The following is a 111,834-nucleotide window of genomic DNA, read 5'->3' as shown; positions in this document are numbered from 1 at the left end:
AAAGCGATTAGCTCTGACGACATCTGGGCGGCGACTCATGGCCGATGCGTTCCCGGTATGGAAATCGGCCAAGGCGGAACTCGCCAGTCGCATGGGCGATGAACATCTTCGTTCGGCAAGGCAGGTGATGTCGGATCTGGCCGAGGCCGCAGAATCCTCATGATAGACGCCACCAACGACCGCTATGGAGAACATTTCGCGCTTGACGGCTATGACCGTTTTGGCCGATCGGCTGAGGTCGCCAACGGCCGCTTGTCGGCACTCCACTTTGCAAACCCTAGATTTGGCTGATTGACCGGTTCGGAGAAAGTTACCTGACCGCAGTGGGTCGGGAAGACCCACTCGTCAATAGAGAGGAGACATTCGCTGGCACGGGTTTGCGAATGTCCGTGAAGCGAACTTGAGCCGCCGCACGGCTGTTGATCGGCGACCGTCGGCTTTCGCCGACTAAACCGCTCGCGCGGTATGGGGCTCCGTTCCCGCCTCTGGCAGTGACTGCCGGGGCAGTGGCGCCGGTGCTTATGTTGGTGACTGAGGCAATCCGCCTCGTTATCCAGCAGGAGCCCCATCATGACCTCCTCCGATCCGGGCGTCAGCCCGCTGCGCCGACGCATGGTTGACGACTTGCGCATGCGCAAGTTCGCCCCCAAGACCCAGACCGCCTATCTGCGCGCCGTACGCCAGTTCGCCCGTTTTCTCGGACGTTCACCCGATACCGCCACCGTCGAGGACCTGCGGAACTACCAGCTGCATCTGGTCGATCACGGTACCTCGCCGACATCGCTCAACGCCACGATCAGCGGGCTGAAGTTCTTCTTCGACGTTACACTCGGCCAGCCTGAGCTGATGGCGCGGATGCAGCCGGTTCGTGTACCCCGCAAGCTCCCGGTGGTCCTCAGCCCCGAAGAGGTGCGGCGGCTGATCGCAGCCGCCGGCAACCTCAAGCACCAGACCGCACTGTCCGTCGCCTATGGCGCCGGCCTGCGCGCGAGCGAGGTGGTGGCGCTGAAGGTCAGCGACATCGACAGTGAGCGCATGGCACTGCGCATCGAGCAGGGCAAGGGCCGCAAGGACCGCTACGCGATGCTCTCACCGGTCCTGCTCGAACGCCTGCGGCTGTGGTGGCGGGTCGCCCGTGCCCAGGGCACCATGCTTGATGGCGGGTGGCTGTTTCCCGGCATGGATCCCGTCGACCCGCTCACCGCGCGGCAGCTGAACCGCGCGGTTCACGCCGCCGCCGAGGCCGCGCAGATCGGCAAGCGCGTCACCCCGCATACGCTGCGTCACAGTTTCGCGACGCACCTGCTCGAACAGAAGGTGGACATCCGCGTGATCCAGGTGCTGCTGGGTCACAGGCAGCTCGAGACCACCGCGCTTTACGTGCAGGTCGCCACCGATCTCCTGCGCGAAGTCATCAGTCCACTGGAGCGTCTGACCTCCGGGTAACGCGGCGCGGTACCCCATGCTGGAGGTCGCGGACATCTTCCGCGCCCAGGGCCCGGCATGGCGGCGTACGGTGTCGCTGAGCCTGGGGCAGCTGAAGGTCATGTCGGCCATCGAACAGTGCCGCACCGCGGCGCTGGGGGGACACGTGTTGCGCTGTTCCGGCTGCGCGCGCACCGAGATCGCGTACAACTCGTGCCGCAACCGCCATTGCCCCCGGTGCCAGGGCAGTGCCGCACGCCGCTGGCTCGAGGCACGCCAGGCCGACCTGCTGCCGGTCGGGTACTACCACGTCGTCTTCACGCTGCCCGCGCCGATCGGCGCCATCGCCTGGTACAACAAGCGGGTCATCTACGGACTGCTGTTCGACATCGCCGCCGACACGCTGCGCACGATCGCCGCTGATCCCCGGCACCTCGGTGCGCAGATCGGCGCCACGCTCGTGCTGCACACCTGGGGCTCGGCGCTCACGCATCATCCCCACGTGCACGGTATCGTTCCCGGTGGCGGCCTGTCGCCGGATGGCGAGCGGTGGATTGCCTGCCGCCCTGGCTTCTTCCTGCCGGTGCGCGTGCTCTCACGCCTGTTCCGCAGGTGCTTCCTCGAAGCGCTGACGGAGGCACACCGGTGTGGCCGGTTGCAGTTCTTCGGTGAGTATGCCGGACTCGCCGACCCGGCTGCCTTTGCGCGGTGGCTTGCGCCGCTGCGCGCCTGCGAATGGGTCGTGTATGCCAAACGTCCCTTCGCGGGCCCCGAAGCAGTACTCGCGTATCTCTCCCGCTATACACACCGTGTGGCGATCTCCAGCCAGCGCCTGCTTGCGTTCGATGAGCGCGGCGTGACGTTCCGCTGGAAGGACTATCGTGCGAAGGGGCGCACCCGCTACAAGACGATGACCCTCGAGGCCGGCGAGTTCATGCGCCGCTTCCTGCTGCATGTACTGCCCGGTGGCTTCCACCGTATCCGTCACTATGGACTGCTTGCGAACCCGGTGCGCCGCGCCAGTCTCGCGAAGGTGCGTGAACTGCTGCACGTCACGCCCGAGCTCAGCGCATCACCTGAAGATACCGTCATCGAAACGAGACCGGCCTTCATCTGCCGGCACTGTGGCGCCCCGATGATCATCACCGATATCCTTGCGCGGACCGCGCCGATCCGCGCGCCACCCACGCCCCGGGGCATGACATGAAGACAACTGTTCCTGAACGTGCGACCCGACCGTTGCGCTGGTGGCAACGCGGCCCGCGAGCGTACGTTTGCGCCTGTCACCTGGCGCAGACTCCCACACCTCTGCTTCGTCCGCCAGATTGCGCGACTGCGCCGCCTCGTCACCGCGTCACGGCCCATCTGCCAGACGGTCCGAGCGCTCATCGGGCAACGCCCCTGAACATTGCGGGCTATCAATCACCATAGCCTTCACAACCTCGAGCGCATCGGAGCACTCCGCGGTTTCCTCCCTTCTGGTTTGTCCAACGCCTGCCCGCATGCACTGACGCTTGCTTGCGAGCCTGCGGACATGGGCAGGCGTCGAACAAACCTAAAGAAATTTGGCCATCGGGAAGCCTGCGCCGATGACCGGACTGTCTCCGGGACCTGCCGCTGAAGCTTTGACGGCACGCCTGGTTGCTGTGAGTCCGACGATCGGCATTTGTTGGCGCTCTCCGCAGCAGCCGCAGCTCAAGGCCCGATGAGCCTGGATGACGAAGCGGGTATCGAAGCAGACCGCAAAGGAAGCGGAATGGCCACGATCGCTATGACTGGACAGCGCTGAGCATCGTCTGCCTGCACGCCGAAGCACCACAACGACATAAGTACTGGGCGCGCACGTCTTCTGTAACCTCGCCGTCGACGGCAAGACCGTAGTCGATGAACAGCTCCTCGCCCGCAGCAATAGCGACGAGCGCGTGAATGAACACACGGTCGCCGACTTCGATCGCTTCGCAGTTGGGCATGCAGGCATGGTTGAGGAAACGCGCACTGTTCCCGCCGCGGCTGCCATCGATCACGCGTCCGCTGCTCAGGCCGAACACGAAGGTATGGCCGGCCACCGATTGCTGGCGGGCGGCCGCACGACGCCAGGTGGTGACGTCCCCCTTGTATTCGATCAGTCTCTCGCCAGCGGCGATCTGCCGTAATGCAAACAGCCCCTTGCCGTGCACCGGTGATCGCCGTGCCGTGATACGTCGCAGTCGCATTGTGTTGCCTTTCATTCCGTACCGGGTTTATGGACGCGGGTGCGTTCAGCGGCGAAGCATATCGCCGCCGCGGCGCAGATTCAATGAATCAGTAGAAAGATTCGGCGCAACTAACGGTCCTCCACGAAAGCCACCCTGATTCGCTGCGCCACCACCCGGCGGGCAGAACCGTGGCGAAATTCCTGACCATCCAGTCACGGTCGCGCGAAATCGTCCGCTGTCAGCTCGAGCTGCGCGGCTGGGTGGGCGAGGGCCTTGCGCTCGGCAATCGCCCGGATGCGGCCATAGCCGTTGCGGAAAGCCTTGAGAATACGATCGTCATCGGCGTCGGGTTCGAGCCAGAAGTAGTCCTGCAATGCCTTGACCGAAATCATGCATGCAACGATGCCATGCGGACGTGCGAGGCTGAAGGACACGCCGCAACGGCCAGCCAGCACCTGGGGTTCGAGTTCGGGAGTTTCCATGAGAGATCGGCGGACGATCCAGAGGCACGCATGAATGATTGTTGCATAGCCGATGCGTCCTGAAGACTGCGATCCTGACGTTTCCAGCCCTTCGCAGAGCTGTAGCGACTGACTGTCAAGGGAGGACGAGGGGCCGTTTATCGGCTTTACACGCCGCGACGATGCGTGCCCGCCCAGCTCATTTGCGCGCACCAAAAGCCTCCCCGATCTGCCGCGCCCGCCTGACCTCATCACTGTGCAGATAGATCGAGGTCGTGGAGACGGAGGCATGACGGAGATTGTCGCGCACGGTGGTCAGCTCGGCCCCGCGACCGAGCGCGTGCGTCGCATGCGTGTGCCGCATCCAGTGCGGGCTCGCCCGGCGCAGTTTCCCTGCGAGAGGCGGGTGCTCGGCTTCGATGGTATCCGCCGCGAGCCCGAAGAAGCGGCGCAGCACGCCCCACAGGCGCACGCTGCTGATGGCCGCGCCGCTGTCGGCTTCGAGGCTGCCGATGACAGGCGTCTGCGGGCGCCAGCGCGTCTGCGTGACCGGTAGCCCGCGTTCGTTCAGATAGCGCGCGAGGGCTTCCCATGCGAGTGGCGGCAGCGCGACCCGCGCGAGCTTTTTTCCTTTGCCCGTGACGCGCAGCCAGTGTTCACCGCGCGCGTCGGTGTCCACGTGTCCGAGCGTCGCGCCGACCAGCTCGCTGGCCCGCAGCCCGGTCGCGTAGCCGAAATCGAGCAGGAAGCGCAGGCGCTGCGCGGCGGGAAGCGCCCAGCCATGCGACCATTCGAGCCCGTCGGCGATCGTGCGCACGAGCGCCCATTCGCCCTCGGTGAAGGCGTGCGATGCATCGAGCGTCGCCACGCCATTGCCGCCGCGTACTTTCACGCCCGCGAATGGATTGGCGAGCACGTAGCGCTGCTCGATCAGCCAGCGGAACAGCGCGCCGAGGATCGACAGCGCGTGCGCGGCCGAGCGGTCCGAGAGGTTGCCGTTAAACGGTCGCCAGTCGGGCGACGAACGCGGCCGGACCGGACCGACCCAGCGTGCGCGCGGCGACGGATGCCGGAGAAACCCGCGGTACGCGATCGCGTCCTCGGTCGTCAGCGACGACAGCGCCCGGCCGCGTTCGACGATCGCCCACAAAATCAGGCGCTCGGCCTCCTTGCGGTAGGTGCGCCGGGTCGCGGGGGATTCCTGAAGCGCGAGCCAGGTCTGCACCGCCTCATAGTCGTTGGAGGCGTCCAGCGTGCAGGTCGCGGCTGGCGCCCGAAATGTGCCGCCGGTGCCGTCAACCTCGTGCGGCAGCCGGAGCGATTCCCACGGCACGACGGCACTGCGCTGGCTCGCCACGACCAGCGCGCGGGCCTTGTCGGTGAGGGCAGGCCATGCAGCGAAGAACGCTTCGATCGCGCGCGCACTGGCTGCGCCGAGCCGGGGGACCGCCTTCCACCACTGCCGCCGCCGCGGAATCCGCACGGTCAGCTCGGTCAGGGTCGTGATGCCGTGCTCGCGCAGCACGCGAACGGCGCGAGGGGCGAGCCACTGCGCGATGTCGTCGGTGATCTGCGGCTCGGGTGGCCGGGCGTTGCGCAGGACCTCGACCACGTGCGCGACGGTCTTCGCGTGCTGTTCGCGTTCGTTGGCAGGATGGTCGAGCAGGGTGGCGAGATCGTCACGATGGAGGGCCCGTGCGGCGGCCCGCAGCTGGCGACGGATCTTGCCCAGTACACCGCGCGCCGATCTGTTGTCGCCGAGCGCGGAGGGCAGGTAGCGGGCCACCGCCTGCCGCACCGGCAGGCCGGCGTACCACGCGCGCAGGACAGCGAGTTCGTCAGCGTTGGGCAGGCCTGCGGGGGTGGGGGCGGGCAGCGAAGGTACAGGGGTGGAACGCGATTTCATGACCACGAGTTTAACGTGTAAATCGATGCCTTGTGATAAGAAAACTTATCTTGTTGGACGCGTTTCGCTCCGTATTTCTGCGGAAAATCTGAGGTCAATACGCCAGAAAGGCCTGCGTGCACGACGATGCGGAATGCGTACGGTCAGGTCCGCGTGGGTCGTGCTGGGTTGTGTCGAGCAGGCGCGCCGCGCGCGGTGCGAACCGCTGCGCGATGTCGTCGGCCATCCGCGCCTTCGGCGGGCACGCGGTGCGCGGATGTCGATCGCCTGTGCGACCGATTTCGCGCTGTTGCCGTTCATCTGCTGGATGGTCGAAAGAGCGCCGCAAGATCGTTGCGATGGGACGCGTGCGCAACGGCGATCAGTTTGTGCGGGATGTGCCCAAGCACGCCGCGCCCGGATCGCCCGCCGCCCGGCGAGGAGGGCAAATAGCGCTCGACGGCCGCCCATACGGCGAGGCCCACGCATTACGCGCGCAGCACGGCGAGCTCATCGGTGCCGGGAAAGCCGGGTGGGATCTCATCAGGAACGGGAACGGGCAGCGGGGTGTGACGCATTTTCCCACCGATTGCAAGCATGCGAACGACAGATCCAGCCGTCCCCCGTTACCATCCGGCCGTCAAACTCTTCGAAACCACTGCACATCTCGCAGGATAGGGATATAGTCGTCAATGAGGCGCATGTTGCGCGCGCACACGAGAATGACCTCCTGCACGAGCAGGTTGTCTGGCGGTCTCCCCGCCTGATGAAGAGAGGCCGGCCAAACGCCGGCTTCTTTTTTGTACCATCACGATTTCAGTTGCTTTGCTATCGCATTGGGCGCATCGTGGAAACATCCAAATATTCCTGACCGCCTTCTCGCATCCGGATACGAGCAGTTCAATGACGGCCAGTTTTGATTGAAGAGCCCGTCATCATGACCATTCCGACCATTGAATACCGAGGGTACGAGCTGCGCGCTTACTCTCACCAGGAATTTCCGCTGCATCGCGACCCCTATGCCAAAGGGGCACGCCGGTTCTCATCCGTCGTGGGAATTGACGCTATCCCGTCCACAGGAGCGAGCTTGCGCCGCTATTCGACGTTGTTCGGCGGCGCCAGTCCCACGAACGAGCGTGATGCCATCGAGCTCGCCATGCAGTTCGGCAAAGATATCGTTGACGGCAAGGTTCAGGCATCCGAGCTCTGACAGCCAAATGCCAGTCAGTCCCAAACCCAGTGGGCCAGTATGCAGTATCCCTTTTATGTTTGCCGCGAGGACGAATTCGGCTTTCGCGGCAGTTTTCCTGACTTTCCGAGCGCCGAAGCACGCGGAGATTCGTTCGCCGAACTGCTGCGCAACGCGACGAGGGCCGTCGTATTGATGTACGACCGGAGTGAGCAACTCATCCCCGCTCCGACGTGCAGCGCGTCGGAGTTGCATTCGCTCGATCTGGACGATGGGGAGGGCATCTGGATGTTTGTCGACATCAATCTCGCGCGGATTACCTCGAAAGCCGCGGACGTTCAGTTTGATCTGCTCGAAAGTTTGCTGCAGCGGTGGATCGGGCGGCAAGAGAACGTCATATGACGCGCTCCGCGTTCATCACCCTGGCTGCCGTACACGAACTTTCGAGCCGGTACGACGGGCAGTTGTGCTGTTTGCCCGTTTCCCAACGGGTTTTCGCGGACGCCTGACACCGTTCGCGCGACGACAAATGGCAGGAAGCAAGCGCGACGTGACAACGTGTCGCGCCGTCTCGACTATCGGGGGCCGAACCAGTTTTTCTCACAGTAGGAGTGCATCATGAATGTTAACCAGATACATGCGGAAGAGCTGGCAGAAAGCAGGAGGCGCAGAGAGGCTGCACAGAGCGCGACGGATGATGGTATGCCGATGGCCCCCGAAAGTGATGAGCAAGACGTCGAAGTGGTTCCATACAGAAAGCCGAAGCAAGGGATCAGGTCAGCGAGGAAATGGCCAGATGCGGGATGCGACCTCATGTGATCCTGACCGTCGACGAAAACAGAGACGATATTGCCTCGCCCGGGATCGCTGGGAAGCGAGGAACCGGAAAAGCGCCGGTTCCAGCAGGCCCTGAAGGGCGGCGCGGCATCGTTCCGACGGCGTGTACTCTCACGGCAAACAAGTTCTTCAGACCGCAGCCTCAGCTCCGGTCGCTGGAAGTTTGCTGAGGTTGCTCGTCTCCGGCTATGTACCGATCTGTGCTAAACGCAATAATGAATGACGAGACGCACCGGAGATATGTGTGCTTACGATCGCGCAGCAACGTCACAGTCTGACCGTAACTGAGAACCGGATCATGCGGGCGGAACTCAGCATTAGCACGGTGCGTGACATGATTCAGGCATCGCTCATGGGCGGCTCTGACACACTACCGATGCAAGACGTTCTCCCTATGGCAGAGCAGGCACTCAAGGACCTTTTCGAAGTGAGAAAATTCTTGATCGAAAGCATTAAGGGAAAAGAGCGGGACCTGGCCAAGGTCGTTGGATCCTCGAATTAACGCTCATGTCACTCGATCAGGCACGCAGGGATTGCGACCCGTACCATTCCCACACCGTGAAGCTCGAGTGGTATCGGGCGGTGCGCGCTTGCTATCATTCAAGCGACTGAGGCAAGCGCAAATCGGCCGGATGCGCCTGGCCCTCTACGATGCGGTAAACGTTGCAGGCTATCGGAGAGAGAGGGAAGAACTCACTTCAATGGTGAGCTGTTTGTATCGATTGAAGATCCCAAAAGCACGTCAATTGCTGCCTGCCCTGCGACTTCCGCGACCAGGTAAGCCCAGCGCCTGGTAAAGGGGCCATGGCGAAGCTGGATTGCGTTTGCACCGTCGCCGATGATGCCGAAGTTGGTACCGCCTTTAATCTGCATCGTTACCTCGTACATGTCCTCCGCGGAAAGAGTCAATGTGACGTGAATCTCAAACCCTCTATAGGGAATCATCCGATACATCGACAGACTCCGCCGGTTGAAGAATCAAGCCTTGTGCTCGACTCCGGTCCTGATGGTTGTACGCAATCGTGTGCTCGGTTCCCCGATGAGCGGATGCATGGAGGCCATGCAGGTGCCGTCCCCAAATCGAGGTCCCGGCAAATACCCGTTGTGGGTCGGGCGCGAAGCTCCGAAGCATTTCGTGAGTGCAGCAGCGGGGAGCAATATATCGCCATCGCGTACTCAGTTACAAAACCAGCCAAACCGGATGGCAACCCGTCCGGAACGACGTAAGCAGCGACGACCGTCGGCGGCCCGTCCCGCGTCAGCAGAAAGGTGCAGGGGTACAGGTGGCGATAGGCCCTCTGTTCACGAAATTGTGTATCTGGTGGGACCACCCTTATAAAGGGTTCTGGCCAGTCCCAGGATTCGGTCGCGGTTGTGGTCGAAGGTCGCAAGCAGCGCGGACTCGTCAGGACCCATGTCGGGGTTCAGCTTCGTCAACATCGCATCGTCGACCAGAAAGACAACCTCGCGCGCATTGTCATGGCCCCAGAAGCACACACAGTGTCTTGATGCGTCGTAGATGCGACTGGGATTGGGAAAGTTGAGCACGCACTGTTTTTTTCATTCACTCACCGGACAGATATATCGCCACTTGGCCGCGTTGACATCGATGCGGGCGTCCATGTCGCGTCGCCTTTGCGCCCGCTTGCCTTCCGCCATCTCCCGTGCCGACTCACGGGCTTTCTGCTCGACGACGTAGTCGCTTTGCCTGACGGCGGGGCTTGAGTACGTCCTGGGTTGCCTGGGCATGGTATTTCCAATGGAAAAATTCAAAATATCAGGGCCGACTCAGCAACCGAATGTCGTTGTCAGCGAGGGGAGAACCTTCTTGAGCGCCCGACAAGCGGACAACGAAGACAGGCAAAACGCGGCCTGAATGAGGCACGAAGCTTTCGGCACGATATCCGCAGTGGTCTCGGTACCGTGAAGCTTGAGGGCGCCGTGCCGACCGGAGCAGTCGGGTCTCAAGGCGTGCACTCTGCATCTGACGAGAATGCGCCTTTTTCGACGGCAATGCAAGGCAGATCGCAAAGACCTTTCAGTCGAACTTCCCCCGCGCAACCGCGCAACGGTCACACACCGCAAGCGTAAGACTATCAATGCGCTGTCTGTGTGAAATGTACCCGGGACGTCAATACGTAATCCGAAATAAAACGGGTGGACCTTCCTGACTCTACGGTCTTGGCCCCTTCATTCCTTCGGCTTCCATGGCCGCATTTCGCTCCTCGCTTGCCCCAATGGGTTCCATAGCCTCGTCAACGGAAGCTGTCGCGCGTTCTGTGGCTGACCTGGTCTCGTTGACAGTGGCGCCAGATTCTCCGTCTTCCTCGCGCGGGGGAACCAGCATGTCATCCAGCATGGCTTCCAGCTCCGGCGTGTCCCATGGCGCTCCGCGCAGTTTCTTCCTCTTTATGTAGTGCCTCACCTCTGCGTCGTGCTCGGAACTCAATGGAAGACCAAGAAAGGTGTTTTGGGGGGTAGCTTCGACCATGGTTCTGCTCCAGAATTTTCCCTGCTTCGAGTGTAATCCTGATGTGCTCAAGAAGCTCGAACTATCGGTCAGGGCATCGGCCGACCGCTTGCAGCGGACGTGACACCAAGATCACCGAGTACAGGGAGAGGAAGCGCATGGCGCAATTTCCGATTGCTACCCGAAATCGTGGTGTTCCTGAAAATCGCAAATGAAGATTTGTTTGCTTGAGGGTCTAACATGTGTCACGTGTCCGGGTGACGGGGTGCTCAGCGTGCGCATCGTGATACCAGGCCATTCATTCTCCTGCATCGGGGCCTTCTCGTCGCGCATCGCGTTCCACGCCTCTGTCGACGTCATCCGTGGTCAGGATGGGTAGCGTCGTATCTGCCTCCCGATATCCAACATCCGTGCGTGGGACAAAGCTGTGTGTGGCATAAAGCTACGAGTACGATAGATCGGTGAATAAAGACCTTTCATATTGCTATGGGAGGCTAATATGTAAGTGTGGGCCCGACGGCAAGGAAGAGTGCCGCGAGTCGATCAATAGACGGTCCTGTATCGTGTTCGCGGTGGTAGTGTGCCTCGCGATATCCGCGGCGGCAGCGTGCAGGCTGGAACATGAGGGCGAGCCGGCCGCCCGTTGGCCAGATACGTCTCTGATCGGGGACCGGGTGCGCGATAAGCACTGAATGACTGAGCATCCGGATTTTGAAAGCGCCAGGGAACGAGTGACATTTCTTACCGCATAATCGGTCGCCAGGTGTAAATCGGGAACAGATTGAAAAGGAAATATGACTCATGCAATGTGGGGCATCGCTTTCGGGTTGGCGCTGATCTTCGCCGTATCACTGCGGAGGTACATGCGCGGCGCCCAGCGGAAACAGGAGATCCGTTGGCTGAACGAACATCACGTATTGGACAGGCTACGCGAGCGTTTGCGATTGTCAGCCGGGAAATGACACCCGCAGGATGCAAGAACTGTTTTGAAGGAGGAACAAGATGACCTTGAATTACGCAGGCAGGTCGCACGATGAAGTCGTCGCGGCGAGACATAAGCAGAAACAAAGGGCGCAGGAACAGGCAGGCGGGGAAATGGCGATCGAGGGGAGTGAGGCCGACGCCGAGCACAGGTGCGGCGAACTGTCCGAACGAGGAAGACATGTATGGCAAAGCGGAAGCGGGATCAACGGTGGGGGGAGGGAGCAGTAAGTCTTGTCGATCCGGTGCATCTCAAATCTTGGGGCCCAGTAAGGGACGGCGAGTAGGGTTGCGCAGCATTACACTAACGAGGAGATCGTGATGAACAAGCCGTACGTCAATGTGAAAGCGATCCTCGAGGTGTTGCGCATGGCCGTCGCGGAAAACTCAAGCGACCCGGGTGCGGCATATTCTCTGCCGTGGCTGGCCGGGTTCCGTGCGCGCGAACATTCTACGATGAACGCGGACGACCGGAACAGTCTCGTCCACGTAGGTGCGCAACTCTGGCAGGAACGGGAGGCATGGGATATCGCACCGGGAGCGCATTCAAATTCGGTGCGTGCGCCAGCGGAGCAAAGGCCTGCGTGGAACTAGTCAGTTATGCACGAGATGCACGAGATTTGTCCGCTTTCCGAGATCCGCCGCGACTACGTCCTTGAGGCACCTGGTGATCAATCAACATGGCAACCATCGTCGCTTTGGTCTTTGAATGGGTGGTGTCGATTTCCATCACCCTTTATTTTGTAGTCGCGACTGCGACCTGTGGTCTGGTTGTAGCTAGCTACCTGATCAGCCTGATTTCCAGAATCCGACGATAAAAGGGACAATCCCGATCGCACGCGGTCTCAGGATGCCTGCGACTGGCTAAGATAGGTTGTCCAGCGCGGGCCGCGCAAAGTCGCACCTCTGAATCGCACTCCAGTCCTATGCGGCCAGCCGTAGCGTCGCTCGATCCATTCCATTGCCCATTTGGTTGCGTAACTGACAGGGTCGTCGCGCAGGTCAAAACCTGCAAGGTCGCCGCTCATGAAGATATCGGCTTCGCTGCCGTCCGCGGTATGGGCGCTGATGCGTGCATGCGCCATATATTCTCCATCGGCCCTGCGCGGTGTCGGGTCGATGCGGTAGTTAGGGAGAGTAAGTTGCATGGTATTCGGATCACCCTGTGAAGTCTGCAAAGATCGGGTGTTTGGTCGGCGCAGGGCTGCCTTGTGCATTCCGTTCTGTTTCAATGCTCACGGCCTCGCCCCTGTCCCATTTAAAGAACTCCTCATCCGGCGGGCAGTTGTCGATCATCTGTTCCGCGTAAGCCGCGCATGCGCGCCGCGCGTCTCCCGCGCTTCGATACGCGCTTTGTGTAACGAGCCTGAACACGCGGCTGCGCGTCGGGACGCTTTCTACTGTCGGCTCCTGAATGCGTACGGCGGCATCGAAGCCCTCCTCGTAGTCGTGCCCACGACCGGATAGGGTAGGGCGACGGGGAAAGACGAGCGGATAGATTTCCAGGCCGCGATACAGGCGGAATTTGACTGTCATGGGATAACCTCGCGCCGCGCGAGGCGGCAAACAGAAAAAGGAGCGTGGAGCAATATCGGTAGTGCTGACAGAGTGACCGCGTTGCACGGTCTCCGATCACTGACAGGTCCCCTTAGGGATCGCCGAAAGCGCTGCTGATGGTCGCCAGGTGCTCCATTGGGCACTCAGTCGACTGCATCCATCCTACGCGCTTTGAAGAGTTTGTATAGGGATATTTCCAGGCTGAACAAGTGCGCGATGGTGCAGTTCGGTCAGGCGCAGGCGTGCGCAGATTTAACTGGCTATAATTGAGGCATTACCGCACAGTCCCGACAAGAGGCGCGTGACCTTACTCCTAGGAGCGCCTCCTCATGTACCGCAGCATTCCCTACCGTGGCTTCGAGATCCACGTCACTTTGGTGGCTTCTGCCGAAGACCTTTATGACGTGACTTTCCAGATCAAGGGGGGCCAACCTTGGCGTGCTCGGCCATCGAGGTCACGGCATCGAGATTCGTAACGGCCCTTTCACGCGGCGCTGGTCTTATCTCATCGGGGAAAGCGCGAGGCAAGCTGCAATCGACACGGTCCTCGGCCCCGCATGAGGGCTAACCGCATGGCCTGGCGCCGTTCCTCACATCGGCGTAACGAGCGGCTTTCCGATCGTCCTCACCACAACAGGAGACTCAGCGATGAAAGCCAATTCCGTCGAGCTGTACGTGAGCCCGAATGGCGACACGTGGCTCCTGGGTATCGGAGCTGACGAACTTCCCGTCGTTCACCATGTCCCGAACGCCGCGTCAGGTGGCCGGCCATCCGAGATTTCCGTTGCGACGTTCCTGTCGTCAGGGCAGGCAGGGCCGCAACGCGATGCTCTGCTTCAGTTGATCGGACAGTTCGTCCGTGATCGAGCGAATTTGCCGCCAACTTCTTCCGGGATACGCGCGGCGCTATCCAGGCCGGCCGCGGATGCGCTGCTTCTCACGGGGGCGCGCGTCCGGACCTTCGCGCATACGGACCATCTGACGAATGCCAGCAGTTTCTTTTTCGCGCGTGACGGGCGGCTCTTTCTTGTGACGAGTCGCCACGTCGTCAGCGACGAGCCAAGCGGACACTTTCCGGACAGGTTGCAAATCGAGCTTCACATCGACCCTGACGATCTCGGTGCCTCGACGTGGTTCTCCATCCCCTTGTATGCGGATAGCGTCGGCCTTTGGCGGCAAGGCGAAGACGACGCCGGCTCAATTGACGTGGCGGTGCTCGAGATTCACAGGGATCGGCTGCCGCCGAACGCGGTATTCAGCTCGTTTGGCCCCGAGCACCTGCCCAGGCCGGGGGACGTAGTGCCAGTTGGCGCTTCGGTGCTGGTCGTCGGATTTCCGCTCGGCTTTCACGATTCACTGCACCATCTACCTGTGGTGCGGCAAGGCGTCATAGCATCGGCGTTCGGCCTGCGCTTTCAGGGCAAAGGATGTTTCATTACCGATGCGCGGACGCACCGTGGCACTAGCGGCGCGCCCGTCGTCATGAGCAACGTATCGACCGGACAAGCGACAACCGGCGCGCGCCTGCCATGGATGCTTCTCGGCGTGCATTCGTCTGCCATTGATATGGGCGCGCGAGATTTGCACATTGACGAGACGCTGGGCCTCAACAGTGCCTGGTATTCGGACGTTCTGATGACTCTGACCAGTTCCTGATTGCCGAAGCGGGCGAAATGGAACGCGACGGCAAATGACGTCATGCCGATTATCCGGCAGCCCCGACACGATCGGGGCCGAGTACGAAACCGTAAAGGTGTGGCGATCGACGCTACCGAGGCGATGCGGGGCGCAGGTTCGGCGAATTTTCCGAGCGAAAGATAACGGATATGGCAAAGAGGAAACGTGGTCAAATTAGCGGAGCTCAGAATTGGTGGACCTGACGCATTGCTAAGCGTGGGGCTCGACAACGTAAGGCGGAGCGCACCAGATGGATTGCGCAGAATCCACCCTCGAAGTTCACGAGGAGATCGTGATGAACAGGCCATACATCAATGTGGAAGCAATCCTTGAACTGTTTCGCACGACCGTCGAAGATAGGTCAAGCAGGCCAGCTGCGGAGGCTTCCCTGTGCTGGCTGGCCGGGTTCCTTGCCCGCGAGCGTTCTACGATGAGCGCAGACGACTGGGACGGCCTTGTTAACGTAGGCGCACACCTCTGGCAGGTTTGGGACGTTGCACCGGAAAGACGTTGATGTTGCTGAGGTTCGCGCATGCCGGACCCTGAACGGCATCGTTGCACCGCATTTCTGCCGCATCTGATGGCCGCCCTGGCCGGCTCGCGCGAGCTGCCTGCTCTTCAAATAGATCGCGACGGAACCGGCAAATGCGCGCAGAATGGTCAGCAAGGCGGCCGCTTCCGCGGTCGAAGTAATTGGAGAAACACGATGTCAAAGGGTCAATTACGCGGCAATCGCGAGGCAAAAAAACCGAAACAGCCCAAGAAAATACCGCCTCCTGCAGCGGATCTTTCCGGGACAACCGCTCCGAAGACCTCCGCCAGCTCCCCGACGAAGAAGAAATAACAGGCACTTAACAGACGCAGGTTCAGTCTGCGTCCCGTGATCTTCCGTTTCGTCGCGCACCGCTTGTCCGGTGCCATACGGGTTAGCCTGGGGCCGGCCCATTTTCTCCCTTCCTGTTGACTAGTCGCATAACACTCGCGACACACCGCACGCGTAAAACAAAGCAAAGTCAGGCATACGTCTCCTCTACTGGCGCGGCTGCACCCGTGCCGCCACACGCGCCAGTGCGCCGGAGTTGGTCATGCCGGCAATTCGTGCTCACGTCCACGGATCATCGTAGCGATGGCGTCCGGCAGACCTTTCAACAATATCGCGCGCGGGTTTTGGCTCGTTCGCCGAAGTCACCTAACCGCAGAAAAAAGGCGTCTGTGAACAACACATTGCTTCAGTACACGATACGATTTCGTTCACGCTCACCACCGTGGACAGACACCGCGCCAGTGCGCGATGAACTATTCGGCGTCGAGCGTCTCGAGCAGCACGCGCAGAGCCTCGCCGCGGCCCAGCCGGTGACGAGCAAACCACCCGTCGTGCTGGCTCTGCACACGCGGCTCAACGACAATGCCGCCGTCCTGCTCGCAGCTTACCGCGCGAGTGCCGCAGAACTGGAGAGCGGCCGGGGCGTGGAGCCTGCGGCCGAATGGCTGCTCGACAACTATCACCTCGTCGAGCAACAGATCCGCGAGATTCGCGACGACCTGCCGCCAGGCTACTACCGTCAGTTGCCCAAGCTCGTCGAGGGTCCGTTCGCCGGCTATCCGCGCGTATTCGGCCTTGCGTGGGCATTCGTTGCCCATACTGACAGTCACTTCGACCCGCAGGTGCTGCGGCGTTTCATCGACGCCTACCAACGGATTCAGCCGCTGACGATCGGCGAATTGTGGGCGGTGGCGATCACGCTGCGCATCGTGCTGATCGAGAATCTGCGACGTCTCGCCGACCAGATGACCGCGGGTCGCACCGCACATGCGGATGCCGACGCGCTCACCGAGCGTCTGCTCGAATCGGGCAGCGCGCGTTCCGCACTGGAAGCGGATATCGCTACACGTTCGCCGGGCGCGTTGTCGGAGCCGTTTGCTGCGCAACTCGCTAAACGGCTGCGTGATCAGGATCCGCGTACCACGCCGGCGCTCGGCTGGCTGGAAGAGCGGCTGAAACGCCAGGATCTTTCCGTCGATGAGGTCGTGCAGCGCGCGCAGCAACACCAGGGTGCATCGAACGTCACGGTGCGCAATGTGATTACCAGCATTCGCCTGATTTCCGACATCGACTGGACAGAATTGTTCGAGAGTATGAGCCTTGTCGATGCGCGGCTGCGCGCAGGCAGCGCATTCGGCACGATGGATTTCCCGACGCGCAACCTGTACCGCAGCGCGATCGAGCAACTGGCGCGCGGTTCATCCGCGAATGAACTCGAAGTGGCAGATATCGCGCTGCAGTCGGCGCAAGCGGCGATTGCAGCGGCGGGCGATACGGTACGTGCGGGACGTGCTGGGGAGCCTGGCTATCATCTGATCGCCGAGGGCCGGCGCGCGCTCGAGTCCACATTGAAATTTCGACCGCCGCCGCGTCTGAAGATCACGCGATTCACTGTCCGTCTCGGCATCGGCGGCTATGTCGGCGCGATCCTGGCGGCTGCCACGATGCTGATGGCACTGGCCTTGTGGGCGATGTGGACGCTTTGGACCGCACCACCGCAAGGCACCGACGCGTGGCTACTCGCATTGTTTGCCGTATGCGCATTCCTGCCTGCCACGGAGGTCGCAACGGCGTTCGTCAATCGCGCGGTGACATCGGGTTTCGGCGCAGTCACGTTACCCGGGCTCGAACTGACGGCGGGCGTGCCGTCGTCGCTGCGCACGCTGGTCGCCGTGCCGACGCTTCTGACCAGCGAGGCCGAGTTGCGCGAGCAGATCGAACGCCTCGAGGTGCATCATCTCGCGGGCGCTGGCGGCGACCTGTCGTTCGCGTTGCTGGCTGACGGGCTCGATGCCGATGAGGAAGTGCTGCCCGGCGATGCGCCTCTGCTAGCCGTCGCTGCCGACGCCATCGAAGCACTGAACCGCCGGCACGGACAAGGCCCCGGCGGCAGCCGTTTCCTGTTGCTGTACCGCCGTCGCGTGTACAACGCGAGCGAGAACAAATGGATGGGCTGGGAACGCAAACGCGGCAAGCTGCACGAACTCAACCGGCTGCTGCGTGGCGCGACCGATACGAATTTTGTGCCGATCGCAGGGCGCGCACCGCAGGTGCCATCAGGCGTACGGTACGTCATCACGCTCGATGCCGACACGCGTCTGCCACGCGATGCCGCGCTGCGCCTGATCGGCAAGATGGCGCATCCGCTGAACCGGCCGCAATTCAGCGACATCGAACAGCGCGTGGTTAACGGCTATGCGATCCTGCAGCCGCGCGTGACGCCATCGCTGCCCGTTGGCCAGGAGGGGTCGCTCTATCAGCGTGTGTTCTCCGGCCCAGGCGGGATGGACCCCTACGCAGCGGCCGTATCCGACGTCTATCAGGACCTCTTCGGCGAGGGTTCGTTTACCGGTAAAGGCATCTACGATGTCGATGCATTCGAAGCGTCGTTGCGCGGCCGAGTGCCGGAAAACGCACTGCTCAGTCACGATCTGTTCGAAGGCATTTTTGCGCGCGCGGGCCTCGCATCCGATGTCGAGGTAGTCGAGGAAGTGCCGTCGCGTTACGACGTCACGTCAAAACGCCAGCATCGCTGGACGCGCGGCGACTGGCAGTTGCTGCCGTGGATCGTCGGGCATCGGGGCCGCGTGCGGCCGGCGATGCCGACCATCGGCCGCTTCAAGATGCTCGACAATCTGCGACGCTCGCTACTCGCCCCCACGATGGTCGCCGCGTTCGCGCTGTGCTGGTTGATGCCGGTACGCGCCGGTCTCGCGGGAATCCTGGCGTTGTCAGGCGCGCTCGCCGTTCCCGCGTTTCTGCCGACGCTATTCTCAATCCTGCCGCGGCGTGCCGGGATTCGCCTGCGCAATCACTTCCGCGTGCTCGCTGCCGACGTGCGGCTTGCCGCGTTGCAAATCGTTTTATCGGCCGCGTTCGTTGCCGATCACGCATGGCGCATGGGCGATGCGATCGGCCGGACACTGGTGCGCCTGTTCGTCACGCATCGCTGCCTGCTCGAATGGACGACGGCGGCACAGTCGAAGGCGAGCCCGCGCCTGGATCTGAGCGGCTTTTATCGACAGATGAGCGGCGGTATCACGCTCGCACTCGCGTTGTGCGCCGGTGCGCTCGCCTTTGAGCCGGCACATTGGCCGCTCGCGCTGCCGTTCGCGTTGCTGTGGCTGACCGCGCCAGCGCTTGCATTGTGGTCGAGCCGTTCGCCAGCGGTCGCTGGGCGATTTGCGATGTCCGACGAGGACGCCCAGGGTCTGCGCCTGATCGCGCGGCGCACCTGGCGCTTCTTCGAGACCTTCGTTACGCCGCTCGAAAACATGCTGCCACCCGACAATTTCCAGGAAGACCCGAAGCCGGTCGTCGCACAGCGCACCTCGCCGACCAACCTCGGGCTGTATCTGCTGTCAGCCGTCGTCGCGCGCGATTTCGGCTGGGCAGGGACGGTGGAAACCGTCGACCGCATTGAAGCCGCATTCGCCTCGATGCAGAAACTTCCGCGTTTCAGAGGCCATTTTTATAACTGGTACGATACGCGGGATCTGCGGGCCCTGGCGCCCGTCTATGTTTCGTCGGTCGATAGCGGCAATCTCGCCGGGCATCTGATCGCGCTCGCCAACGCGTGCGAAGAATGGCTGCAAGCGCCGCTTGCGTCGGCCGCGAGGTCCGGAATACGCGACAACCTGCAACTCGCGCGCGAGGCGGTCGACGCGCTGCCAGTGGCAAACGCCGAACATGGCAAACAGCTCGTCGAGATCTTCAAGGAAATCGATGCGCACCTGCGTGGCCCGCAGACGCTTGACGCGTTGTCGCCGTCGCTGATCCGGCTAACGAAGAAAGCCGCGCAGACGACGCGCGCGATCATGCCGGCCGGCGGCGACGTCAGTTATGCCGATCTGATGTTCTGGATCGAGGCCTTGCATCGCAGCGTGAGCGAACACAGTCGTGACCGGCAACAACTTGGCGCCGTGCCGCAGCTTTTGCAAGCGCGTCTGCGCTCGCTTGCCGACACGTCGCGCGAGATGGCGCTCGGCATGGACTTCGCGTTTCTGCTCGATCCGGATCGCAAGCTGCTGTCGATCGGCTATTCGCAGGCGGATAACAGCCTCGATACGAGCTGCTACGACCTGCTTGCGTCCGAAGCGCGGCTAGCGAGCCTGTTCGCCATCGCCAAGGCAGACGTGACGACGCGTCACTGGTTCCGCCTCGGTCGCGCCGCGACGCCGGTCGGCAACGGTTCCGCACTGATTTCGTGGTCGGGGTCGATGTTCGAGTATCTGATGCCGTCGCTGGTGATGCGCGCGCCGGTCGGCAGTCTGCTTGAACAGACCAGCCGGCTAGTCGTGGAACGGCAGATGTCGTACGCACGGTCGCTCGGCATGCCATGGGGCATCTCGGAGTCCGCGTATCAGGCCCGCGACATCGAGTTCAACTATCAGTATTCGAACTTCGGCGTACCCGGCCTCGGCCTGAAACGCGGCCTGTCCGAAAACCGGGTCATCGCACCTTATGCGACGGGTCTGGCGACCATGGTCGCCCCGCAGGCCGCCCTCGAAAACTACGCGCAACTCGCGAAACTGGGCGCGATGGGCCGCTACGGCTTCTACGAAGCACTCGATTTCACCCGTGCCCGCCTGCCCGACGCAGAGCGCTTCGCGATCGTCCGCAGCTTCATGGCTCACCATCAGGGCATGACGATCGTTGCAATCGCAAACACCTTGCTCGATGCAGTGATGCGAGCGCGCTTTCATCGCGAGCCGATGATCCAGGCGAGCGAATTGCTGCTGCAGGAACGCATGCCGCGCGACGTCGCCGTGGCGCATCCGCGCGCGGAGGAAGTGAACACGTCCGCAGCGGACACCGGTGCGATGTCGCCGACGCTGCGGCGTATCGCCCACACGATGGCGGTCAGCGGGCCGCCGATTACGCATCTGCTGTCTAATGGACGGTATGTGGTGATGCTCACCGCCACCGGCGCCGGTTACAGCCGCTGGCGTGAACTCGCGATCACGCGCTGGCGCGAAGACGCCACCCGCGATCACTGGGGCTCGTTTATCTACCTGCGCGATACGCTGGGCACCCAGATATGGTCTGCCAGCCCGCAACCGTGCGCTGCCGAAGCCGAATACGGCGACGTCGTGTTCGGCGAAGATCATGCGGAATTCACCCGTCGCGACGGATCGCTGACCACGACCATGGACGTGCTGGTTTCCGGCGAAGCGGACGGCGAAGTTCGGCGTGTCTCGCTCGCGAACAGCGGGCGCAGCCCGTATGAAATCGAACTGACCTCATACGCCGAACTCGCACTGGCCACGCCGGCTGCCGACAACGCCCATCCGGCATTTTCGCGGATGTTCGTGCAAACCGAGCATCTCGCCGAATTCGAAGCGCTGGTGGCGACGCGGCGTCCGCGCTCGCATGACGAGGCTCAGGTCTGGGCTGCGCATTTCGCCGTGGTCGAGGGCGAGATCGTCGCCGAACCGCAGTACGAAACGGATAGGCTGCGCTTCCTGGGCCGCGGGGGAAATACCCGCACGGCCGCGTCGATCGTTAGCGACTGTCCGCTCTCCAACACCACGGGTACGGTGCTCGATCCGGTCTTCTCGCTGCGCTATCGCGTGCGCGTACCGCCCGGCAAGGTAGTGCGCGTCACGTTCTGGACCGTGGTGGCCGAATCGCGCACGCAGCTGCTCGATCTCATCGACCAGCATCACGACCGCAACGCGTTCGATCGCGCCAAAACCCTCGCGTGGACGCAAGCTCAGGTGCAATTGCGCTACCTCGACGTGGAAGTCGAAGAGGCGGCGGACTTTCAGCGGCTCGCGGCGCCGATCCTATATGCTGACCCGTGCTTCAGGGCGACGCCCGAGGCCATCGTGCGCGGCGCCGGCCCGCAGTCGGCGTTGTGGCCGCACGGGATTTCGGGGGACCTGCCGATCGTGCTGCTGCGCATCGGCGATGTCGAAGATATCGCGCGGGTCCGGCAGCTATTGAAGGCACACGAATACTGGCGCATGAAGCGGCTGGCGGTCGATCTCGTGATCGTCAACGAACGGGCTTCGTCGTATATCCAGGAGTTGCAGGGGGCGATTGAAACTGCGGTACGCAGCAGTCAGTCGCGGCCGCGCTTCGACGGCGAACTCGCGCAGGGTTCGATCTACGTGCTGCGTGCCGACCTGATGAGTGCCGAGACCAGAGCGCTGCTGCTATCGGCCGCGCGTATTGCGCTGCTGGCACGCCGCGGCGCCATCGCTGCCCAGCTTGGCTACCTGACGCAAATCCCGGCACGCTCACCCGCGCCTCGCCAGCAAAAAACACCGTGGTTATCGCCGTGGCAGGAGCCTCCTGATGCGTCCGCAGTGCCGATGCTGACTGCAGACCTTGAGTTTTATAATGGTCTGGGCGGCTTCGCCCGCAACGGCCATGAATACGTGACGGTGCTCGCTGGGCAGGCCAGCACACCGGCACCATGGATCAATGTGGTTACCAATGGTGGTTTCGGCTTCCAGGTCGCTGCGGAAGGCACCGGTTATACGTGGGCCGAAAGCAGCCGGGAAAATCAGCTCACGCCATGGTCGAACGATCCCGTCGAAGATCCTGCTGGCGAAGCTATTTACGTGCGCGATGAAAGCACCGGCGACGTATGGACGCCCACTGCACAGCCGATCCGCGACGGCGGCGTGTACGTCGCGCGTCACGGGTACGGCTACAGCCGCTTCGAGCACGAAGCGAACGGCATTGCGCTCGGTTTGCTGCAATACGTGCCGCTCGCCGATCCGTTGAAGATTACCCGGCTGACATTGCGCAATCTGTCCGGTCGCAGACGGCGGCTATCGGTTACGGCGTGGCTCGAATGGGTGCTCGGTACATCGCGAGGCGCTGCGGGACCGTTCGTTGTGACGGAAATCGACTCGCTCACGAGGGCGATGCTGGCGCGCAATCCCTGGAATACCGCATTCGGTACGCGTGTCGCATTCGCGGATCTGAGCGGCCGGCAAACGGCGTGGACGGCGAATCGCACCGAGTTCCTCGGCCGCCACGGCGACGCGGCCGCACCTGCCGCATTGACCGGCAACGCGCCGCTGTCCTGCACGACCGGTGCGGGGCTCGACCCATGCGCGGCACTGCAGACTTTCGTCGACTTGGGACCACGCGAGACGGTCGAAGTGGTCGCGTTCGTCGGCCAATGCGCGAGCGCTGCCGAAGCGCGGGCGCTGATTGAACATTATCGCGTCGCGGACCTCGACACAGTGCTTGCCGACGTGACACGTCATTGGCAGAACGTGCTGGGCGCCGTGCAGGTCAAGACGCCGGATCGGGCGATGGACCTGATGCTCAACGGCTGGCTGCTGTATCAAACGCTCGCGTGCCGGATCGAAGCACGCTCTGCGTTCTACCAGGCAAGCGGCGCGTACGGGTTCCGCGACCAGTTACAGGACATGATGGCGCTGACGCACGTGCGGCCCGACGAAACGCGGCGGCACTTGCTGCGTGCCGCATCGCGGCAATTCGTCGAAGGCGACTTTCAGCATTGGTGGCTGCCGCATTCGGGACAAGGTGTGCGTACGCGGATCTCCGACGACCGCCTGTGGCTCGCTTACGCGGCGGCGACGTACATCGGCTGCACTGGCGATCGCGTGGTGCTTGACGAGGCCGTACCGTTCCTCGACGGCCCAATGCTGCAGCCAGGCGAGCACGACGCCTTCTTCCAGCCCATGCTCGCGGAGGGCTCGGCTTCCCTGTTCGAACATTGCGCGCGTGGTCTCGATCAATCTATCGAATTGACCGGCGCGCACGGTCTGCCGCTCATCGGCACGGGCGACTGGAACGACGGGATGAACCGCGTCGGCGCAAACGGCCATGGAGAAAGCGTCTGGCTCGGCTGGCTGCTGTTGCGGACCATTGACCTGTTCGCGCCGCTCGCCGAATCGCGCGATCCGGCGCGCGGCGAGCGCTGGCGCGCGCATGCGGAGTCGGTGCGCGAGGCGCTGGAGCGTGACGCATGGGACGGTGCATGGTACCGCCGTGCGACGTTCGACGACGGCAGCTGGCTCGGCTCGAACAGCAACGACGAATGCCGGATCGATTCGATTGCGCAGTCGTGGGCCGTCCTGTCAGGCGCGGCCGATCCGCAGCGTGCTCAGCTTGCGATGGATGCGGTAGACAAACACCTGATTCGTCGCGAAGACGAGATCGCGTTGCTGTTCACGCCGCCGTTCGATCAGTCCTCGCACGATCCAGGCTATATCAAAGGCTATCCTCCGGGGCTGCGCGAGAACGGCGGTCAGTATAGCCATGCAGCGATGTGGGCGATCTTCGCGTTCGCGAAGCTGCACGACGGCAACCGGGCCGCCGGTTTGTTTTCGCTGCTCAACCCGGTTAATCACGCGCGGACTCCGATGGAGACCGAGCGCTACAAGGTCGAACCCTACGTGGTCGCGGCTGACGTCTACTCAGTCGCGCCACATGTCGGGCGCGGCGGCTGGACGTGGTACACGGGGTCGGCCGGATGGATGTACCGGGCGGGAGTCGAGGGCATTCTGGGGATCCGTAGGGAAGGAGATTTTCTCGTGGTGAATCCCTGTATTCCGGACTCGTGGCCGGGCTTTGAAGCGACGGTCTATGTGCATTCAACCCGCTACGAAATCCACGTGGAATCTGCCCGAGGGCATCCTGCCATGCGCATGGTGCTCGATGGTCAAGCTTTCGATCACAGCGGCGAAGGCGTGTACGTGCCACTTGATGCCGGCTCGCATAGGCTGTCGATTACACTGCGCCGGGGTCACACCGAGAAAATCGACTCCGGAGCCGGCCCCGCAAAGTGCTCCGGGCCGTGCGCATGATAGACAACACCGGCCGTTTCTCGCCCGCGCAGCAACCGATGGCTGATCGCCGCCGGGTCATGCCTACGTTCACTTTGTACTGCTCCCACATTAATCAGCGGCGACTTCGATGCCCGGCTATTGGGCCGCCGCTGACGGCAACGGGGAAATCCTGATAAGCGCGGACCAGATTGGGAAGGTAAAGAGCGCACGGCTTGGCGTCTGAAACACCTGAGGTGTCTCAAGGCACCTATGGCCGGCTCGCCACATCCGAGCCTGGTCGCCTGCGCTCACGGCCAGCAACCGGCATGCACCGGCTGCCAGCGTGATGCCGCAGGAATCTGGCGTCGAAGGACGGCGCTCACGGAGACGGTCCGAGAAGGTTGCTTGCCAGTAATCATCCGCCGCGAGACACCGGCGTGGATGGCTGCTGCCAGTTCCTCGAACCGAGCCGGCTTGCGCAAAAACCGCCCCCATGATGTCCACGGGTTGGGTGGTTCCGGCGCCGCTGACAGCATCAGGATAGGCAACTCTGAGTATGCGTGCTGGGCATGGACCAAACGGCACAGCTCAGCACCGTTGATGTCCGGCATTTCGTAGTCTGTGATCATGAACTGGATGGACTCATGGTGCAAAATGGCCAGTGCACGCTGTCCGTCGCCTGCGACGCTCACCTGGTGACCGTCACTTTCCAGCGCCAACTGCAGCGAAGAGAGATTCTCGGCATCGTCATCAACCAGCAGAATATTCGCCACATTCGGCTCAAAGAGGTGCTCGTTCGGGGACGGGTGATGGGGCGAAGCTGCTCGTACTGCCCCTGCGCAGGCCACAATACGTTCCCGCAATCGACGTGCCGCAACCTCGGCACCTCGTTTTGTTTATTCGGCGCGGCAACCATGCAGCCCATGTGTTGACGAAACTGAATCCGAATATCTCGCAGCAGCTTTCCGCGAACGAACGGCTGGTCAAGAGCACACATCAGTCATTTATCGCGACCCGCCGATTGGCCGCTGTTGGCCGACTTGCCCGATGCATGCCGGATAAATCGGTACCATCTGCCCGGTCGTTGACATTCTTATTTCGAATGCGCGAAACCCATACCGCACAAGTCTTTGCGTGTCACCGATGGGAGCCAGCGGGCGAGTTGACACATTTAATGCCGCAACGTTGACACATTTAATGCGGTCTACGTCACGCGAAGGCTGTACGCGGCAAGCCGGGTTCGACATGGCATATCGATGAGGTCATGCTGAAGCTGCGCGGTGAGCCGTACGTGCTGTGGCGCGCGGTGGACGAACACGGCACCGAGCTGGATGTGCTGCTACAAAAGCACCGCAACAAGGCTGCGGCCAAACGCTTCTTCAGGCGGCTGCTTCGCTCGCACCCGGTGCCCAAAAAGATTGTGACCGATCAATTGCGCAGCTATCCGGCAGCAAAGGCGGAAGTGCCCGAGCTGGCCAATGTGAAGCACGTATTCGTGAAGGCGTCGGCTCGGACCAACAACCGCGCTGAAAATAGTCACCTGCCCACGCGCCGGCGTGAGCGCCATATGCAGGGATTTCGCGACGCAAAGCGCACACAGGCGTTTCTCTGCCGTTTCGGCCCCATCCGACAACACTTTGCTTTGCCCCGGCACCGGATGAAGGCAGCTTTCCATCGGGCAGAGCTCCAGGCACGCGTTCTCGCATGGCATGCATGGGCACGCGCGCAATTCGTTAACGCAAATTAATAACGAAACCTTACGTCGAAGGAGAGCTACAACCCGACTCACGCAATTTGACAAGGCCTTCCAGAGGCGATGAAAGCAATCAGGATGGCCGCAAGCTGACGCCCCGAGGGGCTTTGTTGCGCGCGCTCTGCCCGGTTAGGTCCATCGCGTCGTATTGAACTCAATCGACGTGATCACCGATCTCGCGCTCAGTCTGAGAAGTCTCGTTTCCACACGATCTCGACCCAAACGCGTCATCTGCGACACCACCAGGAAATGACTGTCCGTCATCGTTTTAACAGATGGACGGCGGAGTTCCCACTCAACTCTTTGAAATTCGAAACTGGATAAAGAGGCGAATTGCTGCGTCCATGATTGCTGTGTTGGAAGCGGAGCGACGTAATCCGAAAGCGCACGAACTCACTCGGGCGCGCAGTGGACATCGAATTTGACGAGCTTCGTCGGACCAAATGTGTTGCTGATCGCAACATCGGCAGCATCGCGGCCGCGCGCCATGAGGACGCGTCCAGTACGCGGCGCGTTGTTGCGCGGATCGAAGGTCTGCCATGAGCCGCCAACGTAGGCTTCGAACCAGGCTGCAAAATCCATCGGACCCCACGGCGGCGGCACGCCGACATCGCTGATGTATCCCGTGCAATAGCGCGCCGGAATATTCATCGCGCGGCACAACGCCACAGCCAGATGCGCGAAGTCGCGACACACGCCCTTGCGTTCCTGCCACGCCTGAAAAGCGGTCTTGGTCGGCCGTGCGAATTCGTATCCAAACGTGATGTGATGATGCACGTAGTCGCAAATCGCCTGCACCCGGCGGCTCCCCGGAAGCGTACTGGAAAACAGCTTCCACGCAATGTCGGAGAGCAGATCGGTTTCGCAATAACGGCTGCCGAGCAGGAACATCAGACATTCATCCGGAAGCGTTTCAATGGCATGCTGATAGTCGAGCGGCTCGCGCGTCTCGGGTCGATCGGAGATGTCGAGCAGCGCGGTGGTGGAGAGCGAAATCAGCCCTGGCGGCGCGACGATGCGACTGCAGAGATTGCCGAAGCTATCGCGATACTGCGTGATTGCCACCGGTGGATCGACCGCCAGCAGATCGGCAACCAGCACATCCTGCGCTCGGGAAAAATGCGTGTTCAACATCAGCACCATCGGTGTCGGCTGCACGCACTCATAGATTAGTTCATAGCCCACTCGAAGTTTCATCTGACCACCCTTGCATTGAAAAGATCGTGACGCGCCGGGCGCTTAGACGTCTTCCGTCACGCTCACGTCGACCTCGAGACCGAGGAACGAATAGGTCGCACCTTGCCACGTGCCCCAGAGCGGCAGCACCTGCTCGTAATTCCACGCTACCGCCACACGAATCAGATGCCGGTTGCCGACGATACTGTTGGTCGGATCGAAATCCACCCAACCTGCGCCGGGAAGATAGATCTGCAGCCATGCGTGGGTCGCGCCGCCGCCCAAGGTGGCGTCGTAGTCCGGAACGAAGATATAGCCGCTGACAAACCGGGCTGCGAGACCGAGCGAGCGGACGGCATCCATCATCAGCACCGCGAAGTCGCGGCAGCTGCCGCAGCGCAGGCGTAACGTGTCGGCAGGACGATTAACGCCCTTCTCGGTACGCCGCACATACATGAAGCTGTTCTTGATCTCGAGCGTCATACTGCGCAACAACGTCATCGTGCCCGTGGTGCCGCCGGGCTCGATAAAGCGTCGCGCCCATAAGTCAACCTCGGCGTCCGGGTACTGACGGCTTCGCGCGTTCACCAGATCGGAGGCCTCCTCGCGCGTATACGCGAAGGGCCACGTCGACGCATAGGCCTCCAGCGAATAATCGGGCAACGGCGCCTCCCAGTGTTCGAGCGTCACCTCGCTTCGGAAGAGCAGCTCGGACGCTTCGACCGAAAATGTCGCGACTGCGACCGAGTTGTCGAAGATATCGTGCAACCAATGCAGCCGTTCGGGTGTGGGTGTAATCAGCAGCTGCATGCTGAGAAGCCGCAGATCATGACTCGCACGCGGGCGGAACATCATCCGATGCTCGCCGAAGCGCACGGGCTCCGAGTAGCGGTAGACGCTCTGGTGCCGTACGGTTAGCCGGTGAGGTGCCCTCATTTCGATTCGCCGCGGTCAAACTTGCTCACCATTTCGTCCCCAAAAAAGAAAGCTCGCCGCAACAGCACGGACTGGGCGGCAATCATCAACAACTGGGACACGCATTGAAGACGGCTATCGACGAAGGCAACAAGGCGCAGGTCGATGGCAGCGGCGCGGCTTCTCCCGGACTGATGGGGGGCCTCGGCCGACATTAGGCGCGCCTGAAGCGAAACAGCCGGACGCTCACACGCGACGGTCGCCTACTTCTTCCTCGTCAAATCACTCGACACCGAAGCCTTCGGGGGGAGTGTCTTGAACCGGTCGGAGCTGGGAGATGGCAGTTTTTTAGGTTGTTTAGGCTTCTTCGCCTCGCGATTACTACGCTGTTCGCCTTTTGGCATTTCGCTCCCCATCTTGGCAACCACGGATCGGATTGCTCTCTACCCCATTCTGGGCGTTTTCTTAATGGATGTCGCGATCTATTTGCCGTAAAAGACCGGGCTGCCGGTTTGCCGATTGTTCTTGCTTTGTTGCGTCATTCGGCGCACTCTCGGATAGCCAACGCCACTTTCATCGGCGCGCCGTTAGTGTCTGGATCGACAGTCCCAGCGCGAATATGTGTTGAATCTTGCACGCAAATGAACATCGCGGCCTTGATGTGGCCCGTCGCGGTGCTCAGGCGTGCTTTCTGGCCTCGGGCCATTGCCTTGAAGTTGCACTCTCTTTTTGCAGGCATCCAGATGCTGAAGCGCCCCTCAATGATCCCGGCTCCGTCGAGCAGACAGGAAGACCACGTTGCGACCCGGAAGGCTCGCGCCGAAGCCTTGCGGCAGGGGGAAGCCGACCGCGCCCAGAAGCGGCTTGACGGTGATGCGCGCATTGATGTCAATGCCGCAAAGTGGCGCTACGTCTCGTCGAGAGAATAGATGACAAAGAAGGTGGTCGGGCTCAGCTTTCCCAATCCCAGTCGCTCTTACGACGCATCAAGGCGTTGTGTATGTTTCTGGGGTTACGACAAGGCTCGCGAGATCGCGTTCCTTGTCGATGGCCAGATGCTGATGAAGCTCAATCCTGGAACTCGCAGCGAGGAAACCGATCTGCTCGCGGCGTTCGATCGCAGTCGCGACCAAATACGGGAACTGGCCGAAACGTTATACAAGGGTGGCCAACAGATCCGGTACGTGATCTCCTGAACCACATAAGCGTGGACCCGTCGAGCACAAGCATCTGCATTTGCAGGACATCCATCAGCGTGCTCAATCATCGGTTGCGTCTGCTCTGGATCGGTCGATGAAGCGAAACCTCCCGCTCGACGGACCGGCGAACAAACACCGACGAGAGGAAGTCCTTCTGTGCCGCACTGCGCTCCGTGGCCAGTTGGGATACCAATCCGTGGCTGCAAGCTGCGGAATGCAGGCGCGCGGAGGAGTGCGCGCGCTCGATGGGAAACTGTTCGGACAGTTTTGTCATGGTTCCTGCCATCCTTCATGACCCGTCGCAATTTGCATCGGTGCGCGCATCGCCCATGAGCGGTCGAAACCGCCTGCAGCTGCCGCAAAAAGACCCAAAGTCCCCTCTACGCAAGGCTCCCGCGCTGAACCATGTCATCGCGTGACGTTGGGCCGCCCGGGATCGTTTGCACGGTGCCGCTATCAGCAGCAATTGCGCAAAGCGTCAAGGCTCGCATCTGTGCCGACAGCAACGTCCGCTCGCTGGACGAGCCGATGCGAATGGACGGACCAGTCCATGCGCAGACCGATAGTGGAGGCTTGCTGGCCACAACAGGGCTACACTTAAAACGGGATAAATTCCGGAGCAATGCCATGACCGACGCAACCCCCCAAAGCACATTTCGCGGTCTTCCCCTGACGCCGGAGCAGGACGCAGAAGTCAGGCACTACATAAGGAAGAAAGAGCAGCATGGCGCACCGTGGGACACCCCGGAGTTGGAGGCCATGCTTCGAGACATGCTTGAGCCCCCGAGCGACGACGACGGAGGACTCGGTTCCACCGTCGACGAAACGAAGGCGGCCACAGAACGCGCGACAGCTTCCATCGACGAAACCATGGAACCCATTGAAGCCCGCGAAGAGCGGAATGCTGCGATGGAAACCGAGGGTATGAGGGGACCGAAGCGTTGAATCCCAGGCAGCGCTCGCGACTGGTGTTGTAATTCACCCTGCGCGTTCGGACCGTGACATGAGCCTGTCGGGACCCCGGAATCACATCGATTGCGGCGCCGCCGGTCAGCTCTGCAATCAGCGCCCCCCACCGGCGAGACGACAGGGCTCGCCGTGTACTGCGCGGCTCGCGTCGTGCCACCCTTTTCGCGGCGCTGTGCGAAAGCGCAAAGAGCCGTACAGCAAGCCACGCCCGATATGATTGCGCGGACGTTGCACCCGTGGCGCGCTTTCGATGCATGTCCTATCTGCGACAGGAGGAAATCGTGAAACGCGATATGAATCTGGCACTCGCAATACTGAAGACTCTCGAGGAAAACAAATCCCCGCACCTTAGCGAATATGACATTGAAAGCGCGCTCAAGGATGCGTTCGATGTTTCGAACCGGGGTGTGTGGTATCAGTTGAACCTGCTGGCCGACGCAAATCTCGTCCGCTCAATGGGTAGCGACTGGCGGCTAACCTGGGATGGTCACGAGTTTTTGAAGTCGGCGGTCCAGAATACCTTCGAAGACACCTGAAGGGTGACCTAAGCGCTGGAAACATCCCCCGGCGTTCGAGAAGACGACCCGATTGCCGGGGCGTCGCACAGGAGGCGCCGAACGCAATAGCAGTTTGCCGCAACGCGTTCGATTCCACGACTTGATGACGATCGCGCCCCAACGTCCAGCCAGCCGGTTTTGTACAGCCGCATGTGCGGGTATTCCTGGTCTGGGGGGAACGTGGACCGGTTAAAGCATGCGATGCTTGAATATCACGAGCGCAGCAAGCATCGCGGCAGCGGATACGCCCTTGGCCCCGGGACACTCGACTGGGCAACCCAACCGGATCCGTTCCGGGTGTTTCACGGCGCACCGCGCATTGGTCTGCTGTTAGCCGCGAATAGCCTGACTACACGCTACAACGAACTGCGCTGCGGCGCTTTGCCGCCCGCGCGCAGATTCGATCTTCCCAGTCTGGCAATCCTGTTCGAGCTTTCGCTCGGCCTGTCGGCGTGGAAATCCTCCGGCACCCAGCGGTGGGCACTGCGCTGCAACCCTTTGGGCGGAAATTTGCATCCGACCGAGGGCTACTTCTGTGTCCGACTCTGCCCGGCTTGTCCAGCAGGGTCTACCATTACCTGAGCCGGAACCATTCCCTTGAATGTCGCGCTGCAATGGATGACGAACGATGGAGCGAGGCGTTCGCGCAAAGTGGCGTCCTGGTCGGCATAAGCTCGATCCCCTGGCGCGAGGCGTGGAAATACGGCATGCGCGCCTGGCGCTACTGCCAGCACGATGGCGGCCATGTCATCGCCGCGGTGAGTTACGCCGCGGCAGCGCTTGGCTGGCAGACGCGGCTGGTGGAGGAGGCCGCGGACGGCGCAGTGGCCAACCTGCGTGGATTGAACCGCGCAGAGGATTTCGGGAAGGCAGAAGCAGAGGCGCCGGATGCCTTGCTCTGGATCGGCAACCCTGAATTGCGGCCTGATCTTGAGCGCATGCTGATCGCCCTGGATAGCGCGCAGTGCCACGGACGCGCGAATCAGCTGAGTCCCGGACATGTGAAGTGGCCGGATATCGATTCGATCCATCGCGCCACGCATAAGGCCCGTACTCGCGAACCAACCTCGCCGGATCTGGAGCTGCATCCGTCGCCCGCGGCGCCCGCCCTTGATCTCAACTTTGCCCGGATCGCGCGGCAGCGTCGCAGCGCGGTGAACTTCGACGGTACGACGTGCATCGCCAAGCCGGCGTTTTTCAGCATGCTGGCGTGCCTGTTGCCACGTCATGACACGCCGCCGTGGAATGCGCTGATCTTTCCTCCTGCAGTGCATGCAGCGCTAATGGTGCACCGCGTGAGCGACCTGGAGCCGGGCCTGTATATGTTCGTGAGAAATCCGGGCGCGCTGCCGGATCTCAAGCGGTCTCTACGTCCAGAATGGCTCTGGCAAAAGACCGGCCCCGATCATCTGCCGCTCTATCTTCTGGTGCCTTACGATTTGCGCGCCACGACAAAGTTGATCTGCTGCCACCAGGATATCGGCGCCGATTCCTGCTTTGCGCTGGGGATGATCGCGGCATTCGGGATCGCATTGAAACAGCCATGGCGTTATCGCCATCTGTTCTGGGAATGCGGCATTCTTGGCCAGGCGCTCTATCTCGAAGCCGAAGCCGCCGGTGTGCGCGCGACAGGGATTGGCTGCTTTTTCGATGATGAAATGCACGCACTGCTCGGCGTGGAGGATCACACCTGGCAAAGCCTGTATCACGTCAACGTCGGCCGTGCGGTAAACGATCAGCGCCTGTCCACATGTCCACCGTATGAGGTTCAGCCTTGAAGCGAGAGCCTCACGTCCCGATCGTGGTGAGGCGGTATTTTCCACGAGCGCCCGGCGATTGAACGGTTGGAGCGGCCGAACTGGACATCGTCGTCAGTCAGGGGATGACGCCGGCGTATGGTGGGCAACGCGCTGATGTGTTTTCGCAGTCCCCCGTTCAGGCGGTGCAGCAAGCCAATGACCCACGACGCGAAGTGCAGGCGCGCCCAACGATCCTGCACGGGTAAATCCTGGAGGTCGGTCATGACCTCTCCCGGCGCGGTAGTGGTACTCACCAGCGTAATCCGTCTCGTTGGCGGTCGCCGTCATCTAGTGATCATCGCCTGCGTATAGCGGAGCAAAAGGCGCTGGACCAGCGGCGGCGGTCGCCGTCCGAGCGAATTCTTGAAGGTCGAATTGTCTAAACGTGTAGGAAAGCTGAACTCCAAGGATTCCAGGTAAATAGAAACGTTGGTGCCAGCCAAAGGGTATACAGTGGGGAGACCGGTCGCTCGCGCGCGACCTCCAGCTTCGGAGCCCATCATGCGGTCGCAACTCAAACCTGCTTCGGCTGCAATTGGCAGCGAGAGCGAGTACGCCGTCGAACGCAGGACGCGTGCTCATATACTCGACGCAGCGGATGCTCTGAGAGCGGAGAAAAGACGCGTCAGTTACACCGCGATCGACTCCAACGCCAGTAAGTGGCGCTACTCGGCCGTGCGCGCGAAGAGTTGATCGCGGTGCTTCAATTTCCCAACCCCAGCCGTAGCTATGGTGCCTCCCGACATTGCGTGTGTTTCTGGGAGTACGACAATTTACGCGAAATCACCTTTGGGCGCCGACACCATGCTCAGAAATCTGCAACCTTGCGTTGGATCCGACGAGCGGTCGGCGCCTGGTGCCTTTGACGAGTTTCGCGAAAAGGTTCTGGACATCGCAAAGAAACAGTATGTCGGCGGTCCGCAGAATCGATCTTCGGTTTCATGAGCTACAGACCTGTCGCGCGAGTGCTTCCAGATCTGCCAATCCTCGGCTTCCTGGAGCGGCCCTGCACACCGCCCTAACGGGGCAACGCCGATTGGCTTCTGACGGCGATCAGGGGGGCCGCCATCGCCTGTGCTGCATTTGGCGCAAGGTAGTCTGAATCGACCGTTCGTCCGGCCACGCAGGAACATCATCCCTGACCTGCTGAGTAGCATCGCTAGCTATATCGCAGTACGCAGCCGCGCGACACGGTTCGCTCGAAACAAGGAGCGTTGAATGAAGATGGCTCCTGCAATTTCCCTGGCCCACCTAAAATATAAGCATGGTTCTGACCTCAAAGGAGGCTGCCATGACCCAGTCAATGATCAGTTTTGTAGTGGGGATCGTGGTGCTGCTATGTGTCGCGACACTCGCAACAGCACGGTACAGGCGAGAACACAAGGACGGGCCGGGTACCCGCTGGCTGGACGTGCATCCAATTCGCGACTGGCTGCACCATAAGCACTGAGTGATTCGACATGATTTTTGGGAGCGCTGGCGCGCGCGTGCTATTTCTCGATCGTACGGTCCGTCGGCCGAGGTAAAGCGAGAACAGATTGAAAAGGATGATATGACGTATGCGATGTGGGGCATCACGATCGGACTGGCGCTGATGTTCGGCGTGTCACTGCGGCGATACAGGCGCAGCCTTCTGTACAAGCGGGAGATCCGTTTGATGGACGAGCACCATGTATTGGATCGGCTACGCCAGCAATTGGGATTGTCGGTCCAGAAATGAAACGCGCTGTGCAGATTGGCAGATTGCAAAGACTACTTTCTTAAGGAGTTGGCGAGATGACCATGAATTACGCAGGCAGGTCGCACGATGAAGCCGTGGCGGCCCGGCACAGGCAGAAGCAAAATGCACAGGAACAGGCCTGCGGCGAAATGGCGATAGAAGGCACGGAGGCCGACGCGGAGGATAGTTGCGGCGAGCTTTCCGAGCGGGGAAAGCAGGTATGGCGACGCCGAAGCGAGATCAACGGGGGGGAAAGGAGCGATAGGGTCTCGGTGTTCTGACGCGATGCGTGCGGAGCAATTCACTTCGGCCGCCGTCGTGAGCAGATCCATTCCGCTACTCCGGTATCATTTGACCCCATCCGTCTACGCCGTCTTGAGAGGTGTCACTGCGGCCCCGTTATATCAGACGTGTCTGTGAGTGCTGAACCGTGCTCAAGCGGGAATTCGAGCGCCTGTTACCGGTTTTGAAGGCGTTGCGACCGGGTCGTAAACGCGTCGCGGTTCATCCCGGTGACCGTCGGGCGGTGGCCTTGCCTGATGTCAATGCGCGCTCGACCTCATCGAATACTTTAAGCAGTCGGGTTACGCGCCTGTTCCCATCGGGTAGCAGACCCTGCTGGGTCGATAGCGAAGAAATGCGACGCCGCCAGTACGATAGCGCGAGCGGATTTCCGCGCACAAGTAACGGAATGATCTGTTCGAGGTGCGTTAGGTCTATTTCGAATTGGGAGCGCGACATCAGGATCCTTGCAGAAGTGATTCGGTGTCACAGATCAAGTCTGTACCGGACGGGCAGGCATGTCTGCACGCTGCCGTACAGGGGCTCGGGCGGCCCGAACGTGTCACACGAGCCGCGGATGCTTCACGCGTGCCACTTCACGTCGAAATCCATGCCACCTCGCCTGGATCGCGATATGGCACCGTAGCCGGTCTTCTCAAACCTGCGCCACCAGATCTGGCGTCGGGGCCTGGTTAGGACTTTTGTACCGGGACGATGCCGCCCCACTGCAAGAGAACCGACGCTTCGCCGGTTCTTCCGCCTCCGCCGTCTCAGGGCGGAACGATATTTTCCTTACGAGTCACCGATGTTCAGGGTCGCAAAAAGCCGCTTCCAGCACCCAGCCATTTTCTTGCGTGCCTGACCCATTGCTTCGGTGTTCTGTGTCGAATCCCTTCGGCGGCATCTCGCTCTTTATCTTCCCGGGCCACCGGCATGCCATCATCCGTCGCATTCGCCATAGCCTCTCTCTGTCGCCTGCTTTCTGCCAATTCTTCGGCATTTACCTGATCGTCAATCATCACGCACTCCTACTATGGAACAAGCCGGTTCGCCGACAGGCGGTTGGCGTCGCCCTCGATAGTCGGGACGACGCGGCACATCGTAAGGTCAGGTTTTGTGATTGCTGACGCCGGTCGTGGCGTGCGATGTCAACCGTCCGCGGACACGCACCCGCCGGACAACCGGCGTCTACGGCAATTGCTCTTCGTCCCGGTTCCCAAGTTCGTGTACGGCAGCCAGCGTAAAGAATGTAGAGCGCGTCGCGTGACGCTTTTTTGCTGCAGCATCGACTCTCTGCAGCAGACTCTCGGGCAGACTGAATTGAACGCTCACGGCTTTCGAGGTAACCCGCGCCAGATTGATCTCGATGAACATCCAGATCCCTTTCCCATCGTCCATGTCGAGCGATTGCAACTCCGACGTACTGCAGGTGGGAGCGGGTATGAGTTGCTCGCTGCGGTCATACATCAGTTCGACAACCTCCTGTGCGTTGCGTTTCAGTTCATCGAACGAATGGCCACGCGCAACTGCTCGCGGAAGGTCGGGAAAACTGGCACGAAAGCCGGTGTCGCCGTCCCGGTGCACATAAAGCGGATATTGCATGACTTGCTCCATTCAGCTGCGCGCTGACTCACATTCGGGATGTCATAGTTCGGTTGGCTCAACTTTGCCATCGACGATGTCTTTGCCGTATTGCATCGCGAGGTCGATAGCGTCGCCTGCGGTGGTGGGACTTAACGCGTCGAACAACGTTGCATAGCGCCGTGCCTTGACTTCGCCGGACGGAATGGTGTCGATCCGTACGAACGATGAGAACTGCCTTGGTCCTTTGGCATACGGATCACGATGCAGCGGAAACACCTGGTGAGAGTACGCACGTAGCTCGTACCCTCTGTATTCGATGGTGGGAATGGTCATGATGGCGCGCTCCTTAGGCGATACTGACCGTCATGAACCGATGCCTGTCCGGATGCGAAAAGGGCGGTCAGGTACATCTGGATCTTTTCACCATGCGCTCAATGCCGTCGAAAAGCAAACTAAATCTTGACTTGGTGAAAGGGGAGCTTGCGTCGTGCCGGCATCGCCGGGACGACCTGCACATGCAGGGCATCGTTTTCGTGCTTGCGCGCCAGCCACGCATCCCGATCGCCTACGCATTGTTGGGCACAGCGTTACCCGGCGTCCGGGTGCCGGCACGAGCTTGACGGCTTCCTGCTTCATGCCCTGAGCCCGCACCACCCAGCCGATTGCAGAGCGCATTGCGTTAAGGGCAGCGTCCGCGCGAAAAAGGGGCGCTGTCCAAGGTTGGCCGTTGTCTGCGTTTAGATGGCGTTCTAATGGGTTGTGTCGCGTTAAGGACGATGCGACGATCAGGTGCATGAGATGAAGAGGATTGCTTACATCACGAGCGAATAAAATCGCTCGGCTGCAGTCGAGGCGGCGCCATCGTCACACATCTGCCCCTTGCGGATCATGTGCGCGATCTCTATGCCAGACAGGACGATCCGCGCACAGCGGAAATCCTTGAACCCCATCATCGGTTTGATGATGCGTTTGATGGCACGATGATCCTGCTCGACGACGTTGTTCAGATATTTGTTTTGCCGGACCTTGATCGGCGTTGAACGCTCGGCATCGAGCGCTTCAAGCGCAGCCAGATTCGCACCGCTTTTGTCCACGCTAATTGTCTCGGGCTCGCCGTTCTGTTCAATCGCCTTCTCGAAGTAGCGGCGAGCAGCGGCCTTGTCATGATGGGCGCGCAGCAGGAAATCGACCGTGTTGCCCGCCTTGTCGACGGCACGGTACAAGTATTTCCATTGGCCTTTGACCTTGACGTAGGTCTCGTCGACGCGCCAGCTCTTGCCGACGGGCCGTTTGCGTTTGCGTCCAGCGGATAGTGCAGCCGCTTCAGTACCTTGCCAATGTCAGCGGGCAGCGTCTTCGTCTTTGCCATTATGCTTGTCACGCGTTGCGGTCGACGGATTTTACTTGACCGCGTTAATGCGACAAAACCCATTAAGCATGCCTCCCGAAGTCTGCGTCGAGCACTGCGGGCAACGCTGGGAAACGTCAGTCGATCAGTGCCGATATCGATTCGACGCTGGCGCGCCTGTATTCAACGGCCAATGGGGCACGCGAACTCGTCGCGAAAGCCCGCGGCGTGCTCGTCTTCCCGTCGGTGACCCAAGCCGGTTTCCGGGTCGGCGGCAAGTACGGCGAAGGTGCGTTGCGCGTCAGCGGCCAGACAGCCGGCTACTACAGCACGGCCGGCGGCTCGTTTGGCCTGCAAATCGGCGCGCAGTCCACGGCGATCATTTCCCTGTTCATGACGCAGGAAGCGCCGGACTGGTTCCGCAGCATCGAAGGCTGGGCAGCCGGCGGCGACGCGACGGTCGCCGTCGTCAAGGTCGGGGCGAACGGCATATCGATACGTCAACTACGACCGCGCCGGTCGAGGCCTTCGTGCTGACCAATGCCGGCCTGATGGCCGGTGTCTTGCTGGAAGGCACCAAGGTCACACGGCTGAAGATCTGAGCGCAATGCGGATGCCCCGGCCCCGATCGCGTTCGCATCCGCTCATCGGGGTCCCGGTATGCGGGGTCAACGTCGCATAACAGGATGGACGCGCTCAGGGTAAGGCGTATCTGAATTCAGGCAACGCCTTCAGGGAATCCCGGGTCGCGCCGGACAACCGCATCTGTTTGTCGGCAACCTGCAGCGAGGTGAAGGGCACCGCGACGAGGTGAGTACCGAGACCGAGAAAGCCGCCGACCGACAGGATCGCGTACGTCACCTTATCCTTCGGACTCACAATCAGATCGTCAATCGTTCCGATCGCGTCCCGGCTTTCGTTGTAGACGGTCGAGCCGATGACTTTGGAGGCCCGATAACCGGACGCCACCTGAACGACATCGACCCGGCTCGCGGTGATCGACTGCGCCGTTCCCTGGGCCCGCGGGAAGTCCGTGGCAAACGCGGTGACGAGCAGAACCGCGCAGATGATGATTGCGTACTTCATGTCAACCTCGCTATGTATCGGAACGCAACGCACTGAAGCAACAGGGCTGCAGTCGTGATCGTTTCAGGCGTGGCAAAAGCGATCCTCCCTGCTACCGGCGCTCCCATCATTCCATGTTAGCGCCTCAGTGCAGCGACCATGCAATCGGTGTTTGCCCATTGCGCCGTCGACAGGGCGCGCTTCCGGCACCAGGACATCAGGCACGCTGTTTGCGCACCTTCTGAGCCTGCCCGGCGACGGGCGGCAATCCCATCCATGAATCAGTTTTGCATCGGAGGCCGGCCATGAACAAGGATCAGGTAAAGGGTGTGACGGAGAAGGTCAAAGGCAAGGTGACTGAGACCATCGGCCGCGCAACGGGCCACCGGAAGCAGGAAGTCAAGGGCGATGTCCAGCAGGCGGCGGGCGAAACACGGAAGAAGGCAGGCGACGTCAAGGAAGCCGTCAAGGACACGACCAGAAAGCCCGTCTGAATCAGGGTTGAGTTCGCGCTTTTCCGTTAGCGTGTTAGATCCTAGGTAGCAGGAAGCCCGACGAGCTGATCCGTAAAATCAGGTCCGCCCGAAAAGTGGGAGGACCATCCCAGTAAATCCGTTTCTTGAGGGCACCCGGAGAAGAACGAATGTCCGACGAATTTAAAAAGGCTCTCGTTGTCCTGGTGGTCGGAGTCGTTGTCGCAATGACCTTGACCGTTGGTTTCGGGCTGGCCCGTATCGCAGTGAGCGCGTGGCTCGATTCGGTGACGGTGATGCACTACGCACCGATCAACCACTGAGGGGGCGAACATGATCCCAAAGCTCGCAATCGGCGCAATCTTCGCAGCAGGCGCAGCAACGACTATCCCGCAACTCAACCATATCGCTCACAACATCGTGCGCGCACAAGGCGCGTCCCTCGCGGAATCGGTCGCGATGATGCGAGATCCGGCAGGCTACCAAATGGGGATAACTGCGCGTCTGCAAGACGGTGCAAACGGCAGCATGTACATGACGAACGAGGTCGCAGCATCGCTCGGCGGTTCGACCACGGCGCTGACGGCTGCTGACGCGAACCCGGATGCAAGCATGGCCAAGTTCAACAGCCTTGCCGCTGATCGCAACTAACGATCAATCCGGTTACCCGCTAACCGAATCCGGAGAGTGAGAAATGTTTGAACTTGGCGACTTTATGGTAATCGGGTTTTTGGTTGTCGCTGTTTTCTGGTGGCGTTCGAACGCAAAAGCAGACGCCGAGTTTGTCCAATACTTTGGTCTTAGCGTGGAAGACTACAGAATTTTCATGATGATGGAGGGTGTCTCACTGGAGAGGTTTAAGACCATGCGCGCGCAGATGGCGAAGGGCCGACGCGATCGGGGGTTGCAAAAAGGCTGTCGAACAGTGCCGCGCAACAAAAAAAAGGGCCTGTCGGCCCTTTCGTTCAGCGGTCCTGCCGCGTGTCCCACACCCGAAGGATCGCGATGCTGGTGGGAGTTGGCTCGTAGGACGGGATGACCTCGTAATGGATTTCGTAATCCCCGTGGAGGCACACGTCCTTGTGAACTTCTCGGGCCGGTGGACCCTCCCAACCGTCCAGTTCCTCCCCGATGCGGTGGCGCAGTTGGACACCCAGGGATTTGGCCTCGACGTTAAGCGCTTTCACGATTTCGCGCGCCTTGGTCGCTCCGTTGAGCATCTTTTCAAACTCGTAGATGGTCAGCAGGTCCGACGCGGCCTTGCTGGAGAACACGACCGGTACGGCCATCAGTCACCTACCTTCGGAAAGGGAAGCTCGTGATCGGTGCCTAGACTGTCGGCCCAGCGCTCCATCGCGTCCATCGAAATCAGCCTGCCAGCGGTCACGTCGTCCAAGCCTTCCTGGATCATCTGGCGTTCACGCTCCGCTCGGGCGAGGTAAGCCACCACCGCCTTGCGAACGATCCATTGCTTTGAGCGGTCGAGCTTCGTCGCCAAGCTCTCCATGCGGTCCACCAGATTCACCGGTAGTTGAGCCGTCACTGTTTTCAACGCTTCAGCCATCGCGCACCTCAGTCTCTTGCGTTTCAATGGCTTCTATTGTATCGCAATAGACTGAGCGCCAGCCCAGGCCACGGGGCTGCGGTTAGCGTGCGGAGCGGCGGATTCACGGCTCGCGCGTTCGATGAGAACGGCCACGGGAATATCCGAAATTCGAGGCACGCGCTCCAGTCGGTCGAAGAATTCGATTTCGTTGCCGGTCATGATCGGACACGACTTGAACTTCGGACCTCCTGCGGGCAGGTCCCGGCGGCGGGCTCGATCAGGGAACGGTGATCGTTTATGGGGGTAATTACGCAACCACCGGTCTGTATTGCGCAATACACACGAACGAATAGGAAAACGCCCACGGTGTAGATCCCCCAACATAGCCGCTCCGGCGCGGCTTAACGAGGAAAATCGCTAGGCCGCAATATCGGTTTGTCCAAGGCGTCCCGCATCTGGTCCAGAATGAGCCTTGCTTCCTCATTGTCGCCCCGACTTGGGCTGTCACCCACGGCTGCATAGTGTTCAGGCTGGCTGTCCCTGTCATACACCTCCTGGAATTCGCGCCAAGTTTCGTTCCCTTCTGAATACGGAATATCTGATGCGACCGCAGGTAACTGAGTCAAACATCCCAGCGGCATCTCCGATACGCGCGCCGTTGCCTCGAGAGGGTCGAGTGCACATCGAAGAATGATCTCGCCATTCTTCTCGAGCACGTTGAAGATCCAGGCCGTTCGACCGAACCACGGGTGCCAGCGATAGAGAACTTCTCGTGACTCGGTAATGTGGGTGTTGTGCTTGCGGCTTGTACAACGTACGACGCCTGCACAGCAGCATCGGCTACTGTTCGCCGCTTGAATTCGAAAACCTGCATGCGCACGTTCAACTCTCATCGCAACGCGGCCCGCCCGTGGACAATCCGCGATTCAACCTTATCGGGAGGTGCCACACCGCATTAGACTCAACTGCAAATCTATCCGTTTAAGCGGGTCACCCTCAGTCGGAAAATTCCGGCTCTTCGGGGTGGGCCAAATCGGCCCGGACGTCCGATCATTCGCGACGGCGTGGACTTCTAGTGCTGCGGGCGGAGCCGCGGGGTGCGTCGTCAGATCGTGGCGGATACGGATGTATGCGATTCATGGACGTCGTGACCTCGATTGAACCGCGGCTTGCAGCGCCGGTTCCTCTGCGACTCACTGGAGCGCGCATGACGCCCGTTTAGAAGCGCTTGATGAAGTTGACGTAGTACCGCGGCGCCTTGCCGTTCTCGCCGTTGAGTTCGCTAGCGATCACTGGCCGTGTCAGCGGAAACGCCACTTCGGGTGACACGATCATGTTCTTCGCGATCGTGATGTGCGCGCCGAGGCCCACCGAAGCGAGGCTCTCGGACTGGATGGAGTAGGGCGGCGCGTTCCACACTCTGCCGATGTCCCAGAACGCGTAATACTGCGTTGGCACGGTGTAATTGCCCAACCGGTGATGAACGTTGTACTCGAGTTCGACCTTGCCCGCCACGCCGCTGTCGCCGACGATTTCAGAGGGATCGTAGCCGCGGCCGAAGAAGTTGCCGCCCACGCCGAACTGCTCGGGCGTAAGGAGCGGCTGGCCGAATGAAGTCTGCGCCGTGACCGCGAGATAGACGCCGAGACCGGGCAGGATCGCGCCGAGGTCCTGCAGCCGCTGCGCGTCGACCTGAAGTTTCGTGAAATCGATGCGGCCATCCAGACGCGACGGATTGGCGCGGTCCTGATCGCTTGCACCCAGTCCGGGCAGGCCCTGGCTCAATTCGCCCTTCAGCAGGTTGCGTCCGCCGTACGCATCGACGAAATCCCAGCTCGCGCCGAAGCGCAACGCGCGTATGTGATCGTTCGACGACGGCGGCAGATCGGGTTCGTCCAGATAGACCGAACGGCCGTCGAACGATGTGAACGCGACTGACAGCTTCAGTGTCTGCGCGCGCGAGCGGATCAGCGGATACGTGAGCCGCGCCGCGAATGTCGTGCCCCGGCTGTTGGCGTTCAGCCAGGCGGGCACGTCGGGATTGCCATCGTTGTACTGACCGAGCAGGCTCAGCATGAGGCCATCGCTGCCGATCGGCACGTCATACGCGCCTTCGACGAACGTCATCTTGTTGCCCGATACCGATCGGCCGGCGCGGACCGACAGTTGGTCTCCGAGGCCCGTTGGATCGTTGACACTCACGCCGCCGTAAAACTGCCACGGTCCGAAATAGCGGCTCGACCGGTTGTCGACGCCGACGAATGCATCCCAGCGGTGAAACTCGTTGTTAAGCTGGATGTCGGTGCCGGGCACGCTGGGCGACGGCGCCAGCACGGCACTGACGTTGTTGCCGGGCAGATCGTTCGTCAGCAGGATGTAGCGTTCGAGCGTCGCACCGGTGAGCGGCGCTTCGCTCAGCAGCCTGTCGATGTAACGGCGCATCGCGCGGCTCTCGTGACCTTTCACCTCCGCCTGATTCAGTTTTCCTTCGATCACTTCGAGCACCAGCTCGCCCGCTTCTATGCGTTGTGCCGGCACGATGGTGCGAACCAGCACGTAGCCGTCTTCGCGGTAACGCGCGGTGATCTGCGCGGCGACCGCGTTCACGTCGGCAAGCGTCACTGGCCTGTTTGCCAGCGAGCGGAGCAACGGCGCGAAGGTCTCGTCCGGATAGCGCGTCACACCGTGCAGCGTGACCTTGCTCACTTCGAAAGCCTGCTGGCCTGGCTTAGCTTCCACGGCAGCGGCGCCTTCGGGCAGCGTGTAGAGCGGTCCGGGCGGCGTCTCGGGAGGCGTTGTTTCCAGTATGTCGGGGAGCTCGGCCGGCGATATGCGACGCTCGTTCGGACCGGGCACTTCGAAGCGGCCGGGATCGAGCAGCGGAAGGACCGGCGTTGGCGTCAGTTGCGCGTTCGCCGGGCCAGCGAAGCCGGCACCGGCAACGACGAGGAGGGAAGGGACCGCCGATGCGAGCGATCCCATGCGCAGCGTTATTGACGGCTTCATTGTGCGCCACCTTCAAGGTTATCCGGCGTCACCGCCGGGACTGGTGTCCGCCGGGGCCGCGGGGATCCATGCTTCCTGCGAGCGCTTGCCCACGGTTTCCGGGCGCACTTCACGCGGAATGACGGTGCGGTACCCGTCGCTGGTCAGATACTGCTGACCGCCGACGAGCTGGTTCGCCCATTCGGCCGGGCTCGCTGTGCCGTCGTTGGTCACGGACAGCGGCTCGTACGAACGCGGCTTGCAGACGAGCTGGGCGTAGCGCGTGCGTGCCACCGCAGGCGTTGCCGTGTGGGTCGCCAGTGCCGACGACGGCGATTCGAGCGCTTCGCACAGCTCCGTGTCGGGCCGCGCCACCTCGGGGCTGCCCGGAACGTCGGCCCCCTGCATCAAGGCTTCGATCTCATGCTCGATCACCTCGGGTGCGGGTTCAAGCTCATGCACCGGGGGCAGATCGGGCACGGGCTCGTGCTCGTGCACAGACGGAGGCTCGGGCACCGGCTCGGGCGTTGGCGCCGGCTCGGGCGTCAGCACGACGTCGGTCGGCGGCACGAGCGGCCCCACGTGCGGTTCCGGCTCCGGTGCCATCACGTCGGTGATCGTGAGGGTGCCGGGCAGCAACTCGTTGACATAACGGTTGCTCTGGAACTCGCCGGTTTCGAGCGTGCCGGTGATCTGGTTCTCGTACGTGCCCGCGGGTGCATCCGGCCCCGGAGCGGGGTCGTAGCTGACCTTCGTTTCGAAACGGTCTTGGCCGAGTTGCTGGTCCACGAAACGGTCCACCTCCTGTACCGTCAGCGAGTTGCCGGCGGCAGGCTGTTGCGCGTACGCGAAGTCCGGGTTCGGCTCGCCGACTACGCGCGTGACATCGTCGATCTTGTAGTCGAGTGTAGCGGTGTACGCGTTGAGCTGCACACCGTTTTCCGCCTGCTCCGAATTGAACAGGTGCACCCGACCCGCCTCATACAGGGGACCGGTGCTGCCCGACACCCACGCGGCCTCGTTGTACAGATAGCCGATCCCAACGTCGACCGTGTCCGTTTTCGTACCCAGCGAGACGACCAGCTGTTGCGAGACGTCGTTCACCGCATCGTGCTGGATCTCGCCGGCGTTGGCCGCGCCAGGCGTGCCGAACGCGCTCACACCCCAGCCGTCGTCTTCATTGGAGTACACGATCTGGTTGTTCGCGTCCCAGCCGATAGGCTTCTTCGTGACGACCGGCGTCCCGTTGTAGGCGTCGATCTCGAATCCGTCAGGCGCCGACTTCGCATAGTTCGGCGAGCTGGAGTCAGGCGTGACGGCCCAGCTGTTGTGATTGACGTCTGTGAACTTCAGGTCAGTGACGACATAGTCGGAGCTGTCCTGGTCTTCATAGCCAGATACCGTGTTGCCGTTGATGTCCTGGTATGGAAGCGCCTCGAATACCATCACGTCGAACAGATTCCCTTGGTTGTCGAGCGTAAAGCGATAGTAGTTGCCGTTGCTTGTGTTGCCGGCAGCCGAGAAGTCGTAGTACCCCGAGTAGGCAAGCTGGCGCGCCCGAACACCTTGCATGCTTTCGCCGCTGCCGTACGGCGCGTGCACCGTACCCACATTCACGGTGCCAGACGCGTTCGATTGAGCGTACTGGAAAACGCCGTTGAGTGCCTCGCCTGCGAGCATCCCCGCATAGTTGAGCGGGCTGTTCAACAGCACGCTTGCGCCGCGCACCGCGACGTTCTCGCCGATCAGCGCGGTGTTGGCGTCCTGGATCACCGAGCCGCTCATCGTCGTGTCGATCCAGATCGTGCCCTTGCCGACGTCGACGATTGCGCGATTCATGTTCGGATCCGCTTCGGGATGCGCGGCCGCGTTATCCACGAGCAGCACGTCACCGGTGGCGGAGATGTACAGGTTGCCGTCCTTCAGCAGGATCGGCGCGCGGATCACCACCTGGCCGCTAGCGTTACGCTTCGCGTCGGCGTAGGCATCGCCGGTATCCTTGTACGCCATCGTTTCGTCATACTTGCCGACGTCGCCGGTCGCCACGAGCGCAAGCGTGTTCGGCCGGGTGCCGTTGTTGCCGACATCGGGTGCGATGATCGCGGCATCGACGGTGATCTGCTCGTTCGCGAGAATCAGCACGTCGCCGGTCTTGAGCGCAGCGACGATGGCGCTCGCGCTGACGTCGAGACTGTCCGCGAGCTTCGCGAGTTCGGCCGGATCGGTGAACACCGACAGGTCGAACCCCGGATCGACGTTGTCCGCGACGATGCGTATCGTCTGCGGGTCCAGCAGCCAGGTGCCCGACGCTGCGCCGCCGGAGGTGTCGACGCGCGCACCGTTCGTGACCGCGAGCACCTTGCCCGACGTTTCGACAATGCCGCCATAGGTGCCGCCGACCGCGCTGGCCTGTCCTGCGAACACCGTATGGCCGTTCGACCACACCACTACCGTGCCGCCGGCGTGCGCGCCGTCCGCGCGCAACTGCGCGCCGTGGTCGACCCGCGTGGTGAGCGAGCCCGGTTCCGGCCCGAGGCCCTGGAAGCTGCCGCCGACACGAATCTGTCCGCCGCTGCCCGACTGGCCCTCCGCGCTCAACTTCGCGGTGTCCGTCAGCGCGACGTTTTCGCCGAGCACGCGGATCGTCCCGCCTTCGGTGCCGTTGGCCGACAGGGTGCCGCTCACCGTCGTCTGCTCGGCGTTGCCGAGCGTGATGACACCGCCGTGCGAAGTCACCGAGTCGGCAATCACCTTGCCGCCGACGCTGACGACCGAGTCGAGATGGCTGGCTGCACGCGTCGCGCTCATCGCGACGACGCCGCCGCCGACGTCGATCATGCCAGTGTTGTGCACGCCGCCGCTGACATCGCCCGCGATGTCAGCAGGATTGTTGCCTCCGTTGCCGGCAGCGATGCTGATGAGCCCGTCGCCGACGAAGTCGAGCGTGGCCTCGGGACCCGTTGCAAGCACGGCGAGGCCGTTGCGAGCCTGGATGATGCCGTGGTTTTCGACCTGCGCGCCCAGCAGTGCCGCCGTGCCGTTCTCCTGTACGCTAATCACGCCGTTGTTGCGTACATTGCCGAGCAACGTCACGTCGAGCTTGCCGGTCGACGCGAACTCTTCGGCCTGGCGGTCGCTGATGCGACCGGCACCCGCAAGCAGCGAGCTCGTCGAAATGTGCGAGCCGGGTGCGAACCATATGCCGGATGGATTAAGCAGTACGACGCGTCCGTTCGACGTGAGCGAACCGAAGATCTGGGAAGGGTTGTTTGGGCCGATCACGCGATTGAGCGTCGTGGACGCGGCGTCCGGCTGCGCGATCGCGACACTGTTCCCGGCGCCAATGTCGAAGCTCTGCCAGTTGATCGCGGTGCGCGGACCCTGCGTGTCGATCTGCATGTTCGCGCCTGCGCTGTTGATGTTCGCGGAACCGGACACGACCGCACCGCCGGTCGGCAAGTCGGCGGCGAACACGGGCGGGGCAACGCTGCCAGCGGCGAGCGCGAGGCTCACCGCCAAGACGATGGCGCGGACTCTGGGCCTCGACGAGAATGACACGGACGCGACGGGACGCTGAGCGGTCTTGCGGCGCGAGCGGCGAGTACGAAGGGACATGTTCATGACGTGGCTCCAGAGGTTTGATGACCGGTAACGGCCCGACGCGGGCGATCGGGTCCCTCGTGTATGTATGGTCAGAGGATCAAAATACCTGTAGGGAGTGCATGAGTTCGCTGTAAGGGGTGCACTACAATTCGGGTAGCCACCGACCCGTGGGCGGTACAGGCTGCTCCGGCGGACTCGTGGTGGACGAGGGTTCCAAACATGGTTCGACTATTCATTGCCGAATCTCAGTCAATGGCCCGGGAGGCCCTGCGCATCGTGCTCGAAACGGCCGGGCACGAAGTAGCAGGCGAGGCCGGGGACGGTCTGCGGACTGTGCGTGAAGTGCTTCGGCTCAAACCCGATGTGCTGATCGTCGACGTCCGGCTCGCGCGGCTCAACGGCATCGAGGTGATCCAGCGGTTGCGCCGGCGGCGGCAGAATGTCTGTACGCTGGTCCTTTCCGAGCAGGACGGCCCGCATATCGTTGCGATGTGCATGAAGGCTGGCGCGTCGGGCTTCATCAGCAAGACGGCGAGCCTTGACGAACTTTTCCGGGCACTCGATTCTCTCGCTCACAATCGCATGCATTTCCCGGTTCAGGCGTCCACGGACTCGGTGCGCGGTAGTACCGGGCCGGGCGAGACTGACCCGCTGCGCGACCTGTCCCCGCGGGAACTAGCGGTGCTGCAGCATCTGGCAAGCGGCCAGCGCGTGAGCGAGATCGCGAAGGCCATGGCATTGAGCGATCGTACGATCAGTACCTACAAGCAGCGGCTGCTTCGCAAACTCAATGCAGCCTCGGTCGTCGATCTGCTGGAAATCGCCCGGCTGAAAGGGATCACGCGCGGCGAGCCCGAACCGGAATCCGAACGCGAGGCCGGCCTCGCGCCGGACGCCACCGGGGCCGTGGAGAAGGTTGCCCGCGCACTGCTCGATGCGTTTCCCGGTCCCGCCACCATGCGGGACCTGGACGGGCGCGTCATTTATTTAAACAATTACCTGCGCCTTCGGCATGGTACGGCGGGCGATGCACTGATCGGCACCGACCCGGACGCGCCGGGCGCGTGGTTCCTTCGGCGAGGCAAGGACGGACGCGAAATGCGGACGCTGTTTTTTGACGCGGTGGCCCGCGGTATCGCCTATACGAAGGAAGTTGTAACCGAGATCGATGGCGGGGAGACGCGCGGGATCGAATGGGGCGCGCCGATTAGAGATATGCACGGCAACGTTGTGATGATGCTGTGTGGCCTGTATGACCTGAGCGGTCACGAGCGAAGCTTCGCGCAGTTGCGCGACGCCCACGCGCGGGCGATCGCCGCGAGCCGGGCGAAGAGCCGGCTGTTGCGGGAGCTGGTAGACGTGATGGGGGCGGTGCTTGAGGGGCTCGATTCTTCGCCGGACAACGCAATTGAAGGTAACCGTCCGCGGACGCTGGTGCTCGATGCGCCGGTGTCTTTGGAGATGCAGCGGCGGGGGTTGTGCGACCAGCTAGGCGACCTGCGCCGGCTCATTGAGGGGGCCGCAATGCTCGACGTCTTGCCCGAGCGACACGACCTGAAGGCGTTGACCGCGGCGACGCTCGCGCCCCTGCGGGAAGAGGCGGTGCGCAATGGACGAAGCCTGACGTTCGGCACGAATGGACGCGCGTCGCAGGCGGTGTGGATCGATGCAGCACGCTATCGGCGCCTGCTTGCCTGCCTCGTGGCCTGCGTCGGCGCGGCGGACATCACCTTCACGCTGCGCTGCGCTGCACACACGGGTGGCCTTTTCGAAGTGGTGCTGACAATTGAGGCCCCAGGCGGCGGGCATGCAGGAGCGCGACGGCCCGGCGTCGATGCTGCGATCCGGCATGCCGAATGGCAGTTGTGCCGCGATCTTGCCGTCCAGATGGCGATGTTGATCGACGTTGTGGACGACACGGCCGACTTCGTTGCGCGCTTCGAATGCCGGTTACCGCGAGCGATCTGAGCGGTGCTGCTGACTTGGGGTGCCCTTTCTAGATTCGGATTTACTGGGATGGTCCACCCACTTTTCATCGGGCGGATACTGAAGCCCCGAAACCCGTATGTGAGGTCACCGTCATGAACCCCGCCAATTCGCAAGTGATCGGCATCGACGCCGGCAAGAACTGGTTTCATGGGCGTTGTCAAGTTGGCGGCTGTAGGCCAACTGCGCGGCATACGTGTAGTTATCCTTATCAGATAACTGTCTCAATTGAGGCAGAGACGGCCCAACCATGCCAAGTGCCAAGGCGTTCTTTTAGTATGGCGCGATGACGTGCAGCGTTCATGCGATGCCTTGGAAGCGCGAAGTGCTGACGGATCGGGCCGAAGCATGAAAGAAAAGCCTGTGTGCGGCGCGCATCGCGAAAGCCACACATCTGGCGTTCTCGCCTACGGGTTGGCTGGTGGCCGTTCTCGGCGCGGTTGTTTACGCGTGCGGCCGCTTTAACGAAAACGTGCTTTACCGGAGCGAGCTCACGAATATCAGCCTTCGCCGCCGAATAACTGCGCAGTTGGTCGGTAACGATTTTGCGCGGCACCGGATTTGAATGCAGCAACCGCCGAAAGAAGCGCTTTGCCGCGGCCTTGTCGCGACGCTTTTGCACCAGCACGTCGAGTTCGGCGCCATGCTCGTCGACCGCACGCCACAACAGATGCGGCTCACCGCGCAGCGTCACGAACATCTCGTCTAGATGCCAGGTGCTGCCAGGCTTGCGCCGCACTGCCTTGGCGCACTGAGCGAATCCAGCGCCGAACTTGGCGCACCAGCAACGGATCGTTTCGTACGTGACCACGACACCACGCTCAAGCAACAACTCCTCGATGTCGCGCAGGCTCAGGCTGAACCGGAAGGCCATCGAACCGCGCAGCTGATGACGACGGCAGGGAAGCGGTGACCGTGATAAAGCGAAGCCTTCGGAAGTTATTTCGTGTCAGGTCCGCGCCGGGCTTCCGCCATTTGTTTGAGCAAATCCCAATGTCGCATAGTGGCCGAGTACGCCTCATGCGATACGCACAAGCAGCTTGGATCCTGGACGTCGCGATTGGGGCGCGCAAGCTCGTACATCGCCTGGAGTAGGCATAGGCCCAGAAAGGGCTGAACGACGTGATAGCCGTACCCACCAGGATGAAGATGACCGCCGAGCAATTCGGCGGAGCCTTGACCAACAAGGCAGTGCCTTTATCCGGCCGCGGCGGTGCGTCAACAGAACTCCGCGGTATGAAAAGTCTTGAAATGGGGAATCGCCGGGCTTGTTCTTTCGAAGATCGACATCGCACCCATAAAGAGGGATCAGCGTCAGAGAGGCCGCCAGGCGATGCCGCTGAGCCGGGACCCCGCACTCGCCTCTGTACGAACCCTGTTTTTCTCCATTGACCGCGCCGTATCCAGAGGCGTATAACCATCTGCATGGATGTTCATCGGATGGCTATGAGATGGCTACTGGAGGGCCAATGCCTAAACTCAACCTCGTCGGCAGTTCGCGCCCCAAAGGCGGCGAGACCGAGAAAATCACCATCAACCTGGGCCCGATTGACCTTGGCCAGATCGATCTACTGGTCGAAGAAGGCTTTTATTCGAACCGCACCGACCTGATCCGCACTGCGATCCGCAACCAGCTCGCGCTACATGCACAGGTCGTCACGGAGACGGTGACCCGGCGCGCCATGGTACTCGGCGTGCAGCACTTCTCGCGGCAGGATCTCGAAGCCGCTCAGGCCGCTCACGAACAACTTGACATTCATGTGCTCGGGCTCGCCAGCATCGCAGCCGATGTGCCGCCCGAACTCGCGGCGGCCACGGTTGCATCGGTGGTAGTGCTCGGCGCCTTTCACGCATCGCCCGCGGTCAAGGCGGCGCTTGCCGGCCGCATCAGTTAGACGCGACCCTCGACTCACTGCCGTGGCTGAAGCGGTGACTCATCGGTCGACTCGCTCACCACGCCCCACAAGGTAAATGCAGCCATCATGAAGATGAATGAAGATTTCCTGAAATCGATGACAGACGCCTTCGATCTGTTGCGCACGAAGGGCCCGCAGGAAGCGACCGCAGCGGTACAGCGCGCACTCTCGGGTTGCAACGCGAACCAGGCGTACACGGACCATCCGCGAACGTCGCGCACGCCGTCGAAGGCCGGCGAATGGGCGCAAGCTTGGACGCAGGCGCAAACGCAAACCCAGGCGCGCACCGCTCCGCGTGCGCCAGCCGCGCCGACTTTCGACGCCGACACGCCAGGCACCTTCAGCACGCACACGTTCACCAACGCAGCCGGACAACGCCAGTACAAGCTCTACGTGCCGGCGGTCTACAACAGCGAACCGTTGCCGCTGATTGTCATGCTGCACGGCTGCACGCAGAGCGCCGACGACTTTGCCGCCGGCACGCGCATGAACGAAATGGCTGAGCGTCACGGCTTTATCGTCGTATATCCGAATCAGGCGCAAGCGGCCAATCATTCGAAATGTTGGAACTGGTTCAGGCCTGCCGACCAGGTGCGCGACCAGGGCGAGCCGTCGTTGATCACCGGCATCACGCGAGAGGTGATGGGACGCTATCGTGTGGATCCGGCACGCGTATATGTGGCGGGGCTGTCGGCGGGCGGCGCGATGGCGGACATCATGCTGAAAACTTCGCCAGATCTTTATGCTGCGGCCGGCGTGCATTCGGGCCTCGCCTACGGCTGCGCAAAGGACTTGCCCTCAGCGCTCGGCGCGATGAAGGGCGGCAAGGCGCAACGCAATCGCGCGCGTGGCGCGCCGCAACGTCCGCTCATCGTGTTCCATGGCGACGCTGACGCGACAGTGCATCCGTCGAATGCGGCGGAGCTCGTCGCGCCCTTCAATGCCGGCACCACCACAGTCAGCGCGCAATCTGGCGCCGCCAGCGGCCGGCGTGCCTACACGCAGCAGCGGCACGTCGCGGACAACGGCGTCGAAGCGGAGTCGTGGTCGATCCACGGCGCGGGGCACGCGTGGGCCGGCGGCAGTCAGCGCGGTTCGTACACCGACTCCTCCGGCCCCGACGCCGCCGCGGAAATGGTGAGATTCTTCCTCGCTCATCCGCGCTCCAATTGAGTCGGTACCTCGCCGTCGAACCAAAGTCAGAACGAGTAGAGTCTAGCTGCAGCGGCCTTCGCGGGGCAGCGCGACCCTTCGTTGCAAGATGCACCCGCGCCCTATACCTGCAGGACCGCGGAAGATGTCCCAGTTAAGACCACGCGGCAAGCTAAGCGGCAACCGGGCAGCCAGCCTGTTCAAGCGCGGCCTGGGCATGCTCATTCAGGCCGCCGCTCGTGCGCGACGCGTCCGGCGTGCGTACCCACGCCGCGATGGGCAGCGTCGCACCGCCATCGTCCAGATGGTCCGACACAGTGACGATCGGCGCGCGTGGCTCCGCTCAGCACGCGCGGTTCGTCGGCGAACAGCTTCTTCAATTCACCGATCGCGGCGTCGACGTCCTTGCCAAGACAACTCGCTGCAGAGGCACGAGAAGGGGGCGCTTCAGGAAACGGAAAATAAAGCACGTTTAGCCTGAGTTACTGGGCTGACGAAGCGCCCAGAGGGCGGCGAACCCGACCAAGCCCGAGGAATTGCTACGTCGTAGGCGGCATACAAGCGGAGTCCGGAATTTGCCGTGAGCTACTGGTCTTCGTCTGGAACGAATGGGATGACGCCCAGGCGGAAGGCTTCTTCCTGCAAATAGCGCGGGATGCGACGCGCGTCAACGACGAGGCCGTCAATCTCGATGAGCCAGGCGAGCGGATTTCTGGCGAGCTGACTGGGAAGTGACCAGCGAGGGTCGAGCTGGCCGATTTTCAAAAGGTTGAGGATTGCTCCGGAGCGGGCCGAACCGGTCTGGGTGCTCAACTCGAAGTGCTGGCACAGCGCATCGGCGCGCATGTGGGGTTTCTGGGATTTGTCGAAGAGGAAATTGATGCGTCCGATCGCGTAGGTCACACCGCAGGCCCAGGAGCGTGCCGGACCGGTCACCAGTGGCGATGGCCGCTTGCGGCACAGGGTGGCAACGAGACGCCGGCAAAGGTCGCGGTATTCGTCGGTCAGGTGTTGTATGCAAAAGGCGTCCGTCAGCGCAGTGATCTCGCGATACCGCTCTCGCATGGCGACCGGCACACGCTCGCCGTCAAAGGTTGAATTCGTGGAATTCATACAATCCGTATGAGTCAGTTGCCCAGTTCGGCGAGCCCGTGCACATCGCCCTCTCGCACGACCAGGCGCAACCATGTGTCCAGCTTTTCGCTGCTACCGTCAAGTAGCCGGTCAACCAGGGTCCGGTCGTTCGCCTTGCCCAGCATGTTATGCAGTCCCAGGTATGCCACAAGAAGGTGGTACATGGTGCAGCGCAAATCATCACGTTCGCCCTGACAGTGCCGGGCATGGCGATGCAGATCCGCAATGGCGAGCCCAAGTTTCTCGCCGACATAGGAAAGCGGCACGCCGTCACGATGCTGCATCGACGTGTAGGCGGGCCCGTTGGCGTTCAGGGGTAAATCTGCATCATCCGGGATCTGTGACATTGCGTGTCTCCGTAGCTCTGCTGTCTGATCAGTGAAACGTGGGTGAACTGGCCATGCAGCAATGCTTGTACTTGCGGCCACTATCGCACGGGCACGGTTCGTTGCGCCCGACCTTCGGTTCTTCACGGCGCAGGGGCACACGTGCCGGGATGCTGGCTAGTGCCCGCCTGTGCGGCTCGAAATAACGGTAGATGTGAGTCAGCCCGGCGATCATCGTCTCCAGCAACTCGTCGCGCTTCTCCGCAGGGATCGGTGGAGGCCGCATCTCCGGGTCAGGATTGTGTTCATGATGCAGCATCATGATCGGGATCATCGGGCCGCCGCGGTCCTCGTCGTGAATCAGTTCACCCCAGCTCGCAGGACGCATCTGTACGCCGCGCATGAAGCCGTGCGCCCAGTCGTTGGCTGAGGCAACACCATCCTCGCGCTCAAGCAATACCGGCAGGTACACGTTCGGCTCATGCAGCGTCTGTTGCAGTTCCGTGCTGATCGTGTTCCAGTGACGCATGAGCAGTTCGATGATTTCGGTGGCCTGTCCGTCACTTTCAAACGAAAAATCTTCGCCCCAGATCTGCGGCAGATACTCGCTGGGTAATACAATGTCGGGTCCGCAGATCAATGCGACGAAATAGCCATCGAGCGTTTCGATGTTCATCGCTGCGTCGCCGATGGAGTCGAGAAACGCGGCGAGACGGGCGAAATCGTCATCGGCAAGCGGCTGTTGGGACGTCAGGTTATTCACGGCGGATTTTCTCTTCGCGAGGTCGATGCGACTGTATGTGGCGATTATACGACGTCAAACTCGCCGAACATGGCGCTAGGATCGATCGACCCTGCGGCAGATCGAGACGGACCCCGCCACCGCGCCGCTGTCCCCGGCTCCGGCCGCAGCGGTCTGAACCTGCCGGTCTCGAGCTGGCGTTGTCAAGTTGACGAGTGCAAACAACGAACGCCATTAAAACGTAGTTATCCTTATCACATGGCGTTCGATGCCGCGGTGGCGACTGTCCAGTCATACCATTTGGCGAGCCGCTGCTGCAGCATTGCGCGATGGCATGCTGCGTTCATCAGATGTCTGGGCAACGCGAAGTGCTGCCGGATCGGTCCGAAGCATGAGAGAAACGCCTGCGTGCGACGCGCATCGCGAAAGCCACACATTTGCCGTTCTCGCCTGCGGGTCGGTTGGTGGCTATTCTCTGCACGGTTGTTCACGCGTGCAGCCGCCTTGACGAAAACGTGCTTCACATGAATAAGCTCGGGAATCTCTGCCTTTGCCGCTGGATAGCTGCGTAGCTGGTCGGTGACTTCGTTGCGCAGCGAAGTAAAGTTGCCACTTCGCGTCAGCGCGCATTAAATTCGTCAACTCACGTTCGTCCTAGACCATGAAACCCTCAGGCAGGTGGTACTCATGGTCGACGTTTTGCGAAGCTTCGAGCCGCTCATGCTGCCGCGTCCTCGCGGCGCGCACCGTTATGACGTCTTCAGTCCGAAACTGGGGCGACGTCTGACGCTATACAGGCGCAGCGCTTTCGAATCATGGCTGATGCTCGAAGCGGATCCTGCTGCAAAGACATTCTGTGAGCGGCCAGGCTTCATGACAATCGACGGGCGACGCTGCGTCGTCGATTTCTGGGTAAGGTCTGATGACCATGAATGCCTGGTAGTACTATCGGAGATAACACCAGCGACGGATCGCCCGCGTAGTCGTCCTCACTTCGACCCGGAAGCCTTCGCCGTGCGGCACATTGATGCAGCCGAAAGGGCAGCTGCGCGCGTGTAGACTGGAAACTGGCAGCGTTTGCTACCCGTACTTGTTGCCGCGCGTGGCCTCGTCAAGCCTTCGCTGCCCGGCGCGATCGAGCGCTTCGTCGTGTCACCTCAATCGCTGATGACGATAGAGCGCGAGTTCTCAACTGGGGACTCTGCGCTCATCCGCGCAGCTGTCTTCGAACTGTTGCGGTGCGGTCGCATCCAGTCGCTGGAGCTACACACTGAAAGCCTGTCGTTTCTGACGCGCTTTGTTGCGGTCCAGGCTAAATCATGAGCCGCCGCAGACCTGAATTCCAGACACTCGATCTCGCCTCGTGGCCGACCCTCGCATGGACTGAATTCGACGCCCCAGAGCGCAGTCGCGTCCAGAGACATATCGACGCCATTGAGCGTTACGCGAGCGGTGAACCGGTAGGCAGTATCGAGACCGCTACGCGAATCAACCGCAGACAGCTTTACCGGTTTCTCGACAGGGCACTCTCGCTGCATGCCGACGGGCGGATATACGGCTTTCGTGCGCTTGTCGCTCATGCCCGCGTGACGGAATATACTCGCCTGCTGCCGGTCACCTTGCATAGCGAAAGGGGCGGTGCCGTCGGTGCGCTTTCGCTGCTATTCGAGCGGTATCCGAGACTCGCTGCTTGGCTCGTCCTGCAGCTCAGACAGCGCCGCGTGACACTCAAGCAGATTCCTTCCGAGGACGGCATCGGGATCCGGCTGCACGGTTTGCGGGCCTTGCACGAAAGATTTCTGCAGGAGTGCCGGCAACTGGGCTTGACGGCCGCCGATTATCCGTTCAACACTGCGGGGCGCGCGGTCCGGTCGCTGTCCTCGCGCGTGAAGGCGGAACTGTTGCGCGGCTTCGGAATGATAGCGGGTGCTGCCGGCGCCTCGCAGCTGAAGGGACTACCGCGTACCGACGATGCACCCGCTCCCGCGGCGACGCGGCCGTATCAGGTAGTCGAATTCGATGGTCACCGGCTCGATGTGCGGCTGAAGGTTGTCGTTCGCGACCCGCTCGGGTTCGAGCATGAGTTTGAAATCGAGCGCGTGTGGCTGCTAGTGATCATCGACGTATGCACGCGCGTCGTGCTTGGCTATCACCTGGCGCTGACCCGCGAATACAGTCGTTACGATGTGATCAAGACGATCGAGAACGCGCTCGAACCCCGGCCCGCGCGCGCCTTCACCATCCCCGGACTAGCCTGCCGGCCGCAGGATGGTTTCGCGTCACAGCGCCTGCCCGAACTTGCTTACGTCAGCTGGGAGTGCATCCGACTCGACAATGCGAAGGCGAACCTCGCTGGCGAAACGCTGGCTGCACTATGCGAGTTCGTTGGTTGCGTCGTCAGTGCAGGACCGAAGCACAGTCCGGACGAGCGCCCGTATATCGAGCGCTTCTTTGGCACAATCGCCAGCAGGCTGTCCTCACGCCTCCCAGGCTACACGGGCTCCCATCCTCGTGACCTGCGCCGCGCGCTGGCCGACCCGAAACGTAGTCTCCGCCTGTATGTGTCGCTTGATGAGCTGGACGAGTTGATCACTTATTCGATTGCAAGCTATCACGGCACGCCTCACGGCGGGCTGAATGGCGCGACGCCGCTCGAAGCGATGGAATTCTTTGTTCGAGGAAGAGGGCAACTGCTGGCCTGGTTGCCCGAAGTGCGCCGACGTACGTTATGCCTGATGCAATCCGCGCGGCACTGCCGTGTGCGCGGCTATCTTGCGCTCGGCGTCCGCCCGCACATTAACCTGTTCGGCGTGCGCTATACCAACATGGTCCTGGCCAGCAGCGCCCAGCTGATTGGCCAGTTGCTTCGCGTCTACATCAATGCTGACGATCTGCGCTGCGTACGTGCTTTCCTCGCTGATGGTAGCGAGATCGGGATCCTTGATGCACAAGGTGCGTGGCGCGTGATGCCGCACAACCTGACGTTGCGTAGGGAAATTCTGAAGGCGAGAAGCAGCAGGGGCTCAGGCCATATGCCCGCTGAAAATCCGATTGACGCCTACGTACAGACCAAGGTCGCAGCAGCAAGCAGGTCACGCAGGGCGGCCTCCGATGCAGCGCGGACGCTGAGCCTTCTCGCAAACGCACCAACGGCCAAAACGCCGACAGGCCCGTTAGGACCAGACGCAATTCCAGAAACGCCGTCAGCGGAAACAGTGGAGAAGACTGACGTGGTCGCCGATACAGTTCCCGTCAAACCGGTTCGTCCGCGCACGTTTGGTATCGGGACGGGGCAGGTCTTTTAATAGGTGCCACTCACAGGAGGGAGGCATGTCGATTCAGGTCTCGCGTCCAGTCGATCCGTCGCTGCACCCGCTCGTCACCGGAAACTACCGGATTGCCACACCGGCTATCGAATCGTTCTACGAGCTCGTCGTGAGCTGTCTTCGCTATCGCGTGACGGGTGCGCTCATTTATGGCGCTCCGAGAATCGGCAAGACGCGTTCGATAGAATACGTGCGTCTGCTGCTTGCCAGGGAATATCCCAAAGTGACGAGCTATCACGCCCGGTGCGAGCACAAACCGCGGCACGCAGAAGGGCCGTTCTTTTCAAACCTGCTGGAAGCTGTCGGCGATCATGATCCGAACGCGGGCACCAACCCCGCAAAACGCATGCGGCTTTCGCTGCGGATCGGGGAAGCAGCTGCGCGCGCTGGCAGCGGGACGGTTCTGCTTTTTTGCGACGAGGCGCAACGCTACAACGAAAACGAATACGAGTGGCTGAGGGACGTACACGATGCACTCGACCGCCAGCAGATCAAGCTGTTCACGTTCCTCGTTGGTCAGCAGGAGCTGCTCGCCCAGAAGAGCGCGCTGCAGATCGCGGGCAAGACGCAGATCGTCGCGCGCCTGATGGTCGAAGAACTTGCTTTCCATGGCATTCGCAATGTCGAAGATGTCGCCACGTGTCTGAATGGTTATGACCAGACCGCCTATCCCGAGGGCAGCCAGTGGAGCTTCACGAGGTTCTACCTGCCACAGGCGTTCGATGCAGGTTATCGACTTGTCAGCGATGCGGCCGTACTGTGGAATGCCTTCGAGGCCGCGCATCACAGGGCGACCCTGCCTGGCCGTCTGGAGGCGCCGATGGAATCATTCGCACGGGCCGTCGAGATTGTGCTTAAGGATAGCGAACTGAGGGATGCTCCGGGGTATTGTCCGGACCCGTCGTTATGGGCACACGCTGTGCGCCACTCCGGTTATGTCCAGTCGCGCCACGCAACCGGCCGTGTCCTCGTCCACGCGTAAGGAGGCGCCCGCGCTCATCGCGCCGCGTTTCCCGATCCTTAATCTCGACGAGCGACGACTCGCCCCGGCATTGGGCTTCATATTCGATGCGAGGTGGCTGTTGCCAGGCGAATCAATCATATCGATCCTGTGGAAGTTCGCGCGTGCGAATGGACTTCCCGCGCACGCGCTGGTCCGGCTGATGGGTGTGGACGTTGACCCGTACGAAGGCGTCGAGCCGATACGTGCTGCCCTTGATCTGAAGCATCTGAGGCGCATGCTCCTACTGCCCGGCAAGGTGTTGCGCGCTTCACTCCTTGACGCTGGCCAGCGGGGACGGCATCACGCGGTTTTCCGGTACTGCAGGCAATGCACATTGCTTGGTCATCACAGCGTGACGTACCAGATGTTCAGTGAGAACCGCTGTCCCGCTCACCGACAGAAGCTTGAGACGAAATGCCAGCATTGCGGGCAGGAGACGCCCTACATCATCAACGCGCGTCTTGTGGGCTCGCCGTATCGTTGTGCGCGCTGCGGCGCGCTTTACGCGACCCGATCTCCTCCCGCTTTTGCAACGAAGCCAGCGATGCGCAAAGAGCATCGCATCGCTATCTCGCGACATTTCCATAATCGTATGGCAGGCAGCTTTCACCTTGGCATTGACGATTGCGACCTGTAGCCCGTCGCGCAGGTAGCGAGGCGGCGCTTGAGAGGCTTCCAGTGATCGACGCCCCAAAACTGCCGTGCGCGATATGCAAAACCGGCCGTTGACGACTTTACTTCGTTTTTTGGTGACGACTTTACTTCGCTCTACGACTGGCGCGAACTCGCCGCGCGTACAATCTCCCAGATCACAGTGCCCGCCCGGGTCTCCGCTTAGGCATTGGTGACGTTTCGTGCAACTGTCGACCGCCGCGAACACCTCATGCCGGATCGCTGCGGACCTCAATTACCATTCAGCAGGGATTGGCACCTGCTTCACCGCAGTCGATGTGGCGGCGATTTCTCCCGTCGTGCGGTGTCGGCAGGTAGGGGAACACGGTGTAAATACCGTTCCCAGTCAAGTTGCTGCCTTCGGCACCGATGTTGAAGTTCACGCCATCACCCAGCAACAGGTTGCCCGTCGGCGCCCCTGTCAGCCGACCTGCGATGACCCGCAGCGCGATGTCGGTCACGTCGTCGTTCGGGCGCCGGCCATTGGGCCAACCGGCGTTGTCCCCGGCAAGAACGGCGAGGCGACGCTGCTGCGCAGGTGGTGTCGGAGAAACCCCCAGATTTAGCCGCAGAAGTTCCGAGCAATCGCGTGCACCGCACGTCCCAGTCTGCGGTTGGGACGGATACTTGAGAAGCACGTTGACCAAATCGGTCCGGTTCGTCGTGGGAATCGTCAAGCCGAACCGCAAGTTGAGTGCGCTCGCTAGCCTGGAGTTGAGATAGAAACCCTCGAATTGCGCCTCGTTGGCCGGATCGGTCGCATTCCATTTGTCTTTCGTATCGGTCCCGATGATCAGTTCGTTGACGAGTGGATTGCCCATGCGGGACACCTGCACCCAACGTCCGGCATGGTCCTCATCGCGGCCCATCTCGCGGCCTTCCTGACGCAATGTGGACACATACGCGCCGATTACGGCATTGGGTTTGGAAGTCACCGTGCTGATTGGCACTTCGATCGCAATGGTGCTGATGTTGAAGCCGGAGAACGCGTCATTGCCAAAAGGATTCACGTGATCGTTGGCGTCCTCCGCCGCTGTCAATACAGGTGGCGTGCGGCGCGGATTCACGGTGTCGAACACTGCGCCCAGATCGATGTAGAACGTCTCACCGCGCTGACCGGCGAAGACCTTGCCGCCGTTCGCAAGCAAGTAGATACCCTGCGCGGCTAGCGCCTCATAGTTGGGCATCGTCAGGGGTCCCACGTTGGACGGGACCGCGAACATCGTTTGGGTACCCAGGTTGGTCCGTTCGCCGTGACGCACCTGCGTCACCGTGTAGCTCTGGCGCAGGATCAGACCGTCCGAGCCCGGGCCGTCGAGCGCAGTGATCGGCGGCAGCGCGGCATATGACAGCGGCAGTTGCAGGTTCGCCAGATTCCCGCGCAATTCGGTCTTGAAGCGGATTTCATAGACCAGGTCGTCGGCCTTGCCATTGCCCTTGGTGTCGACGTTGATCCGATAAATCACGTCATCGCCGAAATTGAAATAATTCGGCCCGGCGGAAGGGTCTTGCATGGGAATCACGTTCAAAATGAAAACGACATTGTTAGGGTTCGTCCAACTCCGGAACATGTAAAAGTCGGTGTTGTCGGCGGTCGGGTCGTTCGCAATCAGGGGAGCCTCGCGGTGACTGGCAGCAAGCGTTCCACTGCTCCAAAGCGCCGCAACGCAAAGCGTGACGGCTCCCATGATGCGGGCAATAGATGTCATGATGTCCTCCTTCAAGTTACAACCGGGCGCCCAACGAGCTAAATATCGCCACGTTGAGTGCACGTTCGAGTAGCCAGATCATGGCGACGGTCGCGGTCACCGCTGAGCCGCCGCCAAGCACCACGCGCTGATATGTCCAGGTTGCTCGCAACGAGAACGCCAGTGGCAGATAAACGGACACGATGGCAAGTTGCCCTGCTTCGACGCCAAGATTGAATCCGGCAAGCGACAGCGCAAGCGAACCGGCCGGCAAGCCGAGGTCGTGCAGCGCGCCGGCAAAGCCCAATCCGTGCAGCAGCCCGAAGCCAAACGCCGCCATCCAGCGTCCGTTCGCCACGCGCGGAAACAGGTTATTCAGCGCCGCCAGCACTACCGACAAGGCGATGCCCGATTCAACGAGCCGCGAAGGCAGTGTGACGATCGACAGCGCCGCGAGTGTGAGTGTGATCGAGTGCGCCACTGTAAACGCGGTCACAACCTTGGTGACATCGATGAATGCCTGGCGAAACGATGCGCCCGGCTGCCATGCCCCGCCCTCGCGAATCAGCACCGCGGGTAGCAGCAGCGAAAGCAGGAACAGGATGTGATCGTAGCCGGTCCAGATGTGCCAGACGCCTTCGTTCAGATATATCGCGAACTGCGTCAACGGCCCGCCGGTATCGCTACCGATAATGCGGTGAGGCGCGTCAGCGCTAAATACGACGCTTCGGCTCTGGCCGTTCTCGACGAAGTTGAGAAGTCCCCGATGCTGGGGATCGAGGCCTTCGAACAGCCGGTAATCGATAGAAAGTGTTGGGCTCGCCCGCGGACATTCTCCTCTGAACGTCAGCACCGCATACGTGCCATCGGTGTGCGAATCGATTAGTTGCCCTATCGGTTCAAGCGCACAAAGCTTGCCGGCCGATGACACCTGTAGGTGTGCAAACGCGTATGCCGCGATATCGCGCTTTCGCGCACGTACCTCACCCCACGTGATGTCTCCGTCGCCGTTCGCATCGAGCCCAAGCGCGTTGTCGAGATCGCGTAGCGCGATATCCCACTGACCGCGCAGCGCTTGCCCGCTGCGCTCCAGCGTGAGGTACGCGTCGCTTGCCTTATGCGCAAATGCGGGCGCTATCAGCAACGTGAGCGCCAAGGCGAGGATGACCCGTCTCATTGCCGTACCTGCAGCAGCGTGACGACCGCCGCATCTTCGAGATGCATTGCGGCCACCCAATCGGATGCGATCTTTAGGGCATCGGCATCGCCAGCCGCACGCGCGGTTTCGATCAGAATCCGCAGGTCCGACGGCTCGCGCTGGACCGACCAGTTATCGCGCGCGAGAATGAGTGCTGCTTTGACGTCATGTTCCACTGTGAGTCGAAAGCGCGCCTCCTCCCTGCGATGCAGGCTATCGCCGCGGCGACGCGCGGCGTCAAAGCGTGCCGAGAGATCCTCACGGTGCGCCGCGAATGACTCGCGCAATTCCGGCAACTGTTGCTCGGCCAGCACTAAACGAAGCAGTAGCATGTCGTTTTTCGTAGCATCACGCAAAAGCGGCAGCAACTCTCGCGGACGACCGCGATCCAGCAAAAAGTCGGCGTATGCCCCCTGCAGATAAGCGTCATGCGGGTCGAGCGCAAGTGCGTCGCGGAAATGTCGCTCGGCTGCACCAAAGTCGCCGCGGCGAGCGGCAATTTCCGCGGCGAGCGTCAACGCCCACTCCCGTAGATCCAGATTGCCGGCACCTTGCGCAAGCACCTGTACGAGCGCCCCGTATGCGCCCGCTGCGTTGCCGGTCAGGCTCGCCGGTGTCGCATCGCACCCAATGAAGACGATCGGCGCAACGTATCCCTTCAGTTGCTCGCAATCATGCCGCGCGTCCGCGTAGCGACCGCGCACGCTGAGCACTGTGGCGCGCGTCAGTCGCGCCTGCGCGAACGCTGGATGCGCGGCCAGCAACCGATCCAGATCGGTGAGCGAGCCTTCGAAATCATGCTGGCTTTGCTTGAGCGTAGCGCGAAGCAATAGCGCAGTCGGCGGCACATCCTCCGCCCCCCACCACGGCGCCAGCGCCGCCTGCGCCTGACCGAAAAAGCGCGGATCGCCCAGCCTCCGCCCCGCTTCGAGAGCGCGACGCACGACGGACACCGCGAGGTTGAGATCGCGCGGGTTCATCATCAGCGCCGCGCGCATGCGCTTGAGCTGCGCAAGCGCCGGATCGTTTTTTTCTGGGAGGTGTTCGAGCACCACTTCGTCACTTTCGGGTACATACGGCTTCGCCCAACTCTCGCCTGAAAGCAGGACGAGCACGGCTACCAGCGGTACGAATCGCCAACCCGACATTGACCTTCCCCTTCTGCATTGGGTTATGCGCGAAAGGTCCCGATCCGGATGCAGCCGGCGATCACTCTTTGCTTCCGGCGTCTTGCTTCCGGCTGCGCCATTTGGGCGTCCGCCGCGTCAGCGTGATTCCGCATGACGGGTCAGCCAGAAGTAAAGCTGGTTTCGCTTGACGTTGATGTTGGTCGCACCAGGTCAATCACGTCCTGCTACGCCGCCTGCGGGCGAGTGAAGAGCGAAACAATTAATGTCGATCGGGTGACGATAAGTCTGCGCTATAGAGCCGTCGTACCCTGAATTAGATGCGTCTGTAACGCTCTGCACATAGCGCACGCGCGAATGGATGTTGGGTTTCCGGTTCGATTTGTAGGCGACTTCTCAATCACATTCAACGCTAAAGATCTGTCATGAACCGTCAATACAACGATGTTCTAAGCCACACCGGGGGGAACTCCTATGGCCAGAGCAGACATTCGCGGGTCAGCCCGGGATGGCAAGCCGGGCGGTGTCCATATGGCACTTTTGTCGAGGTCCTGCTAGATTTATCCGAATCATTGATCGGGAGAGATTGATGGCCGACAGACCGACATCCCACGCGTCCACAGTCCGTTCGCTGGTCCTGATCGCAGTCGTCGTGGTCGCGCTGGTCTCGGCCTTCGCCTTTACGGCCGGCTGGCTCTCGCGGGGGCGCCTGACACCGGCAATGATCGTCAACGCTCTGGCGCCGCCGGGCGGCCCGGCTCTCGGCCACCGGCGCAATCACGCCAAGGGCATCTGCTTTACCGGCAGCTTCGAATCGAACGGCGCGGCTGCGGCCCTGTCAAAGGCGCCAATGTTCGCGCCTGGCTCGTTTCTGGTCACGGGACGCTTCAATCTCGCAACGGCGGATCCCAACGCGCCGGACGCCACGGTTCGGGTACGGGGCCTCGGCCTGCGCATCGTCGCGCCGGATGGAAGCGAATGGCGCTCGGCGATGATCAACGCTCCCGTCTTCCCGGTCGCCACGCCGGAAGCCTTCTACGCTCTGCTTCAGGCCTCGGCCGACAAAAGCGACCCGGACGCAATGAAGAATTTTGCCGCCGCGCACCCGGAGTTCGGCGCTTTTGTCGCGTGGGCCGGCAGTGGGCCGTGGACCGGCTCTTACGCGCAGGAGCGGTACAACAGCCTCAATAGCTTCATCTTCACCAACGCTGCGGGACAGGACCAGGCGGTGCGCTGGTCCTTCGTGCCAGCCGCGTCGCCCGAAGCCGTATCCGTCGACCAGTTGAAGGAGCGTGGCGCCGACTTCCTCGCCGCAGACATTACCCAGCGGGTGCACAGCGCGCCGCAACGATGGACACTGGTCGTCACGGTCGCCAATCCCGGCGACCCGAGCGCCGACCCCAGCAAAGCCTGGCCGGAAGATCGACGCAAGGTGGAAGCGGGTTCGCTGGTGGTCGACGCCATTGAACCCGAGGTTGACGGGCCGTGTCGAGATCTCAACTTCGATCCCACCGTCCTGCCGTCCGGCATGCGCGTCTCGGATGATCCGTTTCCCGCCGCGCGCTCAGCCGCCTATTCCGTATCGTTCGACCGGCGGACCGCTGAGGACAAATACTATCCGCATCATCCGGCGGGAGGAGCCACGCCATGACCCCGACCCACGATCGCTTCACACCGCTGCAGCGTGCTCTTCACTGGCTCATGGCGGTTTGCATTCTGGCGATGCTGTTCATCGGTGTAGGGATGATGTCCACCATTCACCCCGATTATCTTTCGCTGGTGTCCATGCACAAGCCGCTAGGTATCGTGATTCTCGTGCTGGCGCTGATCCGCCTGGTGATCAGGTTGACGCGCGGCGCGCCGCCGCTGCCGGCGTCGATGCCGGAACCGATGAAACTCGCCGCCCACCTGTCGCATCTCGCGCTTTACATACTGATGATTGCGCTTCCGCTGATCGGATGGGGCATGCTGTCGGCCGCGGAGTATCCCGTCATGGTGTTCGGGATACATTTGCCATTCATCCTGCCGCATAGCAATGGGTTGCACACGTTGCTCTGGAACGCGCACCGCACGCTCGCGCTGTGCTTCTTTGCGCTGATCGTGCTGCATCTGGCAGCGGCGCTTTTGCACGCCCTGGTCAGACGTGACGGTGTCTTCCAGTCGATGGCGCCCTGGCGGTGAGGCGACGTAACAGACACGCGGCGCTGGACTTAGCGACCGCTTGCAAGACTATTCAGAATGCGGATCCGGCCGGAAGGGCAAGGGCGTTCATGCTAACGCCGACACGCCCCTCTCCGATCCAATTTCTTTCGATATCGAATTGCCGCATCGGCATTTGGCGCGCGTCACCCTCGCGTGTGCGTCAGAACAGACGAAAAGGAAGAAATTCGGATAAACAAATGACATGAATCGAGCGGCCGCCAGCCGCGCCTGCATTAAACGGATTGTCCGATCGGGACAGCATCAACGCACATATCCATAGCTCAAATATATTCTTGTTCTCGAGAGCGAGGGCCGCCAGGATGGCACTTTCCAATCGGGGATTTTGTCCCGCACGTCTCTTTCGCTCGATCACATCGTGATCCGCGTACACCGAACCCCGCGAGCTTGATCTCGCGGGCGAGCCTGCACGCGTGCGCCGTTGGCGGCGAATCTGCGACGCGCCGCGCGGTATCGCCGCGGCAGGGCTAGCAGGAGTCGTGGCCGGTGGCCTGCCTGGTAGCCGACGCAAACGGGCCTTTCGTCATCCGTTTTGCGGCTGCACTTCCGGATAGCCAACCCGTATTGGCGGCACGAACCACGCGAGACAAAGGCCCACCAATGCGGCCACGGCAGCAACGGTGAGGCCCACGTGGATCGAATCCACGAGCGCACTGCGCGCCGAGCCGATCATCGCGTCACCCGCGTGGCCAGCGCTTACGAGGCGATTGACCAGCGCGGCCTGCTCGGCGCGATCCACCAGCAGCTCCGGGCTGGCAAACGACTTGAACCACTGCGTCGCCTCGTACGAGTCCAGCGAGCGACGCACGGCCACCGTGTACAGATGGCCAAGTAGCGCCCCTGTCATCACTGTGCCCAGCATGCCGCCGAACGTACGCAGCGACTGCAGCAGAGCGGTGGCAGCGCCGAGATGGTCTCGCGAGACGATCTGCTGCGAGCAGATCGTGAGGCTCGTCCCCACGAGGCCTAACCCCAGGCCGCTGGCACCCATGCACGCGATCCAAACGAGACGTGGTTCGCTACCTCGCAGTGCGATCACCGTGAGACTCGCGAACGCGGTCAACGCAAATCCAATGTAGAGCACAGCGTTGGCGCGCCGGATGCGCGTGATCAGGCGGTTGTTCACAACGCTACCGACCGTCGTCCCCAGGAGGAGCGGCGTGATGAGCATGCCCGAGGCGCGCGGCGTCATTGCATAGCCGCCCTGGAACAGCAACGGCACGTAGAAAACCAGCGAGAACAGCGCGAACCCGGCGAGCACAGACATCGCAAACAGCACACCGAGCTTGCGGTCGAGCAGCATGTCGACGGGGATGATCGGATAGCCCATGCGCTTTTCCCAGAAAAACAGCGTCAGCGAGCAGACCACTGCAATTGCGCCAAGCGCGATCGTCGATGTAGTCCATCCTTGTCTCGGCAAAAGCTCGATCGTCAGTTGCAGCGCACCGAACGTAACGGCGACGACGAAAGCGCCAAGCCAGTCGAGATGCAGTCGCGCGCCTTCGCGGGCGTGCCGCAGATGCGGCAGAAAACCGCGCACGAAGAAAAACGCCACGACACCCACCGGCACATTGACGAAGAACACGAGCCGCCAGCCGCCATGCTGGGTCAGCAAGCCGCCAAGCGTTGGCCCGACCATGTTGGCCAGGCCGAACGCCGAGCTGACGAACACCAGCCAGCGCAGACGCAGCCTCGGATCGGGAAACAGGTCGGCCACGCTGGCGAACATCGTCCCCAACATGATGCCGCCGCCGATGCCCTGCAGGCCCCGCGCCAGCACGAGGAACAGCATGTTGGTCGCCAGCCCGCAGAGCACTGACGCGAGGGTGAAGACGAGGATAGCGGCCAGCATGAAAGGCTTGCGGCCGAACAGATCGCCAAGACGCCCGAAGATCGGGATCGTGATCACAGACGCGAGCATGTAGGCCGTTGCGACCCATGCATATAGTTCGAAACCCCTGAGTTCCGCGACGATGCGCGGCATCGCGGTGCCAACGATGGTTTGGTCGAGCGCGATCAGCATTGACACCGACGCGACGCCCAACATCGCCAGCACCGACTCGCGAAACGGCAACAGTTGCCGCCCTCGATCCTCACCCTTGATATCAGTGGCCATGGAACGCTCCTCGCCGCGCCAAGCGGCTCACCTGCCGTGCCGCATCCTTGCCTTCGGCGAACGCTTGCTGCCGCGCCTGGCGCTGTCGTCGTTGGTGCAGTATAGGGCGGCGACAGTGACGGGGCGCTCAGATGGATTCGTTTCCTGGAACGACGGCGCAAGCTGCTCTCCGCCATTGCGCACGGGATGAACGGGTAGGTAGTGGTATGACAGGCCCTTGAGGTTCAGCGCGATGCGCACGCGGTACGAGGCCGAACTGCGAAAGTAGCTATACAGTTTCATGAGGTTGCCTTCCGGTCGATGATCGGACAGATCAGACGCGCGCCGGCAGGATATTGGCAGACCGCATTTTCGCGATGACCGACCGCGTCACGGTCATTGAGCATTCGGATCGCCGGCGCCCGCAATCGTGTATTGCGCGACCATCCGTTGCCGGGCCTTGATGTTGCCGAGCACGAGGTCTTCCTGAAAGTTGTCGAGGTATTGCACGTTGCCGCGCTTGAGCGTGGACAGCATTGCGTCCGACGGGTCCTTGATGTTGACCGTCAGCGTTTCGTCCGGCCGAATGAACGCGACCGCGGCCGCCGCGTCCTCCTCGTCACGCTGGGTCCCGTACGGCAGGCGCACCGCGACGAACTTCGCCTCGTAGCCGCGCGCACGCAGCCGTTCCACCGAGAGCTGTGCCAACCGCCCAGCCGTCGACGAATCGACGCCGCCGCTGATGCCGAGCACATACGTACGCAAGCCTTGCGACGCAAGATAGTCGCCTAGGAACGCGACACGGCGTTCGCGCTCGTGGGCGGCGTCGAAGTCGTGTTCGACGCCGAGTTCGCGGATCACTGCCTGATGCCAGGCGTCAGTATCTGGAGAGGAGAGCAGGGTTATCGTGCACTTCCAGGCTGGTGTTCCCGCGCATTGCGCGGGCGTTGGTCAAAGTAGTGCTCGACGAGCGACAGCGCGTACAGCGCGGCCTGCGAACGGACGTCGTTTCTGTCGCCGGTGAAGCGGGGGGGGGGTAGGTGAACGTCTTCAGTTCGTCGCCGTCCTGCAGACGGAATGACCACGCGAAGCACTGGGTGCCAGCCGGCGGTTCGTTACCGGTGTTGTCCTGCGGGCCGCTGTCGGCGAGACCGGTGCTCGCTACCGCAATGTCCGCGCAACAGCCTTCCTGACGCAGCGCGCCTTCGGCCATCTCGCGGGCTACCGCTTCGCTGGTGAGCCCCCAGCGTACCATCGTGCTGTGCTGGACGCCGGGAAAACCGGCTTTGCCCGATGGCGAGTAGCTGACGAAGCCCACGTCGAGACACGCGCCGCTACCAGGCACGCCCGCGAGCTACGACGCGATCTGGCGACCAGTGCAAGACTCGGCAGTCGCGAGTTTGCGACCTCGCGAGCTCAGGAAGGACACGACCTGCTCCGGAGTGCTCATCGGTTGGCCTCTGCGTTGAAGGACTCGTCCTCATCGAGCAAATAACGATCCCGTCCGAAACAAAACCATTTCACACAGACGTGCGGCATGTCCGTTGCTCGGCTGAGAGCGGCTGCGTTTCGTTTGCGCCGCTGGTCGCGAGCGCGTCGCGGCGTACACCGCTCGTCACGAACCGGCGCGCTTGCCTGAGCACCGTCACACGTATTGGCCCGCGCAATGGGCCTGTCACCTATGGAGCACGACAATGAAAGCCCTTTGCTGGCACGGCAAGAAAGACGTCCGCGTCGATAATGTTCCGGACCCGGTCATCGAGCATCCGCGTGATGCGATTATCAGGGTGTCGAGCTGCGCGATCTGCGGGTCGGACCTGCATCTGTTCGACGGCTTCATGCCGTCGATGAAATCGGGCGACATCCTCGGCCACGAATTCATGGGCGAAGTGGTGGAGGTCGGTCCCGGCAACTCGCGGTTGAAGCTCGGAGATCGCGTGGTCGTGCCATTCACGATCGCCTGCGGCGAGTGCGATCAGTGCCGACGCGGTTTCTATTCGGTATGCGAACGTTCAAATCGAAACAAGGAAATGGCCGACAAGGTCTTTGGCCACGCGACAGCGGGACTGTTCGGCTATTCGCATCTGACGGGCGGCTATCCGGGAGGGCAGGCCGAGTATGTCCGCGTGCCGTTCGCCGACTTCACGCCGGTCAAGGTACCGGACGGACTTACCGACGAGCAGGTGCTGTTTCTCGGCGACATTCTGCCGACCGGCTGGCAGGCGGCGGTTCAATGCGAGATCGAGCCGACCGATACGGTTGCGATCTGGGGCGCTGGGCCGGTCGGGCAGTTCGCGCTTCGCAGCGCGATCCTGCTCGGCGCGAAACAGGTGGTGGTGATCGATAATGTACGGGAACGCCTCGCGATGGCGGCGACGGCCGGTGCGATCACGATCAATTTCGACGACGAGAGCGTGCTCGAGCGACTGAAAGAACTTACGAATGGCAAGGGGCCGGAAAAGTGCATCGATGCGGTCGGGATGGAGTCGCATGCGACGCGTTCGTTCGATGCGCTTTATGACCGCGCAAAGCAGGCGGTGATGCTCGAGACGGACCGGCCACACGTGCTGCGCGAAATGATGTATGTGTGTCGTCCGGCGGGAGTGTTATCGATTCCAGGCGTATATGGCGGGCTGATCGACAAGATTCCATTCGGTGCAGCAATGAACAAAGGGCTGACGTTCCGCATGGGGCAGACGCATGTGAACCGTTGGACCGACGATTTGCTGAAGCGAATTCAGGAAGGGCAGATCGATCCGTCGTTCGTGATTACGCACACGGTACCGCTCGAGAAGGGGCCCGACATGTATAAGGTGTTCCGTGATAAAGAAGACGGCTGCATCAAGGTCGTGATGAAGCCGTAGCGCTGCTGCGCCTATCTGTCGGCTGATGCACAGTTCCGGGTCAAATGCGTTGAGTGGCCGAGCTGTGGAGAAGCAGCTATGAAGGCGGAATGCCTCGACCAAGCCTTCGACACGGTCTCGAAGCCGCAGGTACCGGTGGAGCCCCGCGCGCGACGGCCGGCAGTTTTCAGCCGATAGAGGGAAATGCTTGCGGCAGCCCGACCGCAAAAACTGCGCCCTTGCCGCGTCCGTCGCTGGCGACGTCAAACGCCAGCCCGAAACTGATTAACTTGCGGCGGCGCGGGCCGGCGGTAAAGAGCGCAGGCAAATAATTCGATCCTTACACCTGCGCTTCTTCCGGTCCGCTTACTATTGCTTCGCCTTCGCGTTGCCCGCCCGTTCCGCGAACTGCGTGAGCTTTAGGTCGGTTGCTTTTTCTTCCTCGAGCGTCTCTTTCAGCAGCTTCATAGCTTCGGTGAAGCCGAGCTGCCTGCCGATCGCGCAAAGGCTACCGTACGCGGCGATCTCGTAGTGTTCGACTTTCTGCGCGGCGGCGACGAGACCCGCATCCAGCACCGGGCCTTTTTCGATCTCGTCGATCAGCTCCTGGCCTTCTTCGATTAGTCCTTCCATCGCGACGCACTTCATTCTCTTCAGGCGGATGTTGGCAGATTCGACTACCTGGTCGAGACGTTCGACCTGTCCCTGCGTTTCTTCAAGATGAGTCTTGAAGGCCTCGCTTAGCGTCAGGTCGGAAGCCGCGCGGGACAGTTTTGCCAGCGCGTGCGTCAACTGCTTCTCGGCACTGTAAATATCGGAAAGCATGTGAACGAACAGATCGTCCACCGTTTTCCGCTGTGGCATTTCGAGCTCCAGAAAAAAGTGAAAGCGAGCCCGTAGCGCCGCAACCGGTGTGCCCAAATGTGTCTCACTTGCGGCACCGGACCGGTCTCGCGAAAATGGCGCGTCTGCGCGAACCTCCGGGCAGCGGAGGCGACCGGGCACGCCGCGTGCGCAGCGCTGGCCCAGTCAACGAGGAGTTTTGCCATGTCGAGCCAGCCCGATACTGCAGACGAACGGGCCGCAGGTCACGCGTCGCCACACCTGGACGACAAAGAGCGCGACCAGGCGTCCGCGCACAGCTCGCCGCGCGCGCTGGTGATTCACGAAATCATTCGCGAGGAAGGCGAGGCTGCGCTCGGGCGCAAGCCACTTGCATTGCTATGGTCCGCACTGGCAGCCGGATTATCGATGGGCTTTTCGTTCCTCACGGAGGCAGTACTGGAGAGCAAGAGCGCGTCAGGCCACGAAGGTGTCTCGCTGACTGGCGCCGCCGGGTACTGCGTCGGTTTCATCATCGTCGTGCTCGGGCGCCAGCAGCTATTTACAGAAAGCACGCTGACCGTCCTGCTTCCAGTCCTCACGCGACGCAGCCTGCCAGTCGCCGGGACCGCGCTACGGCTCTGGTTGATCGTGCTCGCGGCTAACATTGCCGGCACCTGGTGCTTCGCGGGGATTCTCACGCTGCCGACTTCATTCGCGCACAAGTTCGCACCGTTCCTCGATCATCTCGCGCAGGCGCCTTACGAGTCGGCATTCTTTTCGACCACGTTGAAAGCGGTGCTCGCGGGCTGGCTAATCGCATTGATGGTATGGCTGCTGCCGAGCGCGAAATCCGCCGCCGTGCTGATCGTTGCGTTGCTTACGTACGTGGTCGCGGTGTGCGATCTGTCCCACGTAATCGCGGGCTCCGTCGAAGCTGCCTATGCGGTGCTGCGCGGGCAAGCGGCAATCCAGGATTACTCGTGGCGCTTTTTTGCGCCGACGTTGCTGGGCAACGTGGTGGGCGGCGTCGCGTTGGTGGGGCTGCTGAATCATGCTTCGATTGCGCCGGAAATGACCGGCCGCGACTGACGCGCGGCGTGACCCTCGCTGAGCGGTCGGCCGCTGGCTGCTCAGGAGCCCGCCGCGCCACGATGGCGCAGGCGCCATGCCGCAATGTCCGCACGCAGCCTTCCGGACAGTCCGGCGTTCAGCGCGGCTTCCTATACTCCGGATGTCCTCGGGTTGCGGAGCAAGGGGACAGCGTTCTCAAAGGGGCTTGAGGCGACCCTTGTTCGACTGACGACGGGTCGCTCCTCTTTAGCCACCATCTCACGCCCTCCGTCGCCGCAGCAATGCGGCCGCGACCAGGCCATAGCCGAGCGCGACATAGAGGGCGCGTCGCGAGCGTTGCGACAGGTGCGCCTCAAAGCCCGGCGTGAGGCGCGCGGGCACAACCTTGTAGTCAACCACGTACGCGGTCATCGCGGTCGCGGCCGCCGCCGGCCGTCGTTGCGGACCCGCGCCCGCGATCCGCTCGACCAGCATCTCAAACAGCGCCGCTCAAAGGATCGCGGAGGCAAGGTGAATCGCGAGACCGGTCAGCGTGTGGCGCACGCTGAATCCGACATTCTGGCCGCCGTACTCGATCGCGTCACTGCCGAATACTTCGCGCCATGAGGTATTGCGAAGACGATCGCCGGTTATCCAATAGCCAGATTCATACGGCGCGTTGCCGAGTGAACCGATCACCAGAAACTCGCCGGCGTCGTCCCAGCGGTGAAACGCGATGATGCGATTGATGTCATGGATGACCGAGACCTCGATGCTTCTCGAACGGAACGCGCCGTGCTTGACGCTGAGCCCGACGAGCGCGGTGTAAAAGGCGAAAAGCCGTGTACCGGAGCCCGCCGCGAGGCCGGCGATGTCTTCCCTGTTGTCGAGGAAGTCGCTATAGCGATAGGGCTTCGCCGCGCCCACTTGCTCTCCCATAAAGAACATCGGCGTTCCCGCGGACAGCAGCGTCATGGCCGCCGCGAAGTGGACGCGCGCCTCGGTCCACACCCGTGTGGCGCCGATCAGAGGCGCACCATTGACTGCCGTCACAATCGTGCGGGCTGAGCCGTTCCGATTGCCGACGTTGTCATGGGAGAGGGCCGCGTCATCCCGTCATATCGACTTCGAGATATGCGAGGGCGCCCAGTGAATCTGCAGTGCGTGGTTGTCGCTGCCAGTCGCGGCTGGCCGCCGGTCTGATCGTGACAGGAGCAACAGGCTGAACGGTTCGCGATAGAGGCGTTGAACGCGCATGGATTCGGTCGTGTGTTCTTTCGCGCAGGATGACGTGGACCCGCCGTGGTTCCTCGTTGGTCATTCACCGGGTCTGATGTTCCGCCACGGTTCTTCCGCAAGCGTCTCCCGACACGCCATGAGTATCGAACGCGTCAATATCCTCGCGAAGAATGCGCCGGATTTCGAGAATCGCCTGAGGAGTCTCCTGAACGCTGCGTCCCGAGACAGTCGAACAATAGCAAATGGCTGGATGGTATTGCGGAGGGTGACGACGTGGTTATTCTCGGGTTGTGGGAAGGATCTCCGGGCGAAGCGGAATTTGCAAAAGACCAGGAGAAATATCGTCACAGGCGGTTCACCACGCACAAGCTGACTGTCAATCTCGCTCTGGGCTCACCAATAGCGAAAGTGCCGCGTCGATAGATAAGCGCGTCCCCCTTGCAGCCACTGCTTCCGGGTTACTCGTCGTCAGAGCTAGACGTACCGCACCGGAGCAAAGTCGTATCGCTTTATCTGTTCATCGTGAGTCAGCAACAGGATGCCTTCCGCCATCGCCTGGCCAACGAGCAGCCGATCAAACGGATCTTTGTGAAGGGGTGGCAGGGCCGCGACTTCGAATGCATGCTGGGCTTCAATGGACAATTCTTCGTAGCCGGCGTCAAGCAGGTTCCTGCGGAGCACGCGCGCATCGACCTGAAAATCGTCTCGTCCGAGTGTGCTCTTGATCACGATCTCCCACAGGCTCGCGACACTGAAGTACACGATGTTTTCGGTATCCTCAATGGCTGTCCGCGCTTCGGCGGGCAAGGCTGGATCATCGGCGGCGGCCCACACCAGGAGATGGGTATCGAGCAGCAGTTTCACGTTGCCTTGCCCTCGAACATATCAGCGATCTCGTCGGCGCCCATGGTGTCGAAGTCAGCCGGCACCTTGATCTGCCCCTTCATGAAGCCGATACGCCGCGGCGATTTACCGGGTTCCACATCAATGCGCACAACCTTGACCAGCGGCTTGCCGGCCTTGGCGATCACGAACGGCTCGCCGCCCTTGACGGTTTCCTCGATGAGCCGCGAGAGATTGGTCTTGGCATCATGGATGTTGTAGATCTGCATGATTGCACCCATAAACTTAGTTTACTGGACTTAGTTTAACCTGCAAACCGCTGTCCCGCAGCCACTACGCGGAAGACGCTGCGGAGCATCCCGCAGCGGCCATCGAGAGGCGCGGGCCCATCGCCGTATCGTTGCATCCTCCCGAATACCTGTATATATTAACAGTACTGTACTTATATACAGGTCGATGAGCATGGAACATCTCGTGAGGATCGTCAACGAAGCCGACCGCCAGGCGCTGGCTTGGCTTCGCCAGCAGGCGGGTGATGCACGTGTCGAACGCGCTGCCCGGCAACTTGGGCAGACCCACAAGCCTTTCGTGTCGGCGCTTTACCGCTATCTGGGGGTGCGCCGTCCGGCCATGCACGTGGCCGCTTCGGATCACGCCACCGACCACTCGATTGGCGACTACTATCTGGCACGCATCCGCCAGCAACTCGCCCGGCATACCGCCCGCTGAGAAGGGACACGACCTCACGAACTTCGGAAACCGGCGACACTGATGAGTTTGGTCCGGCAACCGTGCGGGCACTTCAGCGTGCGGAGCAGGACCTGCAACAACTCGTCGTCCGCATTGCCCAGCGCTATGTTGACCGGCACAAGACCACCAGGCGAAGCCACGGGCATGAAGTTGCATGGTGCTGGCGTGAACTCGTCGAGATCGAGGATCAGACCTTTGGCGACCTCGGGTTTCAGGGACGTCATGCCCCTGAAATCCTCGCCAGTTTCTACCGGCTACGCGACAACCGATTGCTGCCGGCCGACCTGCACGCGCCGCTCGACTGGGATCGTGACGATGTCGAAATGCCAGCCGTGGTGCTCGTTGTGAGAGGTCTTGTGCGCGCGGAAGCAATGATCGACGAGGCGTAGGGTGCCCGTTGGCGTCCGATCCTGGTAGTTCCGAACCCTTAATTTGACATAATACAAATTATCACCCAATTGTATGTGACAGCCATTTAGTAATGTCCGGTTTGAGCTAGATAGAAATGTCCGGTTCGGGCCTGCCCGAGGCGCATGCTTTCGATGCGCAATCCGGCGGAGCCCAAACGGTGTCCCCTCCGTTTTAGCAGTGTTAGCCAAGTTACCTGGGCAACGAGCCGTCGACGCCCTGCACGAACCAGTTTAGCCGCAGCAACTCGCTGTCCGGCAGCGACGTGCCGGCTGCCACCTTGATCGCGCCGCTCTGATCCCTGATCGGTCCGGCGAACGGATCGAATTTGCCGGCGATGATCTCGTCGCGCTTTTGGGCCAGCGCTTTTTGCGCGGCGGGCGACACCGCTGCGGTGTTGATGTCGGCGAGGTCGATTGCTTTTTCCTTGAGCCCCCACCAGGTCGGCGTGTTGGTCCACGTGCCTGATTGCACCTGTTCGATCAGGTGCGAGTAGTAGACGCCCCAGTAGCTCACGCATGCGCCCAGCTGCGCGTTCGGGCCGAACTTCTTCATGTCCGAGTCCCAACCGAATGCGTGCACTTTCTTCTGCTCGGCCGTCTGCATCGTCGCCGTCGAGTCGGTGTTCTGGATCAGCACATCCGCACCTTGTCCGATCAGTGTTTCGGCTGCCTGCTTTTCCTTGCCGGGATCGAACCAGCTGTTGATCCAGATGATCTTCACTTTCGCGTTCGGATTGACCGAGCGCGCGCCCATCGTGAAGGCGTTGATATTGCGCACCACCTCCGGCACCGGCACCGAGGCGACGAAGCCGAGCGTATTGGTCTTCGTTGTGTAGCCGCCGACGAGTCCGGCCAGATATGCACTCTGGTATGTTCGCACGTCATAGGTCGCGAAATTCGCGGCCTTCTTGAAGCCGGTTGCATGCTCGAAGATCACGTCGGGATAATCCTTCGCGGTTTTCAGTTCAAAATCCTGGAATCCGAAGCTCGAGCCGACAATAACCTTGTTGCCCTTGCTCGCGAGGTCGCGAAACACGCGCTCGGAGTCGGCGGACTCAGGTACATTTTCGACGCGCGTGACCTTGATCTTGTCGCCGAACCTGGTTTCGATGGCCTTCACGCCCTGTTCGTGTGCGTAGGTCCAGCCTGCGTCGCCGGGGTTGCCGAGGTAGACGAACGCGACGCCCATCGGCTCTGCGGCGAGGGCGGTGGGGCTCAAGGCGGCATAGGTGCCAAGTGTGGCCAGAAGCGCAACCGCATGGCGCAGCGCGCGCGCCCCTGCTCGAGCGTATTTTTTTCTCATGGAGTCTCCGGAGACGAGGAAATGGAAGGACCCGAGCCATCTGGCACATGGCCAACGCGTCGCGTCAGCGAAGATGGTGGTAAGCCAATATTGACGCCGAAAATACGGCTAGTTATGTACTGTATAAAGGAATTGATATGAGCGGCGGCGCGCCGTGGCCAGCGCGAATCGCGAGCCGGTAGCGTTGTACTGGCAGATAGCCCGCGATATTTTCGAGAGGCGGCAGAAACAGGGCTGGGGCGCGAGCGTTGTCGACCGGCTCGCAAGCCATCTCAAAACGCTTGTTATCGATAGGGATACATTTTTCGTAAAAACCAGCGTTTCACAAAACGCGTCTCTCCCAGTCGTCACGCTACCTTCATCCCGCTGCCTATAAACTTTCGATGCCGAACGTACCGCCCCCACCCTCCCTTCCCGATACCGGTTTCCTGTCCACGCTGCGCGCGTGGTACGCGGGCGTCGGCTCGTGCGAGGCGGTCGAGCGCTATTGCCCGCAAGCGCTCGAAGGGGACCAGTCAGCGCGCGGCGTGATCGGCCAGATTCGCCGGCAGCTCGCAGGTTTCGCCTTCAGTCGACACCGCGCTGATCTGGCGCGGCAGTTCCAGTGTGCGGCAGGTGAACGGGCGCGCCATCGCAAAGCGGCGACCCCGGCGCTCGACCCAGGGCTTCGTTGGCCTCTCGCGAGGCTGCATCAGCGATATAGATTTCCGCACAGCGCGTTGAGAGACGATGAGGTCACGAACCGAAAGCAATTTATCTTCTGTGCGCCCCGATAAAACCACTGTGGCACCCTCTCGCGCAAATTCCAGCGCTGCGGCCATGCCCATACCGGAACCGGCGCCCGTGATAAGCCCAACTTTGTCTTTGATCAACATCTGATGTCTCTCTCCATATGTCCATCAACACGCTTAAGCGGCTTTGGCGTGAACGTCGTTTTTTGGGTCACCGTCAGGAATGCGCTCTTCATACACTAGATTGCGCCGCAAAACTACTGCCTGCCCGCCGTGCGTTTTACCGTTTATCCACGCGGAGAGCGACGAATCCATATAGTCGGCGTGCCCAGGAAACCAGTCCATCAGCGATTGTGCAAGCCGATGAACGCCCCCCAAACCAATCTGACCAATAGCGGCCAACTGATGTACTTGAAACACTGAGGCAAGAACCTCATCGTGTTGATCGCGATGGCATTTGGAATAGACGTCTGGAAATGCGGTCTTGTCCATCCATTCATGTTCAAGATCGAAGTGGGAAATCAGATGTGCTTCCACCGCCGCGAGAGCGGCCAGTGCGGTTTCCACAGTGCTATAGCGCAATGCCATGACGACGTTCACGAATTCCCTGTGCTCATCATCCATCGGACCGTGGCCGAGAAGCAGGCCATCATTCCATTCCAGCTTCTCGACGTGTCTGGCCGTTCGCTGCGCATTGTGTACGTGATGATCGTTCGATTGCAGATTGCTCATTCTGATTCCCCCAGTCCTATTCTTGACTAATGCCTACTTGCGTGGGGTTCCGAGAAGAATCGAAGCCATCACCGCAGGCTGCGTGCTGCGATTTCGCCAAGCGTGTCTTGTGCCATTCTGAATCACGATATCACCCGCCCGAAGATCACGTGTTTCACCATCATCCAACTCGAGCGTCAATTCGCCGGCCAGGATGATATCGTAGTCAATCGAGTCGGTGATGTGAAATCCCGAACCATCGGGTTCGAAGCATTCAGCGAGACCCGGTAACGCCTCCGCATATTCAGCACCGGCAGCGGCCCCATCGAAACTTGGGTCCGCCATCACCGAATCGGGTGGAAATTGCACAATCATGAAGCGCGAACCATTCAATGCGGGCAGCACTGAGATAGACGTCCCAACCGGATCGCCGCCCGTATGCGGCAATACGTTTGACGGATCGGTAGCCCATACCTGCGTGGTCTTGAATCCCGGCACCGCGGCGAATTCATGGCCTTGCGCTTCGGCGTCACTGAGGATCACAGATTTCCCGTCTCTTTGACCAGTAACAACTCGACGTACCATCTTCTTACTCCCGGTTATTGTGTGATGACCACATTGATAAAACCGCCAGCGCGCTTTTCTGCGTCGCTCAGCGCTTCGTTTGCCTGATCCAGCGTGTACGTGTGGTTTTCGAAAACCGATACGTCGAGCGTACCTGCTTCGATCATGTTCACCAGATCCTGGCCTTCACCAACGGTGAACCACAGCGAACCGATGACCGACAGGGCCGAGCACATCATTTCGTGCATGTTGATCGGCACTTCATTGATCTGTGCGCCGATTTCCACCAGGCGACCGCCACGACGCAGGCAACCCAATGCGTCTTTCGTCACCTGCATGTTGGTCGGACTCGGAGCGATTGCGTCCACCACTGCGTCAACACCAACGCCGCGCGTCTGTTCCTTGGCCCATGCCGCCATGTCGCCCGAACCGGATACGAATGTGGAGATTCGCCGGGGATCGATCGCCTTTACACGAGCCAGCGTTTCTTCGTTGCGGGCAACGACCATGATTTTGGCTGCGCCCATGGCACGTGCGATCAGCGTGGCGCCCAGACCCAGCGTACCCGTGCCGCCGATGATAAGAACGTTCTTGAAGGCAGCAACACCGGCTTTCCGCAGACCCGCGTATGCCGTGCCCAGGTAGCCGAAACGTGCGCCGGTTTCGAAGCTAACTTCATTGCCAAGCTTCACCAGACCATCTGCCGGTGCCGTAGCGTACTGACTGAACCCACCATACGGGTACTGTTCGTAGACCTTCTTCGACTTCGGACCGAAGCCAAAGTAGCCCTGGAACGTATAGGCTTCGCAAAAAATGCTTTCGCCAACGCGACATGCGTGGCACGAACCGCACGAGCGACCCGGATTGATGTATACGCGATCACCTACCTTGAGACCGGTCACTGCGTCACCGACTTCCGCCACGATGCCTGCTGCGTCCAGACCGAAGATTGCCGGAAGATCGGGCAACGTCAAATATGCCTTGTCGTTCGCATAGTTGCTGATGACGTTGCGCAGATTCGGAACCACACCCGACGCTTTCAGCTGAACGATCACATCCGTGGGACGCTGGAGTCTCGGATACGGAATGGTCTCGATTTTGAACTTGCCCGAGGCGTCGTGAACACGCGCAGCTCGCATCGTTTGATTGTTGCTCAACTCTGTGTCTCCTTTAAATGGTTCCCGACGCTCTGTGCGCCAGGAACTTTCATTACGGGTTTCCCGATCCAGATCAGAACGAGTGGATAAGGCCGAGACTGAAGGCCGCCTGGCGGCCACCCGACGCAGGACCCGCAGCCATCAGAATCCATGCGGGTCCACCGGACGACTGCTGGAATGCCAGCGTCGAGAACAGGCTCGTGCGCTTCGACAGCAGGTAGACAACCGAGAGGGTTTCCTGATTCACGTGTTGCTCGTTCAACACATGGTTGCCCTTCTGGTACTGGTACGAGAAGTGCGCATGCAGCGGAGTGGACAATGCGTATGTCACGTCCGCTTCATACACGCCAATACGCGCACCGTTCTGCGTATTAGCCGTATTCGTGTACAGGGCAGCAAATTCAGCGGCACCCAGCATCCACGATGCGCCGACACCGTAGTTCCGAATGCCGTCGTTGCCATTGTTCAGTTCCGGGTACTTGATGTACGTATAGGCACCGTTCAGCGAAAAGCCGCCATTGCGGTAGTTGACGCCAAAGCTTTGCGCCGAGTTCGAACCGAAGTTACCCGCGACACCGCCGAAGCTGTACAGGCCTCCAAAGGAGAAACCGTTGTACGTCGGGCTCTTGTACTTGATGGAATTCGGCACCGCCGAGCCCAAAAGACGGTCGAAGTCGAACGAGCCGTTGCCCGGAATCCGCGGACTGTTCAATTCGAACGAACTCTGACGCAGATTCATCGCGTTGATGATCGGGAATGCAGGACCCCAGCGTTCTGGAACCAGCGAATCGAACATAAAGTCGATCTGATTACCGGCCGTCAGCGTACCCCACTTTTCGTCCTGAAGACCAACGTAGGCCGTATGGCCAAACAGACCGTTGATCATCGCACCGTTGTTCATATTGAACTGACCTTCGAGCTTGAAGATCGCTTTGGTGCCGGCGCCCAGATCTTCGCTGCCTACGAAACCGAACAGATCAGGCGCCTGACTATCCGGATCGATGGACAGCAATTTCTTGCCACCGACATTCGAGGTGTACATGACACCCGAATCGATAAGACCGTAGATCTGAACGGATTGTGCATTGGCATTCGCTGCGACTACCGCACCGATAAGCAATGCACATTGTTTGATTTTCATTACCCACTTCTCCTCACCCATCAGCGCCCGGCTTTTGCTGCGGCACTACGTTTTACGCTATGTCCGTTGGGACTGCGATGTATGACTCCCTCTTCTATGGAGGGAGCCGCTTTCAGAAGTGAAGCCTGAGCGTCACCGTTATTAGTTTCTCGCTTTGAGCAAATCTAAAACCACGTCAACGATCCTGTCCTTTTGACCGCCGACCATACGACGCTTGCCCAGCTCGAACGGAATATCGACCGTGTTCAAGCCGTACTTTTCAGCCGCAACTTCCGAGTCACGCAGGAACGACGAATAGACGCCTGTGTAACCCAGAGTAAGGGTCTCGCGGTCTACCCGCACCGGATGTTGTAGTGATCGGGTGCAAACACGACTACCAGCTCAGGATCGAAGGCACGAACACGTTCCTGCGAGACCGCATTGACCCTGGAAACTTCGGCAACCACTTCGGGCTTAGGATCGAAGTAGCCATGCAAAGGCATATGGAAAAGGCACTCAAGAATAGCTGGGATACCTGAGCCTTAAACGCGTTTGAACGTTAGACGCGCAACGCGAGCTTCCGACGTACCTGCTTCCAGCTTGTGGGTGGTCAACGACAACTGATCGCCGTTCAGTTTTGCACAGCGCTTTTGCTCGCCGCCGACCCAGTTCGGAAACAGGCAATGCTTGACCTTGCGCATCACTACGATGCCATCGACTGACCAGTCATCTGTGATCGTGAGATCGACAAATGGCTGATCCTTATCGTTCTTCATTGGGAGTGTCCTTGCTACTAACTAGCGGGATTCACAACTTACAGACCAAGCTCACTTCGATCACGCGTAAGCGTATCGATCACGGCGTACAGAATCTTTTCAGCGCAGGGCATGAGATCGGGCACATAGGTGGCACCCATACCACCCAATCCTTCAGCGACCGGCATCGGAGCGCCAGTAGCAGGCCACGGCCAACCGATACGCGCAGTCGGCACGCCGTAGCGGCGAAGGGCTGCGCCATCGGTCTGACCAGCCAGATAATCAGGCGTACCGTGCGGACGACCCTCGATATGCTCCCAACCGCGCTTAGCCGACTGAATGATCCAGTTGTCCGGATCAGTTGTGCCGCCTGGGACCGAGCCGTACATTTCCCAATCGAGTTCGATTTCGGGCTGACGAGCTTTCAGATCGGCAATGAACGCTGCGAACTGCGCCTTGACGTCAGCGGGGCTAACTCGAGGATTCACGCGTACGTCAAAAAAGATATCGGTTACAGCCGAAGGGAATGCGGGCCTTTCCATCTGGCCGCCGCGAACCCCTGCAATCCAGCCATGGGGGGCGACAACGCCCGATGTATTGCGCTTCGTGTACTCGGGGAGCCAGGCCTGCAATTCCTGAATCACCGTAGCTGCGGGAACCACGGACGAGCGGAAGCCCGGAACATCATGTGGAATACCTGCGTAGCCCATGGTGCCGCGCACGCGAATCTTGAACCAGGCCATACCAGGCTCTTCGTGGTAGACCCAATTCCACGGCTTCATGATGATTGCGAAATCGGGATACATGCCACGATTCAGCAATCCCAGCACGCCATTGGACATACCCGAATGGCGCTCTTTGATATCGACGGGCATGCCGCCGTCGGCCATACCCAGCAGGAGATTGCCCTTCAACGGGATACCTGCTTCGATCAGCGCCGTGCACACCTCGGTATGCGTAGCAATCATGCCCTTGGGATTCGAAGCCCCGAGGCCAAATACCCAGTCATCGACTTGCTGTGCGTAGGGCTGCACATCCGCCTCCTGCCCCTCGCCCGAAAGAATCTCTTCCTCTTTGGTGCGATCCAGGTGCGTGTCGAGCGGTGCATAGAGCAGCAACGATGCCCCGTCACCCGAACCACGATATTCCCCCATCACCGACCGACTGATCGGAGACAGATCGTGGGTCCTCGTTTCCAGGCCGATTATTCTCATGTGCTGCTGCATGTAATCCGCAGCATCGCGCGTCGCCCCTGTAGGGCTATGGATGTTCGTCAGTTCGAACAGCAGTTGTTGCAGACGTTTCGGGTTCAGATTGGCTTTCGCTTTTTCATACCATTCGTTCTGCTGGGCCGAAAACGGCACCTGTTTCGTAGGATTGAATTCCATGTCCGCTCCTTCAGTTCGACGCAACAAACTGCTCTGCGAAAATCAATTCCGGTTTCACTCCCAGCTCGATCAATCGCGTAGTTGCTGTGTCGATCATTGGCTGGGGGCCGCACAGGTAGGCGACTGTGTTGGGGTCCGTGACGTCCCCTTCCCTGAGTGCCGAGACCGGTGAACCTTGATGCAGGTCTTCGGTGGCGTTGCGATCAACGCAGATGCGGGTCTTCAGCGTGGGCAACCAATGCTGCCGCAACTCGATGTCCTCCAGAGCGAAAAGAGCTTCCGGAACCGCACAGCCGAAACTGAGCAGCATCGGCGGCTTTCTACCCCCTGCCTGCCGGAGACTATCGATCATGGACAGGATGGGGGCCAGTCCCGTACCGCCAGCAACGAAGATGTGCGGGCTACGCTTGTGTTCTTCGCGAAGAAAGAATGCGCCGTACGGACCCTTCAGCTTCAGCACTTGGTCAACCTGTGCCTGATTTTCGAGGAACGTGGACATCGCGCCGTCAGGCAGCAGACGGACCAGGAATTCCATCTTCGGCAGCGTCAGCGACGTAGATGACGGCGAGTACGAACGAAGAACGCCCACGCCCGGCACCGCGATCTGCATGAATTGACCGGGGCGGAATTCAAGCCAATTGCCTTCGGCTAGTTCCACCGTCAGCCGCATGACGTTCGAACCAATGCGCTCGATGGAGTCGATAAAGACGCTGACCTCTTGTGCAACGCTCGATCCCACTTCGCTACCGTATGCGACATTGAACGTGCAATCGGATTCGGCCTTGGTAACGCACAGCAGACGATTGCCTTCCGCGAACTCCGAAGCCAGCAACGTCGAACTCGCACCGGGAATGTTCACGGCCTCGCCTTTTGCGAGCTTGCACGTACAGGAAGCGCAGGCACCGGCCCGGCATTGATACAGCACAGGCACTTCGGCCCTGATAGCAGCATCGAGAATGTTTTCACCGGATTCAGCGGCAAAGGTATGGCTGACACCATCAGCGAAATTAACGGTGATCTGGTGGGCTTGGGTCATGACTTAATCCAGAAGTAAAACGTATTCGATATCAATCAAGCCAATCCAGGCGGGACCTGACGATGCCAATCACTGTGGCTCTGCAGTACCATGCCGACCATACAGAGGAGGTCGTCCTGATACTTGCGGCCGATGAGTTGCCCGCCGATGGGCAATCCCTTGTCTGTGAATCCGATGGGTACCGACAATGCCGGATGACCCGAAGCGTTGAACGGCGATGTAAACTGAATCAGCCGCCGATTAGCTTCGGGGTCCGAAGCAAGACCCGCCAACTGTTCGTATGTCGGAGCCGCATACGGCTGCACCGGAGCCAATACAATGTCGACCTCTGCGAATACAGCGTCCATCTCGCGCGTGAACTGTTGAGCTTCACGAATAATCCGCTCGTAGTCCACGGCTTTGAGTTCGCGTCCCTGATCAATCAAACGGGATAGTGCGGGACCGTACTCACCGGCTTTGCTGGGGTATGTCGCTTCATGAGCAACAGCCGTTTGAACCCCGCAATGAAGCTCCCAGTCGGAACTGGTATTGCGTGTATCCGGAACCTTGATGCTCTTGATCGTTCCACCTGCTTCGGCGAGGATTACCTTGACCTGTTGAATTGCACACTGAATCACTGGATCGACGCCATCCGAAATCCACGATTCATCCATGCCAATTCGCAATCCCTTAAAGCCTTTCAGGAAATCGGCGAATCGTTTTTCGTCAATGGTGGCGAGCAACCGTTGTGTATCGTGTCCGCCGATAACTGCAAGAAGAAGAAGCACATCTCGGGCAGAGCGAGCCATGGGACCCACGTGGTCCAGCGACGCAGCCAGCTCCATCGCGCCTTTACGACTGATAGTTCCGTAGCTGGTCTTTAATCCAGTCAGATTGTTAGCTGCACTAGGGAAGCGCACCGAACCACCTGTGTCCGACCCGATCGTGCCATAGCACAACCGGGCCGCAGTAGCGACGCCGCAACCCGAGGATGAAGCGCCGCACCAGTGCGCAGCACCCCACGGATTAACCGGGTCAGGGATTGTCGGATGGTGGATGGCGAATGCGCCTTCCGTCATTTGAAGCTTACCCAGCATGACCGATCCTGCATCCTGCAGGCGTTGCACAACCGTCGCGTTCTCCGCAGGTACGCGCTGTGCATGAACCGGCATACCGCCTGCGCTAACTACGCCCTGGGTATCGAACAAGTCTTTAACTGCGAGCGGAATACCGTGCAAGGGACTTCTGACGTCCCCGGCTTGCATCTCTTTCGCCGCCTGCTCCGCTTGCTGCATCGCTAATTCCGGAGTCACGCGTGCATAGCTTCGCAAATCCGTATCCAGCGCATCTATGCGGGCGAGTTGTGCCTTCGTAACGTCGATCGGGCTGACTTCGCCTTTGCGAATCAGCAACGACAGATCATAGATTTCGAGGTTATGCAGATCGCTTGGAAGGCTGCTCATAACGGACTAGAAGGCTGAGGATAGTTAATTTAGGTCGAGGCCCAGACGCACACCGAAACGAGAATGAAGACCGGGGGGAGCAAACGTGATCTCCATCCTCATGACTGAGCGTCAGGGGTACTGTGGGGAACCGCTTTGTCTGGGGTTCGACAGCCGAACCCCAGTCAATAAAGGTTTAGAACCAAACCTGATCCACGAAGTAGGCGGGGCGCTTGCCGTCAGCCGTGTCTTTGAAGCGTGTGCTGTGGGTCTTCACTGCTCCGAACGTGCCCTTGCCCGGTTTCGCGATCCCACGATTGTGGCGCGAGGCCAGCTTGCGCCACGTGACGGGCGAAATATCGGTCGAGACCAGCTGTTCGTCGTCCCAGCCCGTGCCGTCGGCGTAGAAGTGCTGCATTGCTTCGCGAGCGTAGAGATCGCAATCGTTGAACCCGTGCAAGCAGAGTTCCTTGTAAACGCGGTCGAAACGGTACTTGAACTTTTTGCGATCTTCCTCGGTCGGGCAGATGCGGACCAGTACTTCCCAATACTCGTGCGTGTCGTCCGTGATCGGAACGTACCACTCGTACTGAACGACATGCTCTTCCGGCCAGTTTTCGACCATGAGAACGCCCGGCAAAACCACCGACGTACGGTAGAAGCGGCCGTTCAGGTTGTCTATTTTGAGGCCTAGGTCCTTGTTCTCCAGGACAGGCTGCCACTTGTCAGTGAACAGCCATTGCATCATGCCCTTCGGCCCCGTTTCGTCCTCAACGACTTGAATGCAGTCGTCCGAGACCGGCAGGATGCCCAGCGGGAGCACCCAGTCATTCACGTGGATAATCGAGTTATCCTTGTGAACCAGGATGTGTGCGTTGTCGAAACCGTTTTCGCACGCGATACGCCAGTTGCCGAATCCTGTACGGTGCATACCGTGCGCTACTGCACCCTCGTCGAGGATCGACGGGGCCGCGGGCCACAGGGGGTGGGGAAAACGCTCACTGTTTTCCGGGAAACGGAATGGGAGGTCGTCCGACAGCGGCGGAACGTCTTCGAGCGGGAAGTCGTCTTCACGCACGAATACGAAGATCATGCCCGCGACTTCTTCAACCGGATACGTCGTGATGCCGGTCGTGCCGATCAGCTTGTCTTGCGGGTTGGCGACGATGGTACTGAGCTTGCCGTCGTCCAGATTGAACGTGAAGCCGTGGTACCAGCACGTGATCGTTTCCTTATTGAAACACATCGGCTTTTCGGACAGGCGAATGCCGCGGTGCACGCACTGATCCTTGACGGCGAAAACCTTGCCGTTGACGCGACGCAGCGCGATCGGGACGCCTGCGATTTGAACGCCCTTCACACTCGGGATGATATCTTCGTCACCGCCTTCGCCATCGACAACTTCCACGAGTTCCTTGCTGAACATCGCCGGGTACCAGTGGTTGATGAAGCCCCATGCTGCGTCTTTGTAGGGCTGATACTGCGATTGCGACTTTGCGTCGTTGTAACGAGTGTCGCTAATCGAATGCTGAGCAACGCGACGGCGAACAACCGGCTGATCGGACATCTATGTGTCTCCTGGATAACGAGGGGAACGTGACTTGAAAACGCTTCATTACCGGTACGGTTTCGCACCGAATCTCCTGCGGACCCGGTGAAGAGTAACCGCAAGGAAATACTATTCCCTCAGCCAGACACAGACACTCCAATGACTACGCGATCTATCCCGTCCATGCATTCAAAATAGGTTCTAGGGTTTATCCTTAGAAGAAAAACGGCGCTCGTGAGAGGGGTTGTTGCGCAAATAGAACGCAAGGGCAAAGTGAGCACCCTGTTTTCGATCCCAAGCGACATGGACTGACTGCGGGTGCTGGCGCGGGTGCGCGAGCGCCTTCATGCCCCTGAGCACGCCCGTGCGATCGTTACTTCAGTCGCCTGCGAAACGCGTCTAAGTCAACCGCAATTCAACCCGGTCGGCCAGGTCGACGGTCGCGGAGAAACGAGACGATGCAAGGAATAGGATATAAAGGCGGACGGCGGTGCGATGATGACCGACAAGCCAATGGTGCAGCGGTAGTCAGCCCGCTTAACAGCATGACCCGGGGAATTGTCGGCGACAGTGGTGAGCGGAACGAGCCGATCGAGTCGATATCGATGCTTCCCACGGCATTGCCGTCCCCCCACGATGATCCGACAGGCGATGTGCAAGCGCGAAGGCAGTCCCGAGGCAGTTCCGAATGCAGCGGGGATCGATATTGGCGGCTCCAGTCGCTCGGTTAATCGACCTAGCGGGCCAGTGTTTCACCCGGACTCTCGCCGAACCAACGTTTGTAGTCAGTGGTGAAGTGCCCTAGATGAGCGAACCCCCACTGGTACGCTACTGCTGTAACTGTTGTGTTCTTAGGATCGCACTTCAACAACTGCTCCCGCACCCGATTGAGTCTGATGCTCTTTAACAGGTGCATGGGTGACGTGTTTCGATACTTGCGGAATCCTGTGTATAACGAACTGGTACTCACTCCTACGTGCTCCGCAATGCTCCCTACCGTAATCGGCTCATGAGCGCGCTCTTCGATGAACAGCTCTGCTTTCCTAATAAAAGCCGGGGTGACCGAACGCGAGCGATCCTGATTAAGTGCCGAGCTGTGATTGCTTGCCTGACTGACGAGCAATAGCGAGCCAATCATGTGCTCGATTTGTGCCGCCAACAAAGGCGATGGCGATTGAGTACCATCCACGTAATCGAACAACCATTGCATGGTGGAAGCCCACCGCCTGCCGGCTGCGGAATCCAGCGGCATAGCAGTTTCAAATTCCACCTTGGTCTGCGCACCGTTACCGAGATGCTGCCCACACAGACGTTCCACCAGATCGCGATCAATGCGGAGAATCAGTTTTTCAGTACCCGTCCCGTGATTGATTTCGTGTTGTTGCCTGGCGTTAAGTATCGTACCGACCGTGGGCGACGAGTTGATAGTCTCGTTGCCATGGATGATGCGCTCACCGCCACTTAGCGGCACCTGAACCAGATAAAAATCATCGAACGTATCAGGTCGGATTGTGACTTCGCCACCGTAACTCATTCGTCCGATGCCGATGGAGCCATACTTCCGATACAGCAGGCGTGCATTGAGTTCATTTCGAACATCAATGTTTCGAAGTTCGTTTTCGCAAAACGTACGCGCTCCCCACTGTCGGGCTTGCTCTATGTCACGCGTCTGAAACAGCTCAGCATCAGATGAGGGGTTGGATTCGTCATTAGATTCAGCTTGCAACTCGACGCCTCCTTTTGTGTCATCTACTTTATAAGTTGGAAATGTTGAACCAAGGACTTCGGCTGAATTGTTTACCAATATTGCGTTCCGAGCAACAATTCAAAAAAACGCGTTTCCATTTCGACAGGGCGGACTAGCCATGATCCATTGCACTGGTCGAATTCAGCTGCTGACGCAATGCGAACTTTTGAATTTCGTCAGTCGAAGTCCTGGGCAACTCACAGGAGCGCACCGCAGCCATGGTCAGGCTCGTCATTGATCCCGCAAACCGCGGATTCCGCTATACGTTTAGGTTTCCTACTGACGGACCCGAAAAAATCACATGGGCTGGCCGGCCAGCCCGATCAGATGCTCATCCCGCCGTCAACCGAGAGCGTCGCTCCCGTGACGTAGGCTGCCTGATCCGCGAGCAGCCACACCACCGCATCCGCCACTTCAACGGGTTGTCCAAGGCGCCGCATCGGGATGATCTCGTCCAGCAGGTGAACGTCGCCGCCAGTCACGCGCATGTAATTGGGCGTCTCGGTCGCCCCCGGGCAGACCGCATTGACGCGAATGTTCTTCTGCGCGTACTCCTTCGCGACCGCGCGGGTGAGGCCGACGACCGCATGCTTGCTCGCAACGTAGTGGGCAATCCCGTCAATTCCGCGCAACCCGAAGATCGACGCGTTATTGACGATCGATCCACCGCCGGCGCGCAGCATCGCCTCCACCTGATACTTGACGCCGTAGTAAACCCCTTTGAAATTCAGGTCGATCACCCATTCAGACTCCTCGACCGAGGTCTGATCGATCGGCTTGAAGTCGGCATGTCCCCCCGCGTTGTTGAACGCGAAATCGAGGCGTCCGAAGCGGGATTCCACGAACGCGACGAGTTCCTGGTTATCTTTCTGGCGCGATACGTCCGCTGCCATCACCTCGGCCTTCCCGCCGAAATCGGCGATTTCTTTCTTCACACTGACCAGCTTGTCCTCCCCGCGCCCCGCCAGTACCACGGTCGCGCCTTGCCGCGCCAGCGCAACCGCCGCAGCGCGTCCCATCCCCGAACCAGCGCCTGTTACGAGGCCAACCTTGTTCGCCATTTGCATCAATAACTCCTTACATTTCGGTCCACGTGCCGAGTTCGCTGCAAAGCGTAACTATTCAATTTTTGCAAACAACTCCATCGGGCGCGGTCTTTATCCCAGGAGTGCAAAGAAATGTGTGAAACGGCGAAATCCTTACGCCACCATCACGCCCCGACCCATCGCCAGCCTGCCCGGCACCGGTGAACTCGCCGTGTTGTGCGACGCTGGCAGACCGGACCGTGCGGACTACGCGCCGACGCCCACGTTGGAAAGTGGTCCCGTGTTTTGACGCAGCCAGTGCGCGTGTGATCGACGGCTTATTTGCCGCGTGGCCCGCCCTCACCGGGAAACGTGCGCTGATCGCAACGGGCCAGCGCGCCTGCGCAATGGCAAATACCGGATCGCGGCGACTCATCGGCACAGGCGTATTTGCGTGTAGCCCTGCGATGCGTCCCAGATACGAGACGTTGTCAAGCGCGTGCGCTTCTCGCTCAATACATCCCGAGATTGCGCTGCAACGCCGCCGCAAAGTGCGCCGTGACGGCAGCTTCGGCGGCATCCGGATCACGCACCCTGCAAGCCTCGAGAATCGCGAGGTGTTCCTTGAGCGTGCGCAGTACTAGCGGCGCAGTGAGCTTGCGTTCGAGACGCAACAGTTTCAGGTAATTGTGCATGCGCCGGTAACTGTTCTCGACGAGCGGATTGCCGAGCGACGTGATGACCGCATGATGCAGCGAGGTTTCGAGCGCTTCGACTTCGGTGAGGTGCCGCGCATTGAGACCTTGCTTCTCGATCGCGGACACCAGCGCGAGATGTCGCTTTTCGAGTGAACGAATCGACTCTTCTTCCGCGGTCTCGGCGAACACGCGGATCGCCGCGCGCTCGATGATGCTGCGGAACTGATACGTTGCCCGAGTGAGTTCGAGCCCCGGCTTGATGAACTGAATGCCCGAGCGCGGGTGAATTGTCAGTACCCCTTCCGCTTCGAGCACGCGCAATGCGTCACGCAGCGGCGCTACGGGTATACCCAGAAGCTGGACGAGTTCCTTCTGCGAAACGAATGCACCGGCAGGCAGTTTGCGCTCGAACAACCCCTCGAGAATCCGCTCGTACGCTATGTCGCTGAGCCGCGCGCCGCCGCTTGCAGTCTCGGTGTCCGGCGAACTTTCCACGGCTGTTTCAGCGGATGCCGGCTCGGCGAGCGCATCTTTTCTCGTTCTACCCACTTGTGATCTCCGATCGTAACGACTAGCATGATATATCAATTACGCCATCTGATCTATCAGGGCACTCCGTCATGCGTATCGTTGACTTCCGTATTACGCGGTTCCAGTTTGCCCGAGATCGGGTAATCGGCGATAGCCAGGTCCGGGCCGACGATGCTCACGTCGTGGCGCTCGAGCTGATCGGTGAGAACGGGCTCACGGGCCTGGGCTTTGCGCAGTCATTGTTCGTGCCGTTGCCGCCCGAAGCGGAAATCGAGCGCATTTTCCGCTTTGAAGTCTGGCCCACGCTGGAAGGAGAGCGGCCGCTCGCACTGGTGCATCGTGTAGCGCGTCCGCGCGGCGGCAACCACCGCGCGTTGACGTTGCCTTTCCATGAAGCAATCCAGGTCGCGCTATGGGACCTGGCCGCGAAGCAGGCTGGCATGCCGCTTTGGCAGATGCTCGGTGCGCGGCGCGACCGGATCAAGGCGTACGCGAGCGGGCTCGACTTTCATCTGAGCGACACCGACTTCGCCGAACTTTTTGGACGTGCCGACGCACTAGGCTACACCGCGTTCAAGATCAAGGTCGGGCACCCGGACTTCGAGCGCGACCTTCATCGCCTCGACTTGCTCAAGAAGCTCGTGCGGGCCGACGCACAGGTCATGATCGATGCGAACGAAGCGTGGTCGCCCAAGGAAGCCGTCGTGAAACTCGAACGCATCCGCGACGCCGGGCACGCCTTGCTCTGGGTCGAGGATCCGACGTTGCGCAACGATTTCGAAGGCCTGCGGCACATCCGGCACAACGCCACGTGGACCGCGCTGAATACGGGTGAGTATCTCGACGCGAGTGGCAAGCGTGCATTGATGGAGGCCGGCGCCGTCGACATCCTCAACGTGCACGGGCAGGTGACGGATGTCATGCGCGTGGGCTGGCTCGCCGCCGACCTCGGTGTGCCGGTCAGCATGGGCAATACCTTCCTCGAAGTGGGCGTGCACTGCGCATGCGCGCTGCCCGACGTCGAATGGCTTGAATACTCGTTCCAGAACTTCGACGCGCTGGTCGAAGAGCCGATCGCCATTGTCGACGGCATTGCGATGGCACCCGATCGTCCCGGACACGGGCTCGAACTCAGCGAATATGCGCGCCGCGAACTACGGCGGCCTGATGTGCTTGACCGCAGCGAGCTTGGCGCGCCACCGCTCTCGAAACCGGCGGCCGTATCGACGGCCGGCTAGGCATGGATTTCAGATAAAAACCATTGGAGACAGCTGTGCGAAGCCCATTCATCTCACGCATCGCGGTGTGTCTTGCCGGACTCACATTTTTCGCCGCCGCCACGGCGCAGACCCTGACGGTCTGGGACTGGAAGTCGAGCGATCCCGTTACGTCGACGTATTTCCAGAAGGTCAAGAAAGACTTTGAAGCCTCGCATCCGGGCGTCACGGTGAAGTTCGTCGGCCAGCCGATCGAGCAGTACTACACGATCCTGGGCACCTCGCTGTCGGCTAACGCCGGGCCCGACGTGTTCCTGATGAACGGCGGCGCGCAGGCACGTGCCCGGATGTCGGACCTCGTCGATCTCAGCGGGCTCGACAAAGGCACGCTCGGGGTGAAGGAGTTTCAGGACGCAAGCGGCAAGACCTATGCATTGCCGCTGACGCTTCAGGGGTTTGTCGTGTATTACAACAAGGCCCTCTACACGCAGGTCGGACTCGATCCGAACAAGCCGCCGAAGAACTGGGACGATCTCAAGCGCGTTTGCGCGGCCTTCAAGGCCAAGGGCGGCAAGATTCCGTGCATTGCGCTCGGCAACAAGGAAGGCTACGGTGCCGAGTTCTTCTTCTCCTCGCTGGCCGCGACATCGATGACACCCGACGAACAGGCGCAATTCGCGGCGGGCAAGCTCAAGTGGTCGAGCCCGCAGGTCAAGGGAATTCTCCAGGCGTGGGTCGATACGCAAAAGGATGGCTGGTATCCGAAGGGCGCGAACTCGACGACGAAGTTCATGGATGAATACGAGCAATTCATGCGCGGCGATGCGGGCAACACGATCGGCCTGATTTCCGATGTCGCGCACTGGAAGCAGTTCGAGAATTTCCTCACGCCCGAAAAGCTCGGTGTCTACAAGATGCCGTCGCCAACCGTTGCGGCCGGCAATCCGCCCGACAATCCCCGTGTGCCCGTGTCCGGCGGTATCGGCTACGGCGTGAACAAGGCGTCGAAGAATGTCGCGCTGGCCAGGCAACTCGTGCAAGAGCTGGCGAGCCCGGCGGCCCTGCAGGTCTTCGCCAACGATGCGGGCGCGCTGCCGGCGAACAGCAGTGTCGACCTCGCTTCGTTCAAGGGCCCGACCGTCAAGATCATTCTCGGATGGCTCAAGGACTCCGCCGTGACGACGACGCTCCTCGGCGCATCGGCGGCTGAGATGGAAGAGTGGCACCGTCAGAGCCAGCTGCTCCTTAATGGCGATACGACGGTCGACAAGGCCGCTGCGCGTATGGATGAAGTCCAGGCGTCGGCAAAGCGGTGATGTGTATAGTGAGGCGAACCGGGCCAGCCGCTGGTGATTGGTGGCACTCGAAGGCACGTTGAAATACGACCCAGACATGTCGAAATCTTCCGCATCTGTGACGAGCGGCGCGGCGCCCGCATCCAGGGCGTCGCCTGCCGTGGCCAGGCCGGGCGGTGACCGTTCGGAGCAGCGCATGGCGTTCGTGCTGTTGCTTCCCGCTTTGCTGCTCGTCATCGTCTTCCGCATCTTTCCGCTCGGATGGGGCGCAGTGCTGTCGTTCCTCGGCGTGACGCCTTCGGGTGCGGTCGGCTTTGTCGGTGTGTCGAACTACGTCGCGCTCGCGCACGATCCGTCGTTCCGCGATTCCATGGTCAACACACTGATCCTGCTCGCCACGCTGCCAATCTGGGTCATGCTGCCGATGGTGCTGGCGATCCTGATTCATCAGGGTGTGCCGGGCGGCAAGGTGTTTCGTGCGGTCTATTTCTTCCCTGCCGTGTTGTCGAGCGTGATCATCGGCTCGATCTTCAATGTGGTCCTGCGATACGACGGCAACCTCAATGCGATGCTCGATACGTTCGGCATCGATGCGGTCGACTGGCTTGGCAACGGTTCGACCGCACTCATGAGCCTGATCGGCGTGCAGATGTGGTCGACCTTCGGCATGGGCGTGCTGATCTTCTTGGCGGGCCTGTCGACGGTGCCCGACGAAATGATCGAAGCCGCGCGGCTTGACGGCGCCAATTTCTGGCAGACGTGGATCTACATCATCATCCCGACGCTGCGGCCGATCATCGAATTCGTGGCCGTCGTCACGACGGTCGGCGTGCTGACGTCGATGTTCGGACTCATCTACGTGCTGACCGATGGGGGTCCCGGCACATCGACGACCTTGCCGGAATTCCTGATCTGGATCGAGCAGGGCAAGATGAATCGCCCATCGTATGCGGCGGCGATCTCCGTGGTGCTATTTGCGCTGATGGGTGGCATTGCATGGCTGCAGATCCGGATCATGACCCGTAACGCGAACCTCTGAGGCTCATGGCATGGCGATCACCGTAAAGCAGGACCGGCGAGTGCTCTGGACGCTGTCCGTTCCGATGGCCGTGCTCGCCGTGTCGTGCGTCTATCCGCTGGCGTTTGCGCTCAACAACGCGTTCAAGTCGACGCGTGACTATATCCTTGACCGTTTCGGCATCGCGGCTCATCCGACGTTCGAGAACTTCATTCAAGCCTGCGTGCAGGCCAATCTTGGCGAGTACTACGTCAACTCGATACTCGTGACGGTGGGTGCGGTCGCGTGCTTGCTGGTCGTTTCATCGCTCGCGGGCTTCACGTTCGCATTTCTGCGGTTCCCGTATCGCAAGCTGATTTTCGTGGTCATCCTCGCGTCGCTGATGATTCCGGTGCAGGTGGTGCTCGTGCCGTTCTATCAGACGATTATTGCCTTGGGTCTGTTGAATACACGCGTGGGCCTGATCATTTCCTATACGGCCTTCTTTCTTCCTTTCAGCGTGTATCTGATGACCGCGTTTTATTCGAGCGTGCCGCGTGACCTGCTCGAAGCCGCGCGGATCGATGGCGCGAGCATTCTGCAAGCATGGTGGTACGTGATGCTGCCGATGGGCAAGCCTGCGCTCGTCACGCTCGGGATTCTGAACACGCTGTATTGCTGGAACGACGTATTGATTTCGCTCCTCGTGCTTCAGGACAAGCGCACGTTGATGGTCGGTATCGCCGCACTGCGCGGCGAATATACGACGAATGTGCCGCTGTTGTGCGCGGGTCTTGTGCTGGCCGCGGCGCCGATCGTCGTGCTTTACGTCGTGTTTCAGCGGCGCATCGTGTCCGGCATCGCCGTGGGTGCGGTAAAGGGGTAATTCAGCTCATCTACCACCCGAACCATCGCGTTGTACCCCTCGAGGTCGGGGTGGATGGCTTCGGCCGCGGTCGGGAATGCACGGGGACTCACGAGGCGGCGCTGCGCGGCCGCCTGCTGCACAAGCTGCGACAGGTGGCTGCGGTGTTGACGAAACGCCGCGAAGGTCCCGCCGTTTGCGAACTCAACCTGCGATCTCAAACGCCCGCACGCATACGCTTCCGATCCACCAACATGAGTAAAGTCGTGCGCATCTGTGTGGTGCTGACGATGGGTGTCCCGCGGCACCTTATGCCGCGGCGGCCACCGGGCCGGGAACGAGCGGGCGAGTCAGATCGCGTCCCACACGGCGCGCCAGATCGTTCACGCGCACGATCATCGCCGCGAACCAGCCGGACAGCCTGCCGCTCGAGAGCCATTCGTCCACCGGCGCCTGGCGGACCTCGTCGCAAAGCAGCTGTGCGAGGCGCTCTGTTTGCGCCGACTGACTATTGCGCAGCCGGACGCTCAAGCGCCGAACTTCATCGAGACGCGCTGCGAGCGAGCCGTGCCAGTCCGGACACTGGATCAGCAGTGACGCAATCTGCGCGGACGAAAGCGTGTCGCGATAGATCCGGCGATAAGCCTCGACACCTGAGACAGCGCGCAGCAGCGCGTAGGCGCGATGGTAGTCGAACGCAACGGCTGCAAGGACGTCGCCATGCGCTTCCAGCGTGCGCAGTATGTGGTCGGCGCCTTCGATGGCAGCGCCGAGGCGCAGAAAGTCGAGCCCTTCGTCTTGCACGGGCGCGGCGAGTTGGACGCCGCGCGCGAGATTCGATCGCGCCCTCACCCACTCGAAGAACGCAGACGGATCGTGTGCCTGCAAGCCATCGGCGATCAGGCGCTGCAAGTCGAGCCACGTGGTGTTGATTGTTTCCCACAGTTCTTCGGCGGCCCAACCGCGCACGGTCCGCGCGTTCTCGCGCGCGGCGCGCAGGCAACTGACGATTGATGCGGGATGGCTCGGGTCGGCCACCATGAAGGCGATGACCTCGGCGCTCGTGACGCCTTTGTGCGCGAGATGGTAGCGATCGACAACGCCCGCGCTTGCAAGGATCGCGAGCCAGCCGCGCGCGGCGCGCTCGCGGGCGTGGCGCTCCAGCGCCGTATCGTCGTTCGCATGCAGCGGCTGGATCAGCGAAAGCTGGTGCTGCGCTTCGAGCACGCGCGCGAGGTTTTCCGCGCGGCCGGTATGGCGGGTCATCCAGAACAGATGTTCGGCGGTGCGACTCAACATGAAGCCTCCGGTTCGACGTGACAGATGGTCGGGCGTGTCTGCGCGGTGGTCGGCGCTCACACAGTCAAGACCAGGAAGTACAGAAGCAGGCAAGAAGAACACACACAGACCAGGCACAGTAAAGCAGCGGCACGCTTGTCCTGCCAGCGGGACGCGATCGTCCGGCCACTCTAGCGTTCCAGCACCCAGGTGTCCTTGGTGCCGCCCCCCTGCGACGAGTTGACGACGAGCGAGCCTTCGCGCAACGCGACGCGCGTGAGACCGCCCGGTACCATACGCACGTCCTTGCCGGACAGTACGAACGGCCGCAGGTCGATGTGGCGCGGCGCAATGCCCGATTCCACCCACGTCGGGCAGGTGGAGAGCGAAAGGGTAGGCTGTGCGATGTATTTGTCAGGGTTGGCGACGAGTGCGAGGCGAAACGCCTCGATTTCGGCGGACGTGGAAGCCGGGCCGATCAGCATGCCGTAGCCCCCCGCGCCGTGCGTCTCTTTCACGACCAGTTCCGGCAGATGGTCGAGTACATACGCGAGATCGTCGGGCTTGCGGCAGATCCATGTCGGCACGTTGTTCAGGAGCGGCTCTTCGCCCAGATAGAAGCGCACCATTTCGGGTACATAGGGGTAGATCGACTTGTCATCGGCCACGCCTGTGCCCACTGCGTTGCAAAGCGTAACGTTGCCCTTGCGGTAGACGTTCATGAGGCCCGCCACGCCGAGCGTGGAGTCGGGCCGGAAGGTGAGCGGATCGAGGAAGTCGTCGTCCACGCGCCGGTAGATGACGTCCACGCGGTGCGGGCCCTGCGTGGTACGCATGTAGAGGTAATCGTTCTCGACAAACAGATCCTGGCCTTCGACGAGAACGATGCCCATCTGCTGCGCGAGGAACGCGTGTTCGAAGTACGCCGAGTTGTATATACCCGGCGTGAGCAGCACGACCGTCGGATTGTCCGCGCCCGCGGGCGCCGCCGAGCGCAGCGACTCGAGCAGCAGGTCGGGATAGTGCGCGACGGCCGCGACGCGGTTCCGTACGAACAGGTCGGGAAAAAGCCGCATCATCATTTTGCGGTTTTCGAGCATGTAAGAGACCCCGGACGGCACGCGCAGATTGTCTTCGAGCACGTAGAACTCGCCCTCTCCGGCGCGCACGACATCGATGCCGGCGATATGCGCGTAGGTATCGCGCGCAACGTTTACGCCCTGCATGACCGGACGGTACTGCGCGTTGGAGAAGATCTGGGCCGCGGGAACGATGCCGTGCTTGATGATCTCCTGCTTATGATAGATGTCATGGATGAAGCGGTTCAGCGCACTGACGCGCTGACGCAGGCCGCGCTCGAGCTTGCTCCACTCCTGCGCCTGAATAACGCGCGGAATGACGTCAAACGGAATCGTGCGTTCGGTACCGGCGCCCGTTTGGTCCTTTTCGCCATAGACCGCGAATGTGATACCCGAGCGCCGGAAAATCGCATCGACTTCCGCGCGCTTCTTCTGCGTCTGCTGCCCGGCCTCGCCGCTCATCCACTCGAAATACTCGCGGTAGTGTGCGCGCGGTTCGCCTGAGCGCATCAACGCCGCAGCGGTGGTGCCACGAGCGTCGAATTCCCCGCGCTCGAACATCTCGTTGAAGAATGTTTGCGTCATTTGGGTTCTTCCGTTCACCACTTTTATTCGCTGCTTTTGCCGCAGGGCTGTCCCGAGAGACCACGCCAAGGGGTCGCAGGTCCTGATTTTGATCGATGACGCTCGATGCCGACTGGCGTGTCCGGTTCAGGTGTTCGTGGCGCGTTGCGTCCGCCGGACTTGTCTCATCTGGAAACGTAGACGTATCGCGTGTCACCAAAAAGGTACAGCGCCAGCGTGCATGCCGTGTGGGCAAAGCTGTTAGCCGCGTGCCCAACCGGGAGGCGTATGAGCAACTTTGGTGCCAGTGCGCGCGCAGAGGCGTGGCGGCCAGAACGGACCGGTGGGCTCAGAGCGAGGCTCGGCCGTTGAAGACGCGTGATCCATTACGGGTGAAGCCAATGCACCATGTATGGGCGAATGAATTGATCTTTGTGGTGCATTCAGGAATATTTTGGTGCGTTGAAATGCGCCGTTCATGCACTGCAATGAGTCGCACACCCGATGTTAAACGTGCGTTTTGGCTGACAACAGAGAAGCCCGATCTGTGAGCGCGATTAAGGAAGGTGTTCTAGCGAGGAAACATTAAGCAATGCGGAATACGTGTGAATTTCCCCTTTCTCAATTGGGCATGCTGGTCCAAACGGCAGACAAATTCTCGGTGAGCCCGGTGAAATGATGCCACGCGTCAAAACGCTGAGCGAGTTGTTTGCGATAGAGAGAAGCGCGTAGCGAATGTCGTTTGAGTGCGAAGTGCTGCCGCATCGCTCCGAAGCTTGAGAGAGAAACACCAGGGTGCGCTTTGGATCGCGAAACCCGCGCCAGCGCCGCTCGCGTTCACGAGTAGATTGATGGCTATTTTCCGCGCGGTTGTTCGCGCGGACCGCAGCTTTGACGAATAAGTGCTTGACGTTTGCCAGCTGAGGGCACCCAGTTCACAGCGCGAGCCTTCACCGAGGCTATGCCGGGCCGAGGCATTCGGCTGTCGATGGATGGCAAAGGCGCCTGGCGCGACAACGTATTCGTCGAGCGCGTGTGGCGCAGCATCAAGTACGAAGAGATTTATTATGGCGCCGCCTATAGCAGCGGCGGTGCTATCTATATGACTGCGAGTGGAAAGCGCCACGAAATGGCAAGCCCCGTTCTCGCGCGGATGCATGAATCAGGCGTCGGCGCAGAACTGCTCATAGAGCACCGCCATCACCGCGAGTGCCTGGGAGCTTGCTACCGAGTAGAAGATGTTCTTGCTCGCGCGGCGCGCGCTGACCAAACCGTTTTCGCGAAGGACGGCCAGTTGCTGCGACAGAGTGGGCTGGCGAATGCCGAGCTGCTCCTCCAGTTCACCAACGGACAGCTCGCCCTGAGACAAACGACACATCACCAGCAAACGATCCGGATTGGCGAGTACCTTGAGCAGGGCACAGGCTTTCTCCGCCGAAGCCTGCATGGTGTGAAGGTCGATGGTGGTATCGGAGGCATTCATCGGGAAATATTCACCTTATATTTTGATAATCTATTGGATGCTTATGTGAAAAACTTGGTTTGAGTTGCGAGACTGGATGAATAGACTCTGTCCCCGCTAGGAATTCCAAACATTATTCGGGGAAACGCATGAGGCTACAAGGGACCACTCGCGCACTCGTTGCTGTCGTCGCGGCAGCACCGGGCTTTGCAGGGGCCACAAATGGTTATTTTTCCAATGGCTATGGGACTGCCTCACAGAGTATGGCCGGCGTCGGCATCGGCCTGCCCCATGATGCTCTCGCCGCTGCTGCCAATCCTGCAGGCATAGCCTTTGTTGGCAACCGCCTGGATGGCGGCGTCAGTCTCTTCCTGCCAAAACGAGGTGCTGAAATCGCGGGCAACAGTTACGGTGCCGATGGCGACTATTCGGGTAATAATCGCTCGATTTTCGCGCTGCCCGAATTCGGCGTGACGTACCAGTTCCTGCCGAATGCGTATGCGGGTCTTGCACTGTATGCGAACGGCGGCCTCGACACCGGCTACGCCCATAACCCCTATCGAGCGTTCGGTGCTACGGGTTCGGCCGGCGTCGATCTCGAGCAGGTGTTCCTTTCCCCGACGATCGCCTACAAGCTCTTCGACCGGCACGCGTTCGGCATCGGCCTGAACATCGCGTACCAACGCTTCACGGCAAGCGGGCTGCAGCCGTTCACCCGCATGTCGGTCGCGCCCGACCATGTCACCGATCAAGGCGCCGATTCGACGGTCGGCGTCGGCGTGCACCTTGGCTATACCGGTGAGATTACGCCAACCCTCACCGTCGGCGTGACGTGGGCCTCGAAAATTCATGGCAGTTTCGATAAATACAAAGGCCTCTTTGCAGGTGGCGGCTCGTTCGACATCCCGGAGAACTACGGAATTGGCTTCTCATGGAAGATCACGCCGGCGTGGACGGTGGCGGCCGACTTTCAGCGCATCCTCTACGGCAACGTGAATTCGATTGCGAATCCGCTCGCAAACCTGTTTGCGGGCAATGCGCTGGGCTCGTCCGATGGTCCGGGTTTCGGCTGGCGCAATACGAACGTGATCAAGATCGGCACCAGCTACGATGTGAACACCCATCTGACGGTCCGTGCAGGCTACAGTCATTCCAGCCAGCCGGTGGCCAGCACCGAGACGTTCCTGAACATCCTCGCGCCGGGTGTCGTGCAGGATCAGGCGACGCTTGGTGCAACCTGGACGACCGATGCGAAGACATCGTTCGGTTTCTTCTACGGCCATGCGTTCAAGAAGACAGTCAGGGGCGAGAATTCGATTCCCGCGGCCTTCGGGGGCGGCAATGCAAATGTGCATCTTGCCGAAGACGTGGTGGGCGTTTCGATCGGCAAGCAATTCTGAGTCTCGCCGCGAGGCGATGCCGTCGCCCGCGAGCCTGCCTCGCTTGCGCGGTATCGCCTGATGGCGGCATTGCAGAAGGGAAACCGAAGCGATGACCTCCTCTCTTACGCCCTGGTGCGCGCTCGCAGGCGGCGTGCTGATTCATCCCCGACCCGGCGGCAAGCGCCCCCGCGTTCGAATCGGGCGCTGCCGATCGGGGCGGCGAAAGCCTGCTGCGGCTCTCCGAGCCGCCCGATGACCGGGCAAGACTCACATCACATCAAGCCGGCGCGCCCACTTTCTCGAGCACACCGAGCCACGACTGGCCGATGACCTCGTGCGACGCATCGGCGTTAGGCGGATGGAACGCGCCCGCGCGCACGTCGCGATACAGCCGCTCCAGTTCGTTACGTCGTGCAAGCGACCCCGCCCCTGCGATCTGCAGCGAGAGATTCACGACGCGCAACGCGCCGTCGACAGCATGCTGCTTTGCCGATAGCAGCTTCGCGAGCCATGGTTCGCCGGGTGCGTAGCCGCGCCACCAGTGTTCTGCCGTTCGTTCGAGCAGGGCCTCGATGCTCTCCAGTTCGATCGCGGCCTCGGCGACGCTCCACTGCGTCAGCGGCTTGAATGCATAGGTGCGGCCAGCGAGCGCCTGCGAGCGGCGTGTGGTGGCCGATGCAAGCGCCAGATCGAAAGCCCGTCTGGCGATGCCGTAATACACCGCGCCAAGGCCCGGCAGCACTGCTCCAAGGATGCCGTCCACGAACGGATCGTCGGGGTCGCCCGCCGGCAGCACGCGCGTCACGTGCTCCTTCGAAGCGATCGCGCCGTCGAGCCAGGTGTCGTCGCTGCGCGTGGCGCGTAAGCCGAGGGCATCCCACGTCTGCTCCGTGCGATGCCCGCTGCTGTCACGCGAGATGAACGCATGCACGATCTTCGGGTTCGACGGATCGCTGTCGTCGCGCCCATGCACGCCGAGCCAGTCCCACACGGGTGCCAGCGACGTCAGCACCTTGTGGCCATCGAACCGGTAGCCGCCGTCCGCTAGCGGCGTCGCGTTCACGAATGAATCCGCCAGACCGAGATCGTTGCCCGGCTCGCCATGTCCGGCCGCGAACACCTTGCCCGCCGCGATCTCGCGCAGAATCCACTCGGCGGAACGATCGCCACGCCGCCAAAGGTGCAGCGCTGCGCCTGCCCAGTACAGATGCATGTTCAGTGCAAGCGCCGTCGCGGGGGCGCGATATGCGAGCCGCACTTGCTCACGCAGCAACTCCGGCAGCGTTCGAGGAAATCCCTGAAAGCATGCCCTCTTCTCTGGAAAGACGTTGTGCGTACAGTTGGCTCGACTGAGACGGGTGTTTCTTCGGCTTTTGCATCGTGAGAGTCAGCGCAATGCCGCGTGCCGCTGCCACATAGGCAAGGGCAATGTCTGTATTACCGCTGGTGGCTTCGATGATTTCCTTGCCGGGGCCTAGCAGGCCGCGCGATTCCGCATCCCCTCCCCAAACCAAAAGCGAAGCCCCAAAAAAAGGCCCGGACGATCAGGTCCGGGACAAAAAGCTCGCGATTAGCAGGCACGAGCTAGACGTGAAAGCCAAGTTCTCGCATCGGCATCTAAAGGAACAGAGGACAACGTTATACCCGCCCCTGAACCCGCCATAACGGGAGGCCACCACTTAGAGCGGCTTGATATCGGACGCCTGCCTGCCTTTAGGCCCCTGCCTGACTTCGAAACTCACCCGCTGATCTTCTTTCAGCGACTTGAAGCCCTCCGTGCGCACTTCGGAATAATGCGCAAACAGATCATCGCTGCCGTCGTCCGGCTGGATGAAGCCGAAACCCTTTGCATCGTTGAACCACTTGACCTTACCTGTTGCCATGAGCATTCCCTGAAATATAAGAACTGGACCTCAGGCGTAGGCGTTTCGCGCATGCATGCGCTCCGTTGCTGCCGGGTCCAGTTGCGCCGCGCGTTGCTGCAGGCGCGCACCTTGCCTTCATCAATCAGCGTAGCGAGCGCGGCTTCCACCGCCTGCTCAGATACGCCGAACAGACGGGCGAAAGTGACAGCGGTGTACACGCGGTTATAGCGCATACGTTTAACAGCCACACGAAAGAGGTCGCTAAACGATATCTGGCCTGGCGATACAAGAGAAATAAGCATTTTGCAAATGCAAATGCCGATCCGTTGGTCGTTGAATCAACCCATGCGAGGTATCGTGACGAGGCAACCGCGCGCGGCTTGCCGGACGCCGCTGTGTCGGCGCATCGAAAGCAATCCATTGCATCAGCAACCTTGCGAGAAAACATGTCCACCGAAAACACGCTCGAACTCGTCACGCGCCACCCCGCTTCCGACACTGCCGATGCAGCATTTCAGGCACGTTACGGCACTCCCTTCAAGGATGCGTTGCCGGACTGGAACGGCACGCTGGAAACGCTGCTCGCGCATCGTTCGGTGCGGGCTTTCAGCGAGCGCCCATTACCGGCCGGCACGCTGGAAGCGCTGATCGCCGCCGCACAATCGGCGCCGAGTTCGTCGAACCTGCAGACGTGGAGTGTTGTCGCCGTCCAAGATGCGCAGCGAAAAGGTCGCCTGTCCGTTCTGGCAGGCAATCAGGCGCATGTCCGGGACGCGCCGCTCCTGCTCGTTTGGCTCGCCGACCTGGCCAGACTCGAAGCGGTGGCGGCCCGCGCCGGCGTGCAGCCGGAAGGCCTGCACTATCTCGAGACCTTGCTGGTCGGCGTCATCGATGCAGCGTTGGCCGCGCAAAACGCCGTGGTCGCGCTCGAGTCGCTGGGTCTCGGCTCGGTTTACATCGGCGCTATCCGCAGCGCGCCTCAACAGGTTGCGGCCGAACTGGCGCTGCCGCCCCATGTGTTGCCCGTGTTCGGTCTTTGTGTCGGATACGCGGATCCCGCCCGCCGTGCAGAGGTTAAACCGCGCTTACCCCAGTCCGTCGTGCTGCATCGCGAACGTTACGACGCGCATGCACAGCCTGCAGGTATCGCACGCTATGACGAGATTCTCGCCGGGTTCCAGGCTCGGCAGGGTCAGTCCGACGCATCGTGGACGCAGCGTTCGGTCGAGCGCTGGCGTACACGCGAATCACTGCATGGCCGCGACCGTCTGCGCGATGCACTCAATGCGCTTGGGTTCGAATTGCGCTAACGGCGTTGACCGATGAAGCATCGGCGCAGATCGCGACACAGGCATGCGGTACGGCATGACATCTCCGTACCGCAACCATGACACGTCAAGGCTGGATGTAAAGATCGGCGAAATTGCCCCGCAGGCCTTCGCCCGTGGGCGCATAGTCCTTCACTTTCTTCGAAACGATCGTGATGTTGGGATTCGCGCCAAACTCGATCGACGGAATGTCCTCGTGCACGATCTGCTGGAACTGGATGAATAGTTGACGGCGCCTCGTCTCATCCGTCTCCACGGAAGCCGCCTCGAGCAGCCGGTCCACTTCAGGATTCGAATAATGCGCCGCGTTGGAAAACGGCAAGCCGATCTTGAAGTTCTTCGACCAGAACACGCGCTGCACGCCTACCGTCGGATCGAATACATTGGCGAGCGCTTCCAGCGTGATATCGAATGCGCGATCGGTATATGCCTTTTTCACATAAGTCGCGAAATCATAGCTTTCGATTTCCGCGTCGATGCCGACCCGCGCGAGCGACTGGCGCACGAAGTCAGCCGCGCGCGGGTCCTGAAACGGATTGAACAGCAGCCGCAGCTTGAAGCGCTTCCCGTCCGCACCGCGCTTCAGTCCTGCCGCATCCAGCGCTGCATTGGCCTGTGCGATGTCATACGGAAAATAGTGGATGTCGGCATCGTGATACTTCGTGTTGGCCACGCCGATGGCCGCCGCCGAAACCTGACCGTAGCCGTACCAGACCACGCGGTTCAAGGCATTCACGTCCACCGCCTGTGAGATCGCCTTGCGCACCGCCTTGTCCTTGAGAACGGGGGTGTCGAGGTTGAAGATCAGCTGCTGATGGTTGCTGACATAAGGCCAGTTGGTCGTGTCCACATTGAAATTGGGCAGCGCCGTGAATCGTTTGACATCCGCCAGAGGAATGGCCTGATCGCCGAGATTGGCGGCGCCTGATTCGAGCGCCGCCGCGCGGGCTGCACCATCCGGCAGAAAGCGCACGATGATCTTGTCGACATAGGGTTTCGGCTTGTCCCAGTAGTCCGGATTGCGCTCCAGCAGAATATGGCTGCCGTGGACAAACGATTTGAAAACGAACGGCCCCGTCCCGACAGGCGCGCTATTGTAGGGATTGGACGCGATGTCCGTGCCCTCATATAGGTGTTTGGGGATGATGGGCGACTCGGAACCCGACAGTGCCGTCAGCAGAAACGGCGCAGGTTTCGACAACTGGATGATCGCGGAGTACGGGTCCGGCGTCTTGACGTCGGTGACGTTTGCGAATGTGCTGCGCCCGCGCGGATGCACCTGCTTTAGCGTCAAAATCGAAAACGCAACGTCGGCAGAAGTGAAGGGCTTGCCGTCGTGCCACTTCACGCCCTGACGCAACGTGAAGCGGTATTCGAGTCCGTCTTTGCTGACTGACCATGCGCTGGCCAGCAGCGGCTGGGGATTCAGATTCTTGTCGTAAGTGAGCAGGCCTTCGACCACCTTCGGGCCGATTTCCGCATTGCCGCCCGCCGTCGTGGTGAGGGGAACGATGGACGCCGGCTCGGGCGTGACGAGCCATGTCAACGTCCCGCCGTGGTCCGGCGCAGCAAGCGTAGGCCCGATGCCTGCGCCCGTCAGCGTGATCGCGATCAACGCGCCCAGCAAGGTTCCCCGTAGTCTGCTTCGCATGCTCATGACTGTCCTCATTATTTTTGAGTGACGAATGGTAAGGCGTACCCTGCAAAACGAAAAACAAGCAAAAGAGATTAGCTTTGCATGGGGAAGCAGCAGCGGCAAGCACGCAACATCAACGGGCAGCGGCGCACCCGAAATGCAAATGCTCATTTGATGGTTAGCCGCCGGCCTCATCTGTGGGACGCTATGCGTTTCAACCTCTGAGCGCATGATGCGAGCGCCACCGCCCGGCCACGCCCGTGCAACGGGCCAAGGCCTGCCGCACACCCTCCCATGAGCAAGAAGCAAATCATTCTGAACGCGTTCAACATGAACTGCGTCGGCCATATCAATCATGGCCTGTGGACGCATCCGCGCGACCGTTCCACCGACTACCGCAAGCTCTCGTATTGGACCGATCTCGCCAAGCTACTCGAACGCGGCCTGTTCGACGGCCTGTTCATTGCGGATATCGTCGGTGTCTACGACATCTATCAGCAATCGGTCGACGTCACGCTGAAGGACTCAGTGCAACTGCCCGTCAACGATCCCATGATGCTGGTCTCCGCGATGGCGGCCGCCACGCAGCACCTCGGCTTCGGCATCACGGTGAATCTCACCTATGAGGCGCCCTATCTGCTCGCGCGGCGCTTCTCCACGCTCGATCATCTGACGGACGGCAGGATCGGCTGGAACATCGTGACGGGCTACCTCGACAGCGCCGCACGCGCGATGGGCCACACCGAAATCATCGCGCACGACGAGCGCTACGATCGCGCCGACGAGTATCTCGACGTGCTGTACAAGCTCTGGGAAGGAAGCTGGCAGGACGACGCCGTGCTGCGCGACCGCGATAAGCGTGTCTTCGCCGATCCCGCGAAGGTCCGCAAGCTGCATCACCACGGCCGCTACTACGACGTCGAAGGCTATCACCTGAGCGAACCCTCGCCGCAACGCACGCCGGTGCTTTTCCAGGCTGGCTCGTCGGGGCGCGGCCAGGCGTTCGCCGTGCGTCACGCCGAGTGCGTGTTCGTGTCGAGCCAGAGCAAGGCTGGCACACGCAAACTGGTCGACGCGCTGCGCGCGCAAGCCGCCGAAGCCGGACGCGACCCGCGCGATCTGAAGATCATCATGGGCATCACCGTCGTGGTCGGGCGCACGCAGAAAGAGGCCGAAGAGAAATTCGCCGAATACGCGCGATATGCGAGCCCCGAGGCGGGTCTCGCGCACTTCTCGGCCGGCAGTGGCATCGACTATTCGACCTACGCGCCCGATGACGAGCTTGCGCCGCCCGGCGGTCACAAAGGGCGTGGCATCGAATCGTCGGTGCAGCGCGCGACGGATGGCAAGCGCGGCGTCACCGTGCGCCATCTGCTCGAACAGATGCAACTGGGCGGCCGCTACACGACCATCGTCGGCGATCCCTTGCAGGTGGCCGACGCACTGCAAGCGTGGGTGGACGAAGCCGACATCGACGGCTTCAATCTCGCGCGCACGCTCACACCTGAAAGCTACGAAGATTTCATCGAACTCGTCATTCCCGAGTTGCAATCGCGCGGCATCTACAAGACCGCGTATGCACAGGGCACCTTGCGCGACAAGCTGTTCGGCAACGGCGCGCGGCTCGGGTCGCGGCATACGGGCGCGAGCTTTCGCAATCTGCCGGACGTCACGGCGGACGTCACGGGCAAGCACGCGACATGAGCGCCGCGCTGCCTCTTCTGCAGATCGACCAGTTCTGCCGGTCGCGCCGGGTGAACTCGTTGCGTTGCCTGGACCAAGCGGTTGCGGCAAGTCGTCGCTGTTGCGGGCCATCGCGGGCCTGACGCGAACCACGTCCGGCGCGATTCGCGATACCCGCGACCGTCTCGCCCGGGCCGCAATGCCCGTGCACGCTCAGGCAGGCATCAGAAAAACAATAGCGTGCGCAGTTCGATACTCCGACGCGGCCGTGCATCCGGCGGGGATGACGGATCATCGAATGCCGTATGCGCCGTCAGCCGCGCGACGCCGTCGCCAGCGGAATCGTAGATTTTCAGCAGCAGCACTTCTTCCGGCGTCATCAGCGGGAAGTAGTACCAGTGATGCTTCGGGTTGTACACGAACGCATAGGTCTCGCCGACCTTGTCCTGATAGATCAGATCCGACGGCACGAGATCAGTCGGCGCGATACTGCGCGCATCGCACAGCGCCAGCGGCGACGATTCGACCGTCCATCCGATGGGACGCCACAGATTGACGATCGCCACCCTGCCCTTGAGCAGTTCCTCCGCTTCGTGCGGCGGCAAATGATCGCGCACGCGGCGCGGGCCCGAAACAAAGGTCTGGTCGTTGTGAATGAACTTGACCGGCTCGCGCACGTTACCCGGGCGCGCCGCATGGCTGTCGCGCAGCGTGTGATCGAAGATGACGGCGCGCTTCGCACCCGTCCAGCGCCTGAGCAGCGCTTCCGACTCCGGATAGTAGATGCGTTCTATCGCGGCAGGGTCCGAGAAATCGCTGAGCGCGCTTGCGTGCTGCCGCAACTCGAAACCGTTGCGGTCCAGCGATAAGCCACCCGGCGGCGGCGAAACGCGCGCATTGACGATATTCACGCGCTGCGTCCGATACACGCCACTGCGCTGCGGGACACCAGCAGGCGGCTCATAAGCGTACGTAGCGGGCTTTTCTCCCGTCGGGACGAGATAGTTCAAGGCGGCTTCGACGACGGCCGGCTGTTCAATGACGACATCGCTCATTGCTTACCCTCCATGCATGCGGGTGACCCATTCAGTCCGGCGCTATTTCGCCGATGATCTGACACGTATCCGCTGTGACAGCGATGTTGAAGTATCCCGCGCGCGCATAGCGGGCGATGCGCTCGAGGCGCTCCGGATCGTCCGCGCTCACGTGCTCCCGCGCACCCGGAGCGGAGCGCGCCTGCGCACGCTGACGCACGAACTCCAACGGATGAAATACAGCCAGACGGTAAAGCGATGCGAGGCTCATCGACATCATGCGCCCTCCTGCTCGTGGCAATATCAATTGAATCTAGTCAGTGACGCGGCATTGCACAAACAAGGATTTGTGCAATGCTTTGCAATGCGTGGACGATGCATGAGCCGGCCGTTCGAAACCGCGCGGCCCGGCAGCACGAATATGCGCGACACTGCTTGGGATATGCACAAACATTGTTTGGATTTGTGCTTGTCGCCAATTAACGTCGTGGGTCGGAGGGTCGGACTACCTCACACTCTCGCAATCACGACGACATCGAATTCACGCACCGCCGAACATCCCACGGTTCAATCCGCCGTTATCCGTTGACGGCAACCGCTTGGCCGGTTGCTGCGCGCTCCAGTTCACTGCGCGAATGCGCGAGACTGAAGCGTTCGTTGGACGGCGTGCCGTTCAGATGATAATTGCCGACCGCCGCTTCGCGCTGGATCGCGGGGTTATGCGAAGCCAGCACGCGCGCATTGCGCCAGTGACGGTCCAGCCGTCGCGTCTCGCTGGTTGCTGAGGCGCCGCCCACTTCGAACACCAGCGTTGCCGCTTCCAGCACCTGCTCGATCACGATCTGCTGCGCCTGGTACGCTTCAATATCTAGGGCAATATAGGTTTCCTTCGTCGCTCGTCCTGCAAGTCGCGCCTGATACGCGCTTTCCAGCGAGCGCGCGACCGATGCCGTGATGCTCTCCGCTGAATACGCGAGGCTGGCGAGGCGCCCGACTACGCGATGCACAAGCGGGTTGTCACGCGGACTCGAGCGGCCTGGTACGCCGAAGGTTCGCGTGTGCCCCTGCGCAAAGGCCACGCCGTCACGCAGCACGGCGCGCGCAATGCCTGTCAGCGTCGCGAGATGGACGGTCTGATAGAACGCCGTCAATGAAGTATTGCGGCGCGGCTCCGACGCCTTGTAACGCACCAGCAGCTGATCGTCTGTCACATGCACCGACTCGAAGCGCGTCGTGCCGCTCGCCGTCAGACGCTGGCCAAAACCGTCCCAATCGTCGATGCGCACGACACCCGGTGCGTCCGCGCGCACTACCACGCGCACGTCGTCGGTGCCGTCATGCGCGGCAACGTCGATCCAGTCCGCGTAGAGCGTGCCCGTGCTGTAGTACTTCTCGCCATTCAGCCACCAGCCGTTGCCGCCCTTGTCCGCTGCCAGTGTGACGGTGTTGTGCGTGCTGCCCGTACGTTCGGAAATCGCCGCACCAACGGTTTCGCCCGCGGCGATCTTCGGCAGCCAGCGCTCGCGCAGTGCTTCGTCATCGCTTTCGAGCCGGCTTTCGATAAAGCCCGAATTCAGCCGCAAGATCTGCGGCAGATTCGAATCGGCCTCGCCGAGGCGCGTCAAAAGACGAAAGAACTGCGGCAGGCTCACGCCGCTGCCGCCATAACGCTTCGGCACGCGCAACGCGGTAAATCCCGCTTCCTTCAGCCAGCGCACGGCATCGTAGGCGAGTTCCCGATTTTGCTCGCGCTCGATGCTGCCGGCGGCAATCCGCTCGAATAAGGGCGCAAAGCGCGCGTCGAGTTCCGCGTCATCGGCGCCGCTGGCGGCGTCGTGCGGGGCGGCGGGAATCGTACTCATCGACAGTCTCCGGACAGGTTCACAGCTCTCCAGACTAAGCGCCACCAACACGGCGCCGCAACCAACAAAAGCCGATAACGATATGCGCCAGATCGTGTAGCGCACCTTTGTCTTTAGGCCGCTACGTGCATTGCAGATCTCGTGCGGCCGGTTAAGTTTCTGCAAAGCGATTATGGGAGCGCGCACAGGGCGCTTTTTATACTCAGCTCTCGGTCAGCAATCGCCGCATGACAGTGCCAGCGAGACTCCCATTTTTCATTTGCCTGGAAGGACGGAACAGATAAGTTTGCGTCCGTTACATGAATCAGGAAACCCGTACTGCATCGGGCATCGTGATTCCGGATAGCACCGCCGAAAAGTTGGATCAGGGCGAAATCGTGGGCGTCGGGCCGGGCCGTTGAGAACGGCAAAAAGAAACGCGGCTACAAACCCAAGCCCATCGCCTAATCTGTTGACGATTTGGTTTGGGTAGACTGACGCCGGCGTTGTTTCGAAGCCCCTTTGAACTTGGTTCTTAGGGGCTTTTTCTTGCCTCATGAACACCAAGCAGCTCA

General features: G+C 60.9%; 104 protein-coding genes and 17 pseudogenes (1 of these 121 only partly in view). 51 read left to right on the top strand and 70 right to left on the bottom strand.

Annotation, left to right across the window (positions count from 1 at the left end):
- The 3 genes from LJ655_RS26335 to LJ655_RS26325 form a co-directional block, all read left to right on the top strand.
- Positions 1 to 163 carry the 3' end of a MarR family winged helix-turn-helix transcriptional regulator gene (locus LJ655_RS26335; RefSeq protein WP_230564097.1) on the top strand. It extends 290 nt beyond the left edge of the window, so only the last 163 of its 453 coding nucleotides appear in the window; its start codon lies off the left edge, out of view; its stop codon occupies positions 161 to 163.
- A 407-nt stretch (positions 164 to 570) separates the two neighbouring features.
- Entirely contained in the window at positions 571 to 1,446 is an 876-nt protein-coding gene (locus tag LJ655_RS26330; protein WP_230564096.1) for a tyrosine-type recombinase/integrase, read from the top strand.
- Between the two features lie 16 nt (positions 1,447 to 1,462).
- Positions 1,463 to 2,632 carry an IS91 family transposase gene (locus tag LJ655_RS26325; RefSeq protein ID WP_230564095.1) on the top strand — a complete coding sequence of 390 codons (1,170 nt, stop codon included), beginning with the start codon at positions 1,463 to 1,465 and terminating at the stop codon, positions 2,630 to 2,632.
- 562 nt (positions 2,633 to 3,194) lie between these two features.
- Here LJ655_RS26325 and LJ655_RS26320 read toward each other — a convergent pair.
- From LJ655_RS26320 to LJ655_RS26310, 3 genes are all read right to left on the bottom strand, one after another.
- Positions 3,195 to 3,638: an SET domain-containing protein gene (locus LJ655_RS26320; RefSeq protein WP_230564112.1), complete on the bottom strand. Its 444-nt coding sequence runs from the start codon at positions 3,636 to 3,638 to the stop codon at positions 3,195 to 3,197.
- A gap of 194 nt (positions 3,639 to 3,832) precedes the next feature.
- Entirely contained in the window at positions 3,833 to 4,102 is a 270-nt protein-coding gene (locus LJ655_RS26315; protein WP_230564094.1) for a DUF1488 family protein, read from the bottom strand.
- A 178-nt stretch (positions 4,103 to 4,280) separates the two neighbouring features.
- Entirely contained in the window at positions 4,281 to 5,987 is a 1,707-nt protein-coding gene (locus tag LJ655_RS26310; RefSeq protein ID WP_230564093.1) for a site-specific integrase, read from the bottom strand.
- Between the two features lie 916 nt (positions 5,988 to 6,903).
- Between LJ655_RS26310 and LJ655_RS26305 the strand changes: the two genes are divergently transcribed.
- The 3 genes from LJ655_RS26305 to LJ655_RS26295 all read left to right on the top strand — a co-directional run bounded on the left by LJ655_RS26305 (position 6,904) and on the right by LJ655_RS26295 (position 8,494).
- Complete coding sequence (locus LJ655_RS26305) at positions 6,904 to 7,176, top strand: hypothetical protein (RefSeq protein WP_134192849.1); 273 nt, start codon at positions 6,904 to 6,906, stop codon at positions 7,174 to 7,176.
- A gap of 39 nt (positions 7,177 to 7,215) precedes the next feature.
- Positions 7,216 to 7,557 (top strand): type II toxin-antitoxin system HicB family antitoxin, encoded by a 342-nt coding sequence (locus LJ655_RS26300; RefSeq protein ID WP_230564092.1) that lies wholly within the window; start codon positions 7,216 to 7,218, stop codon positions 7,555 to 7,557.
- Positions 7,558 to 8,236: 679 nt separating this feature from the next.
- Positions 8,237 to 8,494, top strand: coding sequence for a hypothetical protein (locus tag LJ655_RS26295; RefSeq protein WP_230564091.1), 258 nt, complete (start codon positions 8,237 to 8,239; stop codon positions 8,492 to 8,494).
- Positions 8,495 to 8,685: 191 nt separating this feature from the next.
- On the opposite strand, the gene LJ655_RS26290 is transcribed toward LJ655_RS26295, so the two are convergent.
- The 3 genes from LJ655_RS26290 to LJ655_RS26280 form a co-directional block, all read right to left on the bottom strand.
- A complete protein-coding gene (locus LJ655_RS26290; protein WP_134192845.1) occupies positions 8,686 to 8,946 on the bottom strand; it encodes a hypothetical protein in 261 nt (86 codons plus the stop codon).
- A gap of 348 nt (positions 8,947 to 9,294) precedes the next feature.
- The gene (locus LJ655_RS26285; RefSeq protein ID WP_230564090.1) at positions 9,295 to 9,540 is read right to left on the bottom strand and encodes a DUF1488 family protein; all 246 of its coding nucleotides are present in this window, start codon (positions 9,538 to 9,540) and stop codon (positions 9,295 to 9,297) included.
- A 625-nt stretch (positions 9,541 to 10,165) separates the two neighbouring features.
- Entirely contained in the window at positions 10,166 to 10,483 is a 318-nt protein-coding gene (locus tag LJ655_RS26280) for a hypothetical protein (RefSeq protein WP_134192842.1), read from the bottom strand.
- A 981-nt stretch (positions 10,484 to 11,464) separates the two neighbouring features.
- On the opposite strand from LJ655_RS26280, the gene LJ655_RS26275 reads away from it, so the two are divergent.
- Complete coding sequence (locus LJ655_RS26275; protein WP_230564089.1) at positions 11,465 to 11,674, top strand: hypothetical protein; 210 nt, start codon at positions 11,465 to 11,467, stop codon at positions 11,672 to 11,674.
- Positions 11,675 to 11,764: 90 nt separating this feature from the next.
- Positions 11,765 to 12,037, top strand: coding sequence for a hypothetical protein (locus tag LJ655_RS26270; protein WP_230564088.1), 273 nt, complete (start codon positions 11,765 to 11,767; stop codon positions 12,035 to 12,037).
- Positions 12,038 to 12,378: 341 nt separating this feature from the next.
- Here the strand turns inward: LJ655_RS26270 and LJ655_RS26265 are convergent.
- A pseudogene (locus LJ655_RS26265) lies at positions 12,379 to 12,591 on the bottom strand (hypothetical protein); the annotation flags it as partial.
- 10 nt (positions 12,592 to 12,601) lie between these two features.
- Entirely contained in the window at positions 12,602 to 12,979 is a 378-nt protein-coding gene (locus LJ655_RS26260; RefSeq protein ID WP_230564087.1) for a hypothetical protein, read from the bottom strand.
- A gap of 350 nt (positions 12,980 to 13,329) precedes the next feature.
- On the opposite strand from LJ655_RS26260, the pseudogene LJ655_RS26255 reads away from it, so the two are divergent.
- From LJ655_RS26255 to LJ655_RS26240, 4 genes and pseudogenes are all read left to right on the top strand, one after another.
- Positions 13,330 to 13,561 (top strand): annotated as a pseudogene (locus LJ655_RS26255) (hypothetical protein).
- Positions 13,562 to 13,648: 87 nt separating this feature from the next.
- Entirely contained in the window at positions 13,649 to 14,656 is a 1,008-nt protein-coding gene (locus tag LJ655_RS26250) for a S1 family peptidase (protein WP_329959737.1), read from the top strand.
- A 553-nt stretch (positions 14,657 to 15,209) separates the two neighbouring features.
- Positions 15,210 to 15,521: a hypothetical protein gene (locus tag LJ655_RS26245; protein ID WP_230564086.1), complete on the top strand. Its 312-nt coding sequence runs from the start codon at positions 15,210 to 15,212 to the stop codon at positions 15,519 to 15,521.
- A gap of 368 nt (positions 15,522 to 15,889) precedes the next feature.
- Positions 15,890 to 24,517, top strand: coding sequence for a glycoside hydrolase family 94 protein (locus tag LJ655_RS26240; RefSeq protein WP_425605840.1), 8,628 nt, complete (start codon positions 15,890 to 15,892; stop codon positions 24,515 to 24,517).
- 269 nt (positions 24,518 to 24,786) lie between these two features.
- Here the strand turns inward: LJ655_RS26240 and LJ655_RS26235 are convergent, their stop codons facing one another.
- Positions 24,787 to 25,251 carry a response regulator transcription factor gene (locus LJ655_RS26235; RefSeq protein ID WP_230564085.1) on the bottom strand — a complete coding sequence of 155 codons (465 nt, stop codon included), beginning with the start codon at positions 25,249 to 25,251 and terminating at the stop codon, positions 24,787 to 24,789.
- 440 nt (positions 25,252 to 25,691) lie between these two features.
- On the opposite strand from LJ655_RS26235, the pseudogene LJ655_RS26230 reads away from it, so the two are divergent.
- Positions 25,692 to 26,225: pseudogene (locus LJ655_RS26230) on the top strand (IS6 family transposase); the annotation flags it as partial.
- Between the two features lie 399 nt (positions 26,226 to 26,624).
- Here the strand turns inward: LJ655_RS26230 and LJ655_RS26225 are convergent.
- Genes LJ655_RS26225 through LJ655_RS26215 form a run of 3 tightly spaced genes read right to left on the bottom strand, consistent with a single transcriptional unit; the run spans position 26,625 to position 28,537 of the window.
- Positions 26,625 to 27,428, bottom strand: coding sequence for a transglutaminase-like domain-containing protein (locus LJ655_RS26225; RefSeq protein WP_230564084.1), 804 nt, complete (start codon positions 27,426 to 27,428; stop codon positions 26,625 to 26,627).
- A gap of 42 nt (positions 27,429 to 27,470) precedes the next feature.
- Positions 27,471 to 28,343: a transglutaminase family protein gene (locus LJ655_RS26220; RefSeq protein WP_230564083.1), complete on the bottom strand. Its 873-nt coding sequence runs from the start codon at positions 28,341 to 28,343 to the stop codon at positions 27,471 to 27,473.
- The gene (locus LJ655_RS26215) at positions 28,340 to 28,537 is read right to left on the bottom strand and encodes a hypothetical protein (RefSeq protein ID WP_230564082.1); all 198 of its coding nucleotides are present in this window, start codon (positions 28,535 to 28,537) and stop codon (positions 28,340 to 28,342) included. Before LJ655_RS26215 ends, LJ655_RS26220 begins: the two co-directional genes overlap by 4 nt.
- Positions 28,538 to 28,963: 426 nt before the next feature.
- Here LJ655_RS26215 and LJ655_RS26210 point away from each other — a divergent pair, with 426 nt between their 5' ends.
- Together LJ655_RS26210 and LJ655_RS26205 are read left to right on the top strand one after the other, a co-directional pair.
- On the top strand, positions 28,964 to 29,251 hold the full coding sequence (locus tag LJ655_RS26210; RefSeq protein WP_230564081.1) for a hypothetical protein: 288 nt from the start codon (positions 28,964 to 28,966) through the stop codon (positions 29,249 to 29,251).
- Positions 29,252 to 29,518, top strand: coding sequence for a DUF1488 family protein (locus tag LJ655_RS26205; protein ID WP_230564080.1), 267 nt, complete (start codon positions 29,252 to 29,254; stop codon positions 29,516 to 29,518).
- A 67-nt stretch (positions 29,519 to 29,585) separates the two neighbouring features.
- Here LJ655_RS26205 and LJ655_RS26200 read toward each other — a convergent pair whose 3' ends face one another.
- A complete protein-coding gene (locus LJ655_RS26200; RefSeq protein WP_230564079.1) occupies positions 29,586 to 29,795 on the bottom strand; it encodes a hypothetical protein in 210 nt (69 codons plus the stop codon).
- Positions 29,796 to 30,148: 353 nt separating this feature from the next.
- Here LJ655_RS26200 and LJ655_RS26195 point away from each other — a divergent pair, with 353 nt between their 5' ends.
- The 4 genes from LJ655_RS26195 to LJ655_RS26180 all read left to right on the top strand — a co-directional run bounded on the left by LJ655_RS26195 (position 30,149) and on the right by LJ655_RS26180 (position 32,825).
- On the top strand, positions 30,149 to 30,466 hold the full coding sequence (locus tag LJ655_RS26195; protein WP_230564078.1) for a hypothetical protein: 318 nt from the start codon (positions 30,149 to 30,151) through the stop codon (positions 30,464 to 30,466).
- A 305-nt stretch (positions 30,467 to 30,771) separates the two neighbouring features.
- Positions 30,772 to 31,026, top strand: a complete 255-nt coding sequence (locus LJ655_RS26190) for a DUF2513 domain-containing protein (RefSeq protein WP_230564077.1) — start codon at positions 30,772 to 30,774, stop codon at positions 31,024 to 31,026.
- 222 nt (positions 31,027 to 31,248) lie between these two features.
- Positions 31,249 to 31,629, top strand: a complete 381-nt coding sequence (locus tag LJ655_RS26185; RefSeq protein ID WP_230564076.1) for a nitroreductase family protein — start codon at positions 31,249 to 31,251, stop codon at positions 31,627 to 31,629.
- 32 nt (positions 31,630 to 31,661) lie between these two features.
- Positions 31,662 to 32,825 carry a SagB/ThcOx family dehydrogenase gene (locus tag LJ655_RS26180; RefSeq protein ID WP_230564075.1) on the top strand — a complete coding sequence of 388 codons (1,164 nt, stop codon included), beginning with the start codon at positions 31,662 to 31,664 and terminating at the stop codon, positions 32,823 to 32,825.
- Here the strand turns inward: LJ655_RS26180 and LJ655_RS26175 are convergent.
- The gene (locus LJ655_RS26175; protein WP_230564074.1) at positions 32,816 to 33,070 is read right to left on the bottom strand and encodes a hypothetical protein; all 255 of its coding nucleotides are present in this window, start codon (positions 33,068 to 33,070) and stop codon (positions 32,816 to 32,818) included. The two genes, LJ655_RS26180 and LJ655_RS26175, sit on opposite strands and share 10 nt — an antisense overlap.
- Before the next feature lie 435 nt (positions 33,071 to 33,505).
- On the opposite strand from LJ655_RS26175, the gene LJ655_RS30470 reads away from it, so the two are divergent.
- From LJ655_RS30470 to LJ655_RS30415, 4 genes are all read left to right on the top strand, one after another.
- A complete protein-coding gene (locus LJ655_RS30470; RefSeq protein WP_486644373.1) occupies positions 33,506 to 33,712 on the top strand; it encodes a DUF1488 family protein in 207 nt (68 codons plus the stop codon).
- Between the two features lie 425 nt (positions 33,713 to 34,137).
- Positions 34,138 to 34,296: a hypothetical protein gene (locus LJ655_RS26165; protein WP_230564073.1), complete on the top strand. Its 159-nt coding sequence runs from the start codon at positions 34,138 to 34,140 to the stop codon at positions 34,294 to 34,296.
- Positions 34,297 to 34,398: 102 nt separating this feature from the next.
- The gene (locus LJ655_RS26160; protein WP_230564072.1) at positions 34,399 to 34,566 is read left to right on the top strand and encodes a hypothetical protein; all 168 of its coding nucleotides are present in this window, start codon (positions 34,399 to 34,401) and stop codon (positions 34,564 to 34,566) included.
- A 56-nt stretch (positions 34,567 to 34,622) separates the two neighbouring features.
- Positions 34,623 to 34,847 carry a hypothetical protein gene (locus tag LJ655_RS30415; RefSeq protein ID WP_230564071.1) on the top strand — a complete coding sequence of 75 codons (225 nt, stop codon included), beginning with the start codon at positions 34,623 to 34,625 and terminating at the stop codon, positions 34,845 to 34,847.
- Positions 34,848 to 35,657: 810 nt separating this feature from the next.
- Here the strand turns inward: LJ655_RS30415 and LJ655_RS26150 are convergent.
- The 4 genes and pseudogenes from LJ655_RS26150 to LJ655_RS26135 all read right to left on the bottom strand — a co-directional run bounded on the left by LJ655_RS26150 (position 35,658) and on the right by LJ655_RS26135 (position 37,804).
- Positions 35,658 to 35,867, bottom strand: a complete 210-nt coding sequence (locus LJ655_RS26150) for a hypothetical protein (RefSeq protein WP_230564070.1) — start codon at positions 35,865 to 35,867, stop codon at positions 35,658 to 35,660.
- A 169-nt stretch (positions 35,868 to 36,036) separates the two neighbouring features.
- Positions 36,037 to 36,450, bottom strand: a complete 414-nt coding sequence (locus LJ655_RS26145; RefSeq protein ID WP_230564069.1) for a type II toxin-antitoxin system HicB family antitoxin — start codon at positions 36,448 to 36,450, stop codon at positions 36,037 to 36,039.
- A gap of 42 nt (positions 36,451 to 36,492) precedes the next feature.
- Positions 36,493 to 36,765, bottom strand: a complete 273-nt coding sequence (locus tag LJ655_RS26140; protein WP_054925072.1) for a hypothetical protein — start codon at positions 36,763 to 36,765, stop codon at positions 36,493 to 36,495.
- 479 nt (positions 36,766 to 37,244) lie between these two features.
- Positions 37,245 to 37,804: pseudogene (locus LJ655_RS26135) on the bottom strand (IS6 family transposase).
- 93 nt (positions 37,805 to 37,897) lie between these two features.
- Between LJ655_RS26135 and LJ655_RS26130 the strand changes: the two are divergent.
- Positions 37,898 to 38,382 (top strand): annotated as a pseudogene (locus tag LJ655_RS26130) (BPSL1445 family SYLF domain-containing lipoprotein); the annotation flags it as partial.
- Positions 38,383 to 38,476: 94 nt separating this feature from the next.
- Here LJ655_RS26130 and LJ655_RS26125 read toward each other — a convergent pair.
- Positions 38,477 to 38,866, bottom strand: a complete 390-nt coding sequence (locus tag LJ655_RS26125) for a PRC-barrel domain-containing protein (protein WP_230564068.1) — start codon at positions 38,864 to 38,866, stop codon at positions 38,477 to 38,479.
- A 284-nt stretch (positions 38,867 to 39,150) separates the two neighbouring features.
- Between LJ655_RS26125 and LJ655_RS26120 the strand changes: the two genes are divergently transcribed.
- The 3 genes from LJ655_RS26120 (at position 39,151) to LJ655_RS26110 (ending at position 39,969) form a co-directional block, all read left to right on the top strand.
- Complete coding sequence (locus LJ655_RS26120) at positions 39,151 to 39,339, top strand: CsbD family protein (RefSeq protein ID WP_230564067.1); 189 nt, start codon at positions 39,151 to 39,153, stop codon at positions 39,337 to 39,339.
- Between the two features lie 149 nt (positions 39,340 to 39,488).
- Positions 39,489 to 39,641: a hypothetical protein gene (locus tag LJ655_RS26115; RefSeq protein ID WP_230564066.1), complete on the top strand. Its 153-nt coding sequence runs from the start codon at positions 39,489 to 39,491 to the stop codon at positions 39,639 to 39,641.
- 10 nt (positions 39,642 to 39,651) lie between these two features.
- Positions 39,652 to 39,969: a hypothetical protein gene (locus tag LJ655_RS26110; protein ID WP_230564065.1), complete on the top strand. Its 318-nt coding sequence runs from the start codon at positions 39,652 to 39,654 to the stop codon at positions 39,967 to 39,969.
- Positions 39,970 to 40,283: 314 nt separating this feature from the next.
- Here LJ655_RS26110 and LJ655_RS26105 read toward each other — a convergent pair whose 3' ends face one another.
- From LJ655_RS26105 to LJ655_RS26080, 6 genes are all read right to left on the bottom strand, one after another.
- Positions 40,284 to 40,607, bottom strand: a complete 324-nt coding sequence (locus LJ655_RS26105; RefSeq protein ID WP_230564064.1) for a type II toxin-antitoxin system RelE/ParE family toxin — start codon at positions 40,605 to 40,607, stop codon at positions 40,284 to 40,286.
- A complete protein-coding gene (locus LJ655_RS26100; protein ID WP_230564063.1) occupies positions 40,607 to 40,882 on the bottom strand; it encodes a CopG family ribbon-helix-helix protein in 276 nt (91 codons plus the stop codon). Before LJ655_RS26100 ends, LJ655_RS26105 begins: the two co-directional genes overlap by 1 nt.
- Positions 40,883 to 40,915: 33 nt before the next feature.
- Positions 40,916 to 41,083 (bottom strand): hypothetical protein, encoded by a 168-nt coding sequence (locus LJ655_RS26095; protein WP_230564062.1) that lies wholly within the window; start codon positions 41,081 to 41,083, stop codon positions 40,916 to 40,918.
- Between the two features lie 182 nt (positions 41,084 to 41,265).
- Positions 41,266 to 41,580, bottom strand: a complete 315-nt coding sequence (locus LJ655_RS26090) for a hypothetical protein (RefSeq protein ID WP_230564061.1) — start codon at positions 41,578 to 41,580, stop codon at positions 41,266 to 41,268.
- A gap of 502 nt (positions 41,581 to 42,082) precedes the next feature.
- Positions 42,083 to 43,870 carry a ShlB/FhaC/HecB family hemolysin secretion/activation protein gene (locus LJ655_RS26085; RefSeq protein ID WP_230564060.1) on the bottom strand — a complete coding sequence of 596 codons (1,788 nt, stop codon included), beginning with the start codon at positions 43,868 to 43,870 and terminating at the stop codon, positions 42,083 to 42,085.
- 18 nt (positions 43,871 to 43,888) lie between these two features.
- Positions 43,889 to 47,470: a two-partner secretion domain-containing protein gene (locus tag LJ655_RS26080; RefSeq protein ID WP_230564059.1), complete on the bottom strand. Its 3,582-nt coding sequence runs from the start codon at positions 47,468 to 47,470 to the stop codon at positions 43,889 to 43,891.
- A gap of 201 nt (positions 47,471 to 47,671) precedes the next feature.
- On the opposite strand from LJ655_RS26080, the gene LJ655_RS26075 reads away from it, so the two are divergent.
- The gene (locus LJ655_RS26075; RefSeq protein WP_230564058.1) at positions 47,672 to 49,420 is read left to right on the top strand and encodes a response regulator transcription factor; all 1,749 of its coding nucleotides are present in this window, start codon (positions 47,672 to 47,674) and stop codon (positions 49,418 to 49,420) included.
- A gap of 229 nt (positions 49,421 to 49,649) precedes the next feature.
- Here LJ655_RS26075 and LJ655_RS26070 read toward each other — a convergent pair.
- Positions 49,650 to 50,329, bottom strand: a pseudogene (locus LJ655_RS26070) (IS6 family transposase).
- 578 nt (positions 50,330 to 50,907) lie between these two features.
- Here LJ655_RS26070 and LJ655_RS26065 point away from each other — a divergent pair.
- Together LJ655_RS26065 and LJ655_RS26060 are read left to right on the top strand one after the other, a co-directional pair.
- Positions 50,908 to 51,333: a CopG family transcriptional regulator gene (locus LJ655_RS26065; RefSeq protein WP_230564057.1), complete on the top strand. Its 426-nt coding sequence runs from the start codon at positions 50,908 to 50,910 to the stop codon at positions 51,331 to 51,333.
- An 87-nt stretch (positions 51,334 to 51,420) separates the two neighbouring features.
- Positions 51,421 to 52,527 (top strand): extracellular catalytic domain type 1 short-chain-length polyhydroxyalkanoate depolymerase, encoded by a 1,107-nt coding sequence (locus LJ655_RS26060; RefSeq protein ID WP_230564056.1) that lies wholly within the window; start codon positions 51,421 to 51,423, stop codon positions 52,525 to 52,527.
- Positions 52,528 to 52,678: 151 nt separating this feature from the next.
- Here the strand turns inward: LJ655_RS26060 and LJ655_RS26055 are convergent, their stop codons facing one another.
- The 5 genes and pseudogenes from LJ655_RS26055 to LJ655_RS26035 form a co-directional block, all read right to left on the bottom strand.
- On the bottom strand, positions 52,679 to 52,822 hold the full coding sequence (locus tag LJ655_RS26055; protein ID WP_230564055.1) for a hypothetical protein: 144 nt from the start codon (positions 52,820 to 52,822) through the stop codon (positions 52,679 to 52,681).
- 269 nt (positions 52,823 to 53,091) lie between these two features.
- Positions 53,092 to 53,619 carry a DUF6398 domain-containing protein gene (locus tag LJ655_RS26050; RefSeq protein WP_230564054.1) on the bottom strand — a complete coding sequence of 176 codons (528 nt, stop codon included), beginning with the start codon at positions 53,617 to 53,619 and terminating at the stop codon, positions 53,092 to 53,094.
- 14 nt (positions 53,620 to 53,633) lie between these two features.
- Entirely contained in the window at positions 53,634 to 53,987 is a 354-nt protein-coding gene (locus tag LJ655_RS26045) for a hypothetical protein (protein WP_230564053.1), read from the bottom strand.
- A gap of 28 nt (positions 53,988 to 54,015) precedes the next feature.
- A complete protein-coding gene (locus LJ655_RS26040; RefSeq protein WP_230564052.1) occupies positions 54,016 to 54,729 on the bottom strand; it encodes a YecA/YgfB family protein in 714 nt (237 codons plus the stop codon).
- 233 nt (positions 54,730 to 54,962) lie between these two features.
- A pseudogene (locus tag LJ655_RS26035) lies at positions 54,963 to 55,301 on the bottom strand (DDE-type integrase/transposase/recombinase); the annotation flags it as partial.
- Between the two features lie 94 nt (positions 55,302 to 55,395).
- On the opposite strand from LJ655_RS26035, the gene LJ655_RS30280 reads away from it, so the two are divergent.
- From LJ655_RS30280 to LJ655_RS26015, 4 genes are all read left to right on the top strand, one after another.
- Entirely contained in the window at positions 55,396 to 55,767 is a 372-nt protein-coding gene (locus LJ655_RS30280) for a hypothetical protein (protein WP_329959735.1), read from the top strand.
- A gap of 260 nt (positions 55,768 to 56,027) precedes the next feature.
- Positions 56,028 to 58,013: a transposase gene (locus LJ655_RS26025; RefSeq protein ID WP_230564051.1), complete on the top strand. Its 1,986-nt coding sequence runs from the start codon at positions 56,028 to 56,030 to the stop codon at positions 58,011 to 58,013.
- Between the two features lie 25 nt (positions 58,014 to 58,038).
- Positions 58,039 to 59,016, top strand: coding sequence for an AAA family ATPase (locus tag LJ655_RS26020; protein WP_230564050.1), 978 nt, complete (start codon positions 58,039 to 58,041; stop codon positions 59,014 to 59,016).
- Entirely contained in the window at positions 58,997 to 59,674 is a 678-nt protein-coding gene (locus LJ655_RS26015; protein WP_230564049.1) for a hypothetical protein, read from the top strand. The genes LJ655_RS26020 and LJ655_RS26015 overlap by 20 nt, the downstream gene beginning before the upstream one ends.
- A gap of 277 nt (positions 59,675 to 59,951) precedes the next feature.
- Here LJ655_RS26015 and LJ655_RS26010 read toward each other — a convergent pair whose 3' ends face one another.
- From LJ655_RS26010 to LJ655_RS26000, 3 genes are read right to left on the bottom strand one after another with little or no spacing between them, the layout of a single operon-like run.
- Positions 59,952 to 61,418 carry a DUF4331 domain-containing protein gene (locus LJ655_RS26010; protein WP_230564048.1) on the bottom strand — a complete coding sequence of 489 codons (1,467 nt, stop codon included), beginning with the start codon at positions 61,416 to 61,418 and terminating at the stop codon, positions 59,952 to 59,954.
- Between the two features lie 16 nt (positions 61,419 to 61,434).
- Complete coding sequence (locus tag LJ655_RS26005; RefSeq protein WP_230564047.1) at positions 61,435 to 62,574, bottom strand: HupE/UreJ family protein; 1,140 nt, start codon at positions 62,572 to 62,574, stop codon at positions 61,435 to 61,437.
- Positions 62,571 to 63,743: a tetratricopeptide repeat protein gene (locus LJ655_RS26000; RefSeq protein ID WP_230564046.1), complete on the bottom strand. Its 1,173-nt coding sequence runs from the start codon at positions 63,741 to 63,743 to the stop codon at positions 62,571 to 62,573. Before LJ655_RS26000 ends, LJ655_RS26005 begins: the two co-directional genes overlap by 4 nt.
- Before the next feature lie 568 nt (positions 63,744 to 64,311).
- Between LJ655_RS26000 and LJ655_RS25995 the strand changes: the two genes are divergently transcribed.
- Positions 64,312 to 65,373 (top strand): catalase family peroxidase, encoded by a 1,062-nt coding sequence (locus LJ655_RS25995; RefSeq protein WP_230564045.1) that lies wholly within the window; start codon positions 64,312 to 64,314, stop codon positions 65,371 to 65,373.
- Entirely contained in the window at positions 65,370 to 65,903 is a 534-nt protein-coding gene (locus LJ655_RS25990) for a cytochrome b (RefSeq protein WP_230564044.1), read from the top strand. Before LJ655_RS25995 ends, LJ655_RS25990 begins: the two co-directional genes overlap by 4 nt.
- Positions 65,904 to 66,465: 562 nt before the next feature.
- Here LJ655_RS25990 and LJ655_RS25985 read toward each other — a convergent pair.
- From LJ655_RS25985 to LJ655_RS25970, 4 genes and pseudogenes are all read right to left on the bottom strand, one after another.
- Positions 66,466 to 68,058: an MDR family MFS transporter gene (locus LJ655_RS25985; protein WP_230564043.1), complete on the bottom strand. Its 1,593-nt coding sequence runs from the start codon at positions 68,056 to 68,058 to the stop codon at positions 66,466 to 66,468.
- A gap of 135 nt (positions 68,059 to 68,193) precedes the next feature.
- Positions 68,194 to 68,340 (bottom strand): annotated as a pseudogene (locus LJ655_RS25980) (glutathione S-transferase N-terminal domain-containing protein); the annotation flags it as partial.
- A 114-nt stretch (positions 68,341 to 68,454) separates the two neighbouring features.
- A pseudogene (gene nadE / locus LJ655_RS25975) lies at positions 68,455 to 68,943 on the bottom strand (NAD(+) synthase); the annotation flags it as partial.
- Positions 68,940 to 69,487, bottom strand: a pseudogene (locus LJ655_RS25970) (CinA family protein). The pseudogenes LJ655_RS25970 and nadE, both read right to left, overlap by 4 nt.
- Positions 69,488 to 69,731: 244 nt before the next feature.
- Here LJ655_RS25970 and LJ655_RS25965 point away from each other — a divergent pair.
- Positions 69,732 to 70,901, top strand: a complete 1,170-nt coding sequence (locus tag LJ655_RS25965) for a zinc-dependent alcohol dehydrogenase (protein ID WP_230564042.1) — start codon at positions 69,732 to 69,734, stop codon at positions 70,899 to 70,901.
- Positions 70,902 to 71,249: 348 nt separating this feature from the next.
- On the opposite strand, the gene LJ655_RS25960 is transcribed toward LJ655_RS25965, so the two are convergent.
- Entirely contained in the window at positions 71,250 to 71,744 is a 495-nt protein-coding gene (locus LJ655_RS25960; RefSeq protein WP_230564109.1) for a YciE/YciF ferroxidase family protein, read from the bottom strand.
- 183 nt (positions 71,745 to 71,927) lie between these two features.
- Here LJ655_RS25960 and LJ655_RS25955 point away from each other — a divergent pair, with 183 nt between their 5' ends.
- Positions 71,928 to 72,794 (top strand): formate/nitrite transporter family protein, encoded by an 867-nt coding sequence (locus tag LJ655_RS25955; protein ID WP_230564041.1) that lies wholly within the window; start codon positions 71,928 to 71,930, stop codon positions 72,792 to 72,794.
- A 240-nt stretch (positions 72,795 to 73,034) separates the two neighbouring features.
- Here LJ655_RS25955 and LJ655_RS25950 read toward each other — a convergent pair whose 3' ends face one another.
- From LJ655_RS25950 to LJ655_RS25935, 4 genes are all read right to left on the bottom strand, one after another.
- Positions 73,035 to 73,250: a hypothetical protein gene (locus LJ655_RS25950; RefSeq protein WP_230564040.1), complete on the bottom strand. Its 216-nt coding sequence runs from the start codon at positions 73,248 to 73,250 to the stop codon at positions 73,035 to 73,037.
- 15 nt (positions 73,251 to 73,265) lie between these two features.
- On the bottom strand, positions 73,266 to 73,730 hold the full coding sequence (locus LJ655_RS25945; protein ID WP_230564039.1) for an alpha amylase C-terminal domain-containing protein: 465 nt from the start codon (positions 73,728 to 73,730) through the stop codon (positions 73,266 to 73,268).
- A gap of 738 nt (positions 73,731 to 74,468) precedes the next feature.
- Positions 74,469 to 74,858 (bottom strand): type II toxin-antitoxin system VapC family toxin, encoded by a 390-nt coding sequence (locus LJ655_RS25940; protein WP_230564038.1) that lies wholly within the window; start codon positions 74,856 to 74,858, stop codon positions 74,469 to 74,471.
- A complete protein-coding gene (locus tag LJ655_RS25935; protein ID WP_230564037.1) occupies positions 74,855 to 75,106 on the bottom strand; it encodes a type II toxin-antitoxin system Phd/YefM family antitoxin in 252 nt (83 codons plus the stop codon). Before LJ655_RS25935 ends, LJ655_RS25940 begins: the two co-directional genes overlap by 4 nt.
- Before the next feature lie 193 nt (positions 75,107 to 75,299).
- Here LJ655_RS25935 and LJ655_RS25930 point away from each other — a divergent pair, with 193 nt between their 5' ends.
- Together LJ655_RS25930 and LJ655_RS25925 are read left to right on the top strand one after the other, a co-directional pair.
- Positions 75,300 to 75,566, top strand: coding sequence for a CppA family protein (locus LJ655_RS25930; protein ID WP_230564036.1), 267 nt, complete (start codon positions 75,300 to 75,302; stop codon positions 75,564 to 75,566).
- Positions 75,567 to 75,628: 62 nt separating this feature from the next.
- Positions 75,629 to 75,976, top strand: a complete 348-nt coding sequence (locus LJ655_RS25925) for a DUF2471 family protein (RefSeq protein WP_230564035.1) — start codon at positions 75,629 to 75,631, stop codon at positions 75,974 to 75,976.
- Between the two features lie 211 nt (positions 75,977 to 76,187).
- Here the strand turns inward: LJ655_RS25925 and LJ655_RS25920 are convergent, their stop codons facing one another.
- On the bottom strand, positions 76,188 to 77,300 hold the full coding sequence (locus tag LJ655_RS25920) for a BMP family ABC transporter substrate-binding protein (RefSeq protein WP_230564034.1): 1,113 nt from the start codon (positions 77,298 to 77,300) through the stop codon (positions 76,188 to 76,190).
- A gap of 154 nt (positions 77,301 to 77,454) precedes the next feature.
- Here LJ655_RS25920 and LJ655_RS25915 point away from each other — a divergent pair, with 154 nt between their 5' ends.
- Positions 77,455 to 77,676, top strand: a complete 222-nt coding sequence (locus tag LJ655_RS25915) for a DUF1016 N-terminal domain-containing protein (protein ID WP_230564033.1) — start codon at positions 77,455 to 77,457, stop codon at positions 77,674 to 77,676.
- Positions 77,677 to 77,815: 139 nt separating this feature from the next.
- On the opposite strand, the gene LJ655_RS30410 is transcribed toward LJ655_RS25915, so the two are convergent.
- From LJ655_RS30410 to LJ655_RS25835, 15 genes and pseudogenes are all read right to left on the bottom strand, one after another.
- Positions 77,816 to 78,175 carry an SDR family NAD(P)-dependent oxidoreductase gene (locus LJ655_RS30410; protein ID WP_425605839.1) on the bottom strand — a complete coding sequence of 120 codons (360 nt, stop codon included), beginning with the start codon at positions 78,173 to 78,175 and terminating at the stop codon, positions 77,816 to 77,818.
- A gap of 33 nt (positions 78,176 to 78,208) precedes the next feature.
- Positions 78,209 to 78,763: a hemerythrin domain-containing protein gene (locus LJ655_RS25905; RefSeq protein ID WP_230564032.1), complete on the bottom strand. Its 555-nt coding sequence runs from the start codon at positions 78,761 to 78,763 to the stop codon at positions 78,209 to 78,211.
- Positions 78,764 to 78,796: 33 nt separating this feature from the next.
- Positions 78,797 to 79,327, bottom strand: a complete 531-nt coding sequence (locus tag LJ655_RS25900) for a cupin domain-containing protein (RefSeq protein ID WP_230564031.1) — start codon at positions 79,325 to 79,327, stop codon at positions 78,797 to 78,799.
- A 14-nt stretch (positions 79,328 to 79,341) separates the two neighbouring features.
- Positions 79,342 to 80,463: an alcohol dehydrogenase catalytic domain-containing protein gene (locus tag LJ655_RS25895; protein WP_230564030.1), complete on the bottom strand. Its 1,122-nt coding sequence runs from the start codon at positions 80,461 to 80,463 to the stop codon at positions 79,342 to 79,344.
- Between the two features lie 73 nt (positions 80,464 to 80,536).
- On the bottom strand, positions 80,537 to 81,604 hold the full coding sequence (locus LJ655_RS25890; protein WP_230564029.1) for a porin: 1,068 nt from the start codon (positions 81,602 to 81,604) through the stop codon (positions 80,537 to 80,539).
- A gap of 141 nt (positions 81,605 to 81,745) precedes the next feature.
- Positions 81,746 to 81,964 (bottom strand): annotated as a pseudogene (locus LJ655_RS25885) (4-hydroxy-2-oxovalerate aldolase); the annotation flags it as partial.
- Positions 81,952 to 82,116 (bottom strand): annotated as a pseudogene (mhpB, locus tag LJ655_RS25880) (3-carboxyethylcatechol 2,3-dioxygenase); the annotation flags it as partial. The pseudogenes mhpB and LJ655_RS25885, both read right to left, overlap by 13 nt.
- Positions 82,117 to 82,125: 9 nt before the next feature.
- On the bottom strand, positions 82,126 to 82,359 hold the full coding sequence (locus tag LJ655_RS25875; RefSeq protein ID WP_230564028.1) for a lipocalin-like domain-containing protein: 234 nt from the start codon (positions 82,357 to 82,359) through the stop codon (positions 82,126 to 82,128).
- Between the two features lie 38 nt (positions 82,360 to 82,397).
- A complete protein-coding gene (locus tag LJ655_RS25870; protein WP_230564027.1) occupies positions 82,398 to 83,726 on the bottom strand; it encodes a M20 family metallopeptidase in 1,329 nt (442 codons plus the stop codon).
- 10 nt (positions 83,727 to 83,736) lie between these two features.
- Positions 83,737 to 84,762 carry an FAD-binding oxidoreductase gene (locus LJ655_RS25865; protein WP_230564026.1) on the bottom strand — a complete coding sequence of 342 codons (1,026 nt, stop codon included), beginning with the start codon at positions 84,760 to 84,762 and terminating at the stop codon, positions 83,737 to 83,739.
- A 35-nt stretch (positions 84,763 to 84,797) separates the two neighbouring features.
- Positions 84,798 to 86,204 (bottom strand): amidase, encoded by a 1,407-nt coding sequence (locus LJ655_RS25860; RefSeq protein ID WP_230564025.1) that lies wholly within the window; start codon positions 86,202 to 86,204, stop codon positions 84,798 to 84,800.
- A 175-nt stretch (positions 86,205 to 86,379) separates the two neighbouring features.
- Entirely contained in the window at positions 86,380 to 87,750 is a 1,371-nt protein-coding gene (locus tag LJ655_RS25855) for a Rieske 2Fe-2S domain-containing protein (RefSeq protein ID WP_230564024.1), read from the bottom strand.
- 718 nt (positions 87,751 to 88,468) lie between these two features.
- On the bottom strand, positions 88,469 to 89,536 hold the full coding sequence (locus LJ655_RS25850) for an AraC family transcriptional regulator (protein ID WP_230564023.1): 1,068 nt from the start codon (positions 89,534 to 89,536) through the stop codon (positions 88,469 to 88,471).
- Positions 89,537 to 89,802: 266 nt separating this feature from the next.
- Entirely contained in the window at positions 89,803 to 90,546 is a 744-nt protein-coding gene (locus LJ655_RS25845) for an SDR family NAD(P)-dependent oxidoreductase (protein ID WP_230564022.1), read from the bottom strand.
- A 470-nt stretch (positions 90,547 to 91,016) separates the two neighbouring features.
- The gene (locus LJ655_RS25835; RefSeq protein WP_230564021.1) at positions 91,017 to 91,751 is read right to left on the bottom strand and encodes a GntR family transcriptional regulator; all 735 of its coding nucleotides are present in this window, start codon (positions 91,749 to 91,751) and stop codon (positions 91,017 to 91,019) included.
- Between the two features lie 71 nt (positions 91,752 to 91,822).
- Between LJ655_RS25835 and LJ655_RS25830 the strand changes: the two genes are divergently transcribed.
- The 4 genes from LJ655_RS25830 (at position 91,823) to LJ655_RS25815 (ending at position 96,128) form a co-directional block, all read left to right on the top strand.
- Positions 91,823 to 92,971 (top strand): mandelate racemase/muconate lactonizing enzyme family protein, encoded by a 1,149-nt coding sequence (locus LJ655_RS25830; protein WP_230564020.1) that lies wholly within the window; start codon positions 91,823 to 91,825, stop codon positions 92,969 to 92,971.
- A gap of 35 nt (positions 92,972 to 93,006) precedes the next feature.
- On the top strand, positions 93,007 to 94,266 hold the full coding sequence (locus LJ655_RS25825; protein ID WP_230564019.1) for an ABC transporter substrate-binding protein: 1,260 nt from the start codon (positions 93,007 to 93,009) through the stop codon (positions 94,264 to 94,266).
- Positions 94,267 to 94,342: 76 nt separating this feature from the next.
- Positions 94,343 to 95,284 (top strand): carbohydrate ABC transporter permease, encoded by a 942-nt coding sequence (locus LJ655_RS25820; RefSeq protein WP_230564018.1) that lies wholly within the window; start codon positions 94,343 to 94,345, stop codon positions 95,282 to 95,284.
- 10 nt (positions 95,285 to 95,294) lie between these two features.
- Positions 95,295 to 96,128 carry a carbohydrate ABC transporter permease gene (locus LJ655_RS25815; RefSeq protein ID WP_230564017.1) on the top strand — a complete coding sequence of 278 codons (834 nt, stop codon included), beginning with the start codon at positions 95,295 to 95,297 and terminating at the stop codon, positions 96,126 to 96,128.
- A gap of 288 nt (positions 96,129 to 96,416) precedes the next feature.
- Here LJ655_RS25815 and LJ655_RS25810 read toward each other — a convergent pair whose 3' ends face one another.
- The 3 genes and pseudogenes from LJ655_RS25810 to LJ655_RS25800 form a co-directional block, all read right to left on the bottom strand.
- A complete protein-coding gene (locus tag LJ655_RS25810; RefSeq protein ID WP_230564016.1) occupies positions 96,417 to 97,406 on the bottom strand; it encodes an alpha-E domain-containing protein in 990 nt (329 codons plus the stop codon).
- Between the two features lie 170 nt (positions 97,407 to 97,576).
- Positions 97,577 to 99,049, bottom strand: coding sequence for a circularly permuted type 2 ATP-grasp protein (locus tag LJ655_RS25805; protein WP_230564015.1), 1,473 nt, complete (start codon positions 99,047 to 99,049; stop codon positions 97,577 to 97,579).
- A 600-nt stretch (positions 99,050 to 99,649) separates the two neighbouring features.
- A pseudogene (locus LJ655_RS25800) lies at positions 99,650 to 99,954 on the bottom strand (IS6 family transposase); the annotation flags it as partial.
- Between LJ655_RS25800 and LJ655_RS25795 the strand changes: the two are divergent.
- Positions 99,951 to 100,103, top strand: a pseudogene (locus LJ655_RS25795) (IS3 family transposase); the annotation flags it as partial. The pseudogenes LJ655_RS25800 and LJ655_RS25795 sit on opposite strands and share 4 nt — an antisense overlap.
- 87 nt (positions 100,104 to 100,190) lie before the next feature.
- Here the strand turns inward: LJ655_RS25795 and LJ655_RS25790 are convergent.
- A complete protein-coding gene (locus LJ655_RS25790) occupies positions 100,191 to 100,511 on the bottom strand; it encodes an ArsR/SmtB family transcription factor (RefSeq protein WP_230564014.1) in 321 nt (106 codons plus the stop codon).
- 128 nt (positions 100,512 to 100,639) lie between these two features.
- On the opposite strand from LJ655_RS25790, the gene LJ655_RS25785 reads away from it, so the two are divergent.
- Positions 100,640 to 101,890, top strand: coding sequence for an OmpP1/FadL family transporter (locus LJ655_RS25785; protein WP_230564013.1), 1,251 nt, complete (start codon positions 100,640 to 100,642; stop codon positions 101,888 to 101,890).
- Between the two features lie 259 nt (positions 101,891 to 102,149).
- Here LJ655_RS25785 and LJ655_RS25780 read toward each other — a convergent pair whose 3' ends face one another.
- The 3 genes and pseudogenes from LJ655_RS25780 to LJ655_RS25770 form a co-directional block, all read right to left on the bottom strand.
- The gene (locus LJ655_RS25780) at positions 102,150 to 103,145 is read right to left on the bottom strand and encodes an acyl-CoA dehydrogenase family protein (RefSeq protein ID WP_230564012.1); all 996 of its coding nucleotides are present in this window, start codon (positions 103,143 to 103,145) and stop codon (positions 102,150 to 102,152) included.
- A 103-nt stretch (positions 103,146 to 103,248) separates the two neighbouring features.
- A pseudogene (locus LJ655_RS25775) lies at positions 103,249 to 103,386 on the bottom strand (cysteine synthase A); the annotation flags it as partial.
- A 165-nt stretch (positions 103,387 to 103,551) separates the two neighbouring features.
- Positions 103,552 to 103,755 (bottom strand): cold-shock protein, encoded by a 204-nt coding sequence (locus LJ655_RS25770; RefSeq protein ID WP_230564011.1) that lies wholly within the window; start codon positions 103,753 to 103,755, stop codon positions 103,552 to 103,554.
- A gap of 65 nt (positions 103,756 to 103,820) precedes the next feature.
- On the opposite strand from LJ655_RS25770, the gene LJ655_RS25765 reads away from it, so the two are divergent.
- A complete protein-coding gene (locus LJ655_RS25765) occupies positions 103,821 to 105,047 on the top strand; it encodes an NADPH-dependent oxidoreductase (protein ID WP_230564010.1) in 1,227 nt (408 codons plus the stop codon).
- A gap of 85 nt (positions 105,048 to 105,132) precedes the next feature.
- Here LJ655_RS25765 and LJ655_RS25760 read toward each other — a convergent pair whose 3' ends face one another.
- The gene (locus tag LJ655_RS25760) at positions 105,133 to 106,722 is read right to left on the bottom strand and encodes an ABC transporter substrate-binding protein (RefSeq protein ID WP_230564108.1); all 1,590 of its coding nucleotides are present in this window, start codon (positions 106,720 to 106,722) and stop codon (positions 105,133 to 105,135) included.
- Positions 106,723 to 106,995: 273 nt separating this feature from the next.
- On the opposite strand from LJ655_RS25760, the gene LJ655_RS25755 reads away from it, so the two are divergent.
- Entirely contained in the window at positions 106,996 to 108,405 is a 1,410-nt protein-coding gene (locus LJ655_RS25755; protein WP_230564009.1) for an LLM class flavin-dependent oxidoreductase, read from the top strand.
- 34 nt (positions 108,406 to 108,439) lie between these two features.
- Positions 108,440 to 108,553, top strand: a pseudogene (locus LJ655_RS25750) (ATP-binding cassette domain-containing protein); the annotation flags it as partial.
- 55 nt (positions 108,554 to 108,608) lie between these two features.
- Here the strand turns inward: LJ655_RS25750 and LJ655_RS25745 are convergent.
- The 3 genes from LJ655_RS25745 to LJ655_RS25735 all read right to left on the bottom strand — a co-directional run bounded on the left by LJ655_RS25745 (position 108,609) and on the right by LJ655_RS25735 (position 111,280).
- Positions 108,609 to 109,439 carry a CmcJ/NvfI family oxidoreductase gene (locus LJ655_RS25745; protein WP_230564008.1) on the bottom strand — a complete coding sequence of 277 codons (831 nt, stop codon included), beginning with the start codon at positions 109,437 to 109,439 and terminating at the stop codon, positions 108,609 to 108,611.
- 31 nt (positions 109,440 to 109,470) lie between these two features.
- On the bottom strand, positions 109,471 to 109,698 hold the full coding sequence (locus LJ655_RS25740) for a hypothetical protein (RefSeq protein WP_230564007.1): 228 nt from the start codon (positions 109,696 to 109,698) through the stop codon (positions 109,471 to 109,473).
- 298 nt (positions 109,699 to 109,996) lie between these two features.
- Complete coding sequence (locus tag LJ655_RS25735; RefSeq protein WP_230564006.1) at positions 109,997 to 111,280, bottom strand: acyl-CoA dehydrogenase family protein; 1,284 nt, start codon at positions 111,278 to 111,280, stop codon at positions 109,997 to 109,999.
- 290 nt (positions 111,281 to 111,570) lie between these two features.
- On the opposite strand from LJ655_RS25735, the pseudogene LJ655_RS25730 reads away from it, so the two are divergent.
- Positions 111,571 to 111,678, top strand: a pseudogene (locus tag LJ655_RS25730) (co-chaperone GroES); the annotation flags it as partial.
- Positions 111,679 to 111,834: the final 156 nt, after the last annotated feature.

The sequence above is a fragment of the Paraburkholderia translucens genome, assembly GCF_020881035.1.
GTDB lineage: Bacteria > Pseudomonadota > Gammaproteobacteria > Burkholderiales > Burkholderiaceae > Paraburkholderia > Paraburkholderia translucens.
Note: the sequence above shows the minus strand (reverse complement) of the source record. Positions and strands in the feature narration are given on the sequence as shown.

What these genes read in the sequence shown, in the direction of transcription:
- LJ655_RS26330 (WP_230564096.1), top strand. Translation starts at nt 571, where the DNA reads ATGACCTCCTCCGATCCGGGCGTCAGCCCGCTGCGCCGACGCATGGTT.
- LJ655_RS26325 (WP_230564095.1), top strand. Translation starts at nt 1,463, where the DNA reads ATGCTGGAGGTCGCGGACATCTTCCGCGCCCAGGGCCCGGCATGGCGG.
- LJ655_RS26320 (WP_230564112.1), bottom strand. Translation starts at nt 3,638, where the DNA reads ATGCGACTGCGACGTATCACGGCACGGCGATCACCGGTGCACGGCAAG.
- LJ655_RS26315 (WP_230564094.1), bottom strand. Translation starts at nt 4,102, where the DNA reads ATGGAAACTCCCGAACTCGAACCCCAGGTGCTGGCTGGCCGTTGCGGC.
- LJ655_RS26310 (WP_230564093.1), bottom strand. Translation starts at nt 5,987, where the DNA reads ATGAAATCGCGTTCCACCCCTGTACCTTCGCTGCCCGCCCCCACCCCC.
- LJ655_RS26305 (WP_134192849.1), top strand. Translation starts at nt 6,904, where the DNA reads ATGACCATTCCGACCATTGAATACCGAGGGTACGAGCTGCGCGCTTAC.
- LJ655_RS26300 (WP_230564092.1), top strand. Translation starts at nt 7,216, where the DNA reads ATGCAGTATCCCTTTTATGTTTGCCGCGAGGACGAATTCGGCTTTCGC.
- LJ655_RS26290 (WP_134192845.1), bottom strand. Translation starts at nt 8,946, where the DNA reads ATGTATCGGATGATTCCCTATAGAGGGTTTGAGATTCACGTCACATTG.
- LJ655_RS26280 (WP_134192842.1), bottom strand. Translation starts at nt 10,483, where the DNA reads ATGGTCGAAGCTACCCCCCAAAACACCTTTCTTGGTCTTCCATTGAGT.
- LJ655_RS26275 (WP_230564089.1), top strand. Translation starts at nt 11,465, where the DNA reads ATGACCTTGAATTACGCAGGCAGGTCGCACGATGAAGTCGTCGCGGCG.
- LJ655_RS26270 (WP_230564088.1), top strand. Translation starts at nt 11,765, where the DNA reads ATGAACAAGCCGTACGTCAATGTGAAAGCGATCCTCGAGGTGTTGCGC.
- LJ655_RS26260 (WP_230564087.1), bottom strand. Translation starts at nt 12,979, where the DNA reads ATGACAGTCAAATTCCGCCTGTATCGCGGCCTGGAAATCTATCCGCTC.
- LJ655_RS26250 (WP_329959737.1), top strand. Translation starts at nt 13,649, where the DNA reads ATGAAAGCCAATTCCGTCGAGCTGTACGTGAGCCCGAATGGCGACACG.
- LJ655_RS26245 (WP_230564086.1), top strand. Translation starts at nt 15,210, where the DNA reads ATGCCGGACCCTGAACGGCATCGTTGCACCGCATTTCTGCCGCATCTG.
- LJ655_RS26225 (WP_230564084.1), bottom strand. Translation starts at nt 27,428, where the DNA reads ATGAAACTTCGAGTGGGCTATGAACTAATCTATGAGTGCGTGCAGCCG.
- LJ655_RS26220 (WP_230564083.1), bottom strand. Translation starts at nt 28,343, where the DNA reads ATGAGGGCACCTCACCGGCTAACCGTACGGCACCAGAGCGTCTACCGC.
- LJ655_RS26215 (WP_230564082.1), bottom strand. Translation starts at nt 28,537, where the DNA reads ATGTCGGCCGAGGCCCCCCATCAGTCCGGGAGAAGCCGCGCCGCTGCC.
- LJ655_RS26210 (WP_230564081.1), top strand. Translation starts at nt 28,964, where the DNA reads ATGAACATCGCGGCCTTGATGTGGCCCGTCGCGGTGCTCAGGCGTGCT.
- LJ655_RS26205 (WP_230564080.1), top strand. Translation starts at nt 29,252, where the DNA reads ATGACAAAGAAGGTGGTCGGGCTCAGCTTTCCCAATCCCAGTCGCTCT.
- LJ655_RS26200 (WP_230564079.1), bottom strand. Translation starts at nt 29,795, where the DNA reads ATGACAAAACTGTCCGAACAGTTTCCCATCGAGCGCGCGCACTCCTCC.
- LJ655_RS26195 (WP_230564078.1), top strand. Translation starts at nt 30,149, where the DNA reads ATGACCGACGCAACCCCCCAAAGCACATTTCGCGGTCTTCCCCTGACG.
- LJ655_RS26185 (WP_230564076.1), top strand. Translation starts at nt 31,249, where the DNA reads ATGCTTGAATATCACGAGCGCAGCAAGCATCGCGGCAGCGGATACGCC.
- LJ655_RS26180 (WP_230564075.1), top strand. Translation starts at nt 31,662, where the DNA reads ATGGATGACGAACGATGGAGCGAGGCGTTCGCGCAAAGTGGCGTCCTG.
- LJ655_RS26175 (WP_230564074.1), bottom strand. Translation starts at nt 33,070, where the DNA reads ATGACCGACCTCCAGGATTTACCCGTGCAGGATCGTTGGGCGCGCCTG.
- LJ655_RS26165 (WP_230564073.1), top strand. Translation starts at nt 34,138, where the DNA reads ATGACCCAGTCAATGATCAGTTTTGTAGTGGGGATCGTGGTGCTGCTA.
- LJ655_RS26160 (WP_230564072.1), top strand. Translation starts at nt 34,399, where the DNA reads ATGACGTATGCGATGTGGGGCATCACGATCGGACTGGCGCTGATGTTC.
- LJ655_RS30415 (WP_230564071.1), top strand. Translation starts at nt 34,623, where the DNA reads ATGACCATGAATTACGCAGGCAGGTCGCACGATGAAGCCGTGGCGGCC.
- LJ655_RS26150 (WP_230564070.1), bottom strand. Translation starts at nt 35,867, where the DNA reads ATGATTGACGATCAGGTAAATGCCGAAGAATTGGCAGAAAGCAGGCGA.
- LJ655_RS26145 (WP_230564069.1), bottom strand. Translation starts at nt 36,450, where the DNA reads ATGCAATATCCGCTTTATGTGCACCGGGACGGCGACACCGGCTTTCGT.
- LJ655_RS26140 (WP_054925072.1), bottom strand. Translation starts at nt 36,765, where the DNA reads ATGACCATTCCCACCATCGAATACAGAGGGTACGAGCTACGTGCGTAC.
- LJ655_RS26125 (WP_230564068.1), bottom strand. Translation starts at nt 38,866, where the DNA reads ATGAAGTACGCAATCATCATCTGCGCGGTTCTGCTCGTCACCGCGTTT.
- LJ655_RS26120 (WP_230564067.1), top strand. Translation starts at nt 39,151, where the DNA reads ATGAACAAGGATCAGGTAAAGGGTGTGACGGAGAAGGTCAAAGGCAAG.
- LJ655_RS26115 (WP_230564066.1), top strand. Translation starts at nt 39,489, where the DNA reads ATGTCCGACGAATTTAAAAAGGCTCTCGTTGTCCTGGTGGTCGGAGTC.
- LJ655_RS26110 (WP_230564065.1), top strand. Translation starts at nt 39,652, where the DNA reads ATGATCCCAAAGCTCGCAATCGGCGCAATCTTCGCAGCAGGCGCAGCA.
- LJ655_RS26105 (WP_230564064.1), bottom strand. Translation starts at nt 40,607, where the DNA reads ATGGCCGTACCGGTCGTGTTCTCCAGCAAGGCCGCGTCGGACCTGCTG.
- LJ655_RS26100 (WP_230564063.1), bottom strand. Translation starts at nt 40,882, where the DNA reads ATGGCTGAAGCGTTGAAAACAGTGACGGCTCAACTACCGGTGAATCTG.
- LJ655_RS26095 (WP_230564062.1), bottom strand. Translation starts at nt 41,083, where the DNA reads ATGACCGGCAACGAAATCGAATTCTTCGACCGACTGGAGCGCGTGCCT.
- LJ655_RS26085 (WP_230564060.1), bottom strand. Translation starts at nt 43,870, where the DNA reads ATGAAGCCGTCAATAACGCTGCGCATGGGATCGCTCGCATCGGCGGTC.
- LJ655_RS26080 (WP_230564059.1), bottom strand. Translation starts at nt 47,470, where the DNA reads ATGAACATGTCCCTTCGTACTCGCCGCTCGCGCCGCAAGACCGCTCAG.
- LJ655_RS26075 (WP_230564058.1), top strand. Translation starts at nt 47,672, where the DNA reads ATGGTTCGACTATTCATTGCCGAATCTCAGTCAATGGCCCGGGAGGCC.
- LJ655_RS26065 (WP_230564057.1), top strand. Translation starts at nt 50,908, where the DNA reads ATGCCTAAACTCAACCTCGTCGGCAGTTCGCGCCCCAAAGGCGGCGAG.
- LJ655_RS26060 (WP_230564056.1), top strand. Translation starts at nt 51,421, where the DNA reads ATGAAGATGAATGAAGATTTCCTGAAATCGATGACAGACGCCTTCGAT.
- LJ655_RS26050 (WP_230564054.1), bottom strand. Translation starts at nt 53,619, where the DNA reads ATGAATTCCACGAATTCAACCTTTGACGGCGAGCGTGTGCCGGTCGCC.
- LJ655_RS26045 (WP_230564053.1), bottom strand. Translation starts at nt 53,987, where the DNA reads ATGTCACAGATCCCGGATGATGCAGATTTACCCCTGAACGCCAACGGG.
- LJ655_RS30280 (WP_329959735.1), top strand. Translation starts at nt 55,396, where the DNA reads ATGGTCGACGTTTTGCGAAGCTTCGAGCCGCTCATGCTGCCGCGTCCT.
- LJ655_RS26025 (WP_230564051.1), top strand. Translation starts at nt 56,028, where the DNA reads ATGAGCCGCCGCAGACCTGAATTCCAGACACTCGATCTCGCCTCGTGG.
- LJ655_RS26020 (WP_230564050.1), top strand. Translation starts at nt 58,039, where the DNA reads ATGTCGATTCAGGTCTCGCGTCCAGTCGATCCGTCGCTGCACCCGCTC.
- LJ655_RS26010 (WP_230564048.1), bottom strand. Translation starts at nt 61,418, where the DNA reads ATGACATCTATTGCCCGCATCATGGGAGCCGTCACGCTTTGCGTTGCG.
- LJ655_RS26005 (WP_230564047.1), bottom strand. Translation starts at nt 62,574, where the DNA reads ATGAGACGGGTCATCCTCGCCTTGGCGCTCACGTTGCTGATAGCGCCC.
- LJ655_RS26000 (WP_230564046.1), bottom strand. Translation starts at nt 63,743, where the DNA reads ATGTCGGGTTGGCGATTCGTACCGCTGGTAGCCGTGCTCGTCCTGCTT.
- LJ655_RS25995 (WP_230564045.1), top strand. Translation starts at nt 64,312, where the DNA reads ATGGCCGACAGACCGACATCCCACGCGTCCACAGTCCGTTCGCTGGTC.
- LJ655_RS25990 (WP_230564044.1), top strand. Translation starts at nt 65,370, where the DNA reads ATGACCCCGACCCACGATCGCTTCACACCGCTGCAGCGTGCTCTTCAC.
- LJ655_RS25985 (WP_230564043.1), bottom strand. Translation starts at nt 68,058, where the DNA reads ATGGCCACTGATATCAAGGGTGAGGATCGAGGGCGGCAACTGTTGCCG.
- LJ655_RS25965 (WP_230564042.1), top strand. Translation starts at nt 69,732, where the DNA reads ATGAAAGCCCTTTGCTGGCACGGCAAGAAAGACGTCCGCGTCGATAAT.
- LJ655_RS25960 (WP_230564109.1), bottom strand. Translation starts at nt 71,744, where the DNA reads ATGCCACAGCGGAAAACGGTGGACGATCTGTTCGTTCACATGCTTTCC.
- LJ655_RS25955 (WP_230564041.1), top strand. Translation starts at nt 71,928, where the DNA reads ATGTCGAGCCAGCCCGATACTGCAGACGAACGGGCCGCAGGTCACGCG.
- LJ655_RS25950 (WP_230564040.1), bottom strand. Translation starts at nt 73,250, where the DNA reads ATGCTGGTCGAGCGGATCGCGGGCGCGGGTCCGCAACGACGGCCGGCG.
- LJ655_RS25945 (WP_230564039.1), bottom strand. Translation starts at nt 73,730, where the DNA reads ATGACGCTGCTGTCCGCGGGAACGCCGATGTTCTTTATGGGAGAGCAA.
- LJ655_RS25935 (WP_230564037.1), bottom strand. Translation starts at nt 75,106, where the DNA reads ATGCAGATCTACAACATCCATGATGCCAAGACCAATCTCTCGCGGCTC.
- LJ655_RS25930 (WP_230564036.1), top strand. Translation starts at nt 75,300, where the DNA reads ATGGAACATCTCGTGAGGATCGTCAACGAAGCCGACCGCCAGGCGCTG.
- LJ655_RS25920 (WP_230564034.1), bottom strand. Translation starts at nt 77,300, where the DNA reads ATGAGAAAAAAATACGCTCGAGCAGGGGCGCGCGCGCTGCGCCATGCG.
- LJ655_RS30410 (WP_425605839.1), bottom strand. Translation starts at nt 78,175, where the DNA reads ATGTTGATCAAAGACAAAGTTGGGCTTATCACGGGCGCCGGTTCCGGT.
- LJ655_RS25905 (WP_230564032.1), bottom strand. Translation starts at nt 78,763, where the DNA reads ATGAGCAATCTGCAATCGAACGATCATCACGTACACAATGCGCAGCGA.
- LJ655_RS25900 (WP_230564031.1), bottom strand. Translation starts at nt 79,327, where the DNA reads ATGGTACGTCGAGTTGTTACTGGTCAAAGAGACGGGAAATCTGTGATC.
- LJ655_RS25890 (WP_230564029.1), bottom strand. Translation starts at nt 81,604, where the DNA reads ATGAAAATCAAACAATGTGCATTGCTTATCGGTGCGGTAGTCGCAGCG.
- LJ655_RS25875 (WP_230564028.1), bottom strand. Translation starts at nt 82,359, where the DNA reads ATGAAGAACGATAAGGATCAGCCATTTGTCGATCTCACGATCACAGAT.
- LJ655_RS25870 (WP_230564027.1), bottom strand. Translation starts at nt 83,726, where the DNA reads ATGGAATTCAATCCTACGAAACAGGTGCCGTTTTCGGCCCAGCAGAAC.
- LJ655_RS25865 (WP_230564026.1), bottom strand. Translation starts at nt 84,762, where the DNA reads ATGACCCAAGCCCACCAGATCACCGTTAATTTCGCTGATGGTGTCAGC.
- LJ655_RS25860 (WP_230564025.1), bottom strand. Translation starts at nt 86,204, where the DNA reads ATGAGCAGCCTTCCAAGCGATCTGCATAACCTCGAAATCTATGATCTG.
- LJ655_RS25855 (WP_230564024.1), bottom strand. Translation starts at nt 87,750, where the DNA reads ATGTCCGATCAGCCGGTTGTTCGCCGTCGCGTTGCTCAGCATTCGATT.
- LJ655_RS25845 (WP_230564022.1), bottom strand. Translation starts at nt 90,546, where the DNA reads ATGCAAATGGCGAACAAGGTTGGCCTCGTAACAGGCGCTGGTTCGGGG.
- LJ655_RS25830 (WP_230564020.1), top strand. Translation starts at nt 91,823, where the DNA reads ATGCGTATCGTTGACTTCCGTATTACGCGGTTCCAGTTTGCCCGAGAT.
- LJ655_RS25820 (WP_230564018.1), top strand. Translation starts at nt 94,343, where the DNA reads ATGTCGAAATCTTCCGCATCTGTGACGAGCGGCGCGGCGCCCGCATCC.
- LJ655_RS25815 (WP_230564017.1), top strand. Translation starts at nt 95,295, where the DNA reads ATGGCGATCACCGTAAAGCAGGACCGGCGAGTGCTCTGGACGCTGTCC.
- LJ655_RS25810 (WP_230564016.1), bottom strand. Translation starts at nt 97,406, where the DNA reads ATGTTGAGTCGCACCGCCGAACATCTGTTCTGGATGACCCGCCATACC.
- LJ655_RS25805 (WP_230564015.1), bottom strand. Translation starts at nt 99,049, where the DNA reads ATGACGCAAACATTCTTCAACGAGATGTTCGAGCGCGGGGAATTCGAC.
- LJ655_RS25790 (WP_230564014.1), bottom strand. Translation starts at nt 100,511, where the DNA reads ATGAATGCCTCCGATACCACCATCGACCTTCACACCATGCAGGCTTCG.
- LJ655_RS25785 (WP_230564013.1), top strand. Translation starts at nt 100,640, where the DNA reads ATGAGGCTACAAGGGACCACTCGCGCACTCGTTGCTGTCGTCGCGGCA.
- LJ655_RS25770 (WP_230564011.1), bottom strand. Translation starts at nt 103,755, where the DNA reads ATGGCAACAGGTAAGGTCAAGTGGTTCAACGATGCAAAGGGTTTCGGC.
- LJ655_RS25760 (WP_230564108.1), bottom strand. Translation starts at nt 106,722, where the DNA reads ATGAGCATGCGAAGCAGACTACGGGGAACCTTGCTGGGCGCGTTGATC.
- LJ655_RS25755 (WP_230564009.1), top strand. Translation starts at nt 106,996, where the DNA reads ATGAGCAAGAAGCAAATCATTCTGAACGCGTTCAACATGAACTGCGTC.
- LJ655_RS25745 (WP_230564008.1), bottom strand. Translation starts at nt 109,439, where the DNA reads ATGAGCGATGTCGTCATTGAACAGCCGGCCGTCGTCGAAGCCGCCTTG.
- LJ655_RS25740 (WP_230564007.1), bottom strand. Translation starts at nt 109,698, where the DNA reads ATGATGTCGATGAGCCTCGCATCGCTTTACCGTCTGGCTGTATTTCAT.
- LJ655_RS25735 (WP_230564006.1), bottom strand. Translation starts at nt 111,280, where the DNA reads ATGAGTACGATTCCCGCCGCCCCGCACGACGCCGCCAGCGGCGCCGAT.